The organism is Microbulbifer variabilis (assembly GCF_052467165.1).
Genome location: NZ_CP174301.1, coordinates 809,901 through 925,243, shown reverse-complemented (window position 1 = coordinate 925,243; position 115,343 = coordinate 809,901). Strand labels below are relative to the sequence as shown.

101 protein-coding genes, 3 tRNA genes and 1 pseudogene (2 of these 105 cut by a window edge) are annotated in these 115,343 nt (G+C 51.4%); 53 read left to right on the top strand and 52 right to left on the bottom strand.

Annotation, left to right across the window (positions count from 1 at the left end):
- From ACJJIP_RS04035 to ACJJIP_RS04020, 4 genes are all read left to right on the top strand, one after another.
- On the top strand, positions 1 to 1,135 hold the 3' portion of the coding sequence (locus ACJJIP_RS04035) for a penicillin-binding protein activator (protein WP_444946266.1). It extends 779 nt beyond the left edge of the window; 1,135 of the gene's 1,914 nt are visible here — the last part of the coding sequence; the start codon falls outside the window, past its left edge; its stop codon occupies positions 1,133 to 1,135.
- Entirely contained in the window at positions 1,122 to 1,484 is a 363-nt protein-coding gene (locus ACJJIP_RS04030; RefSeq protein ID WP_020412613.1) for a YraN family protein, read from the top strand. The genes ACJJIP_RS04035 and ACJJIP_RS04030 overlap by 14 nt, the downstream gene beginning before the upstream one ends.
- A 64-nt stretch (positions 1,485 to 1,548) precedes the next feature.
- Positions 1,549 to 2,139 (top strand): SIS domain-containing protein, encoded by a 591-nt coding sequence (locus ACJJIP_RS04025; RefSeq protein WP_020412612.1) that lies wholly within the window; start codon positions 1,549 to 1,551, stop codon positions 2,137 to 2,139.
- A gap of 3 nt (positions 2,140 to 2,142) precedes the next feature.
- Positions 2,143 to 2,733 carry a BON domain-containing protein gene (locus ACJJIP_RS04020; protein ID WP_282952649.1) on the top strand — a complete coding sequence of 197 codons (591 nt, stop codon included), beginning with the start codon at positions 2,143 to 2,145 and terminating at the stop codon, positions 2,731 to 2,733.
- Between the two features lie 94 nt (positions 2,734 to 2,827).
- Here the strand turns inward: ACJJIP_RS04020 and ACJJIP_RS04015 are convergent, their stop codons facing one another.
- Entirely contained in the window at positions 2,828 to 4,018 is a 1,191-nt protein-coding gene (locus ACJJIP_RS04015) for an acetyl-CoA C-acyltransferase (RefSeq protein WP_444946265.1), read from the bottom strand.
- A 182-nt stretch (positions 4,019 to 4,200) separates the two neighbouring features.
- Here ACJJIP_RS04015 and ACJJIP_RS04010 point away from each other — a divergent pair, with 182 nt between their 5' ends.
- Both ACJJIP_RS04010 and ACJJIP_RS04005 read left to right on the top strand, forming a co-directional pair.
- Entirely contained in the window at positions 4,201 to 4,797 is a 597-nt protein-coding gene (locus ACJJIP_RS04010) for a LemA family protein (RefSeq protein ID WP_444946264.1), read from the top strand.
- Positions 4,798 to 4,800: 3 nt separating this feature from the next.
- Positions 4,801 to 6,699: a M48 family metallopeptidase gene (locus ACJJIP_RS04005; RefSeq protein WP_444946263.1), complete on the top strand. Its 1,899-nt coding sequence runs from the start codon at positions 4,801 to 4,803 to the stop codon at positions 6,697 to 6,699.
- 53 nt (positions 6,700 to 6,752) lie between these two features.
- On the opposite strand, the gene ACJJIP_RS04000 is transcribed toward ACJJIP_RS04005, so the two are convergent.
- The 9 genes from ACJJIP_RS04000 to zapE form a co-directional block, all read right to left on the bottom strand.
- The gene (locus ACJJIP_RS04000) at positions 6,753 to 7,373 is read right to left on the bottom strand and encodes a Yip1 family protein (RefSeq protein ID WP_020412607.1); all 621 of its coding nucleotides are present in this window, start codon (positions 7,371 to 7,373) and stop codon (positions 6,753 to 6,755) included.
- Between the two features lie 106 nt (positions 7,374 to 7,479).
- Positions 7,480 to 8,664 carry a GGDEF domain-containing protein gene (locus ACJJIP_RS03995; RefSeq protein ID WP_444946262.1) on the bottom strand — a complete coding sequence of 395 codons (1,185 nt, stop codon included), beginning with the start codon at positions 8,662 to 8,664 and terminating at the stop codon, positions 7,480 to 7,482.
- A gap of 151 nt (positions 8,665 to 8,815) precedes the next feature.
- Positions 8,816 to 9,211: a ClpXP protease specificity-enhancing factor gene (locus tag ACJJIP_RS03990; protein ID WP_020412605.1), complete on the bottom strand. Its 396-nt coding sequence runs from the start codon at positions 9,209 to 9,211 to the stop codon at positions 8,816 to 8,818.
- A gap of 25 nt (positions 9,212 to 9,236) precedes the next feature.
- Complete coding sequence (locus ACJJIP_RS03985) at positions 9,237 to 9,863, bottom strand: glutathione S-transferase N-terminal domain-containing protein (protein WP_020412604.1); 627 nt, start codon at positions 9,861 to 9,863, stop codon at positions 9,237 to 9,239.
- 106 nt (positions 9,864 to 9,969) lie between these two features.
- Positions 9,970 to 12,171 (bottom strand): ubiquinol-cytochrome c reductase, encoded by a 2,202-nt coding sequence (locus ACJJIP_RS03980; protein ID WP_020412603.1) that lies wholly within the window; start codon positions 12,169 to 12,171, stop codon positions 9,970 to 9,972.
- Positions 12,168 to 12,767: a ubiquinol-cytochrome c reductase iron-sulfur subunit gene (petA, locus tag ACJJIP_RS03975; protein ID WP_020412602.1), complete on the bottom strand. Its 600-nt coding sequence runs from the start codon at positions 12,765 to 12,767 to the stop codon at positions 12,168 to 12,170. The genes ACJJIP_RS03980 and petA overlap by 4 nt, the downstream gene beginning before the upstream one ends.
- A 303-nt stretch (positions 12,768 to 13,070) precedes the next feature.
- Positions 13,071 to 13,463, bottom strand: coding sequence for a 30S ribosomal protein S9 (gene rpsI / locus ACJJIP_RS03970; RefSeq protein WP_020412600.1), 393 nt, complete (start codon positions 13,461 to 13,463; stop codon positions 13,071 to 13,073).
- Positions 13,464 to 13,478: 15 nt separating this feature from the next.
- Entirely contained in the window at positions 13,479 to 13,907 is a 429-nt protein-coding gene (gene rplM, locus ACJJIP_RS03965; protein ID WP_020412599.1) for a 50S ribosomal protein L13, read from the bottom strand.
- 117 nt (positions 13,908 to 14,024) lie between these two features.
- Entirely contained in the window at positions 14,025 to 15,149 is a 1,125-nt protein-coding gene (gene zapE / locus ACJJIP_RS03960; protein ID WP_026305001.1) for a cell division protein ZapE, read from the bottom strand.
- A 344-nt stretch (positions 15,150 to 15,493) separates the two neighbouring features.
- Here zapE and ACJJIP_RS03955 point away from each other — a divergent pair, with 344 nt between their 5' ends.
- A complete protein-coding gene (locus tag ACJJIP_RS03955) occupies positions 15,494 to 15,934 on the top strand; it encodes a Z-ring associated ZapG family protein (RefSeq protein ID WP_444946261.1) in 441 nt (146 codons plus the stop codon).
- A gap of 88 nt (positions 15,935 to 16,022) precedes the next feature.
- On the opposite strand, the gene sat is transcribed toward ACJJIP_RS03955, so the two are convergent.
- The gene (gene sat / locus ACJJIP_RS03950) at positions 16,023 to 17,213 is read right to left on the bottom strand and encodes a sulfate adenylyltransferase (RefSeq protein WP_020412596.1); all 1,191 of its coding nucleotides are present in this window, start codon (positions 17,211 to 17,213) and stop codon (positions 16,023 to 16,025) included.
- 790 nt (positions 17,214 to 18,003) lie between these two features.
- Here sat and ACJJIP_RS03945 point away from each other — a divergent pair.
- On the top strand, positions 18,004 to 19,146 hold the full coding sequence (locus ACJJIP_RS03945; protein WP_020412595.1) for a S1C family serine protease: 1,143 nt from the start codon (positions 18,004 to 18,006) through the stop codon (positions 19,144 to 19,146).
- Positions 19,147 to 19,164: 18 nt separating this feature from the next.
- Positions 19,165 to 19,593 (top strand): nuclear transport factor 2 family protein, encoded by a 429-nt coding sequence (locus ACJJIP_RS03940; RefSeq protein WP_444946260.1) that lies wholly within the window; start codon positions 19,165 to 19,167, stop codon positions 19,591 to 19,593.
- Positions 19,594 to 19,639: 46 nt separating this feature from the next.
- On the opposite strand, the gene ACJJIP_RS03935 is transcribed toward ACJJIP_RS03940, so the two are convergent.
- The 6 genes from ACJJIP_RS03935 to ACJJIP_RS03910 all read right to left on the bottom strand — a co-directional run bounded on the left by ACJJIP_RS03935 (position 19,640) and on the right by ACJJIP_RS03910 (position 25,147).
- On the bottom strand, positions 19,640 to 20,803 hold the full coding sequence (locus ACJJIP_RS03935; RefSeq protein ID WP_020412593.1) for a hypothetical protein: 1,164 nt from the start codon (positions 20,801 to 20,803) through the stop codon (positions 19,640 to 19,642).
- 47 nt (positions 20,804 to 20,850) lie between these two features.
- Entirely contained in the window at positions 20,851 to 22,158 is a 1,308-nt protein-coding gene (hisD, locus tag ACJJIP_RS03930; protein ID WP_020412592.1) for a histidinol dehydrogenase, read from the bottom strand.
- Between the two features lie 21 nt (positions 22,159 to 22,179).
- Positions 22,180 to 22,809, bottom strand: a complete 630-nt coding sequence (gene hisG, locus ACJJIP_RS03925) for an ATP phosphoribosyltransferase (protein ID WP_353376025.1) — start codon at positions 22,807 to 22,809, stop codon at positions 22,180 to 22,182.
- Between the two features lie 58 nt (positions 22,810 to 22,867).
- Complete coding sequence (murA, locus tag ACJJIP_RS03920) at positions 22,868 to 24,130, bottom strand: UDP-N-acetylglucosamine 1-carboxyvinyltransferase (RefSeq protein ID WP_020412590.1); 1,263 nt, start codon at positions 24,128 to 24,130, stop codon at positions 22,868 to 22,870.
- 42 nt (positions 24,131 to 24,172) lie between these two features.
- Positions 24,173 to 24,406, bottom strand: a complete 234-nt coding sequence (locus ACJJIP_RS03915) for a BolA family protein (protein WP_020412589.1) — start codon at positions 24,404 to 24,406, stop codon at positions 24,173 to 24,175.
- 87 nt (positions 24,407 to 24,493) lie between these two features.
- A complete protein-coding gene (locus tag ACJJIP_RS03910; RefSeq protein ID WP_353376024.1) occupies positions 24,494 to 25,147 on the bottom strand; it encodes an MlaC/ttg2D family ABC transporter substrate-binding protein in 654 nt (217 codons plus the stop codon).
- Positions 25,148 to 25,537: 390 nt separating this feature from the next.
- Between ACJJIP_RS03910 and ACJJIP_RS03905 the strand changes: the two genes are divergently transcribed.
- The 12 genes from ACJJIP_RS03905 to yjgA all read left to right on the top strand — a co-directional run bounded on the left by ACJJIP_RS03905 (position 25,538) and on the right by yjgA (position 34,979).
- A complete protein-coding gene (locus ACJJIP_RS03905; protein ID WP_020412587.1) occupies positions 25,538 to 26,509 on the top strand; it encodes a KpsF/GutQ family sugar-phosphate isomerase in 972 nt (323 codons plus the stop codon).
- 60 nt (positions 26,510 to 26,569) lie between these two features.
- Entirely contained in the window at positions 26,570 to 27,109 is a 540-nt protein-coding gene (locus ACJJIP_RS03900) for a KdsC family phosphatase (RefSeq protein ID WP_020412586.1), read from the top strand.
- The gene (gene lptC, locus ACJJIP_RS03895; RefSeq protein WP_020412585.1) at positions 27,109 to 27,675 is read left to right on the top strand and encodes an LPS export ABC transporter periplasmic protein LptC; all 567 of its coding nucleotides are present in this window, start codon (positions 27,109 to 27,111) and stop codon (positions 27,673 to 27,675) included. The genes ACJJIP_RS03900 and lptC overlap by 1 nt, the downstream gene beginning before the upstream one ends.
- A gap of 58 nt (positions 27,676 to 27,733) precedes the next feature.
- On the top strand, positions 27,734 to 28,210 hold the full coding sequence (gene lptA / locus ACJJIP_RS03890) for a lipopolysaccharide transport periplasmic protein LptA (RefSeq protein WP_245556673.1): 477 nt from the start codon (positions 27,734 to 27,736) through the stop codon (positions 28,208 to 28,210).
- A 99-nt stretch (positions 28,211 to 28,309) separates the two neighbouring features.
- Entirely contained in the window at positions 28,310 to 29,035 is a 726-nt protein-coding gene (gene lptB, locus ACJJIP_RS03885; RefSeq protein ID WP_026304998.1) for an LPS export ABC transporter ATP-binding protein, read from the top strand.
- 191 nt (positions 29,036 to 29,226) lie between these two features.
- Positions 29,227 to 30,684: an RNA polymerase factor sigma-54 gene (locus ACJJIP_RS03880; protein WP_444946259.1), complete on the top strand. Its 1,458-nt coding sequence runs from the start codon at positions 29,227 to 29,229 to the stop codon at positions 30,682 to 30,684.
- A gap of 187 nt (positions 30,685 to 30,871) precedes the next feature.
- A complete protein-coding gene (gene hpf, locus ACJJIP_RS03875) occupies positions 30,872 to 31,162 on the top strand; it encodes a ribosome hibernation-promoting factor, HPF/YfiA family (protein ID WP_020412581.1) in 291 nt (96 codons plus the stop codon).
- A 3-nt stretch (positions 31,163 to 31,165) separates the two neighbouring features.
- On the top strand, positions 31,166 to 31,627 hold the full coding sequence (ptsN, locus tag ACJJIP_RS03870; RefSeq protein ID WP_020412580.1) for a PTS IIA-like nitrogen regulatory protein PtsN: 462 nt from the start codon (positions 31,166 to 31,168) through the stop codon (positions 31,625 to 31,627).
- Positions 31,628 to 31,760: 133 nt separating this feature from the next.
- Positions 31,761 to 32,618, top strand: a complete 858-nt coding sequence (gene rapZ, locus ACJJIP_RS03865) for an RNase adapter RapZ (protein WP_444946258.1) — start codon at positions 31,761 to 31,763, stop codon at positions 32,616 to 32,618.
- A gap of 24 nt (positions 32,619 to 32,642) precedes the next feature.
- Entirely contained in the window at positions 32,643 to 32,912 is a 270-nt protein-coding gene (locus ACJJIP_RS03860; protein WP_020412578.1) for an HPr family phosphocarrier protein, read from the top strand.
- A gap of 107 nt (positions 32,913 to 33,019) precedes the next feature.
- On the top strand, positions 33,020 to 34,387 hold the full coding sequence (gene mgtE, locus ACJJIP_RS03855) for a magnesium transporter (protein WP_020412577.1): 1,368 nt from the start codon (positions 33,020 to 33,022) through the stop codon (positions 34,385 to 34,387).
- A 79-nt stretch (positions 34,388 to 34,466) separates the two neighbouring features.
- Positions 34,467 to 34,979 (top strand): ribosome biogenesis factor YjgA, encoded by a 513-nt coding sequence (yjgA, locus tag ACJJIP_RS03850; protein WP_020412576.1) that lies wholly within the window; start codon positions 34,467 to 34,469, stop codon positions 34,977 to 34,979.
- Positions 34,980 to 35,079: 100 nt separating this feature from the next.
- Here the strand turns inward: yjgA and msrB are convergent, their stop codons facing one another.
- From msrB to ACJJIP_RS03815, 7 genes are all read right to left on the bottom strand, one after another.
- The gene (gene msrB / locus ACJJIP_RS03845; RefSeq protein ID WP_444946257.1) at positions 35,080 to 35,613 is read right to left on the bottom strand and encodes a peptide-methionine (R)-S-oxide reductase MsrB; all 534 of its coding nucleotides are present in this window, start codon (positions 35,611 to 35,613) and stop codon (positions 35,080 to 35,082) included.
- A gap of 86 nt (positions 35,614 to 35,699) precedes the next feature.
- On the bottom strand, positions 35,700 to 39,932 hold the full coding sequence (locus ACJJIP_RS03840; RefSeq protein WP_444946256.1) for a YhdP family protein: 4,233 nt from the start codon (positions 39,930 to 39,932) through the stop codon (positions 35,700 to 35,702).
- A gap of 81 nt (positions 39,933 to 40,013) precedes the next feature.
- Positions 40,014 to 41,501, bottom strand: coding sequence for a ribonuclease G (gene rng, locus ACJJIP_RS03835; RefSeq protein ID WP_020412573.1), 1,488 nt, complete (start codon positions 41,499 to 41,501; stop codon positions 40,014 to 40,016).
- Positions 41,498 to 42,100, bottom strand: a complete 603-nt coding sequence (locus ACJJIP_RS03830) for a Maf family protein (protein WP_020412572.1) — start codon at positions 42,098 to 42,100, stop codon at positions 41,498 to 41,500. Before ACJJIP_RS03830 ends, rng begins: the two co-directional genes overlap by 4 nt.
- Before the next feature lie 96 nt (positions 42,101 to 42,196).
- Positions 42,197 to 42,676: a rod shape-determining protein MreD gene (gene mreD / locus ACJJIP_RS03825; protein ID WP_020412571.1), complete on the bottom strand. Its 480-nt coding sequence runs from the start codon at positions 42,674 to 42,676 to the stop codon at positions 42,197 to 42,199.
- Positions 42,663 to 43,505, bottom strand: coding sequence for a rod shape-determining protein MreC (gene mreC, locus ACJJIP_RS03820; protein WP_444946255.1), 843 nt, complete (start codon positions 43,503 to 43,505; stop codon positions 42,663 to 42,665). The genes mreD and mreC overlap by 14 nt, the downstream gene beginning before the upstream one ends.
- 130 nt (positions 43,506 to 43,635) lie before the next feature.
- Entirely contained in the window at positions 43,636 to 44,670 is a 1,035-nt protein-coding gene (locus ACJJIP_RS03815; protein WP_020412569.1) for a rod shape-determining protein, read from the bottom strand.
- A gap of 355 nt (positions 44,671 to 45,025) precedes the next feature.
- Here ACJJIP_RS03815 and gatC point away from each other — a divergent pair, with 355 nt between their 5' ends.
- The 5 genes from gatC to cysZ all read left to right on the top strand — a co-directional run bounded on the left by gatC (position 45,026) and on the right by cysZ (position 49,557).
- On the top strand, positions 45,026 to 45,313 hold the full coding sequence (gene gatC, locus ACJJIP_RS03810; protein WP_020412568.1) for an Asp-tRNA(Asn)/Glu-tRNA(Gln) amidotransferase subunit GatC: 288 nt from the start codon (positions 45,026 to 45,028) through the stop codon (positions 45,311 to 45,313).
- 72 nt (positions 45,314 to 45,385) lie between these two features.
- Complete coding sequence (gatA, locus tag ACJJIP_RS03805; RefSeq protein WP_020412567.1) at positions 45,386 to 46,831, top strand: Asp-tRNA(Asn)/Glu-tRNA(Gln) amidotransferase subunit GatA; 1,446 nt, start codon at positions 45,386 to 45,388, stop codon at positions 46,829 to 46,831.
- 11 nt (positions 46,832 to 46,842) lie between these two features.
- Positions 46,843 to 48,294 carry an Asp-tRNA(Asn)/Glu-tRNA(Gln) amidotransferase subunit GatB gene (gene gatB / locus ACJJIP_RS03800; protein WP_444946254.1) on the top strand — a complete coding sequence of 484 codons (1,452 nt, stop codon included), beginning with the start codon at positions 46,843 to 46,845 and terminating at the stop codon, positions 48,292 to 48,294.
- A 67-nt stretch (positions 48,295 to 48,361) separates the two neighbouring features.
- Complete coding sequence (locus ACJJIP_RS03795; protein WP_020412565.1) at positions 48,362 to 48,661, top strand: PA4642 family protein; 300 nt, start codon at positions 48,362 to 48,364, stop codon at positions 48,659 to 48,661.
- A gap of 32 nt (positions 48,662 to 48,693) precedes the next feature.
- A complete protein-coding gene (cysZ, locus tag ACJJIP_RS03790) occupies positions 48,694 to 49,557 on the top strand; it encodes a sulfate transporter CysZ (RefSeq protein ID WP_353376020.1) in 864 nt (287 codons plus the stop codon).
- 860 nt (positions 49,558 to 50,417) lie between these two features.
- Here the strand turns inward: cysZ and ACJJIP_RS03785 are convergent.
- The 3 genes from ACJJIP_RS03785 to ACJJIP_RS03775 are packed head-to-tail and all read right to left on the bottom strand — an operon-like array spanning position 50,418 to position 54,674.
- Positions 50,418 to 52,418: an acyltransferase family protein gene (locus ACJJIP_RS03785; RefSeq protein WP_444946253.1), complete on the bottom strand. Its 2,001-nt coding sequence runs from the start codon at positions 52,416 to 52,418 to the stop codon at positions 50,418 to 50,420.
- Positions 52,419 to 52,477: 59 nt separating this feature from the next.
- The gene (rhlB, locus tag ACJJIP_RS03780; protein ID WP_157533416.1) at positions 52,478 to 53,995 is read right to left on the bottom strand and encodes an ATP-dependent RNA helicase RhlB; all 1,518 of its coding nucleotides are present in this window, start codon (positions 53,993 to 53,995) and stop codon (positions 52,478 to 52,480) included.
- Between the two features lie 49 nt (positions 53,996 to 54,044).
- On the bottom strand, positions 54,045 to 54,674 hold the full coding sequence (locus ACJJIP_RS03775) for an HvfX family Cu-binding RiPP maturation protein (protein WP_020412561.1): 630 nt from the start codon (positions 54,672 to 54,674) through the stop codon (positions 54,045 to 54,047).
- A 122-nt stretch (positions 54,675 to 54,796) separates the two neighbouring features.
- Between ACJJIP_RS03775 and ACJJIP_RS03770 the strand changes: the two genes are divergently transcribed.
- From ACJJIP_RS03770 to ACJJIP_RS03760, 3 genes are all read left to right on the top strand, one after another.
- Positions 54,797 to 55,510, top strand: coding sequence for an alpha/beta fold hydrolase (locus tag ACJJIP_RS03770; protein WP_444946252.1), 714 nt, complete (start codon positions 54,797 to 54,799; stop codon positions 55,508 to 55,510).
- A 155-nt stretch (positions 55,511 to 55,665) separates the two neighbouring features.
- Positions 55,666 to 57,084 (top strand): MATE family efflux transporter, encoded by a 1,419-nt coding sequence (locus ACJJIP_RS03765; RefSeq protein WP_444946251.1) that lies wholly within the window; start codon positions 55,666 to 55,668, stop codon positions 57,082 to 57,084.
- Positions 57,085 to 57,215: 131 nt separating this feature from the next.
- Entirely contained in the window at positions 57,216 to 58,709 is a 1,494-nt protein-coding gene (locus ACJJIP_RS03760) for a succinylglutamate desuccinylase/aspartoacylase family protein (protein WP_444946250.1), read from the top strand.
- Here ACJJIP_RS03760 and ACJJIP_RS03755 read toward each other — a convergent pair.
- Genes ACJJIP_RS03755 through hemA form a run of 4 tightly spaced genes read right to left on the bottom strand, consistent with a single transcriptional unit; the run spans position 58,706 to position 62,882 of the window.
- Positions 58,706 to 59,608, bottom strand: coding sequence for a cation diffusion facilitator family transporter (locus ACJJIP_RS03755; protein ID WP_444946249.1), 903 nt, complete (start codon positions 59,606 to 59,608; stop codon positions 58,706 to 58,708). The two genes, ACJJIP_RS03760 and ACJJIP_RS03755, sit on opposite strands and share 4 nt — an antisense overlap.
- Before the next feature lie 51 nt (positions 59,609 to 59,659).
- Positions 59,660 to 60,487 carry a peptide chain release factor N(5)-glutamine methyltransferase gene (gene prmC, locus ACJJIP_RS03750; RefSeq protein ID WP_444946248.1) on the bottom strand — a complete coding sequence of 276 codons (828 nt, stop codon included), beginning with the start codon at positions 60,485 to 60,487 and terminating at the stop codon, positions 59,660 to 59,662.
- Between the two features lie 38 nt (positions 60,488 to 60,525).
- Positions 60,526 to 61,608, bottom strand: coding sequence for a peptide chain release factor 1 (gene prfA, locus ACJJIP_RS03745; RefSeq protein WP_020412555.1), 1,083 nt, complete (start codon positions 61,606 to 61,608; stop codon positions 60,526 to 60,528).
- Entirely contained in the window at positions 61,605 to 62,882 is a 1,278-nt protein-coding gene (gene hemA, locus ACJJIP_RS03740; protein WP_444946247.1) for a glutamyl-tRNA reductase, read from the bottom strand. Before hemA ends, prfA begins: the two co-directional genes overlap by 4 nt.
- Before the next feature lie 236 nt (positions 62,883 to 63,118).
- Here hemA and ACJJIP_RS03735 point away from each other — a divergent pair, with 236 nt between their 5' ends.
- The 11 genes from ACJJIP_RS03735 to ACJJIP_RS03685 all read left to right on the top strand — a co-directional run bounded on the left by ACJJIP_RS03735 (position 63,119) and on the right by ACJJIP_RS03685 (position 71,921).
- Positions 63,119 to 64,915, top strand: a complete 1,797-nt coding sequence (locus ACJJIP_RS03735; protein ID WP_444946246.1) for a tetratricopeptide repeat protein — start codon at positions 63,119 to 63,121, stop codon at positions 64,913 to 64,915.
- Positions 64,899 to 65,540 (top strand): lipoprotein insertase outer membrane protein LolB, encoded by a 642-nt coding sequence (lolB, locus tag ACJJIP_RS03730; RefSeq protein WP_282952621.1) that lies wholly within the window; start codon positions 64,899 to 64,901, stop codon positions 65,538 to 65,540. Before ACJJIP_RS03735 ends, lolB begins: the two co-directional genes overlap by 17 nt.
- Before the next feature lie 64 nt (positions 65,541 to 65,604).
- Entirely contained in the window at positions 65,605 to 66,507 is a 903-nt protein-coding gene (gene ispE / locus ACJJIP_RS03725; RefSeq protein WP_444946245.1) for a 4-(cytidine 5'-diphospho)-2-C-methyl-D-erythritol kinase, read from the top strand.
- Positions 66,508 to 66,517: 10 nt separating this feature from the next.
- A tRNA-Gln gene (locus ACJJIP_RS03720) sits at positions 66,518 to 66,592 on the top strand.
- Positions 66,593 to 66,955: 363 nt separating this feature from the next.
- Complete coding sequence (locus tag ACJJIP_RS03715) at positions 66,956 to 67,885, top strand: ribose-phosphate pyrophosphokinase (RefSeq protein WP_040628500.1); 930 nt, start codon at positions 66,956 to 66,958, stop codon at positions 67,883 to 67,885.
- Positions 67,886 to 68,086: 201 nt separating this feature from the next.
- Complete coding sequence (locus ACJJIP_RS03710; RefSeq protein WP_444946244.1) at positions 68,087 to 68,725, top strand: 50S ribosomal protein L25/general stress protein Ctc; 639 nt, start codon at positions 68,087 to 68,089, stop codon at positions 68,723 to 68,725.
- A gap of 5 nt (positions 68,726 to 68,730) precedes the next feature.
- Positions 68,731 to 69,327 (top strand): aminoacyl-tRNA hydrolase, encoded by a 597-nt coding sequence (gene pth / locus ACJJIP_RS03705; RefSeq protein ID WP_282952619.1) that lies wholly within the window; start codon positions 68,731 to 68,733, stop codon positions 69,325 to 69,327.
- A gap of 205 nt (positions 69,328 to 69,532) precedes the next feature.
- Positions 69,533 to 70,624: a redox-regulated ATPase YchF gene (gene ychF / locus ACJJIP_RS03700; protein ID WP_020412547.1), complete on the top strand. Its 1,092-nt coding sequence runs from the start codon at positions 69,533 to 69,535 to the stop codon at positions 70,622 to 70,624.
- Between the two features lie 60 nt (positions 70,625 to 70,684).
- Positions 70,685 to 71,638 (top strand): DMT family transporter, encoded by a 954-nt coding sequence (locus tag ACJJIP_RS03695; RefSeq protein ID WP_020412546.1) that lies wholly within the window; start codon positions 70,685 to 70,687, stop codon positions 71,636 to 71,638.
- Between the two features lie 92 nt (positions 71,639 to 71,730).
- Positions 71,731 to 71,807, top strand: a tRNA-Met gene (locus tag ACJJIP_RS03690).
- Between the two features lie 39 nt (positions 71,808 to 71,846).
- Positions 71,847 to 71,921 (top strand) — tRNA-Gln (locus ACJJIP_RS03685).
- Positions 71,922 to 72,027: 106 nt separating this feature from the next.
- Here ACJJIP_RS03685 and ACJJIP_RS03680 read toward each other — a convergent pair.
- From ACJJIP_RS03680 to ACJJIP_RS03660, 5 genes are all read right to left on the bottom strand, one after another.
- Positions 72,028 to 73,101, bottom strand: a complete 1,074-nt coding sequence (locus tag ACJJIP_RS03680) for a sulfite exporter TauE/SafE family protein (protein WP_353376012.1) — start codon at positions 73,099 to 73,101, stop codon at positions 72,028 to 72,030.
- Positions 73,102 to 73,253: 152 nt separating this feature from the next.
- Complete coding sequence (locus ACJJIP_RS03675; protein ID WP_020412544.1) at positions 73,254 to 73,961, bottom strand: SapC family protein; 708 nt, start codon at positions 73,959 to 73,961, stop codon at positions 73,254 to 73,256.
- Between the two features lie 418 nt (positions 73,962 to 74,379).
- Positions 74,380 to 75,756 (bottom strand): S41 family peptidase, encoded by a 1,377-nt coding sequence (locus ACJJIP_RS03670; RefSeq protein ID WP_020412543.1) that lies wholly within the window; start codon positions 75,754 to 75,756, stop codon positions 74,380 to 74,382.
- A 141-nt stretch (positions 75,757 to 75,897) separates the two neighbouring features.
- On the bottom strand, positions 75,898 to 76,704 hold the full coding sequence (locus ACJJIP_RS03665; RefSeq protein WP_020412542.1) for an alpha/beta fold hydrolase: 807 nt from the start codon (positions 76,702 to 76,704) through the stop codon (positions 75,898 to 75,900).
- A gap of 50 nt (positions 76,705 to 76,754) precedes the next feature.
- Positions 76,755 to 77,936, bottom strand: a complete 1,182-nt coding sequence (locus ACJJIP_RS03660) for an MFS transporter (RefSeq protein WP_444946243.1) — start codon at positions 77,934 to 77,936, stop codon at positions 76,755 to 76,757.
- Between the two features lie 404 nt (positions 77,937 to 78,340).
- Between ACJJIP_RS03660 and ACJJIP_RS03655 the strand changes: the two genes are divergently transcribed.
- Together ACJJIP_RS03655 and ACJJIP_RS03650 are read left to right on the top strand one after the other, a co-directional pair.
- On the top strand, positions 78,341 to 79,360 hold the full coding sequence (locus ACJJIP_RS03655; RefSeq protein WP_444946242.1) for a Vgb family protein: 1,020 nt from the start codon (positions 78,341 to 78,343) through the stop codon (positions 79,358 to 79,360).
- Positions 79,361 to 79,513: 153 nt separating this feature from the next.
- A complete protein-coding gene (locus ACJJIP_RS03650) occupies positions 79,514 to 79,993 on the top strand; it encodes a hypothetical protein (RefSeq protein WP_444946241.1) in 480 nt (159 codons plus the stop codon).
- Between the two features lie 218 nt (positions 79,994 to 80,211).
- Here ACJJIP_RS03650 and ACJJIP_RS03645 read toward each other — a convergent pair whose 3' ends face one another.
- Positions 80,212 to 80,610: a hypothetical protein gene (locus ACJJIP_RS03645; protein WP_444946240.1), complete on the bottom strand. Its 399-nt coding sequence runs from the start codon at positions 80,608 to 80,610 to the stop codon at positions 80,212 to 80,214.
- Positions 80,611 to 80,652: 42 nt separating this feature from the next.
- Positions 80,653 to 81,402 carry a zinc metalloprotease gene (locus ACJJIP_RS03640; RefSeq protein ID WP_282952610.1) on the bottom strand — a complete coding sequence of 250 codons (750 nt, stop codon included), beginning with the start codon at positions 81,400 to 81,402 and terminating at the stop codon, positions 80,653 to 80,655.
- 28 nt (positions 81,403 to 81,430) lie between these two features.
- On the opposite strand from ACJJIP_RS03640, the gene ACJJIP_RS03635 reads away from it, so the two are divergent.
- Positions 81,431 to 81,601: a hypothetical protein gene (locus tag ACJJIP_RS03635; protein WP_282952609.1), complete on the top strand. Its 171-nt coding sequence runs from the start codon at positions 81,431 to 81,433 to the stop codon at positions 81,599 to 81,601.
- Between the two features lie 1,542 nt (positions 81,602 to 83,143).
- Positions 83,144 to 83,326 (top strand): annotated as a pseudogene (gene csrA, locus ACJJIP_RS03630) (carbon storage regulator CsrA); the annotation flags it as partial.
- Positions 83,327 to 84,680: 1,354 nt separating this feature from the next.
- Here the strand turns inward: csrA and ACJJIP_RS03625 are convergent.
- The 8 genes from ACJJIP_RS03625 to edd form a co-directional block, all read right to left on the bottom strand.
- Entirely contained in the window at positions 84,681 to 85,076 is a 396-nt protein-coding gene (locus ACJJIP_RS03625; protein ID WP_020412535.1) for an SMI1/KNR4 family protein, read from the bottom strand.
- Positions 85,073 to 89,992: an RHS repeat-associated core domain-containing protein gene (locus ACJJIP_RS03620; RefSeq protein ID WP_444946239.1), complete on the bottom strand. Its 4,920-nt coding sequence runs from the start codon at positions 89,990 to 89,992 to the stop codon at positions 85,073 to 85,075. Before ACJJIP_RS03620 ends, ACJJIP_RS03625 begins: the two co-directional genes overlap by 4 nt.
- A gap of 847 nt (positions 89,993 to 90,839) precedes the next feature.
- Positions 90,840 to 92,276 carry a pyruvate kinase gene (pyk, locus tag ACJJIP_RS03615; RefSeq protein ID WP_020412533.1) on the bottom strand — a complete coding sequence of 479 codons (1,437 nt, stop codon included), beginning with the start codon at positions 92,274 to 92,276 and terminating at the stop codon, positions 90,840 to 90,842.
- A 152-nt stretch (positions 92,277 to 92,428) separates the two neighbouring features.
- A complete protein-coding gene (gap, locus tag ACJJIP_RS03610) occupies positions 92,429 to 93,463 on the bottom strand; it encodes a type I glyceraldehyde-3-phosphate dehydrogenase (protein WP_020412532.1) in 1,035 nt (344 codons plus the stop codon).
- Positions 93,464 to 93,650: 187 nt separating this feature from the next.
- Positions 93,651 to 94,280 (bottom strand): bifunctional 4-hydroxy-2-oxoglutarate aldolase/2-dehydro-3-deoxy-phosphogluconate aldolase, encoded by a 630-nt coding sequence (locus tag ACJJIP_RS03605; RefSeq protein ID WP_353376006.1) that lies wholly within the window; start codon positions 94,278 to 94,280, stop codon positions 93,651 to 93,653.
- Positions 94,281 to 94,300: 20 nt separating this feature from the next.
- Complete coding sequence (gene pgl, locus ACJJIP_RS03600; protein ID WP_282952599.1) at positions 94,301 to 95,011, bottom strand: 6-phosphogluconolactonase; 711 nt, start codon at positions 95,009 to 95,011, stop codon at positions 94,301 to 94,303.
- A gap of 60 nt (positions 95,012 to 95,071) precedes the next feature.
- Complete coding sequence (zwf, locus tag ACJJIP_RS03595) at positions 95,072 to 96,532, bottom strand: glucose-6-phosphate dehydrogenase (protein WP_020412529.1); 1,461 nt, start codon at positions 96,530 to 96,532, stop codon at positions 95,072 to 95,074.
- A 51-nt stretch (positions 96,533 to 96,583) separates the two neighbouring features.
- Entirely contained in the window at positions 96,584 to 98,401 is a 1,818-nt protein-coding gene (edd, locus tag ACJJIP_RS03590) for a phosphogluconate dehydratase (protein WP_020412528.1), read from the bottom strand.
- Between the two features lie 819 nt (positions 98,402 to 99,220).
- On the opposite strand from edd, the gene ACJJIP_RS03585 reads away from it, so the two are divergent.
- Positions 99,221 to 100,306 (top strand): LacI family DNA-binding transcriptional regulator, encoded by a 1,086-nt coding sequence (locus ACJJIP_RS03585; RefSeq protein ID WP_444946238.1) that lies wholly within the window; start codon positions 99,221 to 99,223, stop codon positions 100,304 to 100,306.
- A gap of 27 nt (positions 100,307 to 100,333) precedes the next feature.
- Here ACJJIP_RS03585 and nagA read toward each other — a convergent pair whose 3' ends face one another.
- Positions 100,334 to 101,461, bottom strand: coding sequence for an N-acetylglucosamine-6-phosphate deacetylase (nagA, locus tag ACJJIP_RS03580; protein WP_444946237.1), 1,128 nt, complete (start codon positions 101,459 to 101,461; stop codon positions 100,334 to 100,336).
- Between the two features lie 48 nt (positions 101,462 to 101,509).
- Positions 101,510 to 102,508: a glucosamine-6-phosphate deaminase NagB-II gene (nagB-II, locus tag ACJJIP_RS03575; RefSeq protein WP_020412525.1), complete on the bottom strand. Its 999-nt coding sequence runs from the start codon at positions 102,506 to 102,508 to the stop codon at positions 101,510 to 101,512.
- A gap of 274 nt (positions 102,509 to 102,782) precedes the next feature.
- On the opposite strand from nagB-II, the gene ACJJIP_RS03570 reads away from it, so the two are divergent.
- Together ACJJIP_RS03570 and ACJJIP_RS03565 are read left to right on the top strand one after the other, a co-directional pair.
- Positions 102,783 to 103,649: a DUF6279 family lipoprotein gene (locus tag ACJJIP_RS03570; RefSeq protein ID WP_020412524.1), complete on the top strand. Its 867-nt coding sequence runs from the start codon at positions 102,783 to 102,785 to the stop codon at positions 103,647 to 103,649.
- A 143-nt stretch (positions 103,650 to 103,792) separates the two neighbouring features.
- Positions 103,793 to 105,070 carry an aspartate aminotransferase type Ic gene (locus ACJJIP_RS03565; protein ID WP_444946236.1) on the top strand — a complete coding sequence of 426 codons (1,278 nt, stop codon included), beginning with the start codon at positions 103,793 to 103,795 and terminating at the stop codon, positions 105,068 to 105,070.
- A gap of 75 nt (positions 105,071 to 105,145) precedes the next feature.
- Here ACJJIP_RS03565 and olsF read toward each other — a convergent pair whose 3' ends face one another.
- From olsF to ACJJIP_RS03550, 3 genes are all read right to left on the bottom strand, one after another.
- Entirely contained in the window at positions 105,146 to 106,819 is a 1,674-nt protein-coding gene (olsF, locus tag ACJJIP_RS03560; protein WP_444946235.1) for a bifunctional ornithine lipid synthase OlsF, read from the bottom strand.
- Positions 106,816 to 107,607 carry a UDP-2,3-diacylglucosamine diphosphatase gene (locus ACJJIP_RS03555; RefSeq protein ID WP_444901063.1) on the bottom strand — a complete coding sequence of 264 codons (792 nt, stop codon included), beginning with the start codon at positions 107,605 to 107,607 and terminating at the stop codon, positions 106,816 to 106,818. The genes olsF and ACJJIP_RS03555 overlap by 4 nt, the downstream gene beginning before the upstream one ends.
- Before the next feature lie 301 nt (positions 107,608 to 107,908).
- Complete coding sequence (locus tag ACJJIP_RS03550) at positions 107,909 to 108,241, bottom strand: DUF1820 family protein (protein WP_211214910.1); 333 nt, start codon at positions 108,239 to 108,241, stop codon at positions 107,909 to 107,911.
- A 181-nt stretch (positions 108,242 to 108,422) separates the two neighbouring features.
- Here ACJJIP_RS03550 and miaB point away from each other — a divergent pair, with 181 nt between their 5' ends.
- From miaB to ACJJIP_RS03520, 6 genes are all read left to right on the top strand, one after another.
- Positions 108,423 to 109,790, top strand: a complete 1,368-nt coding sequence (miaB, locus tag ACJJIP_RS03545; protein WP_020412518.1) for a tRNA (N6-isopentenyl adenosine(37)-C2)-methylthiotransferase MiaB — start codon at positions 108,423 to 108,425, stop codon at positions 109,788 to 109,790.
- 208 nt (positions 109,791 to 109,998) lie between these two features.
- Positions 109,999 to 111,027, top strand: a complete 1,029-nt coding sequence (locus tag ACJJIP_RS03540) for a PhoH family protein (protein WP_026304992.1) — start codon at positions 109,999 to 110,001, stop codon at positions 111,025 to 111,027.
- A 17-nt stretch (positions 111,028 to 111,044) separates the two neighbouring features.
- Complete coding sequence (ybeY, locus tag ACJJIP_RS03535) at positions 111,045 to 111,515, top strand: rRNA maturation RNase YbeY (protein ID WP_020412516.1); 471 nt, start codon at positions 111,045 to 111,047, stop codon at positions 111,513 to 111,515.
- Positions 111,516 to 111,584: 69 nt separating this feature from the next.
- The gene (locus ACJJIP_RS03530) at positions 111,585 to 112,478 is read left to right on the top strand and encodes a CorC family transporter (protein WP_020412515.1); all 894 of its coding nucleotides are present in this window, start codon (positions 111,585 to 111,587) and stop codon (positions 112,476 to 112,478) included.
- A 125-nt stretch (positions 112,479 to 112,603) separates the two neighbouring features.
- Positions 112,604 to 114,172, top strand: a complete 1,569-nt coding sequence (lnt, locus tag ACJJIP_RS03525) for an apolipoprotein N-acyltransferase (RefSeq protein WP_444946234.1) — start codon at positions 112,604 to 112,606, stop codon at positions 114,170 to 114,172.
- Positions 114,173 to 114,310: 138 nt separating this feature from the next.
- Positions 114,311 to 115,228 (top strand): TIGR01777 family oxidoreductase, encoded by a 918-nt coding sequence (locus ACJJIP_RS03520; RefSeq protein WP_020412513.1) that lies wholly within the window; start codon positions 114,311 to 114,313, stop codon positions 115,226 to 115,228.
- A gap of 9 nt (positions 115,229 to 115,237) precedes the next feature.
- Here the strand turns inward: ACJJIP_RS03520 and ACJJIP_RS03515 are convergent, their stop codons facing one another.
- Positions 115,238 to 115,343 carry the final stretch of a hypothetical protein gene (locus ACJJIP_RS03515; RefSeq protein WP_425411205.1) on the bottom strand. It continues 317 nt past the right edge of the window, so 106 of the gene's 423 nt are visible here — the last part of the coding sequence; its start codon lies off the right edge, out of view; its stop codon occupies positions 115,238 to 115,240.

Here is a 115,343-nt window from a genome sequence, read left to right as displayed (position 1 = left end):
CGAACGGCTAGCGGCTCAACGCGCCGATAGCATCGCCCTGCTACTGCCTTTATCCGGCTCACTTGGCAGTGCCGGTCGCGCGATCCGCGATGGCTTTATGGCAGCACACTACACAGCCCTGAACGCCGGAGGAACCACTCCTAGGGTCTTGGTATACGATACCGGCACAGAGCAGCCCTTCGAGGAAATCTACCAGAATGCCGTGGATGCAGGCGCTCAGTTCATTATTGGCCCCCTGGACAAGAGCAAAGTCTCCAACCTACTGGCGACAGAGAAGCTGCCAGTACCCACCTTGGCGCTAAACTATGGTGACCAGGGACGACTCACCAATGACCTAGTGCAGTTTGGCCTCGCTGTTGAGGACGAAGCCCGTCAGATCGCCCAACATGCCTACCGTCAGGGCCACCGCCAGGCAATGGTACTCACCACCAATAGCAGCTGGGGTCAACGGGGGGCCGAAGCATTCCGGGAGGAATGGCAAAATCTCGGCGGCTCAGTCAGTATTGGCAAGACATTCCCCAATAACAGCAAGTTTGCCAACCTCGTTAGCGATGCTTTACTAATCCCAGCCAGCAAAGCGCGCAAAAAGGAACTGCAGGGCCGTTTGGCCGCGCCATTGGAGTTCACCCCACGGCGCCGCGATGATGTCGATATGGTGTTTGTAGCAGCCCTGCCCCAACAGGCCCGCCAACTCAATCCTATGCTGACCTACTACTACGCCGGCGACCTACCGGTTTATGCCACCTCCCATGTTTTTGGTGGTAGTGTCAATCCAAATCGTGACCGCGATATTAACGGCGTACGCTTTACCGCCCTGCCCTGGCTATTTGAGAATAACCAGACCAAGCAAGACATAGAGCAACAAGCCGCTCCGGCACCAGCATTTGCCCGTTTATACGCTCTGGGCGCCGATGCATTCCGCCTCTACCCACGCCTTCCCATGTTGCGCCAGTTTCCGCAACAGAAAGTACATGGTCTCACTGGGGCACTCAGTCTGAGTGCTGATGGCCGCATTGTGCGAGAACAGATGTGGGCACGAATCGAGAAGGGGGTGCCTGTGCCAATAACAACTGTAGAGCCGCTGTCGATACCTCAAGACAACGGCCAGCTGACAGGAAACAGTGAAGCTCTTTAAGCGTCCAGCCAGTACTGTCGGCGCACGCATGGAGGGTGCCGCAGCGCTTCACTTACAACGCGCGGGGCTCTCGGTGACTGAACGCAATTACCGCTGTCGTCACGGAGAGATAGACCTTATCGCCCGTGAAGGCGATACTGTCGTGTTTGTGGAGGTGCGCTTCCGCCGTAGCAGTCGCTTTGGCGGTGCCGGAGCCAGCGTGGATATTCGCAAGCAGCAAAAGCTGCTAGCCACCGCGCACAGCTATTTACAACAGCACAAACTGGACTGTCCCTGCCGCTTCGATGTCCTTGCCATAGACGGCGATGCGCAAAACATTCAGTGGATTAAGAACGCCTTCGAAGCCTAAGGCAAAACCGAGATTTACCTTGCCAAGTTACGGCGAACTGCGGTTCGCCTGAATTAAGGACACAATGGAACAGCGAGTCGTAACCCTTTTTCACCACAGTCTGGAAGCCACTATGAACGCCGGTGAGATACTGGCGCCCCTGATTGCGGAGGCCAGTGAGATGGTGGTGCACACACTGCTAGCAGAGAGCAAAATACTTCTTTGCGGCAATGGTGTCAGTGGCGCCCTGGCGCAGAGTTTCAGCTCGCAATTAACTGGCGGCTTCCAACGCGAGCGCCCCGGCCTGCCAGCAATGGCACTCAATAGTGACGGTGTCTCCATGGGCACCGTCGCACAAAATCATGGCAGTGCGGATACTTTCGCCCACCCAGTACGCGCTCTTGGCCAACCCGGCGACCTGCTGATAATAATTAGTAGCGATGGTGGGGACTCCAACTTGGTACAAGCTATGCGCGCCGCCCGAGACCGCGACATGGGAATCCTGGCCCTCACCGGTGGAGATGGTGGCGATTGCGCTGCCCTCTTGGATAACCACGATATTGAACTGCGCGTGCCTTCCGATGTCGCAGCAGAGGTACACCAAGTACACCTTCTGACTATTTTTTGCCTGTGCGACTTGATCGACAGCAGCCTGTTCGGTGGCTATGAGGACTGAACCATGAAAACAAAACTATCTTCTGTTGGAAAATGCCTTCTGGCCGCGCTTGCCATAGCCTCTCTGCTTGGCGGCTGCAGCACAGTTATGGAGGCCACTCACGATGGCCCCATCCAGCAAGACCCAGGGAAACGCTCGCTGGGAACTTATATCGATGATGAGAGAATCGAAACCATTGTCACAGTGAATATCAACAAAGCCCACCCCGACCTGAAAGCAGCAAATGTTGACGTAACCTCCTTCAATGGGGTGGTTTTGCTCACAGGCCAGGTACCCAACCAGGAACTTCGCATGCTTGCCGGCCGCACTGCTGAGCAGGTTCAGAACGTACGACAGGTGTACAACGAGACACAGGTACGCGGCAAAGTCACCTTTCTCGCCTCCACCAGTGATGCCTGGCTGACAACTAAAGTGAAAACCAATTTGCTTGCAGATAAGGAAATTGATGGGGCTCGCATCAAAGTGGTAACAGAAAATGGGGTGGTTTACTTGATGGGGCTTCTGACCCCGGCGGAAGCAGAACGCGCTGCGGGCGTAACCCGTTCAATTGGTGGAGTACAGAAGGTCGTAAAAGCCGTGGAGTACATCAATTGATACAGTGATGTTGTACCCCATTTAACAATTTGATATCCGAATAAAAAACGGAGGCTAAGCCTCCGTTTTTTATTGGTGAAGCTTTAAGCCAAAGTTACAGGCGCTCAATAGCTATCGCCGTGGCCTCACCACCACCGATGCAAAGGCTAGCGATGCCCTTCTTAACATCGCGCTTCTCCATAGCGGCCAACAGGGTGGTCAAGATTCGAGCACCGCTGGCACCCAATGGATGGCCTAGGGCACAAGCGCCACCGTTCACATTAACCTTATTCCAGGGGAGTTCCAGCTCACGCATGGCTGCCATGGTTACCACGGCGAAAGCCTCATTAATCTCAAACAGGTCAACATCGGCAGCAGACCAGCCGGTGTTTTCCAGCAACTTATGCATGGCACCCACTGGGGCAATAGTGAACCACTCGGGCTCACGGGCAAACTGAGCTTGCCCTTTGATAACCGCTAATATTTTGAGTCCGCGCTTATCAGCCTCACTTTTTCGCATCAGTACCAATGCCGCAGCGCCATCGGAAATAGAACTGGAGTTGGCTGCAGTGACAGTGCCATCCTTGCGGAAAGCCGGTTTCAACTGCGGGATTTTGTCTGGACGAGCACTGCCTGGAGCCTCATCTACACTGACGACTACCTCTCCACGTCGGGAAGCAATGGTTACCGGGGTAACTTCACGGGCAAAATCACCATTTTCAATTGCTGCCTGGGCACGAGCCAGGGACTCCAGGGCAAACGCATCCTGCTCTTCACGAGAGAACCCATACTTATCCGCAGTACCCTCAGCAAAAGCACCCATCAATTTGCCGTCTTCAGCATTCTCAAGGCCATCGAGAAACATGGAGTCCTTAACCTCACCGTGCCCCAGGCGCATGCCGGAACGGGCTTTAGGCAAAAGGTAGGGGGCGTTGCTCATACTTTCCATACCACCGGCAACAATGACCTTGCCCTCCCCCAACAACAGCGCATCCCGGGCCATCATCACAGTCTTCATACCAGAACCACACACCTTATTGACGGTAGTACAGGGCGTGCTGTCTGGAATACCTGCTGCCAGCGAAGCTTGGCGCGCAGGCGCCTGTCCCACACCTGCTGGAAGCACACAACCCATCAGGACTTCATCGATATCTGCGGGGGCTACCCCTGCATCTTCCAGAGCCGCACGAATTGCCGCTGCGCCCAACTGTGGGGCACTCAAGGAGGATAAGCCACCCTGCATGGCACCCATCGGGGTCCTCGCCATTCCGACGATCACTACGGGGTCTGAAGTTACATCACTCATTCTGTCTGCTCCCAGTTCTACACCGCCCTCTCTGCTGTGGCGGCAATTGTGTTTTATAGTCGCCGCATTATAGCCGAAGCACTACCCTGCTCCGCCAGAGCCAGTTTCACTACTAGCGTCGCCCGGCAGATGGAGCGTGTTACTATCGGCGCCAATCATAAGAAAAAGTGGCGAGAGGACTTATGGAGTTATCAAGCATTATCGTGCTGGTGGTTATTGCTGCACTTTTGTTTTATGGAGTAGGGATTTATAACAAACTGGTTTCCCTAAAAAATCGCAATGAGAACGCCTTTGCACAGATAGAGGTACAACTGAAACGGCGCCACGACCTGATCCCCAACCTGGTGGAAACTGCTCGAGGTTACCTGAAACACGAACGGGAAACCCTCGAAGCCGTAACTGTTGCGCGCAATACCGCCATCAGCGATCTCAAGGCAGCAGCCTCAAACCCGTCAAGTGCCACTGCCATCGGCAAACTTGGCCGTGCAGAGAGCGCCCTGAATGGCGCCCTGGGACGCTTTACTGCAGTAATGGAGGCATACCCGGACCTGAAAGCCAACCAGAATATGATGCAACTCAACGAGGAGCTGAGCAGTACTGAGAATAAAGTTGCCTTTGCACGGCAGGCATTTAACGACTCGGTCACAAATTACAACATATACAAACAAAGCTTTCCGCCAGTATTGCTGGCTGGTTTTTTCGGGCATCGCGCCAATGCCCAACTGCTGGAATTTGCCGACTCAGATGCCGCTCAGGTAGCACCTCGTATCGAGTTTTAAGCGATGAATTTTTTTGAGTACCAGGATCGCGCCAGACGAAACAGTCTCCTGCTTGTAGGGCTTTTCGCTCTAGCCGTAGTTTTGCTGATCTCCCTGACCACTTTAGTCGCTGCCGCAGCGATAGCGCTCTCTCGCGGCCAGCCTTTTTCATTCAGTACTATCGAGCAATTACTGGGCTGGCAAACTGTGATATCCATCGCCCTGACGATTGCTGCCATTGTCGCCCTCGGCAGCCTATATAAACTGCACCAACTCAACGCCGGCGGCAGCGCAGTGGCCGAATCCCTCGGCGGACGCAAGCTCAATATTGCTCCACAGAATTCCAACGAACAACGCGCACTGAATGTTGTAGAGGAAATGGCAATCGCCTCAGGTACCCCTGTGCCGGATGTCTACCTGATTGAGGATGATGCGATCAATGCATTCGCCGCGGGCTCCAAACCCACCGATGCAGTGATCGGCCTCACTCGAGGCTGTGTTGAAAACCTTAATCGAGAGGAACTGCAAGGTGTAGTGGCACATGAGTTCAGCCATATCTTAAATGGCGATATGCGTTTGAATATCCGTATCGTAGGAATGCTGAACGGTATCCTGATTATTGGCCTGCTCGGCCATTGGCTGGTTCGCGGAATTTACCCTGGCAATCGAGAAAACCGAGGGCGTGCGGCTCTGTTTGGGCTCGGCGCAGCATTAATGGTTGTGGGCTATACAGGAACCTTCTTCGGCAACCTGATTAAGTCTGCAGTTAGTCGCCAACGGGAGTTCCTTGCAGATGCCTCTGCAGTACAATTTACCCGGAACAATACAGGTATCGCTAGCGCACTAAAAAAGATTGGCAGTTACGGCTCAAAATCGACTCTGACCAGCGGCAGGGCAGCGGAATACAGCCATATGTTTTTTGCCAATAGCATGAAGCGTTCGCTATTTAACCTCTTCGCCACACATCCGCCTCTGTCAGATCGTATCACCCGACTCGACCCCAGCTGGAATGGCCTTTACCCCGACAATACTAATAACGCCTCACAATCACAGCCCCCTGCATTTGTTGAGTCCGCGCAAGTATCCACTTTCGCAAAATCCGCACCCTTCCAGGCAGCGCTGGATGCTGTAGATAACAGCATTGCCAACCCGAGCGAACAACAGGTGCAATACGGACGCCAGCTGCTTCAATCTATTCCCTCTGGACTTCAGCAGGCAGCTCATGACCCCTTCGCCGCACGCGCGCTGATTTATCACCTGCTGTTACACAAGGAGGGGGCAGAGCGGCAAGTACAACGCGAACTACTCAATAAAATTGCCCATCCAGCAGTGGTGCGGGAAATGCGACAACTGGAGACACAGCTGGAAAGCCTGCCCAATAGTGCACGCTTGGCCCTGTTGGATCTTTGTGTTCCCGCACTGAGAGCACTGGTCCCTCAGCAGTATCAAGTATTCAAGAGAAACCTGATCAAACTGCTGCACAGCGATGGGAAAATTGAGATTTGGGAGTGGGCCCTATATCGGGTACTGATGCACGCACTGGAGGGCTCTCCTGACCGACAGCGGCTTTCCAATAAAAAGGGAGCCAGCAAAGATGCCAACTGTTTCCTTCTCGCCGCTATCGCCCATTCGGGCAATAGTGAGTATCTACCTGCCAAAAGGGCTTATGAGCAAGGCCTCAAGGCTTTGGGTATAGAGGCCACACCACTGCCAAGTCACAAGGATATAAATTTACCGCGGCTCGACAAGGCCATCGCCATTGCAGGACAGATGAAAGCTCTGGATAAACCGGCATTGTTAAAGGCAATGGTACTAACCCTAAGCCATAACGGGGTGATCAAGGCAGAGGAAATCGAATTGCTCCGGGCCGTAGCAGATAGCTTGGACTGCCCAATGCCACCTCTGCTACCAGCGCAGCCATAAATCGGGTCGACTAACCAACAGGCCGGCATTGCCGGCTTGTTTCCACTTATTTATTAAACGTGATGCTGATAGACAGGGCCTATTCCTACGCTCCACAAAATTACCGAAGTAATTAAGACAGTAACCATCATGACAAGCGCCACAGTGAGCACCGCACAGGCATAAAGAAATGCCCGCTCTTTGTTCATCTTCATCAAAATTGGGATACCGGCAAATACCAGATAGATTGAGTACATCCCCGCAATGCCCACGGCGGCCATAGTAAGCCAAGGGTGGGGGAAAAGAACCACAATACTAGCGAGGAAAATTGGCGTAGTGATAAAGACCGCAAGCGCGGTGCCTTCATAATGGCGTGTAGGTTCATCACCCTCGACACCATAGGACCTCGCCATCCAGTTAATAAATTCCCCAAGGCAATAGACTCCGACCAGTAACGCAAAGTAGGTCACTATAGACAAAACTGCTGCACTCTCCGGAGTCAACTTGGCCAGATGCCCCCCCACCTCAAATCCCACCCGTGTGACACCAAAGTAGCCGGCAACTGTAGGGATCAGAGCCAGAAATGGAACATGGGTCACGAAAACCTGGAAAAAAGAATGTCTATCCGCTCGGATGGCTTTCCACTCTTTTTCAGGATTAGTAAGAATGCCGATTGTGTGACTGAGTAATCGCACGCTGAAACTCCCTTCAATACCCTGCATTGCAGTATCGGGGGACGGCGCGGAATTAACCAATGCGAATAAGAAATTAGGCGCCACTTTTAAATCAGGTTGATTTATATCAAGCGCTAACAGAGACGCGATTCCGGCCGCCCCGCTTTGCCTTGTAAAGGGCCTGGTCAGCGGCCTTAAGGACAGTATCAGGCCCTCTGAACTCCTTACCCCTCTGAGCGAGGCCAATACTAACGGTTACCTTAATCTGTTGATCTGAACGGCGTTCAGAACGCCACAATTTAGGACCGGAAATACGTCCTCCAGAGCGCAAGCGCATGGGATAGGCCGCTATTTTCTCCCGAATAAGCTCCAGCTGTCTTTCTGCGGCTGAAAGGTCACGACCAGAAATAATTAGCACAAACTCCTCCCCCCCATAGCGAAATAATTCCCCTGACGTATTTCGAGCAATCTGGGTAGCAACCATTCGCAGTACCTGATCACCGACCTGATGACCAAAGCGATCATTCAATTTCTTAAAGTAATCGATATCAATCATGGCAATAGAATAATGCCGGCCGGGAGTGAGCATCCGATACCTGAAAGCCCTCCGAGACCGGACTCCGGTCAACTCATCGCGGAAAGCCAGCTCATAGCTGCTACCCAGCAGCGAAAAGATAAGTAGGAAACCAGCTACTGACATTAAAGGAACCAGAGGCATCCCACTCCAGACTCCATACAACGTAAGCAAGATGCAGCTGAATAACCCCACAGCCGTGGGCCCGGGGTAAAGAGCCAGCAGTGCCAATGCGCCAAGTGAGGCCGCCATACAGGCCAAGAGTGGTAAAGGTGGGGAAAACCGGTCAAGAGCCAATAGCCAAGCAGGCAGATGCTGCAAAGAAAACATCTGAGCTAACGGCCCATAATATTTCTGCAACCAGAATAGGGCTATCCCCTGTGCACCCAGGATCAACAGCCAAGCGACCCCAAAATTACTCCATATGCTACGGTCGCGGCTGCAGCTAAATAACATCAAGTTGAGGGCGATCAACCCCAGATAGAGGGAAAAATCCTGCTTCAACAGTATTTCGAGACTGATCGTCCCATAGAAAAACATTAATAGTAATGCGGCCAGACCAACTCGGCTTGAGCGATAAAATAAACTGAGCAGCAGCGCTGTTACCAATAACAGAAAAGGCAGCTGGACATTGTTCAGGGACGCCAGATCGAGCCAGGGTAAATGTTGGGCAAGTGGCAAAATCAGGAGCAGTCCGGGCAACCAGCTAAAACGCAGCCACTGCAAATACGACGGCATGGTAAATTGGGAGCAAGAAATAACAGAGAATTATACGCACCTGATAACAGTAATTTCTTAGACTAGGCGCACAAAAGAGAAGACCGACGAAAACAAAAAGAAAAAATAAAAAAGGGGCAAAACTGCCCCTAGAAATTTTTTAAAGCCGAGCTTATTTCACAACGCGCAATGCGGGCTTCTTCACCGACTTTTTGCCCAAGCTGGTGGGCGGGGTAGGTTCGGGCGGTTCTGGGGTTTCTTCTGCCTCAAACACCATACCCTGGCCATTCTCACGAGCATAAATTCCAACTACCGCGCCAACCGGAACCTGGATATCAGTGGGAACCCCACCAAAACGCGCATTAAACCTGATCGCATAGTTATCCATGGTCAGCCTCGCAACAGCACTTTCAGAGATGTTTAGCACTATCTGCCCATCATCATTAACATGCTGTTGTGGCACCAGCACCCCGGAAAGGTGCGTATCGACAAGAATATAGGGAGTGCACCGGTTATCGGTAATCCACTCGTAAAATGCCCGCAAAATATATGGGCGATTGGAGGTCATGACCGGCTTACTCACCTAACTACCCTCAACGCATTTCCCGTTCGTACTCGGTAAGGCTCTGCTGGAACGCTTCACGGGCAAACAGGCGATCCATATAATCCAGCAGTGGCTTCACTTGCTTAGTCTTGGGCAAGCTGATTTCGAACTGCTCGAGACGCCAGAGCAGTGGAGCCATACAGCAATCCACCAGGGAAAATTCTTCATTGAAGAAGTACGGCAGCTCAGTAAACATCGGCGCAATGCCAACCAAGCTATCACGCAGCTCCTTACGGGCGGATGCAGCATCTTTGCCTCCTGCCAGAATTTTATCCACCAGCGGACACCAGTCGCGCTCAATACGATGCATAATCTGGCGACTTTGAGCGCGCGCAACCGGGTAAACGGGCAGCAGCGGCGGGTGTGGGAAACGCTCGTCAAGATACTCCATCATAACCTTGGTTTCGAAGAGCACCAGATCGCGATCAACCAGAGTCGGCAGCGAATTGTAGGGGTTGAGGTCAGCGAGCTCGGCGGGCTTATCATCCGAGTCCACATCTATGATTTCTACGGACACCCCTTTCTCTGCCAGTACGATACGCACCCGATGGCTATAGTGACTGCGACCATCAGAGAAGAAGGTCATAGAGGAGCGCTTGTTGGTAGGCACACCCATGTTCAAACTACCTCAAACTTGTTGGCCGACAAACACCGGCCTTTATTCAAAATATAAAAGGGCGGCAGAGTATCTCCACCACCCATCAAAAAGAAACCTGCGAATCTTAGTGGTGTATGTCTTTCCAGTACTCGCGGTTCAGCAGCCAGGCAAAGATAAAGAATATAAAAATAAACGCCAGCACATAGAAACCAATGCGCTTGCGATCTTCTGCCATTGGCTCTGCAATGTACTCCATAAAGTTGACCAGGTCATACATAGCCTGATCAAACTCTTCCGGATTCATGGAACCCTTCACACTACCAACCTTGAGGCTGCCACAGTCGGCGTCCATGATCGGGTTACCCAGCTCATCGCGCACGATCTTACCATGGTCGCGCTTAGGACCAGGGGCACATTCCGGCAAGCCCTGCAGCTCCATCAATACATGCGGCATGGCGACACTGGGGAATACCAGATTATTCACACCGGTAGCACGACTGTCATCCTTGTAGAAACTGCGGAGATAAGTGTAGAGCCATTCCGGTGAGCGGGAGCGGGCAACCAGCGTCAGGTCCGGCGGCGTGGCGCCGAACCATACTTTGGAGTCATCCGGGCGCATGGAGATCTGCATCAGGTTACCGATCTTGTCGTTACCCAAGATCAGGTTCTCCATCATCAGCTCTTTGGGGATATCCAGATCTGTAGCAACACGCTCCCAGCGGGAATAGTTGGCACTGTGACACCCCATGCAATAGTTGACGAAGTACTTGGCTCCACGCTGCAAAGACGGCTTGTCCTGAAGGTCGATACTAATAGGGTCCAGCTCAACACTGGACTCAGCGCCTACCGCTTTGATTGGGATAAAGGTCAGCAGGCCAACAACCACAATACCGATAAACAGAATACCGAATGTTTTTGCTCCAGATGGGCTGGTTACACGCTCAGGCTCTGGGTATACCTCATCGCGGCTAGTAATCCAGGGCAGCAAGGCGAAGAAAGCTGCCAACAAAACAGTCACTACTCCCATAAAGGTATTTACCGAGAAGTTAGCCACTGCCATCCACAGGAACAGTACACCGAAGCCGATGCTTACAACCCAGGAACCCACTCCCTTGCGCTCCTTTGGATTCGTCCAGACCGGCATGGTCAGGAAGAACGCAAAATAGAACAAGGTCGCCACCTGAGACAGGAAGTTACGCTCTGGGGTCGGAGATTTAACCCCCAGGTAACCCAGGATAATAAATACCGCTGCGAACAAAAGGAGCAAACCTTTTGGCAGCCAACCTTTGTAACGGATGGAACGTACGGGGCTCTTATCGAGCCAAGGCAGTACAAACAGCACCGCAATGGCCGCACCCATAGCCACCAAACCAAGGAACTTGGCTGTAAGAGGACCAATATCCATAGTTACCGCACGCAAGATCGCGTAGAACGGCGTGAAGTACCAAACAGGTGCAATATGGGGAGGGGTCTTCAGTGGATTTGCTTCCTCGAAGTTAGCGTACTCCAGGAAGAAACCGCCCATCTCAGGGAAGAAAAACACAACAGTGGCGAAGATAAACAGGAATACCGCAATACCCACCAGGTCATGTACAGAATAGTAAGGGTGGAAAGGTACGCCGTCTTTGGGGATACCGTTCTCGTCCTTATTTTTCTTAATCTCGATACCATCAGGGTTGTTAGAACCCACTTCATGCAACGCCAGGATATGCAGGACTACCAGCAACACAAGAACCAACGGCAGTGCAATAACATGCAGGGAAAAGAAGCGAGTCAGCGTAATACCTGAAATCAGATAATCACCGCGAATCCACTCAACCAGGCTATCGCCAATACCGGGTATTGCACCGAACAGGGATACAATTACCTGGGCACCCCAGTAAGACATCTGACCCCAGGGCAATACATAGCCCATAAAGGCTTCAGCCATCAGCACCAGGTAGATACACATACCAAAGATCCACACCAGCTCGCGGGGCGGCTTATAAGAGCCATACATCAATCCGCGGAACATATGCAGATACACAACCACAAAGAAAGCAGATGCACCCGTCGAATGAAGGTATCGAATCAGCCAGCCCCATTCCACATCGCGCATGATGTATTCAACAGAGGCGAAGGCACCTTCAGCCGAAGGATTAAAACTCATCACCAACCATATACCGGTCAGAAGCTGGTTAACCAGTACAAGCAGTGAGAATACGCCGAAGAAGTACCAAAGATTAAAGTTTTTGGGCGCATAGTACTTGCCCATATGCTTATCCCAGGCCTGGTAGATCGGCAGACGCTGATCTACCCAGTCACCGAAATCTGCTAGCCATTTCATGCAGTGCCCTCCTGGTCTACACCAATCACGATTACCTCATCGCTCTCATAGGAATAAGGCGGAACTTCCAGGTTGGTAGGTGCAGGAACACCGCTGTAAACACGGCCGGCCATATCGTATTTGGAACCATGGCAGGGGCAGAAAAAGCCGCCCATCCACTCATCACCACCCAAATCGGCGGCGCCCACTTCCGGGCGGTACATAGGTGCACAACCCAAGTGTGTACACAGGCCAACCAGAACCAACAACTTTGGTTTGATAGAACGATTTTCCGGATTTACATAATCTGGCTGGATAGATTCCTCAGAGTTGGGATCGCGCAACTGCGGCTCCACTTTCTCTAGATTTTGCAACACTTCATCGGTGCGGCGTACTACGTAGACCGGCTTGCCGCGCCACTCAACAGTAACCATCTGGCCCGGTTCAAGTTTGCTAATGTTGTATTTAACCGGAGCACCAGCAGCTTTTGCCTTGGCACTCGGATTCCAGGAAGCGACGAAGGGAACGGCAACCCCAACCGCTCCCGCACCACCAACAACTGAGGTGGCAGCGGTTAAGAAACGGCGCCGTCCTACATTTACACCGTCATCACTCATGACGTAGTTCTCCCATCACAGCGATCCCGGATACACCGGAGATGCGCTGGCCCAAACCCAAAAAGTCTTGAAAGAAGTCCCGCTCCGGCAGATTGCCCGCGCGAATAAACCCCACAAATCAAGCGGATACAAATCCGCGCAATGTTAAAGAAAATGCCATTTTGATACAAGGCAAAGACATAGGAACGTCGGGAATTACGCAGCGAAACAGCGAGAAATCGAGCAAAGCATCACAAGCACTGCTCAACACACCAAATGCCGGAGATAAAAAAAGCCCGGCAGATGCCGGGCCCAAAAGAAAGCTTAACGCTTGGAGAATTGCGGCTTCTTACGCGCTTTGCGCAGACCGACTTTCTTACGCTCAACCTCACGAGCGTCGCGGGTAACATAACCTGCGGCGCGCAGCGGTTGACGCAGCGCTTCATCGTACTGCATCAGGGCGCGAGTCAGACCGTGACGGATAGCACCCGCCTGACCAAAAGAACCGCCACCTTTTACAGTTACAGTAACATCGAATTTTTCAACCATATCGGCTCTTTCCAGCGGCTGACGCACGATCATGCGAGCCACCTGACGACCGAAGTATTCGTCCAGGGTACGACCGTTTACAGTGATCTTGCCCTCACCAGGCACGATAAATACACGAGCAGTAGAGGTCTTGCGGCGGCCGGTACCGTAGTATTGAGTAGTTGCCATCAGATTTATTCCCGTTTAGATCGCCAGTTCAGTCGGCTGTTGAGCCGTGTGAGGATGTTCACTACCGCTGTATACTTTCAGCTTCTTGAACATGGCGCGACCCAGAGGACCCTTCGGCAGCATGCCTTTTACGGCGCTCTGAATGGTGCGCTCGGGCGCTTTCTCGATCAGCTTCTCAAAACTGATGGACTTGAGACCACCGGGGTAGCCAGAGTGGCTGTGGTAGATCTTGTCTTTGGCCTTATTGCCGGTCACGCGAACCTTTTCTGCATTAATTACGATAATGTAATCGCCAGTGTCCACGTGGGGCGTATATTCAGGCTTGTGCTTGCCGCGCAGGCGGTGGGCGATCTCGGCAGAAATACGGCCGAGGGTCTTGTCCGCAGCGTCAACAATGTACCAGTCGCGTTTTACCGCTTCCGGCTTGGCACTGTATGTCTTCATGTTATAAACACCTGTAATATGACCCCCTGAATTAGGGGCCGTCCCACAAAAGAGCGCGGATAGTACAAAAGGAGTGCTCGCTTTTCAAGCGATATTTCGACGTGTCACGAGGCGTCATTAGTCGGGGCGATGCGCCCGCTCCAGGTACTCGCGGGACTGCATTTCCAGTAGGCGACTAACAGTGCGCTCAAACTCAAATCGCAGTTGTCGCCCACCATAAAGTTGATCGGCCGACACCTCCGCCGAGATCACCAATTTGACGCAACGGTCATAGAATTCATCAACCAGATTGATGAAACGTCGCGCCTGGGCATCCATCCTTTCATCAAATCTGGGCACCGCAGCGAGCAGCACAGTCTGAAACTCCCGCGCCAGTTCGATGTAGTCATTTTGCGAACGAGGCCCATCACAGAGGTCAGCAAAATCAAACCAGGCCACATCATCAGCTACTTTAAGTGCACGAATAGGCCTCCCCTCCACCTGTAAATCCACATCGCTTCGAACCTCACAGCCATCCACGCTCAACTGTGTAAAGCTGTGCGATAGATTTGCGATCGCAGCGTCATCCAAAGGTGCATGATAAAGCTCCAGTAATTCAAGGGTACGCAAGCGATAGTCGGTACCTCCATCAACATTAACCACTTTGGTATGACGTTGAAGGAGCGCAATCGCCGGCAAAAAGCGCGCCCTTTGCAAACCATCTTTATAGAGCCCCTCTGGCTCGATATTAGAGGTAGCCACAAGGGCCACCCCGCGACGAAATAAGGCCTCCAATAAACCTGCAAGGATCATGGCATCGGCAATATCGGACACAAAAAACTCATCAAAACACAGGACCTGGGCCCGGTTCGCGATCTTATCGGCCACCTTCTCCAGTGGGTTTTTCTCCCCAGCATACTGCTTTAAGCCCCCATGTACTTGGCGCATAAAACGGTGGAAGTGAGTCCGCTGCTTCCTGGGGAAAGGCAAGGACTCATAAAATGCATCCATCAAATAGGTCTTACCGCGTCCCACCCCACCCCAAAAGTAAAGCCCTCGCTCCGGACCGACATCCGCCCTGCGAAGGCGGGCAAACAGATTCCCAATAATGCCCCGCTCAGCCCTCTCGACCAGACGCCGATGCAAATCCTGCAACTCCTGCACCGCCGCTCGCTGCGAGGGGTCCTCAATAAAATCTGGGCGCTGCAGATCATTCTCATAACGCGCTATCGGGGAACAAAATGACGGGTTGGCAGGAGGCATAAAGGAAGATTCTTCAACAACTGTATTACTGGCGCGCACTCTATCAAATTCACTATAGCGCCGCCTAGATAGCAGAGAAGCCGCCATCAGCCCTAGGCCCACCCACTCAACCCAGTGCAATTCGCCAGGAGCCAGCGGCAATTCGGAACTGCAGGCTAACCTGCGTGTCGCAATTTACCAACAGTATTAATTGTCGGGTTAATAATCGCGTATACTGGGTCCGCTAACATGGGGTTGATAGTCACTTGAGGGGGACTACCCGAGGCGTGGGGCGGTGCCACTACCGCGCCGGCATCCATCACGGATCGCCAATGCCATATAAAAGCAAGTTGAGGAGGTAGTAAGTGCACTCTACATCGGTATTAATTCTAGTCGGCATCCTGGGCATGACCTTGGGCGCCCTGCTGGCATTCCTCGCAGTCCGCGGACGCAGCAGCGTCGACCGCACTCAGGAACTCGAGCTACGCCTGCGGGAAGCCAATAATAAAATGGAGGACTTCCAGCTCCAGGTAAACGAGCACTTTGACCAGACATCCCAGCTCGTTCACAACTTAACCGAAAGCTACAAGGAAATTCACGAGTATTTATCCAACAGCGCTCTGCGCCTTTCCAGCCAGGATATCGGTCGACAAATGCTCGAAGCCGGGAGCGGCAAGCTGAAGGAGGATGACAAACAACTTCAGGATATGGAGCCCCCTAGAGACTGGGCTCCCAAGGAGCCCGGAGCCAAAGGTACCCTTGCGGAGGATTACGGCCTGGAAAAAGAGGCACACGCAGGAAGTTAGACTTAGCCATCAACTGTTACTTCGGCAGAGCTTTCAGTTGATAACCCAATTAAAAAGGCGGGATAACCCGCCTTTTTAATTGGAAACTTTACAAACTCTGATAGTAATCCATGAGAATTTGCGCCACCTCTGGGCGAGAGAACTCTGGGGGCGGAGCGATACCATTACCCAACATCTCACGCACCTTGGTACCAGATAATAGAATGAAGTCCTCTTTAGAGTGATCCGGCACATCACGCATCATCACGACCTTATTCAGCTTTTTTGAATAGGCGGTATGGTCAGCACGAAAGATTTCAATCTCCAATGCACCCTCGGGTACCCTTCCATCAAAAATAGTCTGGGCATCAAAAGCACCATAGTAGTCACCGACACCCGCGTGGTCGCGCCCAACGATCAAGTGGCTGCAGCCACAGTTTTGGCGGAAAACGGCATGCAGTACAGCTTCGCGAGGGCCCGCATACAACATATCGAAGCCATAGCCTGTAACCATTACAGTATTTGCCGGGAAGTAAACTTCCACCATCTTACGAATTGATGCATCCCGGACCGGCGCTGGAATGTCCCCTGGCTTTAGCTGGCCCAGCAACATATGAATCAGCACACCATCGGCTTCCACAGCCTCCAGCGCCATTTTGCATAATTCTTCATGGGCTCGATGCATCGGGTTGCGTGTTTGAAAGGCAACCACCTTATTCCAGCCCCGCTCGGTAAATTCATTGCGAATTTCCACAGCCGTGCGGAAAGTATCCGGGAAATCATTCTGGAAATAGCTGAAATTGAGCACTTCGATTGGGCCGGAAATTAACTTCCTCCCAGCTGACTTAAAGGTCGCAACGCCAGGATGTTTTTCATCGAGCGTGCCAAATACCTGCTCAGCCATGCTATTCATTTGTTCATCAGTAATGGTCTCAATGGCTTCTACATCCATTACCGCCAGCACTGGATTGCCCTCAACATTGGGGTCACGTAATGCAATCCGGGAAGCACCTTCTATAGCACCGCAGTCCTCTACCACATTCAAGACAGGAACCGGCCAAAAGAGACCATCAACAGTGCGCAAGGTCTCAGCCACACTCAGCGCATCGGCCAGATTCATATAGCCGTGCAGCGGATTAAAGTAACCAGCCCCCAACATCACTGCATTGGCCGCCGCGGCAGAGCTGACCACAATCGAGGGCAGCGACTCCGCTTCATGCATCAGTTGGTGATGCCTTTCACTGTCGTACACAAAGCGCGGCTGCAGCTCAATACTGCCATGGGGGCGAACTAGGGACATGCTGGTCTCCAAATACAAATATTGCCGGTTAGTCTTAAATTTTCGACGGGCCATTATACGCACTTGCAGGATGCGACCAATGCCAGCCCATCACAGGAGACGGGATTATAGACCCTGCCAGTCCACTCTAATAATTACCCTTCAAAATCTGGTTAACCTCCCCCATGGGAAGGCGCAAGGGGAAAGTGCTATCCAAAAGCGACAAACATCAAAATTGAACAGTGATGGCAAAGGACTTAAAGGAGCATTTAGGAGGGGGCTTCCATTCACAAAGCCAACTTAACTTGTAGTTTCCTATCAAGGAGGCACCACGTGAGTTGGGCCAACAAAATATAGCAGCGGCCTTTTAGGCTGCTTCTAGATACACGAGAGCACGATCTGAAAGTAGCCTTAAGAAGCTCTGTATACGGCAATTAACTGGGCATAAAGCCTTTGCTTTGAAAGCAAAATTTTACATTACAAATTTGATTTTTGAGATAGGCACGGAAACATATAATAACCCACGAACAGATTGGGCCATAAACGATAGAACAGCAGATAAACCTACAGATAAGAGGCAACAGCCAATAAAAGAGCTGTTTCCTTAGGCCAGCTGTGTATGGACCTTATATTGCCATCTCCACCCCAACACTTCGCATATCAACCTTAAAACCATGAGTAAAGGCCCATATCTACTGACATAAACAATCATAAATCTCCTTTGTCTCTCCTCGGCCAAAGACAGCAAAATGCCCCTCCCGGCGATTCCATTCCAAGACGTGTGTATAATCAGCGCAAAGAGGAGTCGAGAGTGTCCCAAAATCGCTTTTTACAAGACTGGGCTTTACCCATTCTGGTAGGCCTGGCCATGGCGGCCTTGCTGTTAGTTATATTCCCGCAATTGCGTGGCACTGCTCCAACCCCCAAAGGCGGAGATTGGCAGGGCCCCGTATCCTATGCCCATGCAGTCAATGTTGCAGGACCTGCTGTGGTTAACATTTACACCCGTATGGCCCTGCCCCAGCGACAGCACCCACTATTTAATGACCCCCTTTTTCGCCGTTTGTTCGACAATATGAACGTTCCCCAACGGGAAAGGATGCAATCAAACTTGGGATCAGGAGTTATCGTTAGCGACAACGGTTACATCCTTACCAATCACCACGTAGTGGATCAGGCAGACGCCATAGTCATTTTATTAGCCGACGGCCGCGAGGCCCAGGCCCGCATGGTCGGTAGCGACGCTGACTTTGACCTAGCAGTTTTGAAAATTGAACTCGACGGACTCACTTCTATCTCTGTTGGTGAGCCAGAGTCAGCCCAAGTGGGCGATGTCGTTCTGGCCATAGGCAACCCTTTCGGGGTCGGGCAGACGGTCACCCAGGGGATTATTAGTGCCAAAGGGCGTCACTTGGAGAACTCAGGAACCGGCAGCCATCTGCAAAACTTCCTGCAGACGGATGCCGCTGTCAATCCCGGCAACTCCGGTGGAGCACTGGTAGACTCCCGCGGTCGCCTGCTCGGGATTAACACCTCTATCCTCAATCAGTCCGGCTACTCCGGTGGCATTAGCTTTGCAATTCCCGCTAATATCGCCTTCAAAGTTATGCAGGATATTATCGCTTATGGTCGTGTGGTGCCGGGGTGGCTCGGGATCGAAGCCAGTGCCATCAGCCCACAGATGGCTCGCGAGTTCAAACTCTCTTCCTCAGGCGGAGTCATGATCACCGCAATTTACAACGAAAGCCCGGCCCATAGTGCAGGCCTCAAGCCAGGGGATGTGATTACCCATATTGATGGCCTGCCAATTGGCGATGGTAAGCAAGGTGAGGCAACTATGGCTACACTCCGCCCCGGAGATACCATCTCGATCACTTTTACCCGCGAAGGTGCCTCCCACACAGTGGAAGCAACAGTTTCTGTGAAACCAGAAACCACTACGACAACTGAGTAACCATTGGAAGGTGCAAATATGCGTGCAGCCATTCTGTTTATTTTTCTAGCCCTAGTTGCTGGGCAGACTCAGGCCGATGACCGCAAAGATTTACAGAAACTCCTAGACAGCTTTATTGCTGGTGCCGCTAATAGTACAGAAGTCCATAAACGTTTTTGGGCCGAGGACCTGATCTACACAAGCTCATCGGGCAAACGCTTTGGTAAGAGCCAAATAATACAGGGGATGGAAAGCAGCTCAACTGAACCTGTAACAACAAGCTACGCAGCAGAGGATGTAGATATCCGCTTACTGGGTGACACTGCCGTAATTGCTTTTAAGCTGGTGGCCAATGATACCTCTAGCAAGGAAACCAGCCACTTCTTCAACACAGGCACTTTTTTGAAACGAAATGGCGAGTGGCAAGTGATCGCCTGGCAAGCCACTAAGATCCCGACTGAGAGCTAAATGCCATATGAGGCGGTCAAAAGAAAACCGCCTCTTTCAATTCAGGTTAATTAACCACTTGCTTATCACGCCAATTCGCACGAACTTTTGCCATAAACTTGGATTCACTAGGAACACCTGCATTCGCAATTAACCCACGAGCAAATGCCTCCACCTCCGCCCTATTCCTCCCCACTCCGGCAAAAGAAGCACGAACCTTGATAAATTTATCCTTGCGCACAAACAGGTAAGTGTGTGTGTCAAAACGCTCCCCATCTGCTGCAAGGAAATGACCGGAAAGACGTGTTACCGGAGTCGCCTCTCCATGAACACTCCAGATTTCAGAAACCTCTTCACCGAGATCCAGGGATTGCCAACGCGCCTCCCTTTCAACTAGAGCCAATTCCCGCCGAATCCTTTCGACCTCTCGAATTTGCGCTGACTTTGGGTCTTCCCAATTCCAGTTAGGTATCGGATAAACGAAAACATCCACAGAGTCAAAGTGAAACTGACGGTGCACATAACGAGTTTGCGCACCATAAAGGGGATGATTAGCCAGAACTAAAGGATTGCTTACATACTCTCCTACTGACTCCGGTAAATTGAGAGTTTGGTGATAGTCACTGGCCTCTATCGTTTGGAAAAGTAACTCTGGGGCCATGACCTGATCTTGCTGCAAGCGAGATATCAACTCTGATGCAACTGCCTTTGCAAGATCCCGATCGGCCTTTCCGGCTGGGGTGAGTAGACTTATTCTTGATGTAAATGGAATTTCAAACTGATAGCGCCTTAATGGCAGGCCGTGCCAGGTGAGTGTTGCATCAATATGTATATCACGGCTCGTACTCAAGGGAGCCAGCATCATCGTTGCACCTGCGATTACGGCCCCACCGATATCCTCTGCTCCCTCCTCCAAATATCCAGCTGAAGTAATGAGCAGTTGGTACGGAACTTCATCTTCACCCAGCAGGACCAAATCAAAAATGCCCGAACTCTCGAGCTCCCTGTGCAACTCCTGATAATCAATCACATCGAACTGGCAGTGCTTAAGAAGAGATCCATTGGCAAACTCATCACAGCGCCGCTCAAAGTCTGGCTCTGGTATTTTGGCAAACAAAGTGACAGGCGGCAGACTCTGTGGGTCCTGCATATAATCGGCAACTACGAAGTCATTGGTTGTCGCACAGGCGACAACCAGTAATGCGACAAAGCACAGAAGTGTTTTTTTCATCTTATGCCTTCCGACAAACTATTTGCACAAGAGGGCAAGCTGGCAACTTAACGCTTTACCCGATAGATGGCCGAGCGCGCATGGGCCTCAAGGCCTTCACCACGAGCAAGAGTAGCGGCAACACGGCCGAGTTTATCGGCGCCCTCAGGAGAGCAATAAATAACAGAGCTGCGCTTTTGGAAATCATACACACCCAGTGGCGACGAGAAACGTGCAGTTCCACTGGTTGGCAGCACATGATTAGGACCCGCACAATAATCTCCCAAAGCTTCAGCAGTATAGCGCCCCAGGAAAATTGCACCGGCATTGCGAATTTGTGGGAGAAGGGACTCTGGATCTGCCACAGAAACCTCAAGATGTTCAGGAGCTATGCGATTGGAAATTTCCAATGCTTGCTTCACAGAGTCAACCAGTATCAAAGCCCCACGATCAGCGAGGGACTTAGCCGCAATTTCTGCTCTTGGCAGGTCGGTTAACTGGCGCTGCAGGGAGGCCTCCACTGCGTCCAGGAATGCCACATTCGGGCACAACAGAATCGACTGGGCCTGCTCATCATGCTCAGCCTGAGATAGAAGGTCCATAGCGATCCAATCGGGATCGGTAGCACCATCACAAATCACCAATATCTCCGAAGGGCCCGCAATCATATCAATGGCTACATGACCAAACACCGCGCGTTTAGCAGCGGCAACGAAAACATTGCCGGGGCCCACTATCTTATCCACAGCAGGAATTGTCTCAGTGCCATAAGCAAGAGCAGCTACAGCCTGAGCCCCACCAATGGTATACACCCTGTCAACACCTGCGATTGCCGCAGCTGCCAGAACCAGATCGTTAAGTACCCCCTCAGGAGCGGGCACTACCATAATGACGGAATCGACGCCCGCAACCTTCGCCGGAATCGCATTCATTAATACGGACGACGGATAGCTGGCCTTACCACCGGGTACGTAGATACCAACCCTCTCCATCGGCATAATTTGTTGGCCAAGTACAGTCCCATCAGCCTCGGTATAACGCCAGGATTCCTGCCGCTGATGCTTGTGATATTCACGCACTCGCTGTGCGGCAGTCTCCAGAGCTTCACGCTCATCAGCACCAATACGCTCAAGTGCTGCAAATAAATCGGATGAGTCAAGTGCAAACTCTTCCGCCAAGGTTAACTCGCGACTGTCAAAACGATTGGTATATTCGATGACGGCAGCATCACCACAATTGCGTACTTGCTGGAGTATCTCCGCAACAGTCGCCTCAACGCTCTGACTAGCCACCGTCTCCCAGGACAGAAGCTGCTTCAACTCTGTATCAAAATTATCAGCGGTGGCATTCAGCCGGCGAATACTCTTTTTAGTCATGATTTCCTAGACTTTTTCACTTTATGCAACTGCCGCTGCCAGCTTCTCAATCAAGTCGCTGATAGGCTTGTACTTCATCTTCATGGCTGCCTTATTGACAATCAGACGGCTACTAATATGCGCAATAGTCTCACGAGCCTCCAGGCCATTGGCTTTCAAGGTATTTCCGCTATCGACAATATCTACAATCTCATCAGCCAGGTCCATTAGTGGAGCCAGCTCCATTGCACCATATAATTTGATGATATCTGCCTGACGCCCCTTGGCAGCGTAATGGCGCTTGGCGCTCTCCACAAACTTAGTTGCCACTTTAATCCGACCGCTAGGCAAAGTTGCACCCTTCACACCAGCAGCCATGAGGCGACAACGAGCAATTCCCAAATCCAGAGGCTCATAGATGCCATCTGAGTGATGCTCGAGCAGGGTATCCTTACCAGCTACTCCCATATCCGCAGCGCCATGCTGCACATAGGTAGGCACATCAACACCTCGAAGAAGTAACAGGCGAATACCGTCACAGTTGGTTGGGAAAATCAATTTACGACTCTTGCCAGGGTCCTCCAGTGGTTCCAGCCCTGCAGCAGCGAGCAATGGTAGGGTTTCTTGCAAGATTCGCCCCTTGGTCAGAGCGATAGTGATTTGCATAGTCATGATAAGGCCGGATTATTTTCTGGCAGCCGCCTCAAGAAAAGAGGCGGCGAGTTTCCCTTTAACCGGGTACGCGGCGAATATTCGCCCCCAGCTGCTGTAATTTTTCCTCAATACATTCATAGCCACGGTCAATATGGTAGATACGATCCACAGTAGTAGTACCCTCAGCCACCATACCCGCAATTACCAGGCTGGCCGAGGCACGCAAATCAGAGGCCATTACAGGAGCCCCTTTAAGCTTCTCCACACCAGTAACAAAAGCAGTATTACCTTCCAGGGTAATATTGGCTCCCATGCGGTTTAACTCATGCACCTGGATCAAGCGATTCTCAAAAATGGTCTCAACCACTGCTCCTTTACCTTCAGCCACAGCATTCATCGCAGTAAACTGAGATTGCATATCTGTGGGAAATGCCGGATAAGGTGCCGTGCGAAAGCTAACAGCCTTGGGGCGATTCCCCTTCATATCCAGCTCAATCCAGTCATCCCCACAACTCAAGTGCGCACCAGCTTCCTCAAATTTAAGCAATACGGCATCAAGAATATCAGCACGAGTGTGCAATAAACGTACTTTACCCCGTGCAGCTGCAGCAGCCGCCAGAAAGGTGCCTGTCTCAATGCGATCGGGCATAACAGTAAATGTACAGGGAGCTAACTTTGGAACTCCGTGAATACGTAAAGTATCAGTGCCTACACCCTCAATTTGCGCGCCCATGGCGATCAGGAATTCTGCCAAATCGACAATCTCGGGTTCCCTCGCCGCATTGTGCAGAACGGTTGTACCTTCCGCCAACACCGCGGCCATTAGCAAGTTCTCAGTGCCGCCCACAGTCACTTTTTCCATGACGATATTGGCACCTTTGAGGCGGCCGTTGGAACGCGCACGGATAAAACCACCGTCAATTGCGATTTCGGCGCCCATAGCCTCCAGCCCCTTGAGATGGATATCTACGGGACGGCTACCGATAGCGCATCCCCCGGGAAAAGACACGTTTGCCACCCCGTGGCGAGCTAATAATGGCCCCAACACGAGTATTGATGCCCGCATGGTTTTTACCAGTTCGTAGGGTGCTGTCAGGTCATTGACTGAACGGGGATCTATCTCTACACCTAGCTTTTCGTCAATTGTGACATCACAACCCATGCAGCGCAGTAGGGTGATCATAGTGGTGATGTCATTAAGGTGCGGCAGGTTGTGAATATGTACCGGGCCATCTGCCAACAGGGCAGCAGCCAAAATAGGCAGCGCAGAATTCTTCGCGCCGGAAATTCGCAATGTACCGGATACAGGGCTGCCGCCCTCTATTATTAACTTATCCATTCGGTCTCATATTTCGGGAGTCGCTGTTTTCACAGTGACAGGTTAACGACTGGCTTCTTCTGGAGTAAGTGTCTGCATCTGTACTGCATGAAGAGTACCATCGGCAATTTTTTCATTGAGCGCTGCATAAACAAGTTGCTGCTTTTTTAGGCGGCTCAAACCTTCAAAGGCACTACTGACCACAGTTACCAGCAGGTGACTGCCTTCAAAAGTGACATCGACATTACTCTCGGGAATATGACCCTCAATCAGGGCTTTGATTTCATCTGGTTGCATAGGCGGGATTTGCGTTGAGTTAGAAAACAGCACGCAAGTGTACTTGAATCGGGGAAAGCGCGCAGCTGCGCGCCCCAAGTTCGCTAACTAGCTCACCTTATCGACAACATCTTCACCAGCAGACCAGTTGGATATGACCTTGTCGATATCACCGTAGGTCTGCATGGACTGGGCAAACTGGCTGCGAAAAGTTTTGCCCAGATTGACGCCATTCAGAATGACATTAATCAACTTCCACTGTCCCGCACGATTACGTACCAGGGTATAGGATACTTTGGTGATGCCTTCTTCACTGCGCACTTCCTGTAAAACATTAACCCGATTTCCAGAGGGAAGGGTTCCAGGATTGACAACTTTCACGTCCAAATTACCAAAATTTGCCACACCACGTGCGAAGGTTGCCACCAGGTCACGACGGAATGTACTGGTGAAGCGGGAGCGTTGCGTCGCCGTGGCCTGCTTGGCATAACGCCCCATAACACCACGCGCAATAAAATCAAAATCCACCACTGGGTCCAGAACGCCCTCAACCGCACTGTAGTATCTCTGGGGGTCAGAATTAGCGTACTGAGAATTTGTCTTAATTACACCCAGCAACTTTTGGGAAACCCCCTCGATCATGTTATAGGGGTTTTGGTTGGCGTGTGCCACAGGAGCCGCGACAGAAACCACTAACGCGAAGAGTAAAAAACTAAGCCACCGGGAGAAATCGTACCGACCAGCCCAAAATGATGTATTCACAAATAATCTCCAATTAGCAAATCATTCCTTGGACGCACATGGCTTTAATAAGTGCCATGACGATGCCACTGCCCTTAAGTCCCATAGGAACCCCTGAGGCCTTGTCGATCGTCCTTTGAGTGACAGAGCTGACAGCGGCGGCGGCAGACTATACCATGGCCGCGCCCGGAGTTGTGGCGGTGTGCGAGCGTGTCATTTAATGCCCTGAGCCAATTTCTGGACTCTTACAGAGCCAGCTACCCGCTAATAATATAGATTAGCACGACAACAGCCGTGACCTGGTCAAAGCCACCGGCGCCAGAGCCTGACAAGTGAATTTAGGCGCCATAGGCGAAGAACTACTTTGACCAATATCCCCGACAAACAAAAGTGCTTAACCAGAGGTACTCAATGACCCAAGATTTAGTGTTACAAGCAGGACGGCGTACCGTTCGCATGGAGGTGGAAGCCGTTGCTGAACTGGAAAAAAGAATCAACGGTGAGTTTCAACGCGCCTGTGAAATGATTTTACAATGCCGTGGACGCGCTATTGTTACCGGCATGGGGAAATCGGGGCATATCGGCCGTAAAATGGCGGCCACACTGGCCAGCACAGGCACCCCTAGCTTTTTCGTTCACCCAGGCGAGGCCAGCCATGGGGACCTGGGAATGATAACCCGCGACGATCTGGTAATTGCCATCTCCAATTCAGGCTCATCCGCAGAGGTGCTGACTCTGCTTCCATTGCTGAAGCGACTCAGTATTCCAATGATCAGTATGACGGGTAAAAGAGACTCCCCCCTTGCCCAAGCGGCCGACGTCAACCTGGACATTGCTGTACAAACTGAAGCCTGCCCCCTGAATCTAGCCCCCACCTCCTCAACGACTGTCACATTGGTGATGGGCGATGCCTTGGCTGTAGCCTTATTAGAAGCCAGAGGCTTTACTGCAGAAGACTTTGCGTTCTCCCACCCAGGCGGTGCCCTGGGAAGACGCCTGCTATTAAAAGTAGAAGATGTAATGCATGCAGGTGATGAGTTGCCCCAGGTACATACTGATACTTTGTTATCCCAGGCCCTATTAGAGATGACCAGTAAAGGCTTCGGAATGACAACTATTGTCGACCCCAAAGGAGAACTTCTCGGAGTTTTCACTGATGGTGACCTACGCCGTGTTATTGACCAAAAAATAGAGTTGGACATAGCCACTATGGAACAGGTGATGAGCCGCCGACCTAAAACAGTCTCAGCTGATACCCTGGCTGCTGAAGCTTTGAGGATCATGGAAGACTACAAAATCACTGCACTGGTCGTAGAAGACGAAGCACACTTCCCAATCGGCGTATTACATATGCACGATATTCTCCGCGCCGGAGTAATCTGAGATAATCAAAAGTTACTGAGCGAAAAAATATCGCCCATCACAGCATGTAAGGAATACCCGGTGATTTCTGAAAAAGAATTGAATTCTGCACTTAAAAAGGTGCGCTGGTTGGTCTTGGATGTGGACGGAGTCCTAACCGATGGCAAACTATATTTTGACAATAGTGGTAATGAGCTCAAGACATTCAATACACTGGATGGACATGGAATTAAAATGCTGCAGAACTCTGGAGTGAGAGTAGCCATCATCACAGGCAGGCGCAGCAGCGTAGTCGAACGCCGCGCTCATGACCTAGGTATTAAAAAGCTGATCCAAGGCCGGGAAGACAAATTTGCAGCACTAAAAGAGCTACTCGCTGATGAGCCCTGTCGCCTTGAAGATATTGCGTATATCGGCGATGACTACCCGGACCTGCTGGTGATGACGCATATTGGTTGCCCTATCGCACCCCCCAATGCTGCTCCTCCTGTGAAAGACCGCGCCTTGTGGATAACCAGTTCCCGAGGTGGCGAGGGCGCTGTCCGTGAAGTCTGTGATCGCATCATGCTGTCCCAGGGTACTTTTGACGCAGCCTTAGCACCTTATATCGGAGAGCAGTGATGCGCACCTGGTTGCCACTTTTATTTGTGGTAGCGCTCATCAGCGCAGGACTCTGGTTTTCCGAAAGCCCTCCGGAGCAGTTGCTGGGAATCCGTCCAACGCCTCAACAACAGGGCCGTGCTGCCGATTTGATAATCCGCGATGCCAAAACTCGTCATTTTAATGAGGAAGGAAATCTAGCCTACCGAGTTGATGCAGAACAAATTACCTATTACCAGTTCAAGCGCCGAGACAGGGCCGAACTCACCGAGCCTCGAATGCTTTTCTTCCAGGAAGACCAGCCGAAGTGGCGCACTGAGTCCAGGCAGGGAGCAGCATACAACCGTGGTGAGCGTGTTGTTTTAAGTGGTGATGTAGAAATTGATGAACTCCCTTCTCCTGGTGGTATCAAACTGGAGACATCAAGCATCACTATTTTGCCAGATAAGGAATTCGCCGAAACAGACAAAATTGTTACTATTAGCTCGGGTCCTAACCAGACTAAAGGAAAGGGAATGCGCGCATACCTGAATGAAGACCGGGTGGAAATCCTATCCGATGTAAAGAGTAACTATGATCCCAAGTAAACTTTGCCACTACCTAGTCAAGAGTTCCGCGTTCACCATGCTTCTGATTGCGACGTCAATGGCAAACGCACTCCCCGAAGACCGCCAACAGCGCATTAATATTAGCTCGGATGCGATGAATGCGGGTTTAAGCAGCAACCTAGTGGTTTATAACAATAACGTAGTGATAACCCAAGGCTCTTTAAAGATAGAGGCGGACCGAGTAGAGGTTTATTTCACCCCGGAAAAGGAAATCAGTCGTGTTATTGCCTTAGGCAAACCTGCACGCTTCCAACAGAAAATACTGGAAGGCGAGAACCCGATAAAAGCACGGGCTCAGCGCATCGAATATGCAGTCGCCTCTGAAGAGCTACAACTTACCGGGAAGGCCTACGTAGATCGTGACGGCAACACCTTAACCGCAGAGAAAATTGACTACGACCTAACTACCGAACAAATGAGCGCCCAGGGTCAAGCTGGCAAACGGATAGAGATGATCTGGCAGCCAGAGAAAAAAGATGGAAGCCAGACTCCAAGCAACGACGGCAGCCAGTAAAGACATTACCCAGAGCCGTAAAAAGTAAAGATTTCATCTATCACCCTCTTCACCGGCGAGCGTTTGTGCTCGCAACATGGACAGATTTCGGTAAATACTATGCCAACGCTGAAGGCGTTACACCTAGCCAAGCAATACAAGAAAAGAAAAGTCGTTCAGGACGTATCCGTCAGTGTCTCTAGCGGACAGGTCGTCGGTCTCCTTGGGCCTAACGGTGCAGGTAAAACCACATGCTTCTACATGATTGCTGGCCTGGTCCAGGCTGATGCTGGTCAGGTATTGATCGATGATGAGGACATAACCCGGCTATCCATGCATGGCCGCGCCAGAAAGGGAATTGGCTACCTCCCCCAGGAAGCCTCTGTTTTTCGCCGCCTATCCGTTCGGGATAATATCCTAGCCATCCTAGAAACCCGCAAAGACTTAACCCGCGCCGAGCGCCAACAGCAAGCACAGGAGCTACTCCAGGAGTTCAATATCACACATATTGAAAACAGTCTGGGAATGGCCCTCTCTGGCGGGGAGCGCCGTCGGGTAGAAATTGCCCGCGCCCTAGCAACAAACCCCAGCTTCGTACTGCTGGACGAACCTTTCGCTGGGGTGGACCCTATTTCCGTCAATGACATCAAGGAGATAATCCGCCATTTGCGAGATCGTGGAATCGGCGTCTTAATTACCGATCACAACGTGCGAGAGACGCTGGATATCTGCGAGACTGCCTATATCGTTAGTGAGGGTCATATTATTGCAGCGGGCACTCCAGATGAGGTGCTGGCCAACCAGCAGGTACGCGAAGTCTATTTGGGACATGAATTTACCATTTAGAGACAGATCGCTACATTTGTCACCAGACATCTTGAATATTGACAAAATTAATCGCCGAAAGAGCTACTTAACAATAAGGTAGCCAATCTAACCGGCATGCTTATTGCTTGTAATACTTTTTAGGCCGGGGTAGTCTGCGCCATCTGAGGTTATTTATACCTCCATGTGATCTCAGCCTGCAGCACCCCAATATGAAGCAGTCTCTTCAACTAAAGCTCGGTACCCAGCTGACCATGACACCTCAGTTGCAACAGGCAATACGCCTATTGCAGCTTTCGACTTTGGACTTACAACAGGAAGTCCAAGCCGCCCTGGATAGCAACCCGATGCTGGAGGCTGAAACTGACGAAATAGCTTCCAGCGCAGATATCTCAGAGCTACAAGCGGAGCCTATTAACGAACAGGCCACCTCCCCTACTGAGCATACCGTAGAGGAGCGGGATCTCATCGAGAGTGACTGGAGTCAAAGCATTCCTGAAGAGCTTCCCGTAGATTCACGCTGGGATGACGTATACACCAGCCACAGCGGTAGCACCGAGAACGAAGACCCCAGTTTTGAGCGCAATACCTCTACGGACGGTCTACAGGATCACCTGCGATGGCAGCTCAACCTGACCACCCTCTCCGAGCTGGACAAATCAATCGGAGAAAATCTGATAGATGGCATAGAACCTAATGGTTTGCTATGCACACCTCTTGATGAAATTGCATACTCCCTTTCTGTTGGGGAGGATGAGGTGCTTGCTGTGCTCAGGGCTATCCAGCAATTTGAGCCTGCTGGGTGCGGAGCGCGTAATTTACAAGAGTGCCTATTACTGCAGTTACAGCAGCTCCCCAGTGAGACTCCATGGTTAAAACAGGCCCAGTGTATTATCCAGCGCCACCTTGACCTTCTCGGCAAGCGGGATTTCCGTCAGTTAAGTCGGCGCACACGTCTAAATGAAGCCCAACTGGGCGAGGTCATCCGGCTGATCCAAACCCTGAATCCTAATCCAGGTGAGAGATTCGCTGAGCAGGAAGCCACCTATGTGACCCCGGATATTATTGTTTCACGTAGGGAGCTAGGCTGGCAGGCAAACTTAAATCCGGAGATCACCCCCAGAATTCGCGTTAACAGTCACTATGCCTCCATGGTTAAGCGGGCAGACAACTCCAGAGATAACAACTTCCTGCGCGACCACTTACAGGAGGCACGTTGGTTTTTAAAAAGCCTACAGAGCCGTCACGAGACTCTGCTCAAGGTCGCCAATTGCATCGTGGAAAAACAGCAGGGATTCTTTGAAGAGGGACCTGAGGCCATGCGCCCTATGGTACTGGCGGATGTAGCTGAAGCCATTGGCATGCACGAATCTACTATTTCCAGGGTAACCACTCAAAAGTACATGCTCACTCCTCGCGGAACTTTTGAGTTGAAATACTTTTTCTCCAGTCATGTAAGCACTGATTCTGGCGAAGACGCCTCTTCCACTGCTATTCGTGCATTAATTCGCAAACTTATAAATGCGGAAACGCCTCGCAAGCCCCTTTCAGATAACAAAATCACCCAGGAACTGGATCAGCAAGGCATTAAGGTAGCGCGACGCACTGTAGCAAAATACCGGGAATCCATGGGAATTCCCTCTTCCAGTGAGCGAAAACGCCTGGTCTGATCCACAAATATGATTTTTAGACCAACTTAAGAACCTGGGTCACAAACTCGTTGGCACCACACTTCACCCCTCTGCAACCAAACTCCAAACTTTGAGTGTATCCTTCCATTCTGGGCCACTTCCTAGTAGGGTTGCGACCCGAAAGGGAGACGTGCCGGTATGTGATGCACCCGATTAGGAGAAATCCATGCAGATCAACATTAGTGGTCACCACGTCGATGTTACCTCACCAATGCGCAGCTACTGCGAAAGCAAGCTGGAGAAGCTCTCTCGGCATTACGACAATATTACTAACGCTCAGGTTATCCTATCCGTCGAAAAATTGATCCAAAAAGCAGAGGCCAGAGTACATATAAATGGTCACGACCTCTGTGCCGGCTCGGAAGACAAGGATATGTACGCGGCCATTGACGCTCTGACTGATAAGCTGGACCGCCAACTGAAGAAGCACAAAGAGAAGTTGCAGAACCACCGCTGAACTATGACACTGGAAGCTTTACTCTCTCCCCGCCTGAGCCTTTGCCATCTGGCGGGGAGTAGCAAAAAAAAATTATTGCTCAATATTGCCCAGGCTATTGCCGAACAATACCCGCAACATGACTCCGATACCATCTTCAACCAATTGATTGCCCGAGAACGCTTGGGATCAACTGGAATTGGGGAGGGGGTTGCGATCCCCCACTGCCGTCTGCCTGGTTGTGAAGAACCAATTGGCGTTCTCTGTACCATTGAGCCTGCAATTGATTTTGACGCCATCGATCGCCAGCCTGTTGATTTGTTATTTGTTCTACTAGTCCCCGAGGATGCGGAACAGCAGCATTTAGAAACTCTGGCCGAGATAGCAGCGCTATTTTCCAATAGCGTAGTAAGAGATAAGTTACGCCAGGCCAAGACCAGCGACGAACTCTACGCACTTGCCATAGATAGCGCTGCAGCCGCGTGATCCAGGTAGTGAACCAGCCCATGGGTAAACTGAAGTTAAATGCTAATGTTGATGACAACCACTCTGTCACTATCAATCACAATGCAGTTATTTTAAAAATCAGTGATACACAGACCTTAGAAAGGGGACACCCATGCGCTTGGTTATTATCAGCGGCCGTTCTGGTTCCGGAAAAAGCTCTGCCCTTCAGTTATTAGAGGACGAAGGGTTTAACTGTATTGACAACCTACCAACCAGCCTGCTACCAGAACTGGTCAAAAGGGTTCACGAGCAACCGGCAGAAGGGGGTACTCAGCTGGCTCTTGGCGTCGACGCCCGAAATCTTTGGCAGGATATCAAACAGGCCCCACGGGTAATTGAATCCCTGCGTGCAAACGGCGTAAAGTGCGATGTTATTTTCCTCGACGCCCGTGAACCAGTGTTAGTTCAGCGCTTCAGTGAAACCCGGCGGAAACACCCTCTCAGCAATGACTGCACCCACCTACTAGAAGCACTCAACCAGGAAAAGGAACTACTCACACCGATCTCTGCGATGGCGGACATGGTGATAGACACCAGCAATCTCAGTTTGCACGAGCTACGTGGACTCGTGAAAAACCGGGTAGTAGGTGAAAAGTCAGAGAGCATGGCAATCCTTTTCCAATCCTTTGGCTTTAAATACGGGGTTCCCGTAGATGCGGATCTGATATTTGACTTACGCTGCCTGCCAAACCCTTACTGGGAGACAAGCCTGAGACAGAAAACCGGCCTGGACCCCGAGGTTGCCGAATACCTACAAGGCCACCCTGAAACCGGTAAAATGCAGGCGGATATCACCAGCTTCCTGAATAACTGGTTGCCCTCCTACCAAAAAAGCAATCGCAGTTATACCTGCATCTCCATTGGATGCACTGGCGGTCGCCACCGCTCTGTATATATGGTGGAGCAGTTGGCCAAGATTTTTTCAAAACAGTTTAATAACGTTCAGATCCGGCATCGTGAGCAGAAGTAACATCCAATTAACTTAGACGCACTTATGCAAAAACAGCGCCTCACCATTATCAACAAGCTCGGTCTACACGCCCGCGCAGCCAGTAAGTTCGCCCAGACCTCTGCGCGATTCTCTGCAGATGTCAAAGTACACTGCCAGGGCAAATCAGTCGACGGAAAGAGTGTAATGGCGCTTATGCTGCTAGCCGCTGGTAAGGGAACGGAACTTGAATTGGAGATTGAAGGCCGTGACGAAGACGATGCGGTGAGCGCTATTAGTGATTTGGTATCAGAACGCTTTGGCGAAGCCGAGTAGTTTGCAAAAATAGCCCCCTCTAGATAGAGTCCCGCCATGGGCATAAAATCGCCACTTATCCCAAGCGACCTCAGCCCGCAATCACCGCTAAGTAGTAAGGATTAGTCGTGTCCAGCCCACCTCAAGCCGAAATTAAATTCCGCGCCCAAAATCAGCTCAGCGAGCTATTTGCCGCGCTCGATAGCGGCACTGGGCAGGAAGTCCGGCGCATGCTCAAAACCCTGACCCCCCAGAGCATTGCCCAGTTACTAGAAAGCTCCCCTCCCCGCATTCGCCAGGTACTTTGGAATTTAATTGAGCGAGATGTAGAAGGTGAGGTACTCCAAGAGCTGACAGATGAGGTGCGCAGCCAGATCCTCGACACCATGGATACCGAGGAGATGGTGGAGATCATGGAGGGGCTGGATGCGGATGATATCGCTGATATCCTCCAGCAACTTCCCGAGCGTGTTGTCTCGGAAGTTCTCTCCTCTATGAGCGAGACCGACCGACTGCGAGTGGAAAGTGTTCTTGCCTACGATGAGAACACCGCCGGCGGCCTGATGGATACCAATACCATCTCTGTGCGCCCTAACCTTAGCCTAGACGTGGTTCTTCGTTACCTGCGTCGCCACGAGCAACTGCCAGAATCCACAGACAGCTTATTCGTAGTAAATCGTAAGGGACAGTACATAGGGTTACTGCCACTATCAAAGCTACTGACTACAGATCCATCAGTAACAGTTCGCGAGGTTGTAAATACCGACGTAGAACCTATCCCTGCAGATATGCGCGACACCGAAGTTGCCCGACTATTTGAGAAGTACGACTGGATCACCGCGCCAGTGGTCGATGAGGATAACCGCCTGTTGGGCCGCATCACAATTGACGATATTGTGGATGTAATTCGCGAAGATGCCGATCACTCACTGATGAGTCTGGCCGGCCTTGATGAAGAAGAGGACACCTTTGCCCCGGTAAGGCGTACGGCTCGAAGGAGAGCTTTGTGGCTGGGCATAAACCTCCTAACTGCCCTGCTCGCATCCTGGGTTATCAGCTTATTCCAAAATACCTTGGAAAAAGTGGTGGCACTTGCAGTGTTAATGCCGATCGTTGCCAGTATGGGGGGCGTTGCTGGCAGCCAAACTCTCACAGTAGTCATCCGGGGCATGGCACTCGGACAGATTGGTAAAAGTAACCTGAACTGGCTACTCTCCCGCGAGCTGGGCTCAGCTGCCCTGAATGCCTTACTCTGGTCACTGGTTATGGGGGTTATTGCCGCACTCTGGTTTAGCGATATCACTATCGCCATTATCATTGTCGCAGCTATGGTAATTAACCTGCTTACCGCCGCATCGGCGGGCGCAATATTACCTGTAGCCTTGCGAGCTATGCGTATTGACCCAGCGCTGGCAGGTGGCGTAGCCCTGACTACCATCACCGATGTTGTAGGGTTTATGTCTTTCCTCGGCCTTGCCACCTGGTATTTTGGCTGAGACGTGAAATATCCCAGTGGCACAATGCCTCTGGTTAGAGCAAAATCGGGAAAGCCCCGGTTAACGTGCGGAATTTGAGATGTACGAAAACGATGATTATGAGGATGACCTGCCAAAGAGTAAAACTCAGGTCAAACAGGAAATGCACCAATTACAGGAGTTGGGCAAACAACTGACTGAGCTATCTAAGGCCCAACTTGCTGAAGTACCACTGGATGAAGATCTGCGCGATGCCATAGATACCATGGCACGAATCAAATCTAACGAGGCCCGCCGCCGCCAGATGCAATTTATCGGCAAACTTATGCGCAGTAGCGATCATGAAGCTATTGAGGCAGTTTTGCTGAAATTCAAAGAGCGGGACCAACGTCACCTGCACTTCGATAAAATGGCAGAGGATTGGCGCAAGCGCCTGCTTGAAGGTGGGAACAGTGCCCAAGGTTCTTTTTTTGATCAGTATCCGCAAGTGGATCACCAACAGTTGCGTCAGTTGGTAAGGGACTCCCAAAGAGAGGTTAAAAACAATAAGCCCCCCACAAATCAGCGTAAATTGTTCCGCTACTTACGCGACTTTTTTATGCAGGATACCTGATACCCCAGAGTAGCTGCCCGGGGTGGTATTTCTCCCGCCCCGAGTCCCTCCCAGCTTACCAAGCCACCATCCCAGAAAGACCTTTAGCAACAATCGCTAATTATTGCTTGTTTACAGTCGCTGGCTCAAAATCTAAGGCAAGGGAGTTCAGGCAATAACGCAGTTGTGTCGGTGCCGGACCATCCTTAAATACATGCCCCAAGTGCTCCCCACATTTTGACAGCACTTCTGTACGGCGCAGGCCCCAACTAAAATCGTCTTTTAAGACTATATTTTGCGGATATGCCACATCCCAGAAACTGGGCCAGCCGGTACCTGACTTATATTTGTGCTTTGAGCTGAACACCGGCAGGCGGCAACCAGCTGTTACATAAGTCCCCTCTTCCTCGTTGTAGAGTAACTTACCAGTAAAGGCTCGCTCAGTATCCTTTTTCCACAGGACCTTGTAACGATCCTCAGGCAGAATCTGTTTCCACACCGATTTGGGAATCTGTTCCAGCCCCTTACCTTCGGAGATCCTCTCCTTGGCCTCTCCTACGGTCATCGCCTGGATACGCTGGTCATCGGCCTCGGAGCATGCCGATAATGCCACGGCTACCACCAACAGGGGGCCGAGTATTTGAGATTTCTTCATTTGCAAAACTCCATTCTCTAGCGCGTTGCCGTTATCCTAAGATTAGAGCGCCTTGAAGTGGATGCAGTTCAGAAAAATCGTAACAGCTAGCTTCCTGCACCAGTACTTATTGGCGGCGTAGATGGCCCCCCCGAGCCCACCTCCTCCACAGCCTCAGCTTTATCTTTTAATGAGGCAGCCCCCTGGCGCTCGGCACCACCGCCATCAAACAGCCTTTCAAAACGCATTTGTGGATCTGCCCAGTCGCCACTGATACGATAGCTAACACTGGCCACTTTTTTCACCTGCTTTTTGAAAGCCTTACTAATTAGATATACCCCTGCAGCAGCCGGAAGTCCTCCTGCCAGTGCAGCGACCAGAGCAAGGTTATTACTTACCGGTAAAGTTGCCACTAGGGTAAGATCTAGGTCCTCGCGCAACAGATTCACCCTGCCAGCCATCTGCAGCTCACTGGTTGGCCCTTCCACTTGAATAGGCACCGCAATCAACAGCTGTCCATCCCCTTCAAAAACCACTTCCCCGCGAACCCGATCAAAGGCCATACCGCTCTTGTAAAGATCAGAGAAATCCAAGCGCAAACGACGCGCCCAGGTATCGAAATTAAAAAGAGATAACAGGCGTAACACCGTAGAGCCAGCCGTACCTGTAGAGCGAAGGAAACGCCCATCCCGGATATCAATCTTAAGCTCCCCAGAGAGCAAACTGCCTTTGACCAGGGCTGGAGATCCGTCCCAGCGCAAGGCGGTATCAAAGCTGGCGGACTTGCTCTCAATAAGAGGCTCATGTCCCATTGTACGCTGGATATCAGCGAGATCATCGGCCGCCAGGCGACCAATAAACTGGGAAGAACTCTTCCCCTCGGCATCGCGTATCCACATCAACTGCGCACCAAGAGTTTCCCCACCTTTGCCGCGCCCTTCAATACGGAAACCACGCACACTACCGCGAATATCACTGACAACCAAACGCTCTTTGGAGGGGCGTACATTAAAGGACCAGCGCCCCAGCTCCTCATCACCAAGCTGCAAGCTCTCAGTGCTAAAATCAATAGCCGGCAAGACCTGGAAATCGAAATCTGCCCATGGATCAGGGGCCTCCTCAGCGAAGGGTTCCAGAGAGAAGGGGTCCTGCTGAAGCTCACTCTTTTTCTCAAGGGCAGGCAAGCGTAAATGGGCCAATTGCAACTTCAGAGGTGTCTCTCCACCCAAAGTGCCTTTCAATTCGCCTGCAGCCATCTCACTATCGAAATCCAGCTTCCAATCAGCCCCCACACCATTGCCAGTAACATGAATATGCTCAATATCAACAGCCCCCAACTGCAAGCGGTCGGTACTGAGATCCAGACTCACTGATAAAACTTCGGCGGAAGCTGCTATTTGATCATCGAGATTTATGGTGGTAACCGGTTTGCCAGAGTCGAATACACTCGCCGCCTGCTCCTCCAGAACCTCAACTCCAGGTTTTAGAACACCATCTCCGGCAGAGGGGGGGGCTTCACGATATACACCCAGTAACTTCTCCCAGCGGGGTAGGTCGATATTGGAAATATCACCGGTGATGGACAACCCACGCTCGGCGGGGAGCTTAGCTTCGGCATTCAGGGCGATAGAGGCACGATCAAGTTCCCCTTGTACCAGCCAGAACTGCCCCTGGAGATGTTCACCGTAGTTCAGGTGGAATAAACTGCCCTGGTCACCAATCGGCGCCCGCAGAACAAAATTGGTCTTTACTTCAGCGGGTTTACCTAAAGGTTCAGGTAAGTTGACATTGATACCCGCCAGGTTGGAGGTAAGCTCAAAAACTGCTGCATAGGGGGCTTCCTTTGCTTTGGCAGGTATAGTGATCAGGGCTTGGTAGTCCATATCGCCATCCAGCCATTTCAGCTCGGGTCGCTGGCTCCAGGTAAAAATTGACTCAATGTCGGCATTACCATCCACTACAACCTGTGTGTCCCTGGAAGCTCCCTTACCAAAGTGACGGATATGTGCGCTGACAGGTCTGCCCCAAAGTGTGCCGCTGACCCGTGTACCTGCAAGCCCTCTCTCGCTATCATAAATCACATCCCCAGACAGCTCCTGTGTCTGCAGACGAAGGTTCTTAAGCTCAAGCTCTCCATCACTTAACTGCAAATCTACATGCTGGCTGCTATTCAGGTCAGCTCCCCCCAAGGCTTGAGTCAAATTGAGCTGGCCGGCAATATTTCCCGCCAAATGCCAATCATCAAACCCACTACCCAACTGCTGACGCAGAGGGGACTCCCTGAGAAGCCGGAGGCCATCAGCTGCAGGACCGGAAAGCTGGGCCTGCACATCCAAGCGCGATCCCTTCCCGGCAAGGGGGGCAACTGCAACGAAAATATCGCTGGCATCAATGTTCCAAAGTTTGGCCTTTGCCGCACCAACAGAAACAGCTCCATCATTCAATAACAAGCGCCCGTCGACATTTTCAGCTGAAGGCCATTCCTCAGCATACTTCAAGCTAGCCTCGGTAAAATCCGCTGCCAACTGTATAGTTTGGCGATTGCGATGAGCCCCAAGAACTTGCAGTGACTCCTCTTTTCCATCTGCTCGATAACTACTGCCTCGATAGATAAATGCAGCACTCTCCACTCGCCCGGAATTTCTTGCACCCAGTCCTTTATTGAGCCAGTCGCGTAGATCCTTACTAACAGTCGTTGGTACCAACTGTTCCTGGGTAGTAACGGCAGCATCATGTAAAGATAGAGCCAACACTAGATCTGTCGGTCGGCTCTGAGCTTTGACAGGCAGGGATAACATAAACTGGCCATTAACTTCCCCTAAAGCACCATCAAGCCGTAGAGGACCAGAAAATATGCTGATCTCGTTTGCATCCCTGTCCAGGTTCCAAGCCACAGTGCCACTGGCCTGGTCAAATGAAAAAGTATTTCGATATAAATTTGGGAAGTGTGCGGTAAAAGCTGAGCCATCTAGCTCTACCCTGCCATTTGCACCCTCAAGCTCAAGGTAACCAGTCAAATTGGTAATCGCAGGAGCCCCCCGGAATGCCTTGGCTTGTACACCCTTCAGGTTGGCCTGCAAACTGACCGCCCCCTCCGGGCTGCGCAACAGCTGGACCCGGCGTAACTCACCTCCAGGCTCCAAGGCTCGCAACCAATCATCAGCAGCCCCTTCGAGCACATCCAGGTTTTTGAGAATATCGCTCCAGCCCGCCAGATCGACAACATCGGCACTCATAGATAATCCCTGCTGATCACTGCTGACCTGCAAATTGAGTGGCGGCATCTGCAGATCCTGCCAATCGATCTGGATGTCCTGTAAAGCCAGGCGCCAACGTTCACCGGGCAGCCAATGTCCAGATAGATCGCCGGAGAAAGCCCGCAGCGGCTTCATAACATGGTCATTTGCGATAGTGGCTTCTGCACTGTCATCTAGTACGCTGTCCAGCTTCTCGACTTGGGCGAGGTCTAATTGCCCCACCAGGCGATAGCCATTTTTGGCATCGCTGTGAAGCCACAAGCGACCATCTGCCCATTTGCGCCCATGCCAGTGAAAGCGATCCGGCAGTGGAGTCAGTTCATGCAGAAGGGTAACGATATCTTCATCCAGTAACAGCTCATTGAGCTGCATATAACCACGCAGGGAGAAGCGCTTTTTATCCCGAGGGTTACCGCGCCCCTCAAGAACTAATCGCAAGGTTTCAGAATGCGTATCCTCAATCTCTCCCTCACGGGAAATAAACGCACGGGCTACGAGGCGGTGAAAATCACCCTGGTTTTCAAGTAGTATCTGCGGCAGGTTAATCTCGGCCAGCTGGTCATCGGGGAGCCGAACCGTGATTGCAGCATCCTGAATTTGGATCTTGGGGCTGAGCTGGAACAATCGCGCAGGGTCCGCTGCCTTGGGGTCGGCAACCACCCTACCATCAGGCTTCAGGGAAATATCAGGAAAGCCATCCAGGCGCCACTCTCCCTGTGCATTCCGGCTGAGGCCGGCGGCGAAAGTGTGCATTTGAAGATCTTTCCACACCAATTCGCGATTCCAAAGGCTGGCGAGCAAGTCCAGCTGGAAAAGGCCGTGCCCCATTCGCAGCTCACCATTTTCCCCCAAGCGTAAACCATCTAGCTGCAGTGCTACCTCCAGGGCTTCCCAGCGCAGGGAAATCCGGTCCATTTGCACCGTTACCCCTAGCTGCTCTGACAGCCAGCTGCTGATCTGCGGTCTGTACTCTTCGACCTGAGGGGACAACAAGCGGCCGGTCTGAACCAGGATCGCCAGGGCAATAACCAGGCTAACCGATAGCAGCCAAAACTTGCGGGCGAGCCAGCGAATCACAACCATTACCACCCTCCCCTGAGCGCACGAAGACAATGAACACCGTTGCATTCATTGCCAGGTATCAGAGGAAAAACAACTGGTAACTCACACAAGAACAATGTCGTACTGCTCCTGGTTATAGATAGGCTCAACCTGAAACTGTATAGGACGGCGAATAAACTCCTCCAGGTCGGCAACATTAGCCGACTCCTCATCGAGTAAAAGGTCTATGACTACCTGACTTGCCAGCACCATAATTTTTTCGCTGTCGTAAGCGCGCGCCTCACGGATGATCTCACGAAAAATTTCAAAACAGACTGTTTCAGCACTTTTCAATGTGCCACGCCCCTCACATACTGGACAGGGCTCACAAAGTATCTGCCCGAGGGATTCACGCGTGCGTTTGCGCGTCATCTCAACCAAACCCAGCTCTGAGACACCGGTGATACTGGATTTGGCATGATCCCTCTCCAGTGCTTTTTCAAGTGTTCGCAATACCTGGCGTTGGTGCTCGGGGTCCTTCATATCGATAAAGTCGATAATGATGATGCCTCCTAGATTACGCAGTCTCAGCTGCCGGGCAATTGCGGTCGCCGCCTCCAGGTTGGTCTTGAAGATAGTTTCTTCCAGATTTCGATGGCCGACAAATGCGCCGGTATTCACATCAATAGTGCTCATCGCTTCCGTTTGCTCGACGATAAGATACCCACCTGACTTCAGAGTCACCTTATTTTGCAATGCGCGACGAATTTCCTCTTCCACACCATAGAGATCAAACAGTGGGCGCTCACCGGGATAGTGTTCCAGACGGCCAGCGATTTCCGGTGCATATTTGCCGGCAAACTCCGCGGCGCGACCATGTGCCTCGCGGGAGTCTATACGAATCTTCTCTGTATAGGGGCGCGCAAGATCACGCAATGCGCGCATAAACAGTGGTAAGTCTTCGTAGATTACCGAGGGGACAGGGCGCTCGTTGATTCGCTGATCCAGCTCGCCCCACAACTTATAAAGAAAGGGGATATCCCTGAGTAACTCCTCTTCACTCACTCCTTCAGCCACGGTGCGCAAAATAAACCCGCCATCTGCTGAAAGCCCGTCTTCGGCAAGACGAGATACAGCAGCTTCTACCAATTGGCGCAAACGCTCACGCTCACCCTCATCCTCAATACGATTGGAAATCCCAATATGGCGAGTCTGGGGCATATACACGAGATAGCGCGCAGATACTGACAAATGAGTGGTTAAGCGCGCACCTTTACTACTTATCGGGTCTTTGACCACTTGCACCACCAGGGACTGTCCCTCGCGTACCAAAGCGCGGATATCTGCCACTTCGGCATCCCGCGCTTCCATCCCCTCATCATCTAAAGGGGCTATATCTGAAGCGTGGATAAATCCAGCCCGCTCCAGCCCAATATCCACAAATGCCGCCTGCATACCTGGCAGAACCCGAATCACCTTGCCCTTGTAGATATTGCCAACTATTCCTCTTCGCGCGCTACGCTCGAGATAGACCTCCTGCAGTACGCCATTTTCCACCAGGGCAACGCGGGTCTCTGTAGGTGCAACATTGATTAAAAGCTCTTCACTCAAGACTGGTTCTCCTGCCAGTAAGGGATACCCGCATGCTCAAGCATGGGAACCAGTGCCTCCAGGGGCAACCCAACCACATTGCTATAACTACCGCTAATAGACTCAACCAGTGCGGCGCCCATTCCCTGGATACCATAGCCTCCGGCTTTATCTTCAGGCTCACCAGTACTCCAATAAGCTTCAATCTGCGCCTTCGACAAGTGACGAAAGCGCACCCGTGTTTCCACCACGCGGCTAAACTGACGCTCCCAACTACGCAGACAGATCGCACTCAATACCGAGTGTTCAGTACCGGACAAAGACAACATCATGGATTCAAAGTCAGCGTAATCCTTCGGTTTCTCCAGCACCTTGTCCCCGGCGAGTACCACCGTATCAGAGCCCAGGGCCCATACACCTTCCACGCCCCCCAGGCCAGCAGTAGCCTTATCGTGGGCCAATCGCTGAATATATTCCTGGGGAGTCTCAGCCAACTGCTTTTGCTCGGGAACAGCAGGTGTTAACTGGGAAAAAGAGACGCCTATCTGCGTCAAAAGCTCGGCGCGACGCGGGGAACCCGAGGCGAGCAGGAGACGGTTTGATGTGGTGGTATTTGTCACTGTACTACATATTCCCTGTGGGCCAGCGGCTGATTATAGCTATATCGATCGAAAAATGATCAATTTTTTACATTGATTTACAATCTGACGGTTCAGTCAGCGAATGTGAAGGCGATTACAAAGGCCTCGCAAAGGAGGGGTAACACAGGGCCACAATAATGCCGTAGTAAGTGCGGGCCATAGGAAGGTCAGTCCAGGCACTGTTTTTCCCTCCAACCCATGCACCCAGTTTCCTACTACCTGATTAATACCCACCAGGACAAAAACCCACAAGAGTTGTTGAGCCGGGTTGAAGACCCTTGTGCGCTGGTAGGTCAAAAGACTGAAATACGCCAATACAGCGAGGGCCAAAGCATGGGTACCGAGACTTGCTCCAGTTACCAGATCCTCCAGGATTCCCACCAGCCAAGCAAAACCCACACCGAGAGACTGGGGCATCCGCGAAACCCAAAATATGATAAGTAGGGCGGGAAATGCCGGGCGAAACCAGAGCCACTGTTGAGGCAAGGGCATTACTACCAGCAGCATTGACAGAAAAATGGTAGCGGCGATAAACCAGCGGCTACTCGCTTGCAAGGCCCTGCCCCCTGTCACTGATAACCGCAAGCACAAAACGACTGCGGTTCATGCGGCCGCGGGGCAACACTTCAGCCTCCGCAAAAGGCTTGCCCGGGTCACGAGTGACCGACATCACTTCTCCAACCGGGTAACCTGCCGGAAAGCGACCACCAAGGCCTGAGCTCAGTAGCAGGTCTCCCTCGCGAATATCACTGGTATTGGCCAGGTGACGCAGCTTAAGCCGATACAGATCCCCAGTACCTTCGGCTACGGTACGCATGCTGTTGCGCAACACCTGTACCGGGATGGCGTGGCTGGAATCTGTGATCAACAGAATCCGGCTAAATGAATTTCCGGCTTCAATCACCTGCCCGAGCAAGCCGCCTGCATCCATCACCGGTGTGCCCACATCGACACCGTCATCCCTGCCTTTATCAATAAGCAGGACATGCTCCAAGGGGTCAGGGGACACGCCGATAATCTGGGCGACCAGCACACGGCCATCAACCATCTCAGCCGAGTTCATCAGCTCCTTGAGCTGGGTATTTTCCGCCTTTACGGCTGCTAATAACTGGCTGCGTTGCTCCAGCAATAATACCTGGCGCTTGAGGCGGTCATTTTCTTCGAGCAATTCATCACGGGAGCGAAACTGCTCACCGGCCCAATCAGTCACTCTCTCAGGGGTACCGGTAATCCAATAAAGAGGGGCGACGGCATCGAATAGCCGCTCACGGATAGTGTGGAACCAGTCGGTAGAGTAGCTGATTACAAACAAGGCGATTGACAAAACAGCCAAAGTAATCAGGCGGGTCTCTTGGGAGGGGCCGCGGGTAAATAGCGGTTTCAAGGGCAGCCCCCTTTATAAAGATCAATGCTTATTGTTCTCACAATATATATCGGATGTCACTGAAACGTGAAACTAACTGCCAAGACGGCCCCGCTATTCTCATCGGAACACTGCCTCGACCTTACTTGACTTAGTTTGACATCAGATACAAACGGCTGCGATCCAGCATATCCAGGGCCTTACCGCCACCACGGGCCACACAGGTCAGAGGATCATCTGCAACAATTACCGGCAAACCGGACTCCTCCATCAGCAATCGGTCCAAATCGCGAAGCAAAGCACCGCCACCGGTCAACACCATACCGCGCTCAGCAATGTCCGAAGCAAGCTCGGGGGGCGATTGCTCCAGAGCGCTCTTCACTGCTTGTACAATACCAGTCAATGGCTCCTGCAGGGCTTCGAGAATTTCATCTGAATTGAGGGTGAAACTGCGGGGCACCCCTTCCGCCAGATTACGACCACGCACATCGATCTCACGTACCTCACTGCCCGCATAGGCACAGCCAATCTCTTCTTTGATGCGCTCGGCAGTGGCATCACCAATAACGCTGCCGTAGTTACGACGCACATAGTTGACGATGGCCTCATCAAAACGATCACCGCCAATACGCACTGAATCAGAGTAAACCACGCCGTTCAAGGAGATAATGGCAATCTCAGTGGTGCCACCACCGATATCTACCACCATGGAACCACTCGCCTCCTCCACATTCAGGCCGGCACCGATTGCTGCGGCCATAGGCTCTTCAATCAGGGACACCTCGCGGGCGCCAGCACCAAGCGCAGACTCGCGGATCGCACGGCGTTCCACTTCGGTAGACTGGCAGGGCACGCATACCAGCACACGCGGGCTTGGGCGCATCCAGCTGTTTTCATGCACTTTTTTAATAAAGTGCTGCAACATTTTTTCAGTTACCTGGAAGTCGGCGATAACACCATCCTTTAAGGGGCGGATAGCAGTGATATTACCGGGAGTTCGGCCGAGCATACGTTTGGCTTCTACACCGACGGCCTCAACGATTTTCTGGCCATTGTAATGACGAATAGCGACGACTGATGGCTCGTCGAGAACTACGCCGCGATCGCGAACGTAAATCAGCGTATTGGCGGTTCCCAGGTCAATGGAGAGATCACTGGAGAACATACCCCGCAAACGTTTAAACATGGAATTCGATTACCTTGTACTAATTGTCAGCCCCCAGGTCGGGCACTGCGGGCGCGGCTTATTTTATGGATATAAATCCTAATTAGTCCGCGCAAATAATTCTGAGTTCCGAGCCGCATTTCGAATCGGAATTTACGCAACACACCGGAGTCTCTCACCGCCCGGCAGGATTCGGCAAACTCTAACAATGGCGCCGGTTCAGAGCAAGGCTGAAGCTGGACTAATCGATTGCAATAATCCCGAGTTGCCAGGGCCGATGAGAATAACAGCATGTTGTGCTAAATTTGCCGGTTCTGCCCGGCATGCGTCTGGGTAAGCATTGATTCGCAACTCAAGCTGGAGGAGTTCCATCGCCATGGCCGTGGATACACAAACCGTAGAAAAGCTGGCCGAGCTAGCCCGCATCGCCATATCCAACGCAACCATAGAGGAAGTCAGCAGCCGCCTTGGTGACATTCTACAACTGGTAGACCAGCTGCAGGCCATCAACACCGATGGTGTAATCCCCATGGCACACCCCCTTGATGAGGTGCAAACCCTCCGTGCCGATGCGGTAACCGAAACCGACCAGCGAAATAGTTTCCTGTCTTTGGCCCCTCAGTCAGATGAGGGGCTCTATCTGGTACCCAAGGTGATTGACTGAGCCGGGACCCATCACTTCAAAGCCCACTCGAAAGCCAATCATCTGATCCCGCCAAAGCCTTAAGGGAATATCATGCATCAATTTACTATCGCCGAGATCATTCGCGGATTGCGGGGTAAAGAGTTCTCCAGTACTGAGCTTACCCAACATTTGCTCAAGCGTATCCAGCAGCTGGATAGCAACTACAACAGCTTTATCACTGTCACTGAAGAGCTCGCCCTCAACCAAGCTAAAGCGGCCGACGAGCGCCTCGCTGCCGGGGAAGCTCCTGCCTTGTGTGGCGTTCCTATCGCACACAAGGACATTGTCTGCACCAAGGGCATTCGCACCAGCTGCGCGTCAAAAATGCTGGACAATTTTATTCCGCCTTACAACGCCACAATCGTGGAAAACCTGAATTCGGCTGGCACCGTTACCCTGGGCAAAACCAATATGGATGAGTTTGCCATGGGCTCCTCCAACGAAAGCAGCTACTATGGCGCGGTAAAAAATCCCTGGGACACTAATTACGTACCCGGCGGTTCGTCAGGCGGCTCAGCAGCCGCAGTGGCAGCCCTCCTCGTCCCGGGAGCCACCGCTACCGATACCGGCGGCTCTATTCGCCAGCCAGCAGCATTGACCAATACGACCGGCTTGAAACCCACTTATGGCCGTGTATCCCGCTGGGGCATCGTCGCCTATGCCTCAAGCCTGGATCAAGCCGGTCCTATCGCGCGCAATGCAGAAGACGTAGCCTATTTGCTATCCGCTATGGCCAGCCATGATTCAAAAGATTCCACCAGCCTGGATCGCCCCCAAGCGGACTATACCGCGAGACTGAATGATTCCGTCACCGGGCTCAAAGTTGGTGTACCCAAGGAGTACTTCGGCGAGGGGCTCGATGGTGATACCGCTGTCCGGGTGCAGGATGCTCTCAAAGAATTTGAAAAACTCGGGGCTGAATTGGTCGATATCAGCCTGCCGCACACTGAGTTGGCAATTCCCGCTTATTACGTCATCGCACCGGCGGAAGCCTCTGCTAACCTGTCCCGCTTCGATGGTGTGCGCTATGGGCATCGCTGTGAACAGCCCTCCGATCTGCGTGATCTGTACATGCGCTCCCGGGGCGAAGGCTTCGGCGAAGAGGTCCAACGCCGAATCCTGGTGGGCACCTATGCCTTGTCAGCCGGCTATTACGATGCCTACTACAACAAGGCCCAGCAGGTACGCCGCCTGATCAAGCAGGACTTCATGCAGGCCTTTGAAAAAGTGGATGTTATAATGGGACCCACCACCCCCTCCCCCGCTTTCCAACTGGGTGCCAAGAGCGCCGACCCGGTTGCTATGTATCTGGAAGATATTTATACCATCGCCACTAACCTGGCAGGCCTCCCTGGAATGTCTATCCCCTGCGGGCTTGTAAATAATATGCCTGTAGGTCTGCAGATCACCGGAAATTACCTGGATGAGGCTCGCATGCTTAATATTGCGCACCAGTATCAGCAGGTAACAGACTGGCACAAAGCCAGCGCCGTATAAGGAGAAATATCGTGGAATGGGAAATCGTTATCGGGCTGGAAGTTCACGTCCAGCTCTCCACCGAATCAAAACTATTCTCCGGTGCGAGCACCCGTTTTGGCGCCGCCCCCAATACTCAAGCGTGTGCTGTAGATCTGGCCATGCCCGGTACCTTGCCAGTACCCAATGAACAAGCTTTTCGCTATGCGATAATGTTTGGCCTGGCAATGAATGCGGAAATTAGCAAACGATCCGTTTTCGAACGTAAGAATTATTTCTATCCAGATCTACCCAAAGGCTATCAAACTACCCAGCTGGAACAGCCCATCGTCGGAGCAGGGGAAGTGGAAATTCACCTGGAGGATGGAGGCAGCAAAAAAGTGCGCTTGCACCATGCTCATCTTGAAGAGGATGCAGGTAAATCCCTACACGAAGATTTCCATGGCATGTCTGGAATTGATCTCAACCGAGCCGGAACCCCGTTGATTGAAATTGTATCCGAACCCGATATGCGAAGTGCTGCCGAAGCAGTTGCTTACCTCAGGAAAATTCATAGCATCGTGACCTATTTGGGAATTTCTGATGGAGATATGTCCCAGGGCTCCCTACGCTGTGATGCCAATGTATCCGTGCGATTAAAAGGTGAGGAAAAACTGGGCACCCGCACCGAGCTAAAGAATATCAACTCTTTCCGTTTCGTTGAGCGGGCCATCAAAGTGGAAGCAGAGCGCCAGATCGATATCCTCGAAGACGGCGGCAGTATCGAGCAGGAAACCCGTCTCTACGACGCCGACAAAAATGAGACCCGCTCTATGCGCAGCAAGGAAGTTGCCAATGACTATCGCTACTTTCCCTGCCCGGACCTTCTGCCGGTAGTACTCACCGAAGAATATATTGAACAGCTGCGCAAGGAACTGCCGGAGCTGCCGGATACCAAAGCCGAGCGTTTCCAGTCCGAATTCAATCTATCTGCATATGATGCCGATCAACTGACCCAGGATCGCGACAGTGCGGAGTATTTCGAAACTGTATGTAAGTCCTGCGGCGAACCCAAGCTGGCCGCCAACTGGATAACCGGTGAGCTGGCTGCGCTGCTAAATCGCAAGGAAATCAGTATTGCCGAGTCCCCCGTTTCCGCTACACAGCTGGCAGGCCTAATTACCCGTATAAAAGACAACACTATTTCAAGCAAGATTGCCAAGCAGGTGTTTGAGGCAATCTGTGAAGGTGAAGGCAGCGCTGATGACATCATTGAAAAACGCGGCCTGAAGCAAGTATCTGATACTGGCGCCATCGAAAAAATGGTGGATGAAGTTATCGCCGCAAGCGACGCTCAAGTGGATAATTACCGTAGAGCTGACGAATCCAAGCGTCCCAAAATGATGGGCTACTTTGTTGGCCAGATCATGAAAGCCTCCAAGGGTCAGGCAAACCCACAAATGATCAACAAAATTCTCAAGGAAAAGCTGGACACCCTGCTTTAATTATTAACCCTTGAATACTTGAGCTGGGTAACATCCCGGCAGTAAAGACAGCAGTAAGGAAAAGATTTTGAGCCAGAAAAAAGACAAGCAAAAAGTTCTCGGGGAAGTTTTTGATACGGAGCGTATTGCCGGCTTCCTGATTGGAGAAGCCCCCAAGGGAGTAAACCTCGACTACCACCTGCTTGAGCGTGCTTACCGCAGTATGAAAGCAGAGAGCTTTGCCTCCTTTGTTCAACTATTTCTTGCCGAAGGGAAAGACCTCAACAGCCCTGGCCCCGATGGTAAAACCCTATTGAGCCGAATTAAAGAGCACCGCCAGGGTAAAGAGTACGGTGAAATACTGAAAGCCGCCGGCGCTGAACAATAAAGACTATCGCCGCACCGGTAAGAGGTAAATTTATGACTTCAAACCCCATCCACGGTATCGACGCGCTAGTGCGCGGTGTGCACCTGATAACCCGACGCGAACTGCGCCCTTTTATCCTGGTTCCATTACTGATCAATCTGGTGCTGTTTATCATTATCAGTGGCATCATGATTTCGCAACTGGGAGGACTCAGCGACTATATTGGCAGCCTGCTATCTCACACCCCTGTCGATACCGCGAATATGTCCTGGTGGGAAGCAATCATGGCCAAAGGTGCCGCCTGGGCCGCCAGCATTTTTCGCTGGCTTGCCTGGATTATTGCATTCCTGGTGTTGTTTCTTTTTTTTCTTGTTTACGGTTATCTGTTTGCTGTAATTACCAATATTATTGCCGCACCCTTCAATGGTATTCTGGCTGAAAAGGTAGAGGAGCTTCTCACCGGAAAGACACCGCCGGCAGAGCCGTTACTGCAAATGATTTGGCGCACCCTTGGCCGAGAACTGCGTAAGCTGGGCTACTTTATATTCTGGGGGCTAATTATTTTATTGGTGGCTACGGTCACCAGTTGGACAATTATTATCCCAGCAGTATTAACTGCTGTCTGGGGTGCCTGGTCCATGGCCATCCAATATGTGGACTACCCCCTCGACAATCACCAACGGCCATTTGATGAGCTTAAAAGTGTCTTGCGCCGTCGTAAACTAACCAGTCTCACATTTGGTGGCACAGTGATGTTGGCAAAGATGGTGCCGATCCTGAATATCTTTGTAATGCCAGCAGCTGTAGCCGGTGGCACTGCACTGTGGATTGAACGCCTGCGACAAGAGGGTGATCCCGGTACAGATAGCTTCCCTACCCAACAGCAAAGCAACTCTTCAAGTAAAAGCATTACTTAAACTTTAGCCTCAGGGGCTCGATACCGAGCCCTGAATCAAACCTCTGCAGCATCCCTATTTACCTTTCTGAGCACTTTTTTCTTTGAGCTAAGCGATACTAGGTTTTTTGCATCCGGGCAATATGTGCTGTCTAAACACGTCAATGAGGCAACCCATCCAATTCTTCCAGGACATGGACCATAAATTTCCAGCTAGCAGTGTCTGAATTCGGTTTACTAACAACGCATCGTATAAGCCCACGGGACCCTTAATGCCTGCCACAAATAGGTAAGGAGTCCCTGCCGAATACTTTTCTACACAGATTTAGCTCTGAAAAGTAGTCATAGTAAATCTCGATATTTTCATTGAGGTTGGGAAAGCGCACCGAGAATGCTCCAATAACTTACTGGAAGAGCTTAATTTTAAACCGAGGCGCTCAGCTGAGAAGATCTCAAGGCGCTGATTCAGGTAAAAGGTCAATCGGCCATTTTTTTGCACACGTCGATGTAGCCATAGAAGTTTCCTCTTTTCCCTAAGGATAGAAACTCGACTCCCTCACTCCTCAACTGCTGTAAATTCTGCTTGAGGATGTGCTGTAAAAGCTGGACTCAATTTTATGGATGAGGGGAGAGAGTCCGCATTCGCACTATAACAATTTCATGTAAGGGAGAAATTTTCGAATGCTGACACGCCCCAGGGTCAACTGCACCCTGTGTGTTATTGGAGCAACAGTATCCAATTTAATTCAAAAACAAACTTAAATGATTGAAGAGGGCTGAAGACGCACAGCTATTATCCCAATGCTAATCCTACCCGCCGATGAGACAGTATCTTTGTAGACTCATGACAGCAGTAACTTTATTACTAGCGGGCATCAAGGCCTAACCATTGGGGATACTATCCATCATCTGCGGGACCAAGCGTATTGAGCCAAAAGTGCTCAGGTGATCATCATCACGATACAGGGGCTCCCCATCAACCTGAATCTGGCATCGAGATGGACATAATTCTGGCACCAAGCTTACGCGCTCTATCTGGAACTCCTTTCCCAGACTATTAAAGATTCTTGTAACTCTCTTATTACGCTCTTCTACATCTCTCTTGGTCGGAGCGCCCTGCAGTTGTGCGCCGATAAATTCGGCGCTGGCGATGGCAAGCGGAACAGAAAAAGAAATTTCAGGGATTCCCTCCACAATTATTACCTCACGCCCACTCGCACGGATACGAGCAACAGTCTGATGGAGACCTTGGGCAACCAGCTCAAAATTATTCACAGAAGCTCCTCCAGAAGAGGGCTTTTCATATGCCGTCTTTGCCAACCCCATTACTGCCGGCGGGCCACTTTCACCGGCGGAACGACTCCCCTCCACTACCAGCGCCCACCGCGCCACTAAAACTACGGTCTTCACATCCTTTCGCTGTTCCAGCATTTCCATTATTTGGGCATTAAAAGTATCGCATCCATGCATAGCGCCCATCTCTAGACGAACAATACCAAGGAGTGGCGCACAGGCAGATTTTGCAGCCACAATACCGCGATAACCCTTTACTTTCAGCCAGTGCTCAAAACCAGGCAGAAACGCACCTGCATGGGAATCCCCCCAGAGCAGGTAATCCACTGAGGCTCCACTGCTCGCCTCACCCAATTCACAGAGCCCTTCTTCAGGTAAACGCTCCATACAACGACGCTCTTTAGACGTTCGTTCTTTGGCATTTTGATAGGTGGCAAATAATGGCTCGGGAAGACGGGAAGGCACACCCTTTTTGACATTGATTACCAGGGAGACAGAAACGATCAGCATCGCCATTACACCGAAAGTGTTTGCCAGGCCACGTTTTGATACCCCTCGCGCGGAGGGCTGGCGAAAAGGTGCTTCCACAAACTTCCAGCTCACCCAGGCAAGCCCCCCCGATACCAGGACTGCCTTTATGGCTATTTCAAATGGAAGCTCAGCCGAGCCATTTAAAAACCTAAACAAAACCAACACAGGCCAGTGCCAAAGGTATAGAGAGTAGGAAATCAAGCCTACCGAAACCAGAAGCCGCGACGATAGAAGAAAGCCGGCCACTGTTAGTCGCTGACTGCCGGCCCAGATCAGCGTGGCAGTGCCCACACAAGGCAATAAAGCGGCAACACCCGGGAAGGGAGTAGAGGCATCAAATAAAAACACGCTGGTGAGGATCATTAAGGTGCCGAGCGCCCCTGCCAGCTCCAGAAGCCAAGCCCGCTTCACATTCGGAAATGCTCCCAGTGCTACTAACGCTCCAATCCCCAACTCCCATATCCGAGTTGGAGTAAGGAAGTAATTAGCAAAAGGTTGTGCACTGGTGGCCCAGATTGAAAGGCCGAGAGAAAGCAGTGATATTCCCGCCACAACAAGCCACATCGGGCCGCGCCCTCGGGCAGCCAAGAGACATATTAAAAGGGGGAAACCCAGGTAAAACTGCTCCTCAACCGAGAGGGACCAGGTATGCAGGAGAGGCTGCCAATCTGCGCCGGCCCCAAAATAATCCTCTGTGCTCTGCCAAAACCATATATTCGAGACGAACAGGACTGTAGCGAGCACCGATTGAGCAAGCTCTTTCAGAGGCTCCGGCGGTAAAACAAACCACCCCACCGCAATCGTTGTTATTAAGACAGCAAAAAGGGCAGGTAGGATGCGACGGGCGCGCCTTTCGTAAAAATTTGCCAGGGAGAAGCTACCTGCCTCAACCTCCCTCACCAGGATACTGGTAATCAGGTAGCCAGATATCACAAAGAAAACATCGACACCGACGAATCCACCTGAAAACCCTTCTAGACCTGCATGGGCAAAAACTACCGGCAGAACCGCTAAAGCGCGCAACCCGTCGATATCGCGTCGATAACCAATACTACTCAAAACCTGGAACCACTAACTCTCAGTATCGATAGATATGCTTTGTATTGGGTTTTAACGCCTTAATGCCGGCGGTGGCGACGGTGACCTCCGCTACTGCGGCTACCTCTATCCTCACGGCTTCGCTGAATTTTCACTCGCGGGGGCTCTACCAATAGTTCCTCCGGCGGCACTTCACATTTCAACTTTTGGCCCAACAGTTGCTCAATCGGCTCAAGGCGCATGGCATCATCTTCACAGGCAAAGCTGATAGAGGTACCTGTTTTGCCCGCCCGGCCTGTACGACCAATTCGGTGCACGTAATCTTCCGGCTCCTCCGGTAGAGTGAAATTCACCACATGACTGATACCATCGATATGGATACCACGTCCGGCAACATCTGTTGCCACAAGGACTTTGGTCTTGCCCGACTTAAAGTCGTCAAGGGTGCGCACACGTTTGTTCTGTGCGACTTCCCCTGAGAGCAAACCAGCAGCAATACCGTGGGCAAGGAGATGTTCGTGCAGTCGTCGGCACTGGTCGCGGCGGTTGGCGAATACAATCAGACTATCGACTTCCTCGCGCTGTAGGATGTTGTAAAGCAGCGCATATTTTTCCTCACTAGCGGCCAGGTATACATGCTGCTCCACACTGTCTGTGGCAACCCGCTCAGGCTCGATTTCCACAATTACCGGATCATCGGTCCACTGCTCAACCAGTGCATCCACCTCGGGCGTGAAAGTGGCAGAAAAAAACATCGTCTGGCGATGAGTTTTGCGGGGAGTTTGGCGCACGATTCTACGCACCTGGGGGATAAATCCCATATCCAGCATGCGATCCGCCTCATCGATTACCAGGACTTCTACCTGGTCCAGATAACAATCGCGATTACCGACAAAGTCCAGCAGGCGCCCAGGCGTGGCAACCAGGATATCCACCAAACGCTCATTCAGGTTGCGCTGCTGTTTGTCGTAATCCATACCACCAACCAGGGTATGGATTTCCAGGCCCGTGTACTTACACAGGGCCTTGGCGTCATCAGCGATCTGCATCACCAATTCACGCGTAGGTGCAATAATCAGTGAACGGGCCTCACCGGCATAGCGCTCGCCTTCGAAGGGGTGGCGAAGTAAGTCTTCAATGACAGTAATCAGAAAGGCCGCCGTTTTACCAGTACCCGTCTGCGCCTTACCGACTAAATCGTGACCATTCAGAGTATGCGGCAGGGAGCGCCCCTGGATAGGGGAGCAATACTGGAAGCCCAGGTCGTGAATTCCCCGCATCAGTTCCGGGGGCAAACCCAGATCGTGAAAGCGTACCTTGCCCTCTTGTTCAGGAACCTGGAAGTCATCCAGTGACCAAGGTGTCACCGCAATCTCCACCTTGGGTTTGCGACTGCGCTGGCGCCCCTTGTGGGAAGCTTTACCGCCGCTCCGGCGCGACCTACCCTCGCCCTGACCAGACTTGTCCCGAGCAGAATGGCCTTTTGAGGCGCGATCCGCTGGATTCTGGTCATCTTTGCGGCGCTTGGAGCGCTCATCTCCCTGGCGTGGGCTCTTATCCTCTTTAGAGGAGGAACGACGGAACAACTTTCCTATCAAGTGAAATACTCGCTCAAATGTTCAAATAATCGGCGAGTATACCATCACTCTAGACGGATTCCCGCCTGCTAAAATGGCGGCACAGCCAATAATCAAGGCTGGCAAAGCGCCCGGCCCCGCTGCAGAGCAGCGCCAACAACATAATGAAATAGGTTGCGGAGAATTCAATACCGTTCTTCAGGACAGTGATACTGCCCGCCTCGGATAACCATTGATAATTACCATGCTCCTTCAACAGCTCAACCGCCCTTTCCTTACGGGTAATGGCCTCATCAATCAAATCCTCACGCCATTCCCAAGGAGCCACTAACGTCTTATCCGGCAGGGCCGACCAACCATTCTCCCAGTGCGCGGTGATCGCAGCCACTGCCATTACAAACATCAGTGGAATCGCCACCACGCGGGTAGCAAAGCCAAACAGAATGGCAATACCACCAAAGAATTCAATCAGCGCCGCTGCCCAAGCCATAAACATTGGCGCCGGCAGGCCCAGGCCCCAGTCAGGATTGCCAAACCACGCAGCCACCTCATCAATACTGCCCATTTTGTTGAGCCCGGCCAAAATAAATATGGGTGCCAAGTAGATTCGTAACGCTAGAGGCCCAAGCCAGTCAATCTTGTGCACGAAATGCAAAAAGCAACCGTACCAGTTGCTCAGGGTATTCATCGCACCACTCATTATCATCACTCTCTTTGCTGTATTTGTTCACTTTAGTCGAGCGAATACGGCATCTCTTACAAGAGAGTCCCTGCCACAGCCAACTATGCTTGTTCCTTCAATGGCAATATGAGGACAGTTGGGTGAACACCTATGTACTTGTCCACGGTATGTTCCTCGGGGGCTGGTGCTGGGCCCGCGTAGTACAGCACCTGATAACCGCCGGGCACCGGGTTTTCACCCCCACGCAGACAGGTTTAGGTGAAAGACACCATTTGCTATCCCCATCCATAGGGATGGATACGTTTATCCAGGACCTGGTAAATGTGATTGAATTCGAGGATCTGGAACAGGTTATCCTGGTAGGCCACAGCTTTGGCGGCATGGCCGCTACTGGTGCCGCAGATGCCATGCCGCAACGTATTCGCCGCCTGGTCTACCTGGATGGCGCTATTCCACTACCCGGCCACGCTTTTGCTGAACAGCTGCCAGAAAAAATACGCTCCCGGCGGTTAGCCGCGGCAAAAGAGACTCAAGGTACTCGCTGCTTTATGCCGATGGACCCGAGGTTGATGGGGATTAAGAAGTCACAGGAGCTAAACTGGCTGCGTAGGCATATGACACCACACCCGGTAAAAACCTACCTGGACCCAATCCAACTGAGCCAAGCCCCGGCACAAGGGCCGCCTTGTACATATATTCGTTGCACCAAGCCTTATTACCCCCCTGCCAACATCAGTGGCGAACAGGCACGCAAAATCCCCGGGTGGCATTACCTTGAAATTGCCGAGAGCCATGGCTGTATCATCAATGCGGCGCAAACAGTCGCCAAACTATTGCAGGAAATCCCCTCCTAACCGCTGGGCGAAGAACAGATTTCACCGTAGAATAAGCGACCTTTTTGGCGACGGGTTACCTGTGCTGTACTTCCCTTTCAGCCCCCCACCTAGCCTTTAAGGCCATTTGGCAAAGCCGGTCAATTCGATAAAAACTGTATTGCCACAGTCTTCTGGTGGAATTGGCTGGTATCTCACAGTTATCCACAGGCACTATTCCAAGAAATCTGGTTCACCCATTGTTTAAGCTTTATCGACGCGCCATCTCCACCGAATTATCCCACCTGACTACGCTGGGGGGACCACTAGTGGTCAGTAACCTGGCGGTAGTGAGTATGGGGGTTGTGGATACTATTGTTGCCGGCCGCGCTGGTGAGGTGAACCTGGCGGGCTTGGCGCTCGGCTCCAGCATCTGGGCAGTATGCGCTGTAACCCTGATCGGTCTTCTTGCCGCAGTATCCCCAGCAGTTGCCCACCTACGCGGCGGAAGAGATGAAGAAGGCTGTGCCAAGCAACTGCACCAAGCCCTGTGGATTGCCCTTATTGGCGGGATACTCGTACTTCTCGCGCTGCTTGCGGTCCCAATATGGAGCCAGTGGATTGATACGGAAGAACCAGTTCGCCAGGTTTTAGAGGGCTATATTATGGCTCTCACCGCCGGCACGCTACCATTTGCCCTGGGCACCGCACTGCGCGGTTACTGCGAGGGTATGGGGCAGGTGCGCCCGGTCATGCGCATCTATTTAGCTGCCGCCCTGCTTAATATTCCGCTGGATATCCTCTTTGTGTTTGGTGCTGGCCCCATTCCCGCCATGGGCGGCGCTGGTTGTGGTTGGGCCACCGCTGCAGTCAGCTGTCTTATTGCCCTGGCACTGTTCTGGCATGCAGGTAATGATCCGGTTTATCACTCCTTAAAGCTCAGGTTAATACCTGATAAACCCCATTGGCCAACCCTGCGTCATTTGCTCGCGGTAGGCCTGCCTGTGTGCGTGGGCGCTGCTGGCGAGGTAACATTCTTCGCAAGCTTGACAGTTTTACTGGCCCCCTATGGTGCAGCCATCGTAGCTGCCCACCAGATCAGCATGAATGTCGGCTCGATTTTTTACCTGGTGGCACTGGCACTAGCGCAAGCACTTAGCATTCGAACAGCGCATCTTCTCGGCCAGGACCGCCCAAAGCGGGCGATGTTTACTGGCAAAGTGGGCATCGGTACCGGTGTAATCTATGCCTTGGGGACCGGTTTGCTGTTAATTACTCTGCGCAGCCTGTTTGTACAAGCCTACACAGATAATGCGGAAATTATCGCTGTAGCCACAAACCTGCTGTTGCTCTGCGCCGCTTTCCAGTTGGTGGATGTCGCCCAAGCTATGACTTGGGGAGCACTTCGGGGTTACAAAGACACCAGGGTTCCCATGTATGTCCAACTTTTCTCCTACTGGTTGGTTGGCCTCCCCAGCGCCTACTGGCTGGGAGAAAATTTCTGGGGTGTTTACGGCTACTGGACCGGTGTGTGTATTGGCCTCGGAACCGCTTCAGTTTTACTGATACTACGATTTAGGCATACCAGCCGTGTAGCGATAGCACGCGCTAGATAGCCCCTGTAGTTGGCGATGTATCACATTCTCAGGGAACGCTTTGACTATACTGGCGCTCCAAGTCCCCAAGCGTGCTGAACACCAGCCAATAATCAGCACAGCCCGCCATACGAAGTTGACCGGAGTACCGAATGATTTTGCGCCTCTCCCTGACCAGGCCGCACCGCCTGCTTAGCCTCGCCCTATTTTTTACCTCGACCCAGGCCACAGCCCTGAGTGAGGGTGATAAGGGACAGGAGCAGGCCGTGCCCAAAGCGGAAAACTTACAGCTGGATCAGCCAGTTATCTCTGAGCTAGGCCCACCGACAGGAGCCAGTGATGACGACAACAGTACAGAAACTGTACCGGCAACTACAGGGAGTGAGAAAAGCGCGGAGCAGCAACCTCTGCCACAGGCAGAGAATCTGCAGCTGGATCAACCAATCGGCGAGCTCGAAGTTACCCCCACCACCAAGAAAGAGCCGGAAACCAACCCCTCTGCTCAGCCAGTATCCAAGGCAACCCCAAGCTCCCAGGGAAATATTTCCATAGAGGTAGAAAAGGCCAAACCCCTTCGCCTGCTCGGCGCCGAGGTACCTCCAGCCACCTCCACTCGCCTGGCTTGGTCACCCAGCCAGCATTTTGAGGGGGTTTACAGCCCTACTGCTGTACTCGTGGTCAATGGAGCAAAGCCCGGACCGGTACTCTGCCTTACCGCTGCGGTTCACGGAGATGAACTAAATGGTGTCGAAACAGTGCGCAGGGTTATGTATGACCTGGATGCTGAGCAGCTAAACGGTGCGGTTATTGGGGTACCTATTGTCAATTTACAGGGTTTCCACCGCAGCTCCCGCTATCTCACGGATCGCCGCGACCTCAACAGGCATTTTCCCGGTGATCCCAATGGCTCCTCCGCTTCTCGCATTGCAAATTCTTTTTTTCACGAAGTGATCACCCACTGTAATGCAGTGGTTGATCTGCACACAGGTTCCTTTTACCGCACCAACCTGCCCCAGTTACGCGGCGACCTGACCAATCCAAAAATTGTAAAAATGACCAAGGGCTTTGGCTCTACCGTGGTACTGCACAGTGCCGGGGCCAAGGGCACACTGCGCCGAGCAGCCGTGGAGGCGGGCATCCCCACAGTGACCCTGGAAGCCGGCGCACCCATGGTCCTGGATGAACGCTCTGTCAGCCACAGTGTGAAAGGTATTCGCACCCTGCTTAACCAGCTGGGAATGGTAAGTAAGTTCCGCCTGTGGGGGGATCCTGAGCCCGTGTATTACAACTCCACCTGGCAGCGGTCCTCCAATGGCGGCATTATTTTCAGTGAAGTTCAGCTGGGTGAGTTCGTACGCAAAGGAGACCTGCTAGGTACAGTCACCAACCCCATTACCAATGTGCGTACCGAGATACGTTCAGAGCACGACGGAAGAGTACTTGGTATGGCTCTGGACCAGGTAGTGCAGCCCGGATTCGCCGCCTACCATATCGGCATCCAGGCCCCTCAGGAGCAGATCAGCCAGCCTCAGGAAGTTGTCGCGGAAGGGCCTGCCAAGGAAAACACCCACAACAAAGCCAGCAAAGCTTCAGCAGCTGCCCCCTCTACTGAAAACCCAGCGAAGTTGCGGGGCGAAGAGGACTAAGCGCCGCTGACATTATCGATAATAGTGATACTTTCCTGCGCTATAGGCTCCGGCTGCAGGGTAATATGATCAATACCAAAGCGCTTGATCAGGGTCTCCCGCAAGCGCTCCAACACCGCCGGCCAAGCCTGCAGATCATCCACCACAATATGCGCCGAAAGAGAGATGGTACTGGAGTCCAGCCGCCAGATATGCAAGTCGTGTACTGAACGCACTCCGGTAACCTGCACGAGGGTCTCCCCCACTATTGGCAGGCTCAGTTCACGCGGCACCCTTTCCATCAAAACATCTACGGCATCGCGCAGCAGGCGCACACATGAAATCAGAATCAGGAAGCAGATCAGCAGCGACAACAAAGGGTCAATCGGCACCCAGCCAGTGAAATAAATCACTGCCCCCGACGCTAAAGCTGCTATTGAGCCCAGCATATCTCCCATCACATGTAGCAGTGCGCCGCGAATATTGAGCGTGCGCTCCCCCCGTAACAATACCCAGGCCGCCAGGATATTGATCAATAGGCCTGCTGTAGCTATCAGCATCACGGTGCTACCGTGTACCGGCTGCGGGTTACGCAAGCGGTTGATGGCCATAAAGGAAATTCCCACGACAATCAGCAGCATAATCAGACCATTGGTCACTGCCGCCAGTACTTCCGCACGCCCCCAGCCAAAAGACAACTCACGGTCCGCAGGCTTCTTCGCCAGCACCGCGGCAATAGCTCCAAGCGCCAGGGCAAATGTATCTGTGAGCATGTGGGCGGCATCCCCGAGCAGAGCAAGGGAACCCGACAGCCATCCTCCGATGGCCTCAACAATTGAAAAGCTCAGTGTGAGAAGCAAGGCAATAACGAGTGGGCGCAATGCACCATTGCCGTTGCGGTGGTGGACGTGATCGTGCATAGACTCCCTCCCTATCAGTCCTCCAGACTATTTTTTAGTGCCGGGCCACAGCTACTTCCGACCCAACGTTATTCTCTCCCAGCCGGAATAATCCCTGCGACTTTCAACATCCCTATACCCCGCTGCAATAAAAATCTTCCGGACGGATTCCGCTTGCTGCCAACCGTGCTCTACCAACAACCAGCCATCTTCATCCAGAAAATCTCCGGCTTGCTCAGCAATCAGCTCTATATCTGCCAGCCCCTCCCGTTTTGCCACCAGGGCCGAGCGCGGCTCAAAGCGTACATCCCCTTCTACTAAATGGGGGTCGGCGGCATCAATATATGGGGGATTGCTGACGATTATTGAAAAGTGCTGCGGTGGCAATTGTGCAAACCAATGACTCTCCAAAACCTGCACATTGCCGAAGCCAAGCCGTTTACGATTACTCTCAGCCAGTGCCAGCGCCGCTGCAGATTTCTCCGCAGCCACAATTTGCCAGCCAGGTTTTTCAGAAGCTAACGCCAGTGCAATAGCTCCAGTACCGGTACCCAGGTCGAGCGCTCGCAGTGTGCTCTGAGGGCAAAGTGCCAGGGCTGTTTCCACCAGCAGCTCGGTATCAGGGCGGGGAATCAAGGTAGAGGCATCGACTTTTAAGGTGAGCGACCAGAACTCCCGCTCACCGGTTAGATGTGCAACCGGCTCGCCGTTTTTACGCCGCACAAGCAATACGTCAAACTCATACTGCTCGGCAGTAGTGAGTTCATATTCTGGCCATGTATAGAGCCAGGTGCGCTCACGGCCGAGAATATGTGCAAGCAGCACTTCTATATCGAGACGAGCCGACTCGCTATTAGTGAGTTCAACACTACGGGCGAGACTGCCCTTCACACTGCTCATAGGAAAACTCTACCCAGTAACGTCACACTGAACTTCAACTACTGCCCCATAGCGGCCAGCTGGTCCGCCTGGTGCTCAGTGCGTAGCGGGCCAATCACCTCCTCCAGAGCACCCTGCATCACCTCATCGAGTTTGTATAAGGTCAGGCCAATACGGTGGTCAGTCACCCGCCCCTGGGGATAATTGTAAGTACGGATGCGTTCGGAGCGATCTCCGCTGCCAACCAGACTCCTGCGCGCATCAGAAATTTCCTGTGCGGCAGCGGCCTCTTGTTCACTGGAAAGCTTGGCCTGTAAAAGCGCCATCGCCTTGGCTTTGTTTTTATGCTGAGAGCGTTCGTCCTGGCACTCAACCACAATTCCGGTGGGCAAATGGGTCAGGCGCACAGCGGAGTCAGTTTTGTTTACATGCTGGCCACCGGCACCCGAGGCGCGATAGGTATCCACACGCAGGTCGGCCTTGTTTATTTCAATAGCATCGCGCTCATCGGGCTCAGGCATCACCGCCACTGTGCAGGCGGAGGTGTGAATACGCCCCTGGGATTCCGTTTCCGGAACTCGCTGCACACGGTGAGCACCGGACTCAAATTTCAGCTTGGCATACACATCTTCACCGGCCACTCTAGTGATAATCTCCTTGTAGCCTCCATGCTCGCCGGCATTCTCACTGACGATCTCAATACGCCAGCCCTGCTTCTCCGCGTAGCGCGAATACATGCGAAATAGATCACCAGAGAAAATTGCCGCCTCGTCGCCACCAGTGCCTGCACGAATTTCCAAAAAGACATTTTTGCGATCATTGGGGTCGCGGGGTAGCAGCAAAGTCTGCAACTCACGCTCCAGGGGTTCCACCTGGGCCTCGGCCTCGCGCAGCTCCTCCTGGGCCATTTCACGCATTTCCTGATCGCTCTCATCGAGCATCTCCTGCGCAGCTGCCATATCTTCTTTAAGCTGTTTATAGCGGCCATAACATTTGACCACTTCTTCCAGCTCGGAGTATTCCCGCGATAACTCGCGGAACTGATCCTGGTCGGAAATCACACTGGCATCACCTAGCAGCGCCGACACTTCCTCGTGACGTTCCTGCAAGTTTTCCAGTTTATTCAGTAGCGATTCTTTCATCTGTGTTTTTTCTCTGATTCGATATCGGCAAGGTCATCCAACCCAACCACTTCGCGGGCAATGCGCAGCCGCTCCAGGTCGCCTTCAGCTGTCGCTTTTTTGAGGCTGATCGTAGGCGCATGGATTAATTTATTTGTCAGTGAGCGGGCCAACTGCTCCATCAGGCGGCGAGGATCCTCACCCTTATCCAGTTGCAAGAGTACCCTTTCTAATTCAGTATCGCTGATTTGCTGTGCACGCTGTCGATAGCTGCGGATGGTATCCACTGCACCAAGCGCCCGACTCTCTTTAGAGAATTCTGCCGCGGCGACTTCAATAATTTCTCTCGCCGCCTCTGCCGCCCTCTCTCGAGAGCGCATGCCCTCATCAATCACTCCGCGCAAGTCATCTACGGTGTAGAGGTATACATCATCGAGTTCACCAACCTGGGGCTCTATATCCCGCGGTACCGCTATATCCACCATAAACATCGGGCTGTGACGACGCTTGCGCAAAGCCGACTCCACTGCTCCCTTACCCAAAATTGGCAGTTGGCTGGCAGTAGAGCTAATTACAATATCCGCGCGGGCAAGATGTTCGGGAATATCGGCAAGCAGAATCGCTTCAGCACCAAAATTCTCTGCCAGCAACTGCGCACGACTGAGGGTACGGTTGGCCACAATGAGTTGTTTGATGCCCTGATCCAGTAAATGACGCGCAACCAGCTCTACTGTCTCGCCAGCACCAATCAAAAGTGCGGTTTGCTTTTTCAGATCGGTAAAAATGCGTGAAGCGAGAGAAACGGCAGCATAGGCCACAGACACCGGGTTTTCGCCGATAGCCGTTTCGGTACGAACTTTCTTTGCCACAGTGAACACGCGCTGAAATACCCGGTGCAGCTCACTACCCACACTGCCAGACTCCCTCGCCACAGCATAAGCAGACTTGATCTGGCCAAGGATTTGCGGTTCGCCCAGAACTAGTGAGTCAAGGCCGCAGGCAACACTCATCATGTGGCGAACCGCCGCTTCCCCAGTGTGGGCATAGCTGCAGCCCCTCAGTTGTTCGAGCGGTATCTGGTGGTATTCTGCCAACCACCGCAACAGAGGCTCCGCCTCCAGGTTCCCGTAGATTTCGGTGCGGTTGCAAGTGGATAGAATCGCAAGCTCCCGGCAGTCGAGCGCTTTGCGGGCATCCCCCAGGGCACCGGGCATCACCTCGGGCGCAAAGGCGACCCGTTCGCGCACCTCTATCGGTGCACTATCGTGGTTGATCCCCAGGGTAAGAATTGGCATAGAGTTCCGTCGGCTATAAATCTAGGAGTACATCATCCGTATAGGGGGCGCATTTTCACGGGCCGCCGCTTTGCTTGCAAGGTCGGGAGACGGTTTAATTGCGCGCTGATTTGACTTAGCGGACCGGGACCCAGCGTCCAGAAGCGGATTCGCGACTAGAATTATATGGCGATAATCGTTTAAAACACGCCACTCATATACAGCTTACGCGCCGCAGCAACGTATGGACACGATCTATGCTCCCACCCCGACAGCCCGATTCAAATCATAATGCCTCGGCCACCCTGCTTCTGACCATCTGCCTGCTGCTGGCAGCCTGTGTCCAGGTTCAGCCCCGAGAGGCAGCTACTGATGCCAAATCACCACCAGTGGCTCAGAACCTAAAAGAGGATGGCGCCGACGCCTCCCCAGAGAGCGAACCCCGCGCTTTTCCTATCGATACCTTCTACACACTTCTGGTGGCTGAAGTTGCCGGTATTCGTGAACAGTATGATGTAGCACTGGCCAACTACTACCACCAGGCAGAAGTTACCAAGGACGCCGGCGTCGCCGAACGAGCCACACGTATCGCCCGTTTCCTGAATGCCCGTCAGGCTGCCCTGCGCTCAGCACAGCTTTGGGTTGAGCTGGAACCAGACAATGCCGATGCCCAATTGGCGCTCACTGCTGAGCTAACTCTTGCAGGAGAACTCTCAGAGGCCATGGTCCACGCGGAGCAGGCTCTAAAATTGGGAGGCAAAGCACCGCTGCAATCCCTCGCCGCCACAGCCATTGGCCGTGAAAAGCTCGACGATCGGATACGCGCAGAATTTGCCAGGCTGGCGCGAGCGTATCCAAACAACGACGAAGTGGCACTGGCCCATGCAATGGTGCTACGCGCTACCGAGCAATACAACCAGGCACTAGTAGTAGTACGCCGTATCCAGGAGAGTCATCCAGACCAACTGGATGCTCCACTGTTACAGAGCCATCTGCTGGTGGACCTGGGCAAGCGGCGTGAAGCCATTGAGCTCCTGGAAAAACTGGTCAGCGTGCACCCCAATGAGACTCGCCTGCGCCTCCAATATGCGCGCCTGCTAATACGCGAAGACCTTGCACTGGCGCGCCAGCAATTCGCCGAGCTGGTCAAACAACGACCTGAAGACGGCAACCTAATCTTGTCACTGGCCCTGATTCAATACGAAACCAATCAGCTGGATTTGGCCAAACCACTGCTCGATAAACTTCTGGAGCTGGAACAACACGAATCAGCAGCACATTTTTATCTTGGCGGCCTGGCCGAAAAGCGAGGAGAGATTGCCACTGCCGTGAAACACTTCCGCCAAGTGGAGCCCGGCAACGATTATGTGGAAGCCATTACCAAAGGCACAAAGCTGCTCGCAACCAGTGGCAAGCATGATGAAAATGAAAAGTGGTTTACCAAACTTCGCCAACAACACCCTCGACAGGAAGAACATTTTTTCCTGATGGAGGTCGAATTGTTGCGAAAAAATGATGAACCACTAAAAGCCCTGGAGCGGGTTGAGCAGGGACTAAAAGTAATGAGTGGCAGTGGTCGTTTGATGTACACGCGTGCACTTCTCAACGACCAACTTGGCAATGCCACTGCCTTCGAGCATGACCTGCGCAACTTGCTGGAGCGCGACCCGGAAAATGCCACTGTACTCAATGCCCTGGGCTACAAACTGATTGATGATGATGCCCGCCTCCAGGAGGCTTTTGAGCTGATCAGTAAAGCGCTGAAACTGGAACCCGAAGATCCAGCCATTATCGACAGCATGGGTTGGGTCCAGTACCGTCTCGGTAATTTTTCTGCTGCGGAAAAGTATTTACGTCAGGCTATGGACAAACTACCCGATCACGAGATTGCTGCGCACCTGGGAGAAGTGCTCTGGGTACAGGGCGATCGTGAAGGAGCTTTAAAAATCTGGAGGGATGGAATGAAGCTCAACCCCCAGAGCAAAATTATTCCGGCCGCAATGAAGCGTTTACAAATTAAAGAAACACTGGAACAGCATGCATCTGACAACTGAAACCACCGTTACACGAAAGTTCTATTTTTTACTGGTGGCCACCCTCGCTCTATTGGTGTCAGCCTGTGCAGGGCAAAAAGCCAAGGAACAACCGGCAGCCGATACCCCACAAGAAACTGCAACACCCACATCGGTGGCACAGCTTAAGCAGTGGACGATTAAGGGCAAGCTCGGAGTGCGCTCGCCGGCCGATAATGGCAGCGCCAACCTGACATGGCAGCAAAGCGGTGCGCAAAACTTTCGTATTCACCTGAGTGGCCCGCTTGGTGCCGGCACTACAGTCATTTCCGGCTCCGCAGGCGGCGTCAGCTTGGTGCGCGGTGATGAGGCTCCGGTTGTCGCGCGCAACGCAGCCCAACTCACTGAGCAAACCCTGGGTTGGCCACTGCCCGCCAGTGAAATGTTTTACTGGGTACGAGGTCTGCCTGCTCCCGGGCCCAGGGGTGCAGAAAGACACAATGATCAGGGACTGTTGCAAAGCCTGCAGCAATCTGGCTGGACCCTCAGCTTTAGCGACTATCGTCAAAATGGGCCTTTCACCCTGCCCACCCGCATCAAGGCACAAACCAACGCCGCCGCCGGACCCGTGAATGTAACCCTGGTTATCAAGGACTGGGGTTTTTAAATGCCGAAACCTCAGCATGCGGGTATCATGGGCCAAACAAAGCTAACCGACCCAACCACCACGCATGCTGAAGTTACCCGCCCCCGCAAAACTGAACCTGACCCTGCGTATTCTTGGCCGACGTGCCGACGGCTATCACGAGTTGCAAACCCTTTTCCAATTACTCGACTACGGTGACGAACTGGAGTTTTCTGCACGCGCTGATGATGTCATCAGCGTAGATGCCGGTGAACTGGATGTAGCCGAGCGGGACAACCTGGTTTACCGGGCTGCCCTGCTTCTTCGAAAGGAAGCCAAGCTTGCTGGTGAAAAATTGCCTGGTGCACATATTCGTCTGATTAAAAAACTACCGCACGGTGGGGGTATCGGCGGGGGCAGTAGTGACGCAGCCACTACTTTATTGGGCCTTAATCATCTTTGGCGCTGCAACCTGCCTATGGATACCCTGGCCGAGTTGGGCCGCCAACTCGGTGCCGACATTCCACTTTTTGTCCGCGGACATACTGCCTGGGCCGAAGGCGTTGGGGAAAAATTAACTCCTGTTATCACTGAAAAACGCCACTACTTGGTGGTGTCTCCTGGTTGCGAAGTAAGCACTGCAAAAATTTTTCACGATTCGCGTTTGACAAGAGATTCTGTCGCAATTACATTAGCGGCCCTTCGCGAGGGGCAGCTCACAGAAACGCCGCTCAGCAGTGAAAAACTGGAAGCTTTTTCCGGTAATGACTGCCAGGCACTGGTTGAGAGTCTCTACCCTGAAGTTCGCGATGCCAGAGAGTGGCTAGAGCAATTTGCACCAGCTCAACTCACAGGCACTGGAAGCTGTGTCTTCACCGCCTTCCAAACTGAGCAAGCAGCCAAATCGGCACTTGCCAGGCTACCGCGAAAATGGCAGGGTTTTATAGCAAATGGTATCCAGGTTTCACCTGTACACCAGAAGCTCGCGAAATTAACCTCAAGAGATTGAGGAAAAATACTGGGGCGTAGCCAAGCGGTAAGGCAGCGGGTTTTGATCCCGTCATGCGAAGGTTCGAATCCTTCCGCCCCAGCCATTTTCTTTTGTATGCTGTGGCGCAAGCAAAAACCGGTTCCGACATGTCTCAGTCGACACTGACCCAGCCGGCCCGGGCCATCCGCATAGGGCTGAGAGCAGCCTCCCCCCAATTTTACAGAGATGTCACAGGCAAGCTTTTTGGCAAACACCTTTCGACAACCTGGAGGCTCCCCAAAGCTAAGAGCAATCACCTGGATGACCAGGGCAAGCCAGCAATCTACTCCAACTTTGCTTCGCTCCCCCCTGCATTCCCGAGTATAAAAATGATGCTATCGCATCCCAACTTCTAGCGGAAAATGCGGGCATCTACACTTCAATTCACATCAAGACAGAATCAAAGGAACTCGCAGTGGCTGACTTAATGGTCTTTACCGGCAACGCAAACCCGGAACTGGCACAGAAAATTGTCGACCATATGGCGATCCCCCTGGGCGAAGCTGCGGTTAAGCGCTTCTCCGACGGTGAGATTGCAGTTGAAATTACCGATAACGTACGCGGTCGCGACGTTTTCGTTGTGCAGTCCACCTGCCAACCCACCAACCGCAACCTGATGGAGCTGATCCTTCTGGTAGATGCCCTGCGCCGTGCCTCTGCTGGTCGCGTTACCGCCGTAGTACCTTACTTCGGATATGCCCGCCAGGATCGCCGCGTAAGATCCCAGCGTGTACCTATTTCCGCAAAAGTAGTTGCCGATATGATGGTGAGCGTGGGCATCGACCGCGTACTGACTGTCGACCTGCACGCTGAACAGATCCAGGGCTTCTTCGATGTGCCCGTAGATAACGTATATGGCTCTTCTGTACTGCTCGACGATATCGAGCGCCAGAAGTACCAGAACCTGGTAGTAGTATCCCCGGATATCGGCGGTGTGGTGCGCGCTCGCGCAGTAGCCAAGAGCCTCGACTGTGAGCTGGCTATCATCGACAAACGTCGCCCGGCTGCTAACGTCGCAGAAGTGATGAACATCATCGGTGAAGTCAGCGGCCGCACCTGCCTGCTGGTAGATGACATGGTCGATACCGCCGGCACCCTGTGCAATGCCGCCAACGCCCTGAAAGAACATGGTGCGGAGAAGGTAGTTGCCTACTGTACCCACCCGGTATTGTCCGGTAACGCCATCAGTAACCTGAACAACTCCGTACTGGACGAGCTGGTAGTGACCGACTCCATCCCCCTGGGGGACAAGATGGAGAAGGCCCCGAAGATTCGCCAGCTGACCCTGTCCGCAATGCTGGCCGAATCCATGCGTCGCATCAGCAATGAAGAATCCCTCTCCGCGATGTTCCGTTAAGACCGGAATGGGAATGCATACCAAATAAACACAGAGTGTCCCGCTATGCGGGGCACTTTGCCTTTGGCTCTGATTCCCGTAGAATACGCGCCCGCCCGGCACCGCCGGGCGATTACTTTTGGGCCCAACAGCCCAATTTACACAAACGCCAGAGCGGTCCGGTCGCAGGTCTCTCTGGACAGACAACCCGAGGTTTAACCCATGTCTGATATCAAACTGAACGCCATTGCCCGCAGCGATGAAGGGAAAGGTGCGAGCCGCCGCCTGCGTCGCCTGGAAGGCCGTGTACCCGGCATCGTTTACGGTGGTGAAGCTGAGCCGCAATCCGTATCCCTGCTGCAAAAAGACCTGTTCAAGGCCCTGGAAAATGAAGCATTCTTCTCTTCCATGCTGACCGTGGACATCGATGGTAAAGAAGAGAAAGTGATCCTGCGCGATCTGCAGCGCCACCCCGCCAAGCAGCTGCTTCTGCACATCGATTTCCAGCGCGTTTCTGCCAGCACCAAAGTACACGTTAAAGTGCCTCTGCACTTCCTTAACGAAGACACCAGCAAAGGCGTTAAAGCCGGCGGTATCGTTTCCCATACCCTGACCGAGCTGGAAGTGAATGCTCCTGCTGGCAAGCTGCCTGAGTTCATTGAGGTGGACCTGGCAGACCTGGAGCTGGATGGCATCCTGCATATCTCCGACCTGAAACTGCCAGAAGGCGTTGAGTCTGCAGACCTGAGCCACGGCGAAGACCACAACCTGGTTGTAGCGTCTATCCACAAGCCTCGCGGCGCCGTTGAAGCTGACGCTGAAGCCGAAGCTGGCGAAGGCGAAGGCGAAGGCGAAGAGTAATCGCCTTGGCTGCGGCACCGGATACCCCGATCCAGTTGATTGTCGGCCTGGGAAACCCCGGGCCGGAATACGATCGGACACGGCACAACGCCGGTGCTGATTTTGTTGTCGAGCTGGCCCGCCAACATGGCACCCAGCTCAGCCAGGACAGCAAATACCACGGCCTCACAGGCCGTGTGCGGATCGGCAGCCGGGAAATCCGGTTGCTGATCCCCACCACCTATATGAATCGCAGCGGCCAGTCTGTCGGCCCATTGGCGAACTTTTTCAAAATTCCCCCGGAAGCCATACTGGTCGCTCACGATGAGCTGGACCTCGCCCCCGGTATCGCGCGCCTGAAAGCCGGCGGCGGTCACGGCGGACACAATGGCCTGAGGGATATCATTGCCGCACTGGGCAACAACCGAAACTTTATGCGCTTGCGACTCGGCATCGGCCACCCTGGCAGTTCGAGCGAAGTGTCCCGGTTTGTACTCCAGCGAGCTCCCAGAGCGGAACAGGAAACACTGGCTGATGCCATCGATCGCTCGATCGACGTACTGCCCACCGCCGCCACTGGCGACTGGGGCTCAGCCATGAAAACGCTGCACACCGCCAAATAGATCCCCCCGGGTAGCTTGCCTTTTGCCCCGGAAATCTCGATAGTGTGCTGCGCCAAATTGCCGGTATTTTCCCGACTGGCCCGGATCATTCAGCGGCCGCGCTACCCAGCCTGCCCAGACTTCCGCCAGCGCAATCACTACCGGACTTCAAACGCAATTAGCAGAGTGCGCGCTTCGCGCCTCAGGCAAACGGAAAAATATCACCATGGGTTTTACTTGCGGTATAGTCGGCCTGCCTAACGTGGGCAAATCCACCTTATTTAACGCACTGACCAAGGCGGGCATCGATGCAGAGAACTTCCCTTTCTGTACCATCGAGCCCAATGCCGGCGTAGTGCCGGTACCAGACACCCGCCTCGACAAGCTGGCGGAAATCGTTAAGCCACAGAAAGTTATTCCGACCACGATGGAGTTCACGGACATCGCCGGGCTGGTTGCGGGCGCCTCCAAGGGCGAAGGCCTGGGCAATAAGTTTCTCGCCAATATCCGCGAGACCGATGCCATCGCCCACGTTGTACGCTGCTTTGAAGATGACAACGTAATCCACGTGGCCAATCAGGTGCACCCTGTTGCTGACATCGAGGTGATCAACACCGAACTGGCCCTCGCCGACCTGGATACCGTTGAAAAAGCTCTGCAGCGCTTTACCCGCGCGGCTAAAGGCCAGGACAAGCACGCTATCAAGATGAAAGCGCTGCTGGAGAAAATCCAGCCGCACCTGGATGAAGCCAAACCACTGCGCTCCTTCGGCCTTTCCGAGGATGAGCTGGCAGACCTGCGCGAGCTGAGCTTGCTCACCGTTAAGCCAACCATGTATATCGCCAACGTGCACGAAGACGGCTTCGAGAATAATCCACACCTGGATGCCGTTGCTGCCATCGCCGCCGAAGAGAATGCGGTACTGGTGCCAATCTGTAACAAGCTTGAAGCGGAAATTGCCGAGCTGGATGACGATGAGAGACAGGAATTCCTGGAAGAACTGGGTATGGAAGAACCCGGGCTGAACCGTGTTATCCGCGCCGGCTACCAACTGCTGGGCCTGCATACCTACTTCACCGCCGGTGTAAAAGAGGTGCGCGCCTGGACCATTCCGCTGGGAGCTACCGCGCCGAATGCGGCGGGCAAGATCCATACTGACTTCGAAAAGGGCTTTATCCGCGCGGAAGTGGTCAGCTATAGCGATTTTATCAACAACAATGGTGAGGCTGGCGCAAAGGAATCCGGCAAATGGAGACTGGAAGGCAAAGATTACATTGTTGCCGATGGTGACGTGATCCACTTCCGTTTTAACGTCTAATACCCTCTCCCTTTTTCGCCTCCCCCCAGAGGGGAGGCTTTTCCCATCAGCGTAGAAGCAATGGCGCAATCAAACTGGAAAGTGGGCCTGCCCCTGACCCTGGTCACCATATTTATGTGGGCGACGCTGCCCATCGCCCTCAAAGGGCTCCTCGGGCATATCAGCCCTGGTACCGCCACCTGGTATCGCTTTGCCGGTGCAGCTCTGCTCGCAGGGCTCTATTACGGCCAGGCGCGCGCACTAAACTTGCGACCACTATTTAGCCGCATACTCCTGCCATTCACACTGCTGGCTGTAATCGGCCTCCTGGTAAACTATCTCGCCTATGCCAGCGGGCTGAATTACATCACCCCTGGTGCCGCTCAGATGGTTATCCAATTGGCGCCCCTGCTTCTGCTTATCTCCAGCGTGCTCTGGCTGGGGGAAAGTTTTTCCCTTCGCCAATGGGGTGGTGTAGCTCTGGTGGTGATCGGCCTGCTACTGTTTTTCAACCAGCGCCTGGAAGAACTCACCAGTGGTGCGGGTGGAGACTATCTGCTCGGGCTTGGTTATATCCTGATTGCCGCTGTCACCTGGGCTGTGTACGGTTTCTTCCAGAAGAAAATCTTGAGCAGGGCAACACCTCAGGACCTACTGGTAGTGATTTATATCGCAGGCACCCTGTGCTTCCTGCCAATGGCCGATCCAATGAAGGTTTCCCACCTCGGCTGGCTGGAGTGGGCCCTGCTCGCCTTCCTTACTGCAAACACCCTGATCGCATACGGCGCCTTCAGTAAAGCCCTGGCAAATTGGGAGGCATCCAGTGTCAGCGCTACCTTGTCATTAGTGCCAGTGATCACCCTGTTGCTCAGTACGCTGATCAGTAGTATCTGGCCGGACTATATTGCTGTTGAGCCTCTGAACTGGATCAGCTGGGCTGGCGCCGTTGCCGTAGTAGCGGGTTCGGCATTTGCCGCTATCAGTTCCGGGCGCCACCCCAGCAAGCCCCTGGGTTCAGATAAAAAAAATCGCTAACTAACTGAAAAGAATACAAAAAAGGTGTTGACACACCCAGCCCATCGATTAATAATGCGCGCCCTCGGTAAGGCCGAGGCAACAAAAGAAATGGCAAGGTAGCTCAGCCGGTTAGAGCGCAGCACTCATAATGCTGAGGTCGGGAGTTCGAGTCTCCCCCTTGCTACCATTTCAAACCACAGAGACTATTCTTTGTGGGTCTTGAAACTGGGGCGTAGCCAAGCGGTAAGGCAGCGGGTTTTGATCCCGTCATGCGAAGGTTCGAATCCTTCCGCCCCAGCCATCTTCCAAAATTTATTCTTCAGGCCCAGTCCAGGGCAGTAACCCAAAAACTAGCGTGCTGATTTCAGAGTACAGCTCCATTCGCCTCTATCTAGCTAGAACAGTAACTACTTAAGACCCTGTACAAGCACCGGGTCGGTATCCACTGAACCACGCTCACCCACCAGATCCTGACAGCCAGCCGATAGCTGCCTGTTCTGTTCCCGGCGCAACCCCAGAGCCCGCAAACACTCAAAACCCGCCAGGCAGATCAGTAATGCCAACAGCACCAGCCAACCACCATAACCGCGCATAGCCTCTTCCTCAGACATACAGGTCCACCCAAGCTGTACCACACACAGGAAGGCCACAATCAGAAGCGTGGGCTTGCGCCCAATCAGGCCAACCACAAAGACACCCAGGGGGGCGCCCAGAGCCACCACCGGCGCCGCTGCCAGCCAATTGCCAAATACACCCGGCTGCCAGTCTCCGACCAAAGACTTCACCAGTACCCCGAGCACAGAGCAAAACGCCATAATCACTACCGAAGTAGGGATAGCCACCTTGAGGTCTACGCGACTCAACAGCACCAGAGCTGCATAGACCAACATATCCACACCCACACCAGTGACTGCCACAACACTGAAACCTGCAAAGGCCCCCAATAACAAGCCCACCCGAAAATCTGTTGGGCACTGAGGGTCGCCCGCATGCTCACAGTCGGTGATCTCGCTAAGTCGGTACAAGTGAAATATTCCGAAACTGCCCCAAAGCACGGCGAAAGACAGTTTTACCCACAGCTCGGGAATCAGTGGTGCAAACAGCAGAATTCCTGCGGGTGTTGTCAGGAGTGCCCCCAATAGGGCTCCGCGCAACATGGACCATGCCAATTGCTGCTGCCGGCAAAGAATGAAGAGGCTCGCACTGACCATACCAATGGATTGCACAGCAAAGCTGAAATCACGACCGTGGCTGGCCGGCATATCAAACAGCAGCACCAAGACAGGAAACCCCACGGTACCGCCACCCATCGGCGTAGAGCCAGCCGCATAACTGCCAATCGCCATGGCCAATGCCATAGACCAGTTTTCCAGGGCCAATGTCAGATTGTCCCCTTGGACAATCAGAAACAGCCACACCCCGTAGAAAACCGCCAACCAAGCAAACCAGTAGCGGAGGGAAAGCCGCGCTAGGTATTTCATCTTATTATTCGCGAGCTAAAACGTCAGAGGGCGCTAATAGTGGTACGACAAGGAGAAGGGATCAAGGCGGGATACAGAATGCTGATAACTACATCCCGAAAATCTGACGACTATAGGCCGCCCGACAACCACAGCTGCCGGGCGGAACAGGATCAGTTCAGACGCTTCCGGCGAATCAGGCTTTGAACCTGCATGGAGGACATCATAGAAGCGTAGATAGCCGGCAAAGCACCGCGCTTACGCAACTCAAGGAAGTCCTCATCAGACAGATTGTTCAGCTTCTCCTCATCAACCACGAAGAAACCAGTCAGATCGTAAGGCTTATCATCTTCGCTCACACGCAAAGTCAGTTTTTTCTGGGTCAACAGGTCTTTAGACACCAGGAACTCAATAAACGACTCGGTAACCGCTACACGCTGGGCAGTTTCAATCACTGCCTGGGCACGGTTTTTCAGGTAGTCAGTCTGCTCACCTTCACCATCAAACAACGGCTCACCTTCAGACTCACTCAGCATATTGGAATCTTCATCGATACAGAGAACCGCCTGATCGGCATTTTCCGGATTTTTCACCAGCACGAACGGGTAGGTGCGAACTTGCAAAGGAACATAGCTGCCATTCCAACCTTCAGAGCCGGAGAACAGGTTCTCCCCCGGACGCAGACCAGTTAAGGCAACCACTTTAAACTGCTCAGTATTCTGATCTTTCACAAACAGGATCGGGTAGCTCTGGGCCGCCTGAACAATCTCTTGAACTACCAAAGGCAGAATGTGGTTGCCGCTGACATGGTCAAAAGTAATGTCTTGGGTGAGTTTCAGGTTGGCATGTGCCTTTTTATCCAAAGCTTTAATCTGTGCCATAAGTACAACTCCTAGCTACTTTTATAGTTACTTAATTTTCAGAGATACCCTAACGTACCACTTTATCGGCGCACTAACGATGACAAACGCTTTCCCGCCGTCGCCGGAAACCAAAGCCAGCATTAAACAGGTAAGCGAGCCAACAGGCAAACAAAGCCTGTTGTAAATGCCTTAAAGCAAAAACTAATCGATTATAGAGACTGTTTTCAAGACAGCAGTGCCAATAGTGGCTTCAGACCCCCATAGAAACGGGAAATAGCCAATAATGGCACCTTCTGATAAAAGCCCCTGTTGCAGGCACCTTCAAAATCTATGACGCACAGTATCCACAACAGCAAGGGGCTCCCTTAAATACATGGGAGGAACCTGACCGTCGAACGGAATCGATAATCGCGAGCCAGCTCATATCAGGGAGGAATTAAAGCTTAACCCTAAGCTCGTTCAGCGCTCTCTCGAGCACTTCGTCCTTATCAGAGCGCACCGTATCCAGCGTACTCTCAACCAGGATATCCGGCTTAATACCATAGCCAACAAACTCCCTGCCATCGGGGAAGGTATCCCGCTTGGTACACACCCTGAAAGTACCACCTCCTGGGAGGTCCACGAACATAGGTTGCCCCGTGCTGCCATAAGTTGGCTCACCCACAGTAGTAAAATGTTCGAGAGAATCTGCATATACCAGGAAGTCCTCAGCTGCTGAAACGGTATTTCGGCCGATCAACACATAGGTTGGCACTATGTGGTTACTATCCAATTTGGGCTCAACTATATCCCCGGAGTCTTCACCAAACTCCCATATAGTGCCTTCTGCATAGGGGCGATACTTCTCTAATTGCTCGAACTGATTGGCAAATGATCCCCAAGCTTTATAAGCCGCAATATGTTTGGGAGTTTTCCAAACAGAACCCTGTAAAATACGATCAGCCAAGTAAGAGATTATCTCTCCGGCATAAGCAGAGTTACCTCCATTATTAAAGCGCAGATCAATAATCAACCCTTTGGACTTAACAATCTCATCGTGGTGAGATTTAAACTGATCAACAACCTCCTGTTTCTCAAAAGTATTTAAAGCTACATAGGCTATATCATCATCAAGCCACTTAAGCTCAAATGGCTCGCCATTCGACTGAGGTTGTGTAATAGAGATGTAATCAATCTTCCTCCCACGCGCATCCCGTTTAACCTGAACCTCTTTCACTTTGCCGTCTGGAGTCTCAATAGTGAATTCTGCCGTGGTATCCGGTTTACCATCCAAGGCATCCCGAACCGCAGTACTCCAGAGAATATGCTGGGTCGAGCTGGCAATATAAGGCATTACCTGCTCCTTTAAATAGGTTTGAAGATCCTGCCCATTTACCGAAACGACAACAGAGCCAAGTGGAATCACGGACTCCACCCCCTTCTCGACCCCCGTAACTATTGCTTGATGGCCAGCTTCGGCCAAGCGAACAGCAGGCCAATCCAGGTACTTGGCTGACATACCTTTAGGGTAATAAATATTGGTATGGCCATCTTGCAGGAGTGCATTAAGCCGCTTTAGCTCACGATAATACTCATAAGTGTTTTCTGTAGCCAAAACCCGCGGAATAAATTCCTGATACCTTGCATCAAAGTCCAGTTCAGGAACCTGATCGAAGAAAGCGAAGTTATAGCTAACCTCTTTCCAGTAGAGAGATAAACCATACAGTTTTTCTGCATCGGATAAATTTTCTGTTACCTCATTAACGTTATCTGCGTATACAGAGCTGGTGGTGGTAACAGCAATTGAAAAGGCCAGAGCAATCTTTTTAAGCACAATAAAAACCCTAAATTTATTAGGGTTCCCATTTTATACATTTAGAAAAGTTGGTAAATGTAGACTAACTTAACAAGGCAACAATTTGTCGAAACCAGTGGTATGAAATGATCTTATTTGCCTCCTATTTATCCTTATCTGTTATTTATAACCTCTGGAAATCAGCGCTAGTACTTCTTTCACCACCATTTCGGGCTCATCATTTTGAGGATAGTGATAGCTCTTCTCAGTCAAAACAGCTTTACCCCGTGGAAACGCTTTGGCCCAATTTGAATGTAACTCCCCCCACCTATCCCGGGCCTCATCAGTAAAGAAAAGAAGAGGAGGGTTATCATACTTTTTAATGGAGGCAATTACTGTGACGGGTATATCGGGGATTTGTGGATAATCAGGTAAAGGGCGTTTAGACCAAAAGTCCAGGTACTGATTCGACATGCCGTTCTTCATATCATCCAGTTTTACCTGAGCAATTTGCTCTTCGGCCAACTCCAAATTCAGCGATCGCATAATATCCACATCATGCTCGGAAGAAGGCTCTATCAGCATCAACGCTGCCATTCTTTCAGGATACCGTGCGGCAAAAGTTCGGGCTACATGAGCACCATAGGAGTGCGCAATATAAGTAACTTTCTCTTTAACCCCCAAAGCCGCCAATAAAGCCCTGGCCCCTTGAGCATAATCCTCAGAGCTAAAATGCTTCTTAATGGCCGTTGATTTTCCGTTGCCCACACGAGAATAACGTATTACTCGTGCATGCTTCGCCAAGTCATCATAGATGGAATCCCAATCCTGCATCCCGGCCGAACCCCCGGCTTCGAGAAACAAGGTGGCCTCACCAGAGCCTTTGATCTCATATTCAATATGATATTCACCAACAGAGATTGTCTCTGAATTTACAAATGTACTTAGCGGCAGAGTAAATATCATTATTAAGAGAGCTACACGCATATAGAATTCCTATTTATTAAAATTCCCGACCTAGAATTAGTAGGGAGCTGCTAAGTTGCAGCCACCCCCTGCCCCAGGCGCGCTTCATTGCCTGGTCCAGGTTGCTCCGGCACTAGTTGGGCCAAACCAAGAGAGACCAGGGCCATCAAAGATCCGGCAAAGAACACCATAGCAGGAGAGGTCAGCCAGAGCAGGCCGAATAGAACCGGAATAATAACCGCTGCAACGTGATTAATAGTGAAACTAACACCCGCAGATGCGGCGATATCACGCTCATCCACAATCTTTTGGAAGTAAGTTTTGATTGCAATGGCCATAGAGAAGAACAGATGATCAATAATATAGAGCGCCGCAGCTACTATCGCACTCTCCACTAAAGCATAACCGGCAAAAACCAGTATCAAGCCGATATATTCCAAAGTAAGGATACGGCGCTCTCCAAACCTTACGATAAACTGACCGATTTTTGGCGCGATATATAAATTGAGCAGGTGGTTTACTGTATAGAGCGCAGCAATTTCGCCAACACTATAACCAAATTTTTCCACCATTAGAAAACCGGCAAAGACAATAAAGATTTGTCGTCGCGCGCCGCTCATCATCGTTAACGCATAATAAAGCCAGTAGCGCTTACGTAGCACTAATTGCTTGCGCTGACTATGGGGTTGAGGAAACTGCGGGAAAAGTACCCAGGCAGCCAAAGCAATAAGAACAGTGATGCCACCGCCGATCATATAAACCCACGAGTAGTCTAAACCGGCAAAATCCATCAGACACCAAACCAGACCATAGGCTAGAAGCGCTGCAAATGAACCTGCAGCGGCCATACGCCCCATCCAGATTGCCGAAGTCTTCTTTGGAAACCACTGCAAAGCCAGAGAGGTTTGCAGGGTTTCATAGAAATGAAAGCCGATCGACATCAATAATGTCGTGAGTAATAAACCTGTGAGAGATGGAAAAAAACCGGTCAGCATCACGCCAATCCCGGTCGCTACAAGTGAGAGAAGTGCTAAGCGCTGCTCCCGGATAAGTAGCAATACAAATATCACTGTAAACGCCAGGAACCCGGGTATTTCCCTGACACTCTGTAACAGGCCAATATCAGCTCCGGTAAATGAAGCCTTGGCTATCACAAAGTTATTAAGGAGAGTATTCCAGACAGAAAAAGACAGTGGCATTGAGGCTGCAAGGACTAACAGCAGAATTTCCGGTCGACGGAGGCATTGTAACATGGCGGGACTCCTACAATAAGGGCAGCAATATACGCTATACCACGTTGACGTGTAAATTGAGGGTAATATGACTGCCAGGTACCGAAAAACCGCCTGTTAATTCTACTCAGCTGTAAAGACAAGACTCCTCTCAATTGAGCCCCACAAACTCAACAAGAACTCGCCAAATGGAACTCTGGAACTTTAGTCTCTCCTCGTGAATATAATTGGGTGTACCGATTATATTCCTGACATCTAACTGGCTGTTTGAAACCGCTCTTCTGCGAAATATCGATTTTGTAAACCTTTATAAATGAGCACCAATTATCACCTATGCTTTGACCAGGACTCAGCTCACATATATTTCCATGCTAGGGTATAAACACATAAATTCTCCTTGACGGCTTAATCACTGGAACTGGCATATGAATATCTACCCAAAACTTCATACGCTGTCACTAAAAATCGCTATCTGCGCCATTTATTTCTTATCTACTCCATTAACTTCTGAGGTACAAGAAAATAAACTGCCAGACGGGCTCAAGTTAAATGAGTGGAAAGTACCCTGGCAGGGGCTGCCCAGAGACCCCCATGTGGATAACAAACAGCAAGTTTGGTTCTGTGGGCAGGCCGGCAACTATATCGGTCGATTTACCCCATCCGATCAGCAATTTAAAAAATTCGAGGTTCCTGAAGGAACACACCCTCATAATCTGATAGTGGATAAACAGGGTATGATCTGGTATGCAGGCAACCGCAATGCTCACATTGGGCGTATGAATGCAGAGACAGGTAAAATCACTCAATACGCAATGCCTAAAGGCGTAAATGATCCACATACACTGGTTTTCAACCATGATGGCAACATCTGGTTTACAGCCCAGCAGAGCAACCGCATAGGCATATTGGATGTCAATAGTGGAGAAGTGAAAATAGCCACACCTCAAACGGCCAACGCACGTCCTTACGGAATCAAGGTAGATTCACAAAATCGCCCCTGGGTTGCCCTATTTGGTACGAATAAATTAGCTTGGGTAGACCCTAAAACCATGGCGGTAAACGAAATCTCAATTCCCCGGCCGAACGCTCGGCCTCGTAGGCTGGAAATCGATACCTCCGACAATATCTGGTATGTAGACTATCCAGAAGGCTATCTTGGCAGATATACGCCCAGCACAAAAGAATTCAAGGAGTGGAAGCTCCCCACTGAAAACCCTCGCCCCTACGGAACCGCAATGGATAACAAAGGCCGGCTATGGGTAGCAGACACCGGCGATATTCCTAACATCATCTTTGCTTTTGATATAGAAACACAAAAATTTGTCAGCCAAACTACCGTACCCAGTGGGGGAAACATTCGATATATGTATTTCGACAACAAAGATGGAAGCTTTTGGTTTGGTGTCGATGCTGGGTTCTTGGATCAGGGAATACCAAAAAACTGAGCCAGTTCTAAGTTTAAAAAATATTAATCCCTTAACCAAGGGACCCTCTGTTGGTCAAAATAATTTTTTGAAAGTAGTTAAGCTCAAACTTTACTACCCTATCCAGTTATTTTATCTTCTTTCCAAATATAAAAATCACACAAGGAGATAAACATGCCAAACAATCCCATAGGAAACAAAATTTATCCAACTGGAGGAGCCTCGCCTTTAGTAGACGTTCTTATGAATAGAGGATTCGAAGGGGGAAACCCAATATATATTCACTACACAAGTCAAGCTGGATTTAATCAGATCTTAATGATAGACAAATTTATTAAAGGAACCCCAGACAGGACACGCCGGGGTCTGTCTGCTAAAACTGGAGTTTATTTAACGCCTTCAACACAGTGCTTTAGCCCAAGCGATGCCCACACCCTTCTTTTTTTCTCAGAAGATAGATATAAAAATAGTGCCACTCATATGTTTATTTTTATATTCAAGCAAGGCGTTGAACTTGAGGATTATGCCGTTAGCTCCAGCAGCCCATATCGAGAACTAATTTATAGGGGAGATGTTGATTTTCGTGCAAACGGAAATGCAAAAATGCTGTACGGTGGAAGAAATCGATTTATTGATGGGAATCCCTGGAATTGAATCTACCAAAAAAATCATAAGCTCCGAGAATATCTCTCGATACAGGGCCAGCTTTCCGAACCTTATCGAGGGATTACTTTTCAACGGCTTGCAACCTTTGATTTAAGAATTACTAATCATCATAAAAGGTTTCCGTGAATTAATTAAGGAGACACTAAAATTTTATTTAAATCTTAACTACACAAAAAGTAAACATCAAAAAGTAAACATGCAGGTGCCTACTCTGGTGGAGGTTGCCAATTGATCACAGCGGGATAGGCCTTATTCTCGCATAACCAAATCACAGCTCGAACCCCAGGCCTAAGTCCTGCTTGTGGATCAGTCACTTTTCCCCAGTCACTCGCCAGAAACTCTTTCCCTTGTAGGCGGAACTGCCCTAAAAGTGCTTTCCAGCCAGGCATTGTCAGCACTAATGATTCTTTAGTGTCGTAATCAGTGGAAATCCATACCTTAATACTGTTTCCTTCACGCACCAATTTTGTCACCTCTCCCTGCCAGGAAGTCAACTGATTTCTATCACAAGTGACATAACCTGGCACAGCGAGCCTCTGGGCAGTTACCTTAGACGTACTCACCAATATCAAGGCACATAGGATAAATAATCGGATGCTGTTCATAATTGTCAGTGTATCGGGGGGAATAATCCCCCCGAAAAATTATTATAGGCCGCGATAGGTACTGCTTTGCTCATCAGCGCGAGTGGCCTGCCCCTCTGTAAATTCGTACATGCAGCTATCGTCCGTGTAATCCATAAAATTTGTAATCGGATCAAGACCGGCTGCGTTCCGTCCCCTTGTACAGGAATCCCTGCCTACTGGGCACCCATAAGCCGGTGACCTTTCTGCAGGAGTATCAGAGACATAATCCCCATTTCCACCACAGCCGCCCTGGAAGGTATGATACAAACCTAACCAGTGGCCAACCTCGTGAGTAAGGGTATCGCCCTCATTGTAAGGCGCAGCATCGCCGCCAGGCACAGAACCGGTTAAAATAACTACCCCATCATCCAGTGGATCTGAGGAATAGCTGCTTGGGAAAGTTGCCCACCCAAGTAGGCCACCACCGATATCAGCCACATAGATATTCAGGTCTCCCGCATCACCAACACGCAATGAGCTTTTCATAGCGCGCTCTGCGGAGGAACCATAACCAACGTTATACCAAGAATTATTGGCCGTTACTGAAGTTGAAACCAGATTAAAAGTAAATGGTGTACTCGCATAAGCATCATTAAGCACCGCCATTTGCGAATTAATTACATTGCTGGGTAGCGAACCATTATTTGCGTTATCAGTAATAACATGAAAGTACACATCAATAGTTACAGAGCCAGCTGGACGTAGTGTATGACCTCCACTGCTTATATTACGAGACTGTCCACGCAGCGCAGTAAAATGCTGCTCTTTCAAAGCAGCCTCCTGAACAGAAGGATGATTAGTGCCACAACGTTTAAATTTAGCATTGTCATTAGCACGCTCAATCGAAGAATCACTCTCAGCAAAACCGACAGCAGGTGATATTAGCAAACACAAAGATAATGCAGTTTTTATTGAAGTTGAAAGATTAGCTTTTCTCATAACCGGAACCTTAATTTTTTTATTAAATTGATAACCCCAGACAGCCCGATCACCTTCCACTCTCAAACCAACTCATGTCAATAGTACCAAATCTCAAAAGCGTGATAATGACATCAATTTCTTTTATAGGGCGGCAAGTTCGACATAAAAAACCACCCCCCATAAAGCGGGAAAAAACCCAACCAACAAAGGAAAATAAAAAATACACCAATGACAGGAAAAATAGTTTCAAGAGAAATTATTTTCAAAGCAAAAATAAGGGACCTATTAAAATCGGCAAGCTATACCCAAAACAAATACAACCCTTGAATACAACACAAAATATTTAAACAACCATAGATATAAGAGCCACCGCAACTCCAACAAAAAGAGCAATTAAAAGGTGGGGCCAAATTCCAAACAAACAAAAATCTCAGCAATTATCATCACCTGCCCCTTTGCCGTATTTCTCGGCCCTACACCAATTAACCTTTTTTATTGATATAAATGCTATTGAAATTGGCATATATTCGAAAACCCAGATACGCATTATCATTAGTGCGGCTTTAATTTTAATCGTGAATCACAGCTTATTAATGACAACCACAGAGATAACCAGAGTAAAATTCAAGATGTACGCTACTCCGGAAGAATACTAAGAAAGTGGTCTCAGCCAGAAGGATACATCTGAACTAGCAATGCAGGAGCTAGAGAGAGACCATAATGCTCATCGTAATTTAACAGAAAATACTTACTCCTTTGCTGCCTTTGTATTGCCATTCATATTGGCTTTTCCTTCCATAATTGCCACCATTTCCTGGATTCGCCGTAGCCAGACCTGGTCATACTGACCTACCGTACAGGCAACAACAATTTGCGTGGCTTATTTATGAGTTAGTCTTTTAGTGATGTATGGAATGGCAAGTTATTTAATTATTGCCTGGACCGCTTAATATATTATTGGACCTGAAAGGTTTAGCAGTTATTTAGGCCATCACTTACACAGCCAACAATCCTAGGGCCGTTCAGCTTGTTGTGCTGGAGCGGTAGCGAGTTTTAGAAATTTTCTAATCGAGAGACGACATGAATAAAAATAGGCGCCCAAATAATCTTATTCAATTTTATTAAGTTTTTTTCAGCATCAAAACTACGTAAAATCAATAGAATTTGATCAGCAATATGGGCCGTACTCGAACAAGCCTCTATGAGTTCATACCCCCAAATACCTAAAGATACCTAAGATCTTTTTAAATGACCCATTTTCTCTAAGGAGAACGTTAGCGTGAAGTAAGTACAGATAAAAGGCGCTGACCCAAGGTGCTACCAACACCAGGGGCCAGCTAACCAAATTGATAATCAGACTATCAAAGTGGCTATATGCATAGTACGCTAGAAACCTGCTCGTCTTCAATAAAGGCGAACACATTCAGTAGCTTGGAGCGATTTTCCAAGCTCTGGGAGCGTAGCGTCCGCCTTTTCTTATTTCACGCCTACCGTTCTCGTGCCCCACCCTTCCTTTCCTGCCAGCATTACTTTCCAAGCCCTCTCATCCCGGAAGGTCTACCCATGGTTAGAGTTTAAATAGGAAACGAATATGTTGATCTTGAAGCGCAGGACCGGCGAAAACCTAAGGATTGGGGCTAATGTCTCAATCACAGTATTGGAGATTAGAGGTAACCAAGTGAAGATAGGAATACAAGCTCCCAAATCTTTACCTGTTCATCGCGAGGAAATTTACAAGCGTATCCAAAAAAAACTAGAACTGACCAATAGAAACCGTTTAATAAAAGAGTCTGCCAATAGGAAATGCTCAACCCAGACCGGATAACACTAAGCTATTCTAAGTTGATTATAGTTTTTGCATACTCTCTCTAAATATTACTAGAGTTCAACCATCAGGGAGCAGGACTGGACTACACCTTCACCAAATGAAGCTGAACATTATCCAGTCTTTTGTCCAAAACAATGATCCTGGTACCTTTTAGGGGTGGAATCGAAACTGCTAAATTTGTTTAGCCTTCAGTGTGTTTTACAATACTACTCAGAATTCTTATAGTCCAGCTGCCTCTGGTTTATACCCTCTTTCCTAGCTGTCACTAAAGATGCATATAGGTCGCACCTCACAATTGCCCCCTTTACGTTATAACTTTATTAAGCCTTAAACTAAAAAAAATGAGCACACATTAAATATATTTTTTCCAGAATCTGGATTGGCAACACTAACAGCACTTTTTTTATTTTAACTACCCTACCATGTTAATAGATATGAGGTTTTAGAAGAATAAAAAATAGTTAACCTAAAGATTTTGAGAAAGCACCAACCAAATAAACCTCCATTATGATCCTATATAAAAAATTCCAGCTTAAAGAATAATATTAAATTGCTCAGTCTTCTAGAATTTGAGCAAAAAACGTCATGGATGGAGAATAATCTAAACTGCATCTATCAAACTCTCAAAATACTGATTCACTTTTTTACGCCCATGAAAATACTCTCACCAAATCATAAACTCTAAAAAACCTCCGTAACCAGCATACATAGACTCAAAAATTTCACTTTCTTTATGTGCTCGACACAACCTCAATTCTGAGAATCTATTTTCCTAACAATAAAGCCAATTCCGTTTATCCAGTTCAATTCGCCTTCAGCAACCAAAACATCTCCTATTTTCGAGAAGAGCTACCAATCTCTGTAGCTTTTTATTCAAGGCTATTTCCCATCAATTGGAGATTCGGATACAACTTCAACTCCTCCAATATCCCAAGGAATCTGCATAAAAATTTTTGATTTATTCTGACCTCGCAAGTAAGGTACCTCTGATAACCTGTCAGCCCTTCATAGGGGAGGTATGCGTTTTTTGCGCGCCTGGAGAGGCATGGCTAGGAAAGGGCAATGGCGTCTGGCGTGGAGCTTGCACAGACTCCCGCCAAGCTACGCAGACTGTCAGCTCTTGTTCGAAGCTAAAACGAAAGCAAGGTGACAGCGCGTCATTTTTACCTGTGTAGGGCCTAGCGTCGAAGGTTGAGGGCGGACGCTCCTCCCAATCAATGGGTGTCCCGAATTACGTTTCTCTATCCTTACAATCATTGGGTGTCCCAAAATCGGCATGAATCGTACCTAATTTAATAAACTAACTTTCTGCCAACAATCCCCCAGCAGAAAGCCATTCAAACAGACTGTTCCCCAGTATCTCCATATCGTCCTCATCCATGCTTCCTTGATCAACTGAATACACCTTTCCATTTGACAGGCTAATTAAGATAGAAAGCCCTCCACTATCATCTCCAATAGCAAGATATCCTGGGGCATATTCGAACACCTCAAAAGTTTCGTTTCTCTCTACGAGATCTTCAGACCTATAAATAGTAAGACCATTACCAAGCGCAAATCCATCTGTCCTCCTCATTAGCGCCACATAATCATCAGGAAGTTTAATTTTCAAGTCATCTTCCAGTTTTTGAAGTTGCGTTTCAGACACACCAGAACCAAAAGATTCAAAATCATCTAGAGCATCTAGGTCTATCATTCAAAAGCTCCTAAAGAATCAAAATATTTATAACTGTCTTTAATTGCTTTTTGTGCCGTTTTTTCAGGCACTCCAGCATCAATCATCTCTCTATATCCGGTGCTGAACTCTTCACCAATAGAAGTTGAGTATGGATCTACACCATCTACTTTCATCGTTCTGCGACGTGCTCGCTGAGATGCAGATATTTTCGCATGTGGTTTGCCTGATGCCGATTCTAAAAGAACAGCAGGTGCATCATTTCTGTTGTAGCCTTCGACATTTTTTTGAGCCCATTTATCTTGTACTGGGTGATGCGACTGTACGAAATTATCATTTTTAGTGTTTTTATAGCCTTCAGCTCTATTTTTTCCTGGACTTAGGCGCCCATGCTGATCAACATCATTCGTAGAGTAGCCGTTAGGGTTATTTCCACAATCCTTAGCTTTTAGGCCATACGGGTCAATAAATATTATTGGGTTAGGCACATACTGATAATTATTAACCCCCCCCAACAACCCAATCGGATCCTGCTGAGTAAACTCCCCAACCTGTGGATCATAATACCTAAACCGGTTGTAGTGCAGCCCGGTCTCTTCATCGAAGTACTGCCCCTGGAAGCGGATTGGCTGCTCTATCTGATTTTCATGGGCCAGGGCAATATTGCCATAGCTCTTGTAGGCAACGCTCCAGACCACTTCACCTTCCTGACTGGTCAAGGTATCAGGCGTTCCCAGGTGATCCAGATGGTAGTGATAGACCTGCTCTTTATCTTGCTGACTTTCCTTTAAAGCAACCGGTTTAAAGGTGCCCGGTTCGAAGTAATAGGTGCGGGTACTGAGATCCTGTTTGGTTTGGTTGTCCGTTTTGCTTTCCTGCAGGAGAACATCGCTATCCCAGAGGAAGTCGGTTAGTTCGCTGTTCGTGACTTTGCCAATACGACGGCCCAGGGGGTCGTATTGGTAGTGGATCACCTGTTGGAACTGTTCTGTGCCCTTTTCTACCTTGAGCTTTTCTACACGTACCAGCTGCTGGCGGCTGTTGTAGTGGTAGCGGGTTTGCAGTTTTTGCCCTTTACCGCGTAGTTCGGCAGTGCGATTGCCGTGGATATCGTAGCGGTAGTGGGTATCACCGCGGAAGGCTAAACGGTTGCCTTTGACCTGGGTGGCACTGGCCTGCTGTTTGGCTTCGTCTTTTGAGTTGGCGGCCGCGAGAATATTGTGTGCGGGGTCGTGCACAATATATTCAGGGTTGGGGCCGTCTACCTGGGTCAGGCGATCGAGGGCGTCGTAGTGGTAGCTGCGGGTTCCGCGCAGGCTGTCTTCGATTTTGGCGATCTGGCCGGCTTTGTTGTACTGGTAACTGCGTTCCAGAATTGAGTTTGTGCCCTGGGTGGGGTCGGACACCGGGCTCTGGTTTGCACTGCTGGTTTTGCCCAGGCGCAGCTTGTGCAGGCGGCCTTGTGGATCGTAGTCTCTTTGGCTTTCCAGTCCGTTGCCGTGTTGGCGCTGGCTTTCCCTGCCCTGTTCGTCGTGACTGATACTGGTAATCAGCTGATCGGTATCGCTGCCTAAGGGGCGGCGGTGCAGGCTTTGGAATTGACCGGCGGGGTTAAAGGCGAAGTTAAGCACCTCGCCATCGGGTAGTGTGGTGGCGATACGGTTGCCGGCGGCATCGTACTGGTGGCTCAGTTTATCTTTGCCCTGCCAGTCGGTGGTAACGCGGCCATTGGCATCGTATTCCCAGCGCAGTTTGCGGTGGGTATTTTCTGCTTCGATAAGTTGTCCGCTGCGATTGTAGCGGAAGTTGGTGATTCCGTCCGGGGTGGTTTCTTCCAATAGGCGGCCGAAGGGATCGCGCTCGAAGATGGTGTCGATGCCTTTGCCGCTGTCTGTGTCGGTTACGGCTCTGGAGCTTACCAGATGGCCGGCGCGGTTATAGGCGTAGCGGGTAACGCGGCCGTCGAAGCCAACTTCTTCAATCAGGCGTTCATTGAGGTCGTATTTAAGTTGGTAGCGCTCGCCATTTTCATTGGCTAGGCCAATTAAGTTGCGTTCGCCATCATAGTGATATTCCAGGCGGCTGCCGTCCGGGTTGGTGCGGCTCTTAACCTGGCTGAGGCCGTCGTAAGCGTAGCAGGTACTGCGGCCTTCAGAGTCAATGACTTCGGCAAGCAATCCTTGGGGGTTATAGCTGTATTGAGTCCGGGCACCGTCTGGAGTGGTCACTGCATGGATACGGTCCTGGGCATCGTATTCATAGCGGGTTATCTGGCCCGGAGCATGCTGCACTTCAGCCAGGCGACGAGCACCGTCGTAGCGGTAGTGCTGGGCACGGCCCATGGGATCTTTGATCGCTGCGAGATTGCCTTCGGGGTTCCAAAGGTAGCGGGTGGTATTGCCGAGAGGGTCGGTAACGCTGCCGATTAAGCCAACAGGGTTATAGCCGTATTGGGTGCTGTTGCCGAGGGGGTCTTTGCTGGCAACGATCTGGCCATTTTCGTTGTATTCCCGTTGCCAGCTATTACCGGCGGGGTCGGTAACTTTTGCGGGCAGGCCTTCACCGTTGTATTCGATACGGTGGTTGTTGCCAGCGGCATCGGTCTTTTGTATCAGGCGACCTTGATTATCGTACTGGTAAATTTCTTCGCGCAGGCTGCCATCGTCGCTGGGCAGCTGTACCCGGGTGACCTGACCCAGGTCGTTGTAGCTATAGAGAGTCTCTGCACCTTCCGGATCGCGGTGATAGATTGGTAGGGCACGGTCATTAAAGCGGTAGCGCTCTTTACCGCCGCGGGTGTCGGTAACGGTAACGCCCTTGCCATCATCATCCCAGGCAAACTGGTAATTGTAAGTATCCTGCCCATCGATAGGATCGCCCCACTGGCGCACACAGCGGGCGGAGGGGCCTTCGGCATCCCATTCAAAGTGGAAGCGGTAGCCGGTTTTTAGGGTGCGCTGCTTAATGACGTGCTGATGGTACTGGTACTGCTCGCTGTGTCCGTCGGCGTCGATGGCTTTGATCAGGTCCCCTTCACCACTGTACTCATAATTTGCGAGTACTTTAATACGGCCGTCGCGGGTTTCTTTTTTCAGCTCACCAATACGCTGGCTGTTTGGCTGCCCTGGCGGCGGGCTGATATGCAGGGCTTCACCGATGCTGCTTTCGATACAGATCAGACGTTCGTCGACATAGTGGAACAGGTAATAATTGCCGTAGCCATCGCGGATTTCTGCAAGCTTGAGGGAGCCTTTATCTCCGGTGGCTTTAAAGTGTTTTTGTACACCTTTGGGGGCACCGTAAGGAGTCACTATCCAGTGATCGTCATTAATGCGGGTGAGGCTTAACTGCTCCACTACGTTGTGACTGCGGCCGCTGTCTCCTGGAGCAGGCAGACTGATCACCCTGCCTTCGGCATCGTGGAACTGCACTGCTTTACCCGGGCGCCACACCAGCTTTTCACCCAGGGTGTGGGTCCAGCCGTGGCCCAGGCCGAAGTCTTTGGAATTACTGCTGCGGTAGGTGCGCGCCACGGTGAGTGGCAGTGGACCATCCAGTACGGCATCGACCAAAGTAAGGCGTTCTTCACCCGTTTTTAAGTTAATAGGTTCGCCGCCTTCGCAAGCCTTGCCATTACATTGGGAGCTATCTCCGTTATGGTTTTTCCCGGTTTGGCTATTGGTTTTATCCGCTTCGCTGGATTGGCTGGTCTTACTGCTATCGCTAGCCTGAGAATTATTGCTGTTATTACCAGAGCTATTTCCGCTTTGGTTACTGTTATTGGCACCAGAGCTGCTGGAGCTGCCACTGGAGCTCGAACTGCTCGAAGAGGGGCCACTCGAATTGGATGGGGCGGCTGCATCGGAAGAGCTCAGGTCGGAAAAGCTGGCTCCATTACCCTTGGCATTACCACCTCGCTTTTTGGAAAGCAGATTACGTTGCTTTTTCAGCTTGGCGAAGTCGAGCATCAAATCGCCAATACCGCGGAAAGCCTTCAGCAGACGGGCATTTTTAACCAGGGATGCCACAGCACCGGCACCACCTGTGACTGCAGCCAAGACGATAGTAAGAATAATCTCGAATGCACCACCACCGGCCATCTCGGTGATTTCGAGGCTGTGCTGGGCTTTCACATAATCCTGAGCAAAACGGAAAATCGTATCGCGCAGTGCCGGCTCGTCATAAATCACCTGGGCCACTTCGAGGGCCAGCTCCAGCTGCTGCTTGGTGATCTTGGATGGATCAAAGCCAAGCACATCAACGGCTTCCCGATGCACTGCAGAGAGGTACTCTTTGCCGGATTCCTCGAAGCTCTTATCGTACAAAAGGTAGTTTGCTGTTGCCGTGCTGAGTTCCCTGGCCTGGCGCATGGGATTAACTAGCGCAGCTACTTCCATCACGTCCTTGCCCCAAACCGCCAGGCCCCAAGCGGCATTGCCTAAGCCGGTAGCACCGCGATCAATATAGGCACCCACTTTCTCTAAGGTGGAGCGCTGCTCGTGACGCTGTTGGATCAGCGCTGCCTCAGCTCGTTCTTGGGCGATAATCTGCTGCAGCCCCATGCGAATCTTGGCAATCAACTCTGACTGCTTGTCAGCAAGCGCCGTGGCTGCAAACGGGGCTTCTTCAATAATCAGGCGATTTTGGATCAGGGCCAGGTAAATTTCCTGTTCTCGACTGGAAAGATGACCGGGCGCTTCACTCAGTGGCCCTAAGAAGACAGTGCCCGCCTGGCTTGATTGAATACTGACACTCAGCGCATTACAGGAGATACCATTCATGCCAAAGAAGTGTTCGTGAATCTCCTGGATTACAGCATCATCAAACATGGACAACAGCTGGCTGGCATTGACCTTCAGGGGAATGCCCATCTGGTATGCCCAACCAACTCTGACCATATAACGAACGCCTTGCCTGTTCTCGACACTTAGCTGCATGGATAATCCTTCAAACGCCGTAAGCCCGCTGTGCGCCAGCCTCTAGTTATCATTTCCTGACCCAATAAATCGTCTTGATTTATTTTTGGTCTCGGCATTGGGAATACCAGCTCAAAGAGCCGGATTCACCTTTGACTTGCTCAATTTGCAATCAAAAACCCTGTTTTCCGCACGGTTGAATACCCCTAGAAAACATATTGAATTAGGGTAATCGCAATTTGTGAAATCTTAAATAGTGAAAATCACCGCCTTTCTGGCTTATGGAAATTCTACTCGCCAATAGTTCTAATTCACCGGCACTAGGATGAGGTGAGGCCAAAGCTACTGGCAGGAGATACCTGAAATTGCGACCTGTTGAAGCAGGTTACCGCAAATAGGCTGGTTGGGATAGATAAGTGTTATTACACGAATAAGACAAACCAAGGAGTCAGTTTAACACCCAGGGAAAAAAGAAATAATCAAATAAAATAGTTTAATTGTTTTATTTCGGAGTTAACAACCGTAGATAATTTACAGAAAGAGCTCTATTGGAAAATATAATTCAGCAGCAAAGCCCTGCCGCAGAATTACCCATACACAAGATAAGTAGCCCTGAAAATGCTGTGGTTTTTTAATAGGCAATAAACATATTTATTTGCCTAGAACAGCAAAAAATCAATAAATAAGGAAACAATATGGAACTGTAGTCTTATATTTTTGCGCAAATAACAACCAAAATATAAGAAAAGAATAAAAAAGCGCAGGAAAATTTTTTGAGGTCACAGCCATTAAATTACATCAACAACTGCTGCACCATCACCAGCCCTCTTGGGTTCGGGGCAGGTGATGGCTTACACCGAATAATTGGTTACTCGATCTCTTTAATACGCATGGAGCTGGTATGCCCACCTACATTCAAGCGTTCACCTTGGGTGATCAAGACTCTCTGCCCTTTCTGTAGGTCAATACGCGAACTGAGCACTTCAATAATGGACTCGGTAAGATGCCCCAGTGGAACTGCCGCCGGATCAAAGCTGATGGGCTCAACACCACGTAACAATACCAATTGGCGCGCAACATTCGGGTGTCGTGTCATTGCATAAATAGGTAGGCGAGTATTGGCCCGTGACATCATCCGTGGTGTACGCCCTGATTCTGTCAGGGCAGCCACGGCACAGAGGTTCTCCACTCGAGAGGCGACATCAATCGCAGCCTGGGCAATGACCGTGTCAATACGGTCGGAGGCACCATGCTCCTCAGGGGTGTATGGGACACTGCCAAGATACTGTTCAGCACCCACAATCACCTCACTCATGGATTCCACTGCCGCCACCGGGTAATCACCCGCAGCGGTCTCAGCAGAGAGCATCACAGCATCTGTACCATCCAACACTGCATTGGCAACATCCATCACTTCTGCGCGGGTGGGGGTCGGGCTGGTGATCATGGACTCCATCATTTGAGTCGCAGTAATCACGCCACGATTGAGCGCATTAGCGCGATTGATCAATTTCTTTTGTACACCCACCAGGGCCGGATCGCCAATCTCAACCCCGAGGTCGCCTCGAGCGACCATGATGGCATCGGATGCAAGAATCAATGCATCCATCTCCGCATTGTCAGCAACTGCCTCAGCGCGCTCCACCTTGGCCACTATCGCTGCCTGGCTGCCAGCTGCCTGCATAGCCTTGCGAGCAGTTTCCAGATCTTCCGCACAGCGAGGGAAACTCACCGCGAGAAAATCTACCGCTAACTCAGCGGCCAGCTCAATATCCCGGTAATCTTTCTCTGTCAAAGCCGGTGCGGAAAGGCCACCCCCAAGAAGATTGATGCCTTTGTTGTTAGATAACTTGCCACCTTGCAATACCCGACAATAAAGCTTACTCGGTGTGGTACCAGTTACTTCAAGGCGGATCTTGCCATCGTCCAGAAGTAGGATATTGCCAGACTCACAATCACTAATCAGGCTAGGGTAATCAACTCCAACACGGTGCTCATCACCACCTTCGGGGGGACAGTCGAGATCCAAAGTAAATTCGTCATTATTTTCCAGGTCAACGCTACCGTTGGCAAAGCGCGCTATGCGTATTTTGGGTCCCTGCAAATCCCCCAGCACAGCCACAGTTTTACCCTGTGCTGTTGCGGCTTCGCGCACCTCTTCCACCCTGCGGCGGTGGTCTTCGGCGGAGCCGTGGGAAAAATTCAGGCGCACAATATTAACCCCGGCACGAATCATCTCCTCGATTACGTGGGGTTTGTCTGTGCCGGGTCCCAGGGTGGCGACAATTTTTGTATGGCGAATCATATGGTCCCGTCAGCTATTCAGTTTGAAAAAAGTTCTTTGGACTGGCCAACCTATTCCCTGATGGTTTTTACCAGCCCTTAAAGTACAAGACGAATTTATAGGTTATCCCGCACCTATATTCCGGCACTAAGCCGGCGTTCCGCTCAATCGAATCAGGCCGACTCGGCCACAGGCAAGTCCAATTGCAGTGCCGCGGCCATGGCCAAACTGGTATCCAGCATACGATGGGAGAAGCCCCACTCGTTGTCATACCAGGCCATCACTTTCACCAAATTGCCATTTACACGAGTGTGATTGGCATCGAAGTGGCTGGAAGCACTGGTGTGATTAAAGTCTACCGATACCAGTGGCTGGTCACAGTAAGTCAAGACGCCATTACTGGCTTCCGCTGCCTGCTGCATAATACGATTGATCTCCTCCACCGTAGTGTCGCGACCGGCAATAAACTGGCAGTCCACCAGGGAAACATTGCTTACCGGAACCCTTACAGCCATACCGTCCAGGCGCCCTTTCAATTCAGGTAGCACCAGGCCAACAGCGGCGGCTGCACCGGTCTTGGTAGGAATCATATTGTCAGCTGCAGCCCTCGCCCGATAAATATCAGCGTGGACAGCATCCTGGGTGTTCTGGTCATTGGTATAGGCGTGTACCGTAGTCATTACGCCGCGCTCTATACCGAGCTCGCGGTGCAACGCCTGGGCCACTGGCGCCAGACAGTTAGTAGTGCAGGATGCATTGGAAACCACGCGGTGATCTGCGGTCAGGTTGGCGTCATTAACTCCGTAAACAACAGTGAGGTCAGCATCCTTTGACGGCGCAGAGATGAGCACCGCAGAGGCGCCTGCTTCGAGGTGTGCAGAAGCGGAGGCTTTATCGGTGAAGCGGCCAGTACACTCCAGCACCAAATCCACTCCGAGTTTTTTCCAGGGCAACTTGGCCGGATCTCGCTCCTGGCACACCTGCACTCGATCACCACCAACTACCAGTGCATCACCATCTACTTTCACATCCGTGCCAAAGCGGCCGTGGATGGTATCAAATCGGGTCAGGTGCGCATTGGATGCCACCGGGGCGAGGTCGTTAATCGCAACCAGTTGAATACGATCACTATAATCGGACTCGTAGATGGCTCGGGTGACGTTGCGGCCGATACGGCCGTAACCATTGATGGCAATTTTAATTTTCATCTGGCTTTACCCTGTTTATTAGCTTCTGGTTTTCCATGCTGCACCCATCAACGGATGCACCTTACCGAACGTTTGTGACAATTAACTCGGAAATGTAACAAGCCATCCATAACTTGCTGGACGATCACTCCTGCAAATAAAAAAATTATTTCTTCAGGAGCTAGCACCAGTCCAGGTCAGTGCTAGGTCAAGACTTCAATGTCGCAGCCTGCTTTGACAGGCGGGTAATCTCAGCCCAGTTCTTCTCGCGTACCAGGCTACTGGATGCCATCCAGGAACCACCCACACAAACCACATTATTTAGGGCCAGATAGTCCGCTGCATTATCCGGGCTAACTCCTCCGGTTGGGCAGAATCGGACTTCAGCCAGTGGCCCCGCGAGAGATTTCAACATGGGCACACCGCCGGCGGCCTGGGCCGGAAAAAATTTCTGGTACCTATAGCCGCGTTCAAAAAGGCGCATTACCTCGGATGCACTGGCTGCGCCAGGCAACAACGGCACATCGCTACCATCAGCCGCAGCCAGCAATTGCTCTGTAGCTCCGGGGCTAACCATAAAACCGGCTCCGGCATCAGTGGATCGACGCAGGTCATCGCTATTTAATACAGTGCCTGTACCCACATGTGCCTCTGGTAAATGCTTGGCAATTTGCTCCACCGCACCAAGCGCAGCCTCTGTGCGCAAAGTCACCTCAAGAACATTCAAACCACCTTCAAGCAGTGCCGTAGCTAAAGGTAGAGCATCTTCAACCTGTTCTATAACCAGCACTGGGACAACCCCAGCAGCCTGCAAAATGTCGGCGATATTCTTCTGCATCAATCAATTCCAATCGTTCGTTAAGGTGCCCAATAGACAGTGACTGGTTTCAGCCCCTGTTTGAGGATACTGCGCACCGGCATTTCCATCTCATCACTGCCTAGTAAAGCCTCACGATAAACTTTGAGTTTTTCTTCACCAGTAATTAGCAGTTTGATATTTTTAGCCTGTAAAATTGCGCTCAAAGTCAATGTCATTCGCTCGGTATTTGTACCGGTAACCTCACTCTGCTTAGCGGTAATTGCACTGCATAATTTTTCAGAATCTGGACTCAAAGCATCCTCAAGACCTTGTGCATGGGGAAATAGTGAGGCGGTATGACCATCACTACCCATTCCCAGAATGCAAATATCGAAAGGGCGCGACAGCTCGGCATAAGCGCGCTCGCAATCAGCCTCACCCTGAGCAGCAGTGGCATGTAGATTCTTCATGCCCAACAAAGTGGCTTCCGCCGCATTGTTTTGAATTAAACTGTTTTCAATAAATGCCTGGTTACTACCACTGTGGGATTTATCTACCCAGCGTTCATCTACCAGGGCGGCGGTTATCTTTGACCAGGGCAAAGGGCGCTTGGAAAGCTCCCGATAAACCGGTTCAGGAGTACTACCACCAGAAACCAGAAATGTGGCCTGCCCTCGATCTTTTATACCTTTTTGCAGCTCACTGGCGCAGTCGTGAACCAGTGCCTGCACCAGGCGTTCTCGATCTGAGTAAAATTTTTCTTCAGCCATGGAGATTTCCATTTTTTAGAGGAGACATGCCCGCATTTAGCCAGTCATACCCCATAATCATTACTTGGCGTTAAACCAGTGACGGCCACTACGGGCCAGTAATTCACTAGATTCCTTCGGACCCCAGCTACCAGCGATATAATCTTTTGGCTGGTTATTAGTCTCTCGCCAGTGTTCAATAATTGGATCGACCCAAGCCCAGGCTGCTGCCACTTCATCACGGTGAATAAACAGAGCCGAATTATTCGCCGCTGCATCCAGCATCAAACGTTTGTAGGCATCGCTGTGGAAGCTGTCGTAAGTATCCGAAAGAGTTAAATTCAGTTCCGCTGGCTGTAGTTCAGTAGTAAGGCTATCCATTTTCTTGGCCATTAGCACCAACTTGATGCTCTCTTCGGGCTGCAGGCGAATAACCAGGCGATTGGGAATAACTTTGCCGGCGCTTTCGTCATAGACGTGGTGGGATACGTTTTTGTACTGCACCACAATTTCTGCACAACGTTTTTCCATACGCTTGCCAGTCCGCAAATAGAAAGGCACGCCAGCCCAACGCCAACTATCGATATGCGCCTGGATTGCGACAAATGTTTCCGTGGAACTGACACCGCCTTCCAGTTCATCCAGATATCCAGGCACTTGCTGTCCATCAATGTCACCAGCTATGTACTGTCCACGAACTACATTTTTGTCCACTTCCAATCCGGTAAGTGGGCGCAAGGCTTCCAGCACTTTAATTTTTTCCGCACGGATATTTTTTGCGGACATGGTATTAGGCGATTCCATTGCAATCAGGCACAACAACTGCAACAGGTGGTTTTGCACCATATCGCGTAAGGCTCCGGTTTCGTCATAAAAACCGGCGCGACCTTCGAGACCAACGGTTTCAGAAATACTAATCTGGATATGATCAATGCTCTTGGCATCCCACAAGTGCTCAAACAGTACATTGCTGAAACGCAGCGCCAGCAGGTTTTGTACAGTTTCCTTACCCAGGTAGTGGTCAATGCGGAAAATATTATTTTCCGGGAAGTAACTGGCAATCTTGCTATTAATTTCGTCAGAGGTCTGCGCGTTATAACCCAAGGGTTTCTCAACAACTACTCGGGAGTTTTTGCTAATCAATCCCTTGATAGAGAGGTTTTCACAGCAGGGACCAAATACCGCAGGAGGAATTGCCAGGTAAAAAATACGTACCCGCTCTGGATCTGTACCGAGAATATCTGCCAGATGCTCCCACTGCTCATTGGGAACAGCGATATCCAATGCTATTGGACGCAGCAGTTGGCTAAAGCCATCCCAACTGGAATCACTGTACTCACCTTCACGCAAGTACTGCTTTAGCGCTTGGTGAGCAGTCGTTAAATATTGATCGGCATCTTCCCGGCGGCGACATACGGGAAGAACACGGCAACCATTCACCAGGCTGCCCTCCCTGTATGCGCGGTACAGGGCTGGTATTAACTTGCGCAACGCAAGATCGCCACCGCCACCAAACAACACCATATCAAAAGGGTTAAGCATAAATTTCGCTCTAAGCTCGTATTTCTGCAGTGCCAATAAGCACCGCGTTAATTAGTAAAGAATACTGGCACCGCTCTCTGCACCACTGGCGATCGCGCGCATATTGGCAAAGAGTTCTCGACCCATGCCCCGTGCATTTTCAGACAGATCACACTGTGCAGCTTCACGTGCGGCAAATTCCGCTTCATCCACATGTACCTGCAGAACACCAGCCTCCGAATTCAGCTCGATAATATCGCCATCGCGTACCTTGGCGATGGGGCCACCTTCAACCGCTTCTGGTGACATATGAATAGCTGCAGGTACTTTCCCCGAAGCTCCTGACATGCGCCCATCGGTAACAAGTGCTACTTTAAAACCGCGGTCTTGCAACACCCCCAAGGTCGGAGTTAATTTGTGCAATTCCGGCATGCCATTAGCCTGAGGGCCCTGAAAGCGCACAACCGCAACAAAATCCCGTTCCAACTCACCTGCTTTGAACCTCTCCAACAGTTCATCCTGGTTATGCAGGACAATTGCGGGGGCTTTGACTTTGAGGTGCTGCGGCTTAATCGCCGATACCTTAATCACGCTGCGTCCCAGGTTACCCTCGAGCAACTGCAGGCCACCGTGGTGAGAGAAAGGATCACTAACCGGGCGAATAACGGAAGTATCGCCACTCTCTTCCGCAGTTGGACGCCATACCACACCATCACCCGCATCGTTAAAGAAGGGGTCATTGCAATAGGGTTTGAGTCCGGTGTCGCCCAGTACTGTGTGTACATCGCCGTGCAGGAGCCCCGCGGAGAGCAGCTCACGAATCAGGAATTGCATACCACCAGCCGCAGCAAAGTGGTTGATATCAGCACTGCCATTCGGATACACATGACACAGCAAGGGCACCACTTCAGAGAGATCTGCCATATCCTGCCAGGTCAGCTGAATACCTGCGGCGCGGGCCATAGCTACTAGGTGTAAGGTATGATTGGTAGAGCCGCCTGTAGCCAGAAGGCCAACTACACCATTTACAAAAGCCTTTTCGGTAAGAATTTTAGCGATTGGTGTGTGCTGACTGGGCTCAGTAATTTGGGCTAGCTGCGCCACCGCGGCTTCATTCAGGGCATCACGCAGACCAGTCCCCGGATTAACAAAAGAACTGCCTGGTAACTGCAGCCCCATAATTTCCACTAGCATCTGATTGCTGTTGGCGGTGCCATAGAAAGTACAAGTACCAGCACTGTGATAAGAGGCGCTCTCCGCTTCCAGTAATTCTTCACGACCAACCTTGCCCTCAGCATAGAGCTGACGCACTCGAACTTTTTCTGCATTGGAAAGCCCCGTAGGCATTGGGCCTGCAGGAATAAAAATGGATGGCAAGTGACCGAAGGCCAGGGCACCTATCACCAGGCCGGGCACAATCTTGTCACAAATGCCGAGGAACATAGCGCCCTCAAATACATCATGGGACAGGGCTACGGCTGTGGACATGGCAATCACATCGCGGGAAAAAAGGCTCAGCTCCATACCCGGGCGCCCCTGGGTGACACCATCACACATGGCGGGCACCCCCCCTGCTACCTGGGCAGTGGCACCATGACGAGCCGCTGCTTCTTTGAGGCGTGCGGGATAGGTACCGTAGGGCTGGTGCGCTGAAAGCATATCGTTATAGGCGGTTACAATCCCCAGATTAGGGCCTCGCCCTGAGGCGATAAGCTGCTTTTCCTTTTCTGGAGAGGCCGCAATTGCATGGGCCAAATTGCCACACGACAGGTGCGCAGCCGCCCGGCCCTCAATATGCGCTTTTTCAACCTGTGCCAAATATTGGGCACGGGTTTCCTCGCTCCGCCGGGTTATGCGATCGGTAACTGCCTGAACCTTGCTGTGAACCATGACTATTCCGTATTAATTTTGCTTTAACACCGACAAAGGCCCAATTAGCCCAGGTCGTACTCCGGCGATATTTCAACCACCGCTAAACATCCATCCTTGAATAGACAGTCCAATTGAGGGAGTCCCATCCCAACTATTCGGTTGTAGTGCGGCTGCAGATCTATCACCCGGCAACAGCGCTAAAAGTAAAAAAATCTATTTGCGCCACTGCGATAAAGATTAAAAATTTATTTCATAAAAAAAATAGGTTTGTAACTAAGAGACCAGTTCCTAGCCTCTAAGAGCACCGTTTTACTGAAAACCATCCACTTTCCGACCAAAACTCCACAGCCTGCAATATTCAGCTTGGCCAGCTGGCATGTTAGTTGGGCTATGTGGCAGCCACCTCCTCCCCTGTTCCGGGGTAGAAGCTTTTAATGCCCAGCGAACCTCCAAAACCCACTTAAAGGCAGCCCAACCTTAATTTGCGCCAATTATGTAGTAAAACTACAAAAAAATTCAAGTACTCACACATAGAATTCAGGAGAAAGAGCTAAGTACATTAAAAATGGCGTCATACACCTCTAAAATACCAATCTTAAAGGGAGTAACGGCGAGTTAATCAAAGTCGCTACTATCGACACGGCAGTCAAACTGTAAGAAATTTACACAAACTAAAGGTATTCACAGAGTGAGCCAAAAAAGGCTCTGACACCTGAACGGTGAATGACGGTAAGGCACTGCTAGAATCTTTGCCTGGTGGAGGCAGAGGGCCAACTACTGCCAAACTAGTAACCAGGCAGTCTCAAGGGAGAGTTCCCGCAGGAAGGATCGATATCAATGAAAGTCACTATCAATGACGTGGCGGAGCGAGCCGGCGTATCGATAAAGACCGTCTCACGGGTCATAAACAATGAACCCTCAGTTCGCTCAAGCACCAGAGCGCGGGTTCTCGAGGTGGTGGAAGCACTGAATTACCGCCCCAACCTGGCTGCACGCAACCTGGCCGGAACACACTCTTACTCAATCGGTTTTATCTACGATAATCCCAACGCTTACTACGTCATCGATATGCAAAATGGCATACTCGATGCGTGTCGGGCACAGGGCTACGAATTGCTGATACACCCCAGCAATGCCCAATCCAGTACCATTCATGAGGAGTTGCGCCGCCTGGTGGAGCAGAGCAGAGTCGCGGGACTGGTGCTAACCCCCCCATTTTCAGAAAGCCAGGAGGTAATCAATACGCTCAAAGCTATGGATGTAGAGTTTGTACGTATTGTCTCATCTCACGGCCACAAAGTGGCGGAAAGTAATTGCATCCTGATCGATGACACCGCCGCCGCTTTTGCAATCACGCAACACCTGCTGGATTTTGGGCACAAACGCGTTGCTTACCTAAGCGGGGGTACTGAGCACTTTTCCACCCAGGGACGCCTGGAGGGCTACAAGAAGGCCCTCCAAAATGCTGGATTACCTTTCGATGAGCAGCTAGTTGAACAGGGGGAATACTCTTTTGATTCCGGCGTAAAAAGTGCCACTAAGCTGTTGCAGTCTGGCGAACCTCCGACAGCAATTTTTGCCGGCAATGATGAGATTGCCGCTGGCGCACTGTTTGCCGCACGCATGCTCAATATTGACGTTCCAGAACAGCTGTCTATTGCCGGTTTTGAGGATAGCCCTTTTTCACGCCAAACATGGCCAAAACTCACCACCGCTCACCAGCCTAACGAGGAAATCGCCCAGCGCGCAGCGGAACTGGCCCTGGAGCGTATTCACTTCAAGAGCTGTGAGGAAAAGGGCATAAAAGAAAAGAATGGCGCAAAATCAACTAGGCAGAAAAGCAATACTGGCTGCTACTTCACCCCAAAGCTGGTCGTGCGTGAATCCACTGGAGCCGCTCCGCAAAAAAATGCCAGAAGATGACTCCTCCCAATTCAGCAAACACTGAGGTTACCTGGTAAAAACCTGGTAACCGCCAATCCAGGTTTTCTGTACCTGTATATCTTTATCAAGCAGGATCATGTCAGCTCTACTGCCAAGTGAGATTCTGCCCATATGCAGACCCAGGAACTGCGCTGGGTAGAGGCTTGCCATGCGCAACCCCTCTTCAATTTTCAAATGACACCAGCGACAAATATTGCGTACTGCACCAATCATATCCAAGTGCGAGCCGGCCAGTTCCCCGGTACTGGAGGTCAGCTTATCTCTCTCCCGAGTCACCACCCGATCAAACAGTGGAAAACTAAGCGCATCACTGCCCACCAAAGACATCGCATCAGTAACCAATATTAATTTGCCTCGGGGCTTGGCCTTTAAGGCAAGTTTCATTGCTTCGACACAAACGTGATGACCATCGGCGATCAAGCCACACCAGGCCTCATCCCTGGTCAAGGCTGTGCCCACCATACCCGGTTCGCGTGAGTGCAGTGGCGACATGGCGTTATATAGGTGGGTAAACCCTATCGCTCCGGCTTCCAGCGCAGCAAGCGCGGTTTTCCCATCCGAATTGGAGTGCCCCAAGCATACACAGACTCCCATAGATACCAGCCGATGGATATCCTCCACCGGTACGGTTTCCGGAGCCAGGGTAACAACTTTTATTCCCAGGTCGTCGCGTGCATATAGGGCCCATTCGGCATCACTCAGAGGGCGAATAAATGATTGCTCATGGGTGCCTTTTTTAGGCACACTCAGATGTGGCCCCTCAAAATGAATACCGATAACTCCAGGAATTTCCTGCCGAAGGGCCTCGCTGACTGCACTGGCAGCGAGCTGCATTACGTCGAGACGGTCAGTAATCAAGGTGGGGAGAAATGCACTGGTACCAAATTGCGCATGAGCTTTCCCTATTGTTCGCAGTGCCTCGACACTCGGCTCCTGATTAAACAGTACACCACCACCACCGTTAACCTGTATATCCACTAGACCCGGAGCTATCAAGCCGTGGACATACTGGGCGTGTGCTGGCGCAACACCTCCAAGAGAAACAATTCGCCCGTCATCACCGACAACCAGTGCCACGTCCTCAAGGATCTCCTCACCATCAAATAATCGCTCTGCTACCAGGGCAAAACCCACGCTCCCCTCCTCACTTAATCTCCCCACGGCGGGTTTACGGGCAAATTATTACACGGTATGGGTAACTTTCTTCAGCCCCGCGGGTTCATCTGGATTAATACCCCGGCTCACCGCTACATGGGCAACATCAATATAAAAGCGCTGCAATAGTGCCAATGGCGCTACTCGCGGGTGCACACCTTTACTCGGCACATGCAAATTAATCAGGGCACCGCCCCGCCGGATAATGTCATCGATTTGTTCGCTATGGCATCTGAAAGATTCATCTTCAATGGGGACATTCACCACGGTCAATTTATCTTCAACCAAAGTGACAGGGCCATGTAAAAACTCGGCACTGGAGAAAGACTCTGCATGAATGTTGCACACTTCCTTTAGCTTAAGCGCCAATTCACGCGTGATTCCATAGCCGGGCCCCCTGCCGAGTACTACCAGATTTTGCACCGCAGCCAAATCTTCAGGACGCAGCTGGATATCCGCGCGTACGGCAGCCTCCAGAGTATCCGGCAATTTCTCCAGAGCCTCTTTTAAAGCTTGATCTCCAGTCCAGAATGCCACCAACTGCAAAACAGCAGACAGAGTCGCCAGATAACTTTTGGTTGCCGCCACAGCCCTTTCCGGCCCTGCCTTTAAAGGGACCACCTGATCGACAATATCCCCAATCGGCGCCTCCTCATCATTCACCAATGCCACGGTAAAGGCGCCACACTCCTTTGCCATACGTGCCTGGGCAAGGATATCCGGGCTGCGACCCGATTGAGATATCACCAGCACAAGCGCGCCTTCCAACTTCAGCTTTCGCCCATAAACACTGGAAACAGAGGGTGCCGCAGCAAAGGTAGGCGTCCCCGTTTCAATTTCAATCAGATACTTAGCAAAAACGCCGGCATGATCGGAGGACCCGCGTCCCACAATCATGACAAAGCGCGGGGGCTGCGCGCGCAGGCGTTCACCGAGGTACGCCATAATCCCTGCATTATTCTGTAGCTGCTCAGCAATTCTTGCCGGAGCCTCCCGAGCCTCGACTTCCATTAAGGTGGTAGCCATGCCGAACTCCACTCGCGATGATATTTTTGCGCGGCTTTGCGCCTTGCACAGGACAAAAAAACAGTGCTGCAACAACTAGTCTAAATGCTGGCCACACACAGGCCATACCTAATTAGCACTATGGTTTGCCATTAGCATATACCCCTGCCAGCAAGGTGCTGTATTCACTGTATGCACAATCTTTAAGGCGCCACATCACAGGCCAATAGTTCATCATCTATGCTTGGGATTGACCCATCGGCAGCGGCCGAACAATTTCCACAGGAAAGAGTCGATGGCAAAGCCAGCTGGTACGCCAACATTTGTTTTCTGGCGCAATGTCGCGCTAATTGTCACCCTTCTATTAATCAGTAGCTGCTCCAGTATTCAATTTGTCTACAACAACGTCGATTACTGGATACGCTGGAAGGCTAACGACTACGTTAATCTGGACAGGATACAGAAAGGCGAACTTCAAGCTGCATTACAAAGCTTCTTCCGGTGGCACCGGCAAACACAGCTACCCCGCTACGCCGATTTCCTCACCAATCTGGCAGACAGAGTTGATGAGGGCGGTTTGGAGAATCCTCAGTTGGAGCCTGTGGAGAAACAGGTTGAGCTGTTCCTAAATTCTGCCAGCGAAAATGCTTACAACTTACTATTGCCTATTGCCGCGCAGCTCAATGATGAGCAAGTTGATGAATTACAAGGCAATCTTCTGAAAGAAGATCAAAAAAAACTGAAGAAATGGCAGCAGTCCCCAGAAAAAATCCGGCGTAAACGGGACAAGCAGATCCGCAAGGAAAGCGTCCGGTGGCTTGGCAGCCTGACAGAAGAACAAAAAAACCTGATTGCGGCTATGGTATCCAAGATGGAATACAACCCCATGCAACGCAGTGAGCAAAGGCTACTCTGGCAAGCAAAAGCCATGGAGTTATTGCGAACAAAGCCGACGGATTATCTGGACAAACTGCGTAGCCTACTCCTGAATCCAGAGCAGCTCTGGTCGCCACAATATCAACAGGCACAAGAGAAACGCAAACAGCAAGCACGTGAGTTGGCCAAGCAAATATTATTAAGTACCAGCCCAGCGCAAAGAAGTCACCTCAGCAATACATTGAGAGAATATGCACAAGACTTCCGCACCCTCGCCAGTCAATAGCATCCCCCCCTAATAACAGCCCCAATTCCTAGAACCAAAGTAGATTCAAAAGAAACTATTCATTCTGTGCCTAAACAGGGCTGACGAATCTGCATATAGGCTGCTAAGCTCGCCAACTCCAGTGACCTGCCAGGGGAAATTACGTGCATATTGAATCCGCTAATAGCGCCCAACTTACGGAATGGGAAAAGGAATTAAGCGCCCACTACGAACGCATTTGCCAACATGAACTGAACTTGGATATTACCCGGGGCAAACCTTCAGCGGAACAACTGAACTTATCCGATAAGCTTGATGGGATTCTCTCTGCCGATTACCGTGCCGCCGATGGCACTGACACTCGTAATTATGGTGGCCTGATTGGCCTCACCTGTGCGCGTGAGCTGGGTGCTGACATGTTGCAGGTACCCACAGAGGAGGTTATCGCCTGTGGTAACAGTTCCCTCACTCTGATGTATCACGCAGTTATGACCGGCTACCTATTCGGCTTTGCCGGCACCACTCCCTGGAGGGAACTAAAAGAGCCCAAATTTCTATGCCCAGTACCTGGCTACGATCGTCACTTTACAATTTGTGAGCAACTTGGCATTGGCATGATTAATATCCCCATGGGGGAGGGAGGGCCCGATATGGATGCCGTGGAAAAACATGTCAAGGAAGATGGCGATATAATCGGCATCTGGTGCGTTCCCAAGTACTCCAACCCCACAGGCATTACTTACAGCCCAGAAACCGTCGAGCGCTTGGCACAATTGGGACATATCGCAAACCCTGGTTTTCGTATTTTCTGGGACAATGCCTATTCAGTGCACGATCTCGGTCACTATGTGGGCCTCCCCAGCATCCGTTCTGCAACTCTGGAAAATGACACCGTAGATTCTGTATTGCAGTTTGCTTCCACCTCCAAAGTGACCCACGCGGGATCTGGGGTCGCGTTTGTCAGTGCGAGTAGCGCCAACCTGAATTCTTTAAAACAGCAGATGCAGGCTATGACCATCGGCCCAGACAAGGTAAGTCAGCTACGCCACTCCCGATTTTTTGCCGAGCACACGACCTTAAAAGACCATATGCATAAACATGCTGATATTCTCAAACCTAAGTTTGAGTGTGTGCTGGAACACCTGCAAAATGGACTCGGCGATACCGACCTTGGTCGATGGGAAAAGCCCGAGGGTGGTTACTTTGTTTCTTTCAATACCCGCCCGGGTTGTGCAAAAGCGGTGGTAAAACTGGCTGCCGATGCCGGAGTCAAACTTACACCAGCAGGCGCCACCTTCCCCTACGGAAAGGATCCTGAAGACAGCAATATCCGTATTGCACCAAGCTTCCCCCCTCTGGACGAACTCGACACCGCCATGGCTGTATTTGTTCTCTGTGTAAAACTTGCGAGCATACGACAACAGTTGCAGAAACTGGCTTAACCCTTAAATACAGCTACGTAGAAAATACCAATAAAAAGGCGGCCAATAGGGCCGCCTTTTTATTGAGGAATTAAATCAGCTAGCCAAATATCGTTTAGCGAATTTCTCGTCAACCAAATGAAGGTCCACCACCACAAGTCCATCAACAGAATCACAGAATTCCGGGTCAATATTGAAAGCGTGAAAACTGGTTCCGCCCGGTTTGGTCAAGGCAGCATATTTTTTAAAAAGAGGTGGCAAAACCACCCCCTCTTCACGTAGCACCTGCTTTAGCTGGCGCATGTCCAAAACAGAATCCCCCGAAAGATCAGGCAGGGGTTCACCAGCCTGTAAGAAAGGCAATCGAGCATCACCGAGAGGATTCTCTGGGGAAAAATAATGGGAAAAATAGCGCACAATTGCGGACTTGGCACGCACCGAAAATGTTCCCGGCATTGATACCGGTCCGAAAAGATAACGCACTTTACTGCGCAACACCCACTGGCCGATCGCGGTCCACAGTAAATCGAGGCCGCGCCCGCGCCAATATTGAGGTAGCAGAAAACTGCGTCCCAACTCTGCCGACCCAGGCAGGCATTGACTGGGTGGCAGAGGGTAATTGAACAGAGTGCTGCTATAAATTTCACTCTCGCCCAGAGACTCTGTACTTGCTATGCGATAGGCCCCTGCAATTACCTGATACTCATGGTCCCATAAAAGCAGATGATCGTAGTGAGCATCAAAGCAATCCCAATCCCGGCTTTGCCCCGTACCCTCACCCACGGAACGGAAAGCTACCTCACGCACCCTTGCCAACTCTCGCATCACTGGACAATCTGCCCTCTGCCGGTAAAGACGTACAGAAAACGCTCCCTGTTCGGCCAACACCTCACAGTTATCAATTACATGCGCCACCTCCGACTGAGATTCAGCCGGCGCAATCAATTCTGGACCAAGAGGTGCCGGCGAACTCTGCAGTTTGTAAACATGCTTTCGCCAAAGTGCCGCCTGGGCCCGAGGGGTCAGCGGCCAGCTGCGGAAATGCTCCGCCTCAAGCGGATGGCCAATCCGTATATCAATACCGCGTCTCTCCTGCTTAAACATTTCCCGGATCAACCAGAGTGTTGAAAGAGGTTTATTCAGCATGGACAGACCGTAAAACCACCAGGAATTTCTGCCGAGTACCTGTACAGGAAGAATTGGTGCATTGACTCTTTCGGCGAAGCGCACGAAGCCCGGATTCCACCGACCGTCACGCACCCCCTGCGGGCTAAAGCGCGATACTTCCCCGGCGGGAAAAATAATAATCGCCCCCCCTTCTTCCAGGTACTCATAAATTCCCTGCACATCTGCACGGCGGGTGCGTCCACGGAAATTATCCACAGGCAGGAAATAGGGGCGTAACGGTTTTATATTCCACAGCAACTGACTTGCCACCGCACGGACATCCTTGCGCACCCGGGCCACCATATCAATCAGAGCGAGCCCATCGAGACTGCCCAGCGGGTGGTTGGCTACGATAACCAGCGGTCCATTGACCGGAATCCTTTCCAGCTCAGAGGGATTCAGTTCATAGCGAAAATCCAATTCACTAAAGAGCTGCCGAATAAAATCAAGCCCTCCCAGATGTGGATAGTTTCGACCAAACTCCACAATCCGCTCTTCACAACAGATTTTTTTCAGAGTTGCGGAGACAATTTTACGGGTTGGTTTTTGCGGCGCAGCGCTATACCAAGCATTTTTTTGTAGGAGTGCTTCCAATTGGATCATGCTGCCACCACCTCCGTCATTATGCTGGCAATTTTTGGTGCCCTGTACCAGTGCAACAACTCCAAGCTACCGTCGTGCTGTTCAATCACCGCGCTCATAGAGTCAACCCAGTCACCACAATTGGCATAAGTCACAATGCCCTCCCCGATCTTTTTTTCCCGTAGCGCGGGGCGATGGATATGTCCACAAATCACACCATCCACGCCACGATTTACCGCTGATATCGCGGCAATATCTTCGAAGTCGCTCATCATTTGCCTAGCCGCACCCACCCGGTTTTTTATCTGGCTGGCCAGGGACCACCAAGGCTTATCGAAGCGGCTGCGCCAGTAATTTATCCAACGATTAAAACGCAGCATCAGGTAATAACTGCGATCCCCAATGTGATAGCTCACCGGGTGCATTTTTATATGGTGTTCAAATTGATCCCCATGAGTGACCCAGTAACGGCGACCATTACAGGCCGTATGTACCCAGTCACGCTCTATACGGATATTGCCGAGGCGCTTACCTGACCAGCTGCGCATGGGTGCATCGTGGTTTCCGGGGATATAAATCACTTCCGGAATCTCATTACTCAACTCAGAGAGCATCCCCAATAACATGCTGGATGCCTGACACCAGGTGCCTCGCCCTTGGGACAGGGCATGCATATCAAAAATATCACCCACCAGATAAACCGTTTCGGCTCGATTTTGCGCCAGGAAATCCGCCAAACGATGGGGCTCACTGTCTCTACTACCCAAATGGACATCGGATATCCACAGCGCGCGGTAGCGATTGCTCATAGAAAGGTTCCAGCATTTGACCAGTTATTAGCTGCGATCAATTGCCTCTACCAACAGAATGGGAGTGAACTTCAGCTCATTTCCACTCAGCCAGGATTGCAGGCGATAGTTCGCAAGCTGCGATCAAGCAATGGAAATAAGGTCGCTGATCGCCCTGGCAATCACTTTGCAGCGATTTGATGACAGTCACGAGGATTTTTATTGAAGCTTATATTGCAGTGAAACCCGCTAGACTGCGAGGGCTTTAGGCGCCCGAATCAGCCTGGCCCAAGGCCCGCTGACTCGGTAAAAGGAGGGAAGATTATTCGGTGTCCTGGGGATGACGAATGGGCGGCGCAAAGGGGAATTTTGCAACTTTATCGCCTTTAACCTCGACAATTTTACCAGTTCCCTCTTTCTCCACTTCATCGATACGCACAATACTGTGCATCGGGATATAGGAGCGAGTTACCGAAGCAAATTCTGTTTTCAGCTTTTCTTCACTGGGGTCTACAACCAGCTGGGCCTTCTCCCCAAATACAAACTCTTCGACTTCGATAAAGCCGTACATATCACTCTGATAAATAGCCCGGGCATAGAGTTCATACACCTGGCTCTGGTTGTGGAAAATCACTTTATATATCGGGTTGGCCATAAGTTTCTCAGGATGGGGAATACCCCGAAGCTCGAAATTGTTCAGAAAGCGGGCAAAGCCCGAAAAAGCGCGCAAGAATAGCACAGGTTCTCAAGGGCTAATATAGCCATCTATGCAGTGCCTGGTCCTGTCGCTATAATGCCCCACCCGTTTAATTGACCAGTTTTTAATCAGGCACAATATGTCCGATACACCGGCTAAAAAGCTATACATCAAAACCCACGGCTGCCAAATGAATGAGTACGATTCCGCCAGGATGCGCGATCTGCTCGGCGAGTCACACGCCATGGTACCCACCGACGACCCTGAAGAGGCGGATGTGCTACTGGTCAATACCTGTTCTATTCGCGAGAAAGCCCAGGAAAAACTATTCCACCAGCTGGGTCGCTGGAGACGCCTCAAGGAAAAAAACCCCGAGCTGGTTATCGGCGTCGGAGGCTGTGTGGCCAGCCAGGAAGGCGAGGCAATCGCCAAGCGTGCGCCCTATGTCGACCTGATTTTCGGTCCGCAAACCCTGCATCGCCTGCCAGAGATGATGGAAACCAAAGAGCAGAAAAATGGCGTGGTCGTCGTAGATATCAGTTTCCCTGAAATCGAGAAATTTGACCGACTGCCCCAACCAGAAGCTGACGGCGCTACCGCCTTCGTCTCTATTATGGAAGGTTGTTCCAAGTACTGCACCTTCTGTGTGGTTCCCTATACCCGCGGAGAGGAAGTGAGCCGTCCAGTTACCGATGTACTGGAAGAGATTGCGCACCTGGCGGACCAGGGAGTACGCGAAGTCAACCTGCTGGGCCAGAATGTAAATGCCTATCGCGCCACTGGTGAAGACGGTCACGAGGTAGATTTTGCCGAGCTAATTACTTATGTAGCGGCAATCGATGGTATCGACCGTATTCGCTACACAACATCACACCCGGTTGAGTTCTCCGATGCCCTGATCGATGTGTATGCGCAGGTACCAGAACTGGTTAGCCACCTCCACCTTCCGGTGCAAAGTGGCTCAGACCGTATCCTGATGGCCATGAAACGCGGCCACACAGCTTTAGAATACAAGTCCAAGATCCGCCGCCTGAAAAAGATACGCCCGGATATCTGCCTGTCTTCTGACTTTATTGTCGGCTTCCCTGGTGAAACCGACAGGGACTTCGAAGCCACCATGAACCTGATCCAGGAGGTAGGCTTCGATATTTCCTTTAGCTTCATCTACTCTCCGCGCCCGGGTACGCCGGCAGCAGACTTGCCGGACGACACTCCAGAAGACCTGAAGAAAGAGCGCCTGCAGCTGCTGCAAAACCGTATCAACCAGCAAGCCGCAGCCATCGCCCGGCGTATGGTGGGCAATACTGAGCGGGTTCTGGTCACTGGCGTCTCCAAGAAAGACCCGGGACAATTGCAAGGGCGCACGGAAAATAACCGTGTAGTCAATTTCCGTGCCGATAACTTGGCATTGATCGGTAAGTTTGCCGATGTCGTAATCGAGGAGGCCTTGCCTAACTCATTACGTGGCACACTGGTCACTTCAGAATTGGAAGAGGCTCTGTTCTAAGCCACTACAGACAGCCTTACCATCGGCAAGATGCTTTTTAAAAACACATCTTGCCGCCAAACTGCCCCTTATAACCCGGCTAAATTACAAGACGTAATTAAAATCAGGTAAAGTTAGAACCTATTGGTAGCACTCAAGACTTTCCCATACGGGGAAAATGGGTATACCCTAGCAATGAACCCTACAGATTAAGGTGCCGGAAACCAATTTGGAAACTCATACCCTAGCTCACAGCATTACTCTCGAACCCAACGACGCCCGCCGTCTCGCAAATCTCTGCGGCCAATTTGACCAACATCTACGCCAAATTGAACAACGACTGGATATTGAGATCCGCAATCGTGGCAACCAATTTGCCATCTATGGCGAACCTAAGCCTGCCAAGGCTGCAGGTGAACTGCTGAGCTTTCTCTACAAGGAAACCGACTCCCAAAACCACCTTACGCCCGATGAGATTCACTTGGCCCTGCAGCAGGCAGGCGTCGAGGAACTGCTCAATAAAGGCGATGAGGAAGGTTCCTCAGAAGTCGACCAAGTAGTCTTAATTCGCACTAAGAAGTGTTCCGTGCGCCCGCGCGGGCTGAATCAACGCAAGTATGTGCATGCCGTTCAGTCCAATGATATCAATTTCGGCATAGGCCCAGCTGGCACCGGCAAGACCTACCTGGCAGTGGCCTGCGCAGTTGAGGCCCTGCTCAAGGACCAGGTAGAGCGCATTCTGCTGGTGCGCCCGGCGGTGGAAGCCGGGGAAAAACTGGGTTTTCTGCCTGGCGATTTAAGCCAGAAGGTAGACCCTTACTTGCGCCCCCTGTACGACGCTCTCTACGAGATGCTCGGCTTTGAGACGGTTGGCAAGCTTATCGAACGCAATGTGATCGAAGTAGCACCACTGGCCTATATGCGGGGACGCACCCTGAATAATGCCTTTGTCATTCTTGACGAAAGCCAGAACACCACTCGCGAGCAGATGAAGATGTTCCTGACGCGAATTGGTTTCGGTTCCACCGCAGTAATCACAGGGGACCCCAGCCAGGTAGATCTGCCCCGCGGTCAGGCATCGGGCCTGCGCCACGCTGTTGAAGTGCTCGGCAAAGTCAACGGTATCAGCTTTACTCATTTCGGCGCCAAAGACGTGGTACGCCACCCACTGGTTCAGCGTATTGTGGAAGCTTACGATATCCATGAGGCTGATCGGGAAATGGACGTCTCCAACAAGGCTGGCGAGAATGCCGCCTGAGGTTTCGTCGTACCCATATGATTGATTTAACTCTCGATGTACAGCGGGTCAGCCGCTGTACAGGCCTGCCCTCCGATGAAGATATTCGCGCCTGGATAATCACGGCACTGACCGACCACCGTGAAGAAGCGGAACTCGCTGTGCGTATTGTCGACGAAGAGGAGAGCCAGCAGCTCAACAGCCAGTATCGAGGTAAGGATAAACCGACCAACGTCTTATCCTTTCATACCGACTTTCCAGCGGAGCTGAATCTCCCCTTGTTGGGAGACCTTGTGATCTGTGCACCAGTTGTACAAATGGAAGCGGACCAACAAGGCAAATCGATCTCGGCGCACTGGGCACATATGCTGGTCCATGGCACACTGCACCTTCTGGGCTATGACCATATAGAAGACGCCGAGGCCGAGGTTATGGAACAGCTGGAGACAAAACTATTGACAGGGCTAGGCTATGCCGACCCCTATGCCCCTTTGGAAGAGGCGGGGTAACTACCCAGGCCCAGCCAAAGTTACCGATTAACTGTAATTAATTAGCAAGAGACGAGAGATACCCGGAGCATGGCCACTTCCATGACCACTGACGAGCCCCCAAGTAGTCACTCTTCAAACAAACCCCGATCGAGTGAAAAAAACTGGCTGGAAAAATTGTTCAGCGCATTTTCTGCTGAGCCAAAATCCCGCGATGAATTGCTGGATATTATTAAAGACGCAGCTGACAACCAGCTGGTCGATGCTGAGGCACTATCCATCATTGAGGGTGCCCTGGACGTTTCCAGCCAGCAGGTTCGGGAGATCATGATTCCCCGCTCGCAAATGGTGGTGGTGGGACTGGAGGACAAGCCTGAAACATTCTTGCCCAAAATTATTGAGTCAGGCCACTCCCGCTTCCCGGTTGTCGGTGAAAGCATTGACGATATCCGCGGAATTCTTCTGGCCAAGGACCTGCTGCCTTTACTCCTCAAAGGCGTCGGCGAATTCCAGCTCGAAGATATTATTCGCCCCGCCAATATTATTCCCGAAAGTAAACGCCTAAATATCCTGCTGCGCGAATTCCGCGAGAACCGGTACCATATGGCGGTCGTGATCGACGAATATGGCGGAGTCTCCGGCGTTGTCACGATTGAAGATATTCTTGAGGAAATTGTCGGTGAAATCGAAGATGAAACCGACGAAGAAGAAGCAGACAGCTTTATCCGTCGGGTTGGCGACAATGACTATATCGTTAAAGCGCTTACCCCTATTGAAGAGTTCAATGAATTTTTCGAATGCGAATTTAGCGATGAAGAATTCGATACGGTTGGCGGTTTGATTATGCAATCTTTCGGTCATTTACCTGGCCGCGATGAGGTCACCCGTTTAGGCGACTTTATGTTCAGGGTACTTTATGCAGACAGCCGGCAGATCCACCTACTGCGCGTAGCGCATATGCGCAAACCACCAGAAGAGGACTGACCCAGGACGCGACTCCTCGCAGACCACCGCCGGGAGAGGGCCAAAGACTGCGCTCCCCGCTCTGTGTTGGGGGTAGAGAGATTCGATCCGCTGGCACTTGTGTCCGGCATCAGCTAAGCGAATTTATGCGAAGATTACTTTTTCCTATCACCAGCGCCGCTGCCGGCGGCTTAATGACACTGTCGTTCGCCCCGTTTAATTACTGGGTATGCGGACTGCTGTCCCTGACCCTGCTTGCATGGGTTTACCTGCAAGCATCAGGGGGAAAGGTAATAAAGGGGCGTCGCGCCCTGTGGCTGGCGTTCTGTTTTGGCCTGGGGCTGTTTGCCAGCGGGGGCTCCTGGGTTTACGTTTCTATTACAAACTTCGGTAACGCCGACCCCCCATTAGGAGCGGCCCTTACCGGTGGATTCGTTGCCCTGATGGCGGCATTGCTGGCCGCTCCCTTCTATTTCCTTGGCCGTTTTACCGATAACAAATTCAGCTTTGCCCTGGCCTTTGCCGCCCTCTGGTTTATCAGCGAGTGGTTCCGCAGCTGGATGTTCACCGGATTTCCCTGGTTATTCTCTGGTTATGCACATCTGGAAACCTGGTTGTCGGGCTGGGCCCCGGTACTGAGTGTTTACGGCGTCGGTTTAATACTCGCGTTCAGCGCAGCAGTACTCGCCCTGGCAGTCAATGGTCGTTTGGTGCCTCTCAAACAACGCAGCCATATAGCATTGCTCGGTGCCGCGCTAATTACCTGGCCAATAGGTGCCACCCTGGCCAATGTAGAATGGACTCGCCCTGAAGGCGGAATTATCACAGTCGGCCTGGTGCAGGCGAATATTCCACAGGAAAAGAAGTGGTTGCCCGAGTTTCGCGGTGAAACCATCAGCCGCTATCAAGACGGCACCCGTGCCCTGAGTGACAAAGATGTGGATGTGATTATCTGGCCTGAAGCCGCACTGCCCATGCTCTATGGCCAAGCTCCAAATCTAATGCGGGCATTACAGCGCAATGCAGAAAAAACCGGAATCGACCTGATCAGTGGAATTCTCTTTGACAGACGCGACCCCGACCAGAGTGGCAATGTCATACACAACTCAGCTGCAGTATATGGCCGGAACCCCAGTGTCTACCATAAACGTCACTTGGTACCTTTTGGTGAGTATGTCCCCCTGGAAGATTTTATCCGGGGTACCATCGAGTTTTTTAATTTGCCCACTTCCTTCATTAGCTCAGGGCCTGATGAGCAAAGCCCACTGAATGCCGGAGGGGCCAGCTGGGCACCATTAATTTGCTATGAGATCGTTTACCCACGTCTGGTAGCCAGTAGCGCCCTTTCCGCTCAGGTGCTACTCACCATTAGCAACGACGCCTGGTTTGGTGATTCCATCGGCCCATTGCAGCATATGCAAATGGCACAGATGCGAGCCCTGGAAACTGGTCGCTATCTGGTACGCGGCACCAATACCGGAATGACGGCAATAGTGAACCCCCGCGGGCAGATCCTTGAGCAGTTGCCACAATTTGAGCAAGCCAATATGACCGGTGACATTCGTGCCATGCGCGGCTCCACCCCATTTATGCTGACCGGGATCTCTATCGTATTTGCCCTGGCTTTGCCAATGTTGGCCTTGGCAATCATTCTACGTCGTAAGAAGGTCGTTAAGACCGGTAGCCCTATCACCGGTGAGGCCACTGACCAGTAAACCGACCCCAAATTCACTCTCTCAATCCCACGCCCAGATATTCTTCCTGGGCCAGGACCAACCCTACGGCCGCCAGCAGCACCGGGCTGCTATGCTGCATTCAAATTACCGGTAAAAATTTGGCAGGGATGCCTTTGTATGCATTGTTTAATCAGTGGTGGCACAGGCCTGATAGGCAGACTTTTTTGCCAACGCTGGCTCGCCCGCGGCGACACAATCACAGTTCTTAGCCGCCAGCCAGATAAGGTGCGCACACTCTGTGGGGAGGCGGTCGAAGCAATTAGTGAACCCGAAGAGGTTAAACACGCAGTTGATGTGGTAGTAAATTTGGCGGGCGAACCAATCTCCCGCCGTTGGAGTGAGAGGCGCAGAACCGAAATTCGCAACTCCCGATTAAAAACCACAGAGAAGTTAGTGCGCTGGGCCCTAACTCAGAGGAAACGTCCAGATTACTTCCTTTCCGGGTCAGCAATTGGTTACTACGGGGACCGTGGTGGCGAACTTCTTAGGGAGGACAGTCCTCCCGGAGGAGGGTTTTCTGCTCAATTATGTCGCGACTGGGAGGAGGCAACACTTCCCCTGCAAAGAGCAGGAATCTGTGTCGGGATCATCCGCACTGCTATTGTACTCTCCACCCGTGGCGGAGCCCTGCCACAGATGTTACCAGCTTTCCGCCTTGGTCTTGGTGGGCCCATGGGTTCCGGGGAACACTGGATGAGCTGGATTCACGAGGAGGATGAGGTGGGGTTAATGCTACATGCGATTGACAAGCACCTGTGCACAACATTCAATGCCAGTGCTCCCGAAGCGGTAACCAATAACAGCTTTTCCAGATTGCTGGCCAAACAGCTGCATCGTCCATCCTTTATGCGTTCGCCTGCGTGGTTGCTTAAAACACTCTTCGGAGATATGGCAGAGGAGCTGCTACTGGCCAGTGAGCGGGTGGAGCCGCGCACCGCTCTGGACAACGGCTACAGTTTCCAGTTTCCCACTTTGGAACAGGCCCTTGCCGACCTTCTGAACGGCGGCAATGCAGCCAATAGAGCGCAGGCTTAGGGCACAGCTTCAGGCAGCCGCCATACTGCTCTCCAACGCCTCCGATAGGTAGCGACGACTGGATTCGCTAGTTACCAAATCCCCGTGGCACTCCATTGGTGCGGACCCTACCCAC

Coding starts and splice junctions, on each gene's coding strand:
- gatA (WP_020412567.1), top strand. CDS start 45,386: ATGCATCAATTTACTATCGCCGAGATCATTCGCGGATTGCGGGGTAAA.
- prfA (WP_020412555.1), bottom strand. CDS start 61,608: ATGAAAGAATCGCTACTGAATAAACTGGAAAACTTGCAGGAACGTCAC.
- pgl (WP_282952599.1), bottom strand. CDS start 95,011: ATGGCTGAAGAAAAATTTTACTCAGATCGAGAACGCCTGGTGCAGGCA.
- ACJJIP_RS03860 (WP_020412578.1), top strand. CDS start 32,643: ATGCAAAAACAGCGCCTCACCATTATCAACAAGCTCGGTCTACACGCC.
- ACJJIP_RS03660 (WP_444946243.1), bottom strand. CDS start 77,936: ATGTTACAATGCCTCCGTCGACCGGAAATTCTGCTGTTAGTCCTTGCA.
- ACJJIP_RS03555 (WP_444901063.1), bottom strand. CDS start 107,607: ATGAGCAATCGCTACCGCGCGCTGTGGATATCCGATGTCCATTTGGGT.
- lolB (WP_282952621.1), top strand. CDS start 64,899: ATGCATCTGACAACTGAAACCACCGTTACACGAAAGTTCTATTTTTTA.
- cysZ (WP_353376020.1), top strand. CDS start 48,694: ATGACTTCAAACCCCATCCACGGTATCGACGCGCTAGTGCGCGGTGTG.
- lptC (WP_020412585.1), top strand. CDS start 27,109: ATGCGCACCTGGTTGCCACTTTTATTTGTGGTAGCGCTCATCAGCGCA.
- ACJJIP_RS03520 (WP_020412513.1), top strand. CDS start 114,311: ATGCATTGTTTAATCAGTGGTGGCACAGGCCTGATAGGCAGACTTTTT.
- lptB (WP_026304998.1), top strand. CDS start 28,310: ATGCCAACGCTGAAGGCGTTACACCTAGCCAAGCAATACAAGAAAAGA.
- miaB (WP_020412518.1), top strand. CDS start 108,423: ATGTCCGATACACCGGCTAAAAAGCTATACATCAAAACCCACGGCTGC.
- ACJJIP_RS03755 (WP_444946249.1), bottom strand. CDS start 59,608: ATGCACGATCACGTCCACCACCGCAACGGCAATGGTGCATTGCGCCCA.
- olsF (WP_444946235.1), bottom strand. CDS start 106,819: ATGATCCAATTGGAAGCACTCCTACAAAAAAATGCTTGGTATAGCGCT.
- ACJJIP_RS03915 (WP_020412589.1), bottom strand. CDS start 24,406: ATGCAACCAGATGAAATCAAAGCCCTGATTGAGGGTCATATTCCCGAG.
- ACJJIP_RS03990 (WP_020412605.1), bottom strand. CDS start 9,211: ATGACCTCCAATCGCCCATATATTTTGCGGGCATTTTACGAGTGGATT.
- ACJJIP_RS04010 (WP_444946264.1), top strand. CDS start 4,201: ATGGAGTTATCAAGCATTATCGTGCTGGTGGTTATTGCTGCACTTTTG.
- ACJJIP_RS03680 (WP_353376012.1), bottom strand. CDS start 73,101: ATGAAATACCTAGCGCGGCTTTCCCTCCGCTACTGGTTTGCTTGGTTG.
- nagB-II (WP_020412525.1), bottom strand. CDS start 102,508: ATGGCTACCACCTTAATGGAAGTCGAGGCTCGGGAGGCTCCGGCAAGA.
- pyk (WP_020412533.1), bottom strand. CDS start 92,276: ATGATTCGCCATACAAAAATTGTCGCCACCCTGGGACCCGGCACAGAC.
- ACJJIP_RS03585 (WP_444946238.1), top strand. CDS start 99,221: ATGAAAGTCACTATCAATGACGTGGCGGAGCGAGCCGGCGTATCGATA.
- rapZ (WP_444946258.1), top strand. CDS start 31,761: ATGCGCTTGGTTATTATCAGCGGCCGTTCTGGTTCCGGAAAAAGCTCT.
- ACJJIP_RS03550 (WP_211214910.1), bottom strand. CDS start 108,241: ATGGCCAACCCGATATATAAAGTGATTTTCCACAACCAGAGCCAGGTG.
- gap (WP_020412532.1), bottom strand. CDS start 93,463: ATGAAAATTAAAATTGCCATCAATGGTTACGGCCGTATCGGCCGCAAC.
- ACJJIP_RS03815 (WP_020412569.1), bottom strand. CDS start 44,670: ATGTTTAAACGTTTGCGGGGTATGTTCTCCAGTGATCTCTCCATTGAC.
- edd (WP_020412528.1), bottom strand. CDS start 98,401: ATGGTTCACAGCAAGGTTCAGGCAGTTACCGATCGCATAACCCGGCGG.
- ACJJIP_RS03650 (WP_444946241.1), top strand. CDS start 79,514: ATGCCAAACAATCCCATAGGAAACAAAATTTATCCAACTGGAGGAGCC.
- ispE (WP_444946245.1), top strand. CDS start 65,605: ATGCTGAAGTTACCCGCCCCCGCAAAACTGAACCTGACCCTGCGTATT.
- ACJJIP_RS03905 (WP_020412587.1), top strand. CDS start 25,538: ATGACCCAAGATTTAGTGTTACAAGCAGGACGGCGTACCGTTCGCATG.
- rpsI (WP_020412600.1), bottom strand. CDS start 13,463: ATGGCAACTACTCAATACTACGGTACCGGCCGCCGCAAGACCTCTACT.
- ACJJIP_RS03760 (WP_444946250.1), top strand. CDS start 57,216: ATGATTTTGCGCCTCTCCCTGACCAGGCCGCACCGCCTGCTTAGCCTC.
- lnt (WP_444946234.1), top strand. CDS start 112,604: ATGCGAAGATTACTTTTTCCTATCACCAGCGCCGCTGCCGGCGGCTTA.
- ybeY (WP_020412516.1), top strand. CDS start 111,045: ATGATTGATTTAACTCTCGATGTACAGCGGGTCAGCCGCTGTACAGGC.
- ACJJIP_RS04020 (WP_282952649.1), top strand. CDS start 2,143: ATGAAAACAAAACTATCTTCTGTTGGAAAATGCCTTCTGGCCGCGCTT.
- ACJJIP_RS03675 (WP_020412544.1), bottom strand. CDS start 73,961: ATGGCACAGATTAAAGCTTTGGATAAAAAGGCACATGCCAACCTGAAA.
- hemA (WP_444946247.1), bottom strand. CDS start 62,882: ATGCCAATTCTTACCCTGGGGATCAACCACGATAGTGCACCGATAGAG.
- murA (WP_020412590.1), bottom strand. CDS start 24,130: ATGGATAAGTTAATAATAGAGGGCGGCAGCCCTGTATCCGGTACATTG.
- ACJJIP_RS03530 (WP_020412515.1), top strand. CDS start 111,585: ATGGCCACTTCCATGACCACTGACGAGCCCCCAAGTAGTCACTCTTCA.
- gatC (WP_020412568.1), top strand. CDS start 45,026: ATGGCCGTGGATACACAAACCGTAGAAAAGCTGGCCGAGCTAGCCCGC.
- hpf (WP_020412581.1), top strand. CDS start 30,872: ATGCAGATCAACATTAGTGGTCACCACGTCGATGTTACCTCACCAATG.
- ACJJIP_RS03645 (WP_444946240.1), bottom strand. CDS start 80,610: ATGAACAGCATCCGATTATTTATCCTATGTGCCTTGATATTGGTGAGT.
- ACJJIP_RS03735 (WP_444946246.1), top strand. CDS start 63,119: ATGCTCCCACCCCGACAGCCCGATTCAAATCATAATGCCTCGGCCACC.
- prmC (WP_444946248.1), bottom strand. CDS start 60,487: ATGAGCAGTGTGAAGGGCAGTCTCGCCCGTAGTGTTGAACTCACTAAT.
- rplM (WP_020412599.1), bottom strand. CDS start 13,907: ATGAAGACATACAGTGCCAAGCCGGAAGCGGTAAAACGCGACTGGTAC.
- hisD (WP_020412592.1), bottom strand. CDS start 22,158: ATGACTAAAAAGAGTATTCGCCGGCTGAATGCCACCGCTGATAATTTT.
- ptsN (WP_020412580.1), top strand. CDS start 31,166: ATGACACTGGAAGCTTTACTCTCTCCCCGCCTGAGCCTTTGCCATCTG.
- ACJJIP_RS03935 (WP_020412593.1), bottom strand. CDS start 20,803: ATGAAAAAAACACTTCTGTGCTTTGTCGCATTACTGGTTGTCGCCTGT.
- ACJJIP_RS03710 (WP_444946244.1), top strand. CDS start 68,087: ATGTCTGATATCAAACTGAACGCCATTGCCCGCAGCGATGAAGGGAAA.
- ACJJIP_RS03880 (WP_444946259.1), top strand. CDS start 29,227: ATGAAGCAGTCTCTTCAACTAAAGCTCGGTACCCAGCTGACCATGACA.
- ACJJIP_RS03605 (WP_353376006.1), bottom strand. CDS start 94,280: ATGCAGAAGAATATCGCCGACATTTTGCAGGCTGCTGGGGTTGTCCCA.
- ACJJIP_RS03775 (WP_020412561.1), bottom strand. CDS start 54,674: ATGAGTGGTGCGATGAATACCCTGAGCAACTGGTACGGTTGCTTTTTG.
- petA (WP_020412602.1), bottom strand. CDS start 12,767: ATGAGTGATGACGGTGTAAATGTAGGACGGCGCCGTTTCTTAACCGCT.
- ACJJIP_RS03620 (WP_444946239.1), bottom strand. CDS start 89,992: ATGCAGCTAAGTGTCGAGAACAGGCAAGGCGTTCGTTATATGGTCAGA.
- ACJJIP_RS03715 (WP_040628500.1), top strand. CDS start 66,956: ATGGTCTTTACCGGCAACGCAAACCCGGAACTGGCACAGAAAATTGTC.
- ACJJIP_RS03695 (WP_020412546.1), top strand. CDS start 70,685: ATGGCGCAATCAAACTGGAAAGTGGGCCTGCCCCTGACCCTGGTCACC.
- hisG (WP_353376025.1), bottom strand. CDS start 22,809: ATGACTATGCAAATCACTATCGCTCTGACCAAGGGGCGAATCTTGCAA.
- ACJJIP_RS03625 (WP_020412535.1), bottom strand. CDS start 85,076: ATGATAGACCTAGATGCTCTAGATGATTTTGAATCTTTTGGTTCTGGT.
- ACJJIP_RS03980 (WP_020412603.1), bottom strand. CDS start 12,171: ATGAAATGGCTAGCAGATTTCGGTGACTGGGTAGATCAGCGTCTGCCG.
- ACJJIP_RS04025 (WP_020412612.1), top strand. CDS start 1,549: ATGGAACAGCGAGTCGTAACCCTTTTTCACCACAGTCTGGAAGCCACT.
- lptA (WP_245556673.1), top strand. CDS start 27,734: ATGGCAAACGCACTCCCCGAAGACCGCCAACAGCGCATTAATATTAGC.
- zapE (WP_026305001.1), bottom strand. CDS start 15,149: ATGCCTCCTGCCAACCCGTCATTTTGTTCCCCGATAGCGCGTTATGAG.
- zwf (WP_020412529.1), bottom strand. CDS start 96,532: ATGCTTAACCCTTTTGATATGGTGTTGTTTGGTGGCGGTGGCGATCTT.
- ACJJIP_RS03840 (WP_444946256.1), bottom strand. CDS start 39,932: ATGGTTGTGATTCGCTGGCTCGCCCGCAAGTTTTGGCTGCTATCGGTT.
- ACJJIP_RS03940 (WP_444946260.1), top strand. CDS start 19,165: ATGCGTGCAGCCATTCTGTTTATTTTTCTAGCCCTAGTTGCTGGGCAG.
- ACJJIP_RS03570 (WP_020412524.1), top strand. CDS start 102,783: ATGGCAAAGCCAGCTGGTACGCCAACATTTGTTTTCTGGCGCAATGTC.
- ACJJIP_RS03665 (WP_020412542.1), bottom strand. CDS start 76,704: ATGCGTGTAGCTCTCTTAATAATGATATTTACTCTGCCGCTAAGTACA.
- ACJJIP_RS04005 (WP_444946263.1), top strand. CDS start 4,801: ATGAATTTTTTTGAGTACCAGGATCGCGCCAGACGAAACAGTCTCCTG.
- ychF (WP_020412547.1), top strand. CDS start 69,533: ATGGGTTTTACTTGCGGTATAGTCGGCCTGCCTAACGTGGGCAAATCC.
- ACJJIP_RS03655 (WP_444946242.1), top strand. CDS start 78,341: ATGAATATCTACCCAAAACTTCATACGCTGTCACTAAAAATCGCTATC.
- sat (WP_020412596.1), bottom strand. CDS start 17,213: ATGTCCCTAGTTCGCCCCCATGGCAGTATTGAGCTGCAGCCGCGCTTT.
- ACJJIP_RS03995 (WP_444946262.1), bottom strand. CDS start 8,664: ATGCCGTCGTATTTGCAGTGGCTGCGTTTTAGCTGGTTGCCCGGACTG.
- msrB (WP_444946257.1), bottom strand. CDS start 35,613: ATGAAGAAATCTCAAATACTCGGCCCCCTGTTGGTGGTAGCCGTGGCA.
- ACJJIP_RS04015 (WP_444946265.1), bottom strand. CDS start 4,018: ATGAGTGATGTAACTTCAGACCCCGTAGTGATCGTCGGAATGGCGAGG.
- yjgA (WP_020412576.1), top strand. CDS start 34,467: ATGTACGAAAACGATGATTATGAGGATGACCTGCCAAAGAGTAAAACT.
- ACJJIP_RS03985 (WP_020412604.1), bottom strand. CDS start 9,863: ATGGGTGTGCCTACCAACAAGCGCTCCTCTATGACCTTCTTCTCTGAT.